This is a genomic window from Paraburkholderia sp. CI3, from assembly GCF_050436505.1.
GTDB classification, from domain to species: domain Bacteria; phylum Pseudomonadota; class Gammaproteobacteria; order Burkholderiales; family Burkholderiaceae; genus Paraburkholderia; species Paraburkholderia tuberum.
On the sequence record NZ_JBNDMI010000004.1, the window covers coordinates 805,736 to 921,078 of the forward strand.

Annotated in this window: 96 protein-coding genes and 6 pseudogenes (2 of these 102 running past the window's edge); 51 read left to right on the forward strand and 51 right to left on the reverse strand. The window is 62.4% G+C overall.

All coding sequences use genetic code 11. From position 1 onward, the window contains the following. From nirB to OKW29_RS25225, 6 genes are all read left to right on the forward strand, one after another. Nucleotides 1–2,368 carry the 3' portion of a nitrite reductase large subunit NirB gene (gene nirB, locus OKW29_RS25200; protein ID WP_429293018.1) on the forward strand. 173 nt of this gene lie to the left of the window's left edge, so 2,368 of the gene's 2,541 nt are visible here — the last part of the coding sequence; its start codon lies beyond the left edge, outside the window; the stop codon is at nt 2,366–2,368. Nucleotides 2,369–2,407: 39 nt separating this feature from the next. Then, the gene (gene nirD, locus OKW29_RS25205; protein WP_429293019.1) at nt 2,408–2,773 is read left to right on the forward strand and encodes a nitrite reductase small subunit NirD; all 366 of its coding nucleotides are present in this window, start codon (nt 2,408–2,410) and stop codon (nt 2,771–2,773) included. A 50-nt stretch (nt 2,774–2,823) separates the two neighbouring features. Beyond that, a complete protein-coding gene (locus tag OKW29_RS25210) occupies nt 2,824–7,008 on the forward strand; it encodes a molybdopterin-dependent oxidoreductase (RefSeq protein WP_429293020.1) in 4,185 nt (1,394 codons plus the stop codon). 169 nt (nt 7,009–7,177) lie between these two features. Further along, the gene (locus tag OKW29_RS25215; protein ID WP_184074054.1) at nt 7,178–8,545 is read left to right on the forward strand and encodes an MFS transporter; all 1,368 of its coding nucleotides are present in this window, start codon (nt 7,178–7,180) and stop codon (nt 8,543–8,545) included. Between the two features lie 118 nt (nt 8,546–8,663). Beyond that, nucleotides 8,664–9,125, forward strand: a complete 462-nt coding sequence (locus OKW29_RS25220) for an SRPBCC family protein (RefSeq protein ID WP_429293021.1) — start codon at nt 8,664–8,666, stop codon at nt 9,123–9,125. Further along, on the forward strand, nt 9,109–9,474 hold the full coding sequence (locus tag OKW29_RS25225; protein WP_184033686.1) for an ArsR/SmtB family transcription factor: 366 nt from the start codon (nt 9,109–9,111) through the stop codon (nt 9,472–9,474). Before OKW29_RS25220 ends, OKW29_RS25225 begins: the two co-directional genes overlap by 17 nt. Nucleotides 9,475–9,677: 203 nt before the next feature. Here OKW29_RS25225 and OKW29_RS25230 read toward each other — a convergent pair whose 3' ends face one another. Next, nucleotides 9,678–10,043 carry a hypothetical protein gene (locus tag OKW29_RS25230; RefSeq protein ID WP_026225375.1) on the reverse strand — a complete coding sequence of 122 codons (366 nt, stop codon included), beginning with the start codon at nt 10,041–10,043 and terminating at the stop codon, nt 9,678–9,680. A 261-nt stretch (nt 10,044–10,304) separates the two neighbouring features. Then, nucleotides 10,305–11,102 carry a trans-aconitate 2-methyltransferase gene (gene tam, locus OKW29_RS25235; protein WP_429293022.1) on the reverse strand — a complete coding sequence of 266 codons (798 nt, stop codon included), beginning with the start codon at nt 11,100–11,102 and terminating at the stop codon, nt 10,305–10,307. 94 nt (nt 11,103–11,196) lie between these two features. Between tam and OKW29_RS25240 the strand changes: the two genes are divergently transcribed. The 3 genes from OKW29_RS25240 to OKW29_RS25250 all read left to right on the forward strand — a co-directional run bounded on the left by OKW29_RS25240 (nt 11,197) and on the right by OKW29_RS25250 (nt 13,304). Next, nucleotides 11,197–12,096: a LysR substrate-binding domain-containing protein gene (locus OKW29_RS25240; RefSeq protein ID WP_429293023.1), complete on the forward strand. Its 900-nt coding sequence runs from the start codon at nt 11,197–11,199 to the stop codon at nt 12,094–12,096. Between the two features lie 84 nt (nt 12,097–12,180). Then, complete coding sequence (locus tag OKW29_RS25245; RefSeq protein ID WP_429293024.1) at nt 12,181–12,804, forward strand: glutathione S-transferase family protein; 624 nt, start codon at nt 12,181–12,183, stop codon at nt 12,802–12,804. Between the two features lie 155 nt (nt 12,805–12,959). After that, on the forward strand, nt 12,960–13,304 hold the full coding sequence (locus OKW29_RS25250) for a hypothetical protein (RefSeq protein ID WP_090804882.1): 345 nt from the start codon (nt 12,960–12,962) through the stop codon (nt 13,302–13,304). Nucleotides 13,305–13,394: 90 nt separating this feature from the next. Here OKW29_RS25250 and fabV read toward each other — a convergent pair whose 3' ends face one another. Continuing rightward, nucleotides 13,395–14,591, reverse strand: coding sequence for an enoyl-ACP reductase FabV (fabV, locus tag OKW29_RS25255; RefSeq protein ID WP_429293025.1), 1,197 nt, complete (start codon nt 14,589–14,591; stop codon nt 13,395–13,397). A gap of 134 nt (nt 14,592–14,725) precedes the next feature. On the opposite strand from fabV, the gene OKW29_RS25260 reads away from it, so the two are divergent. Beyond that, the gene (locus OKW29_RS25260; protein ID WP_429293026.1) at nt 14,726–17,263 is read left to right on the forward strand and encodes a penicillin-binding protein 1A; all 2,538 of its coding nucleotides are present in this window, start codon (nt 14,726–14,728) and stop codon (nt 17,261–17,263) included. Nucleotides 17,264–17,317: 54 nt separating this feature from the next. On the opposite strand, the gene OKW29_RS25265 is transcribed toward OKW29_RS25260, so the two are convergent. Then, nucleotides 17,318–18,670 carry an MFS transporter gene (locus OKW29_RS25265; protein WP_429293027.1) on the reverse strand — a complete coding sequence of 451 codons (1,353 nt, stop codon included), beginning with the start codon at nt 18,668–18,670 and terminating at the stop codon, nt 17,318–17,320. 296 nt (nt 18,671–18,966) lie between these two features. Here OKW29_RS25265 and OKW29_RS25270 point away from each other — a divergent pair, with 296 nt between their 5' ends. Further along, nucleotides 18,967–19,374, forward strand: coding sequence for a hypothetical protein (locus OKW29_RS25270; RefSeq protein WP_429293028.1), 408 nt, complete (start codon nt 18,967–18,969; stop codon nt 19,372–19,374). Nucleotides 19,375–19,498: 124 nt separating this feature from the next. Here OKW29_RS25270 and OKW29_RS25275 read toward each other — a convergent pair whose 3' ends face one another. From OKW29_RS25275 to OKW29_RS25310, 8 genes are all read right to left on the reverse strand, one after another. Beyond that, complete coding sequence (locus OKW29_RS25275; protein ID WP_429293029.1) at nt 19,499–20,569, reverse strand: DNA-binding protein; 1,071 nt, start codon at nt 20,567–20,569, stop codon at nt 19,499–19,501. A 240-nt stretch (nt 20,570–20,809) separates the two neighbouring features. Then, nucleotides 20,810–21,817, reverse strand: coding sequence for a galactitol-1-phosphate 5-dehydrogenase (locus tag OKW29_RS25280; protein ID WP_429293030.1), 1,008 nt, complete (start codon nt 21,815–21,817; stop codon nt 20,810–20,812). A 32-nt stretch (nt 21,818–21,849) separates the two neighbouring features. Further along, nucleotides 21,850–22,617: an SDR family oxidoreductase gene (locus OKW29_RS25285; RefSeq protein ID WP_184066472.1), complete on the reverse strand. Its 768-nt coding sequence runs from the start codon at nt 22,615–22,617 to the stop codon at nt 21,850–21,852. Nucleotides 22,618–22,660: 43 nt separating this feature from the next. Then, a complete protein-coding gene (gene hisD, locus OKW29_RS25290; protein WP_429293031.1) occupies nt 22,661–23,974 on the reverse strand; it encodes a histidinol dehydrogenase in 1,314 nt (437 codons plus the stop codon). A gap of 100 nt (nt 23,975–24,074) precedes the next feature. Continuing rightward, nucleotides 24,075–25,133 carry an ABC transporter substrate-binding protein gene (locus OKW29_RS25295; RefSeq protein WP_429293032.1) on the reverse strand — a complete coding sequence of 353 codons (1,059 nt, stop codon included), beginning with the start codon at nt 25,131–25,133 and terminating at the stop codon, nt 24,075–24,077. Between the two features lie 65 nt (nt 25,134–25,198). After that, nucleotides 25,199–26,005, reverse strand: a complete 807-nt coding sequence (locus tag OKW29_RS25300; protein WP_018422900.1) for an ABC transporter ATP-binding protein — start codon at nt 26,003–26,005, stop codon at nt 25,199–25,201. A gap of 352 nt (nt 26,006–26,357) precedes the next feature. Beyond that, nucleotides 26,358–27,266 carry an ABC transporter permease gene (locus tag OKW29_RS25305; protein WP_429293033.1) on the reverse strand — a complete coding sequence of 303 codons (909 nt, stop codon included), beginning with the start codon at nt 27,264–27,266 and terminating at the stop codon, nt 26,358–26,360. Beyond that, entirely contained in the window at nt 27,263–28,045 is a 783-nt protein-coding gene (locus OKW29_RS25310) for an ABC transporter permease (protein ID WP_429293034.1), read from the reverse strand. Before OKW29_RS25310 ends, OKW29_RS25305 begins: the two co-directional genes overlap by 4 nt. 197 nt (nt 28,046–28,242) lie before the next feature. Here OKW29_RS25310 and OKW29_RS25315 point away from each other — a divergent pair, with 197 nt between their 5' ends. After that, nucleotides 28,243–29,289, forward strand: coding sequence for a LacI family DNA-binding transcriptional regulator (locus OKW29_RS25315; RefSeq protein WP_184043540.1), 1,047 nt, complete (start codon nt 28,243–28,245; stop codon nt 29,287–29,289). Between the two features lie 33 nt (nt 29,290–29,322). On the opposite strand, the gene OKW29_RS25320 is transcribed toward OKW29_RS25315, so the two are convergent. From OKW29_RS25320 to OKW29_RS25340, 5 genes are all read right to left on the reverse strand, one after another. Continuing rightward, nucleotides 29,323–30,324: an Ldh family oxidoreductase gene (locus OKW29_RS25320; RefSeq protein WP_429293035.1), complete on the reverse strand. Its 1,002-nt coding sequence runs from the start codon at nt 30,322–30,324 to the stop codon at nt 29,323–29,325. Then, a complete protein-coding gene (locus OKW29_RS25325) occupies nt 30,321–31,322 on the reverse strand; it encodes a hydroxyacid dehydrogenase (RefSeq protein WP_429293036.1) in 1,002 nt (333 codons plus the stop codon). Before OKW29_RS25325 ends, OKW29_RS25320 begins: the two co-directional genes overlap by 4 nt. Further along, nucleotides 31,319–32,653, reverse strand: a complete 1,335-nt coding sequence (gene dctA, locus OKW29_RS25330) for a C4-dicarboxylate transporter DctA (protein ID WP_429293037.1) — start codon at nt 32,651–32,653, stop codon at nt 31,319–31,321. The genes OKW29_RS25325 and dctA overlap by 4 nt, the downstream gene beginning before the upstream one ends. A 227-nt stretch (nt 32,654–32,880) precedes the next feature. Continuing rightward, complete coding sequence (locus OKW29_RS25335) at nt 32,881–34,056, reverse strand: UxaA family hydrolase (protein WP_429293038.1); 1,176 nt, start codon at nt 34,054–34,056, stop codon at nt 32,881–32,883. Nucleotides 34,057–34,139: 83 nt separating this feature from the next. After that, nucleotides 34,140–34,409, reverse strand: coding sequence for a UxaA family hydrolase (locus OKW29_RS25340; RefSeq protein ID WP_244144807.1), 270 nt, complete (start codon nt 34,407–34,409; stop codon nt 34,140–34,142). 254 nt (nt 34,410–34,663) lie between these two features. Here OKW29_RS25340 and OKW29_RS25345 point away from each other — a divergent pair, with 254 nt between their 5' ends. The 6 genes from OKW29_RS25345 (at nt 34,664) to OKW29_RS25370 (ending at nt 40,395) form a co-directional block, all read left to right on the forward strand. Beyond that, nucleotides 34,664–35,449 (forward strand): GntR family transcriptional regulator, encoded by a 786-nt coding sequence (locus tag OKW29_RS25345; protein ID WP_429293039.1) that lies wholly within the window; start codon nt 34,664–34,666, stop codon nt 35,447–35,449. A gap of 477 nt (nt 35,450–35,926) precedes the next feature. Beyond that, nucleotides 35,927–36,946 (forward strand): ABC transporter substrate-binding protein, encoded by a 1,020-nt coding sequence (locus tag OKW29_RS25350; protein WP_429293040.1) that lies wholly within the window; start codon nt 35,927–35,929, stop codon nt 36,944–36,946. Between the two features lie 2 nt (nt 36,947–36,948). Continuing rightward, on the forward strand, nt 36,949–37,758 hold the full coding sequence (locus OKW29_RS25355; protein WP_429293041.1) for an ABC transporter ATP-binding protein: 810 nt from the start codon (nt 36,949–36,951) through the stop codon (nt 37,756–37,758). Continuing rightward, entirely contained in the window at nt 37,751–38,671 is a 921-nt protein-coding gene (locus OKW29_RS25360; RefSeq protein ID WP_184040199.1) for an ABC transporter permease, read from the forward strand. The genes OKW29_RS25355 and OKW29_RS25360 overlap by 8 nt, the downstream gene beginning before the upstream one ends. Nucleotides 38,672–38,699: 28 nt before the next feature. Then, nucleotides 38,700–39,452: a sulfite exporter TauE/SafE family protein gene (locus OKW29_RS25365; protein WP_018422887.1), complete on the forward strand. Its 753-nt coding sequence runs from the start codon at nt 38,700–38,702 to the stop codon at nt 39,450–39,452. Between the two features lie 34 nt (nt 39,453–39,486). Continuing rightward, the gene (locus OKW29_RS25370) at nt 39,487–40,395 is read left to right on the forward strand and encodes a LysR substrate-binding domain-containing protein (protein WP_429293042.1); all 909 of its coding nucleotides are present in this window, start codon (nt 39,487–39,489) and stop codon (nt 40,393–40,395) included. Here the strand turns inward: OKW29_RS25370 and OKW29_RS25375 are convergent. From OKW29_RS25375 to OKW29_RS25400, 6 genes are read right to left on the reverse strand one after another with little or no spacing between them, the layout of a single operon-like run. Continuing rightward, nucleotides 40,335–42,086 carry an L-aspartate oxidase gene (locus OKW29_RS25375; protein WP_429293043.1) on the reverse strand — a complete coding sequence of 584 codons (1,752 nt, stop codon included), beginning with the start codon at nt 42,084–42,086 and terminating at the stop codon, nt 40,335–40,337. The genes OKW29_RS25370 and OKW29_RS25375 overlap by 61 nt on opposite strands. Nucleotides 42,087–42,120: 34 nt before the next feature. Next, nucleotides 42,121–42,732 carry a FumA C-terminus/TtdB family hydratase beta subunit gene (locus OKW29_RS25380; protein WP_184043520.1) on the reverse strand — a complete coding sequence of 204 codons (612 nt, stop codon included), beginning with the start codon at nt 42,730–42,732 and terminating at the stop codon, nt 42,121–42,123. Between the two features lie 46 nt (nt 42,733–42,778). After that, nucleotides 42,779–43,648 carry a fumarate hydratase gene (locus OKW29_RS25385; RefSeq protein WP_187629379.1) on the reverse strand — a complete coding sequence of 290 codons (870 nt, stop codon included), beginning with the start codon at nt 43,646–43,648 and terminating at the stop codon, nt 42,779–42,781. 29 nt (nt 43,649–43,677) lie between these two features. Next, nucleotides 43,678–44,097, reverse strand: a complete 420-nt coding sequence (gene sdhC / locus OKW29_RS25390; protein WP_429293044.1) for a succinate dehydrogenase, cytochrome b556 subunit — start codon at nt 44,095–44,097, stop codon at nt 43,678–43,680. Then, the gene (locus OKW29_RS25395) at nt 44,094–44,426 is read right to left on the reverse strand and encodes a succinate dehydrogenase (RefSeq protein ID WP_184040186.1); all 333 of its coding nucleotides are present in this window, start codon (nt 44,424–44,426) and stop codon (nt 44,094–44,096) included. Before OKW29_RS25395 ends, sdhC begins: the two co-directional genes overlap by 4 nt. Continuing rightward, on the reverse strand, nt 44,423–45,154 hold the full coding sequence (locus OKW29_RS25400; RefSeq protein ID WP_429293045.1) for a succinate dehydrogenase/fumarate reductase iron-sulfur subunit: 732 nt from the start codon (nt 45,152–45,154) through the stop codon (nt 44,423–44,425). Before OKW29_RS25400 ends, OKW29_RS25395 begins: the two co-directional genes overlap by 4 nt. A gap of 477 nt (nt 45,155–45,631) precedes the next feature. On the opposite strand from OKW29_RS25400, the gene OKW29_RS25405 reads away from it, so the two are divergent. The 20 genes and pseudogenes from OKW29_RS25405 to OKW29_RS25500 all read left to right on the forward strand — a co-directional run bounded on the left by OKW29_RS25405 (nt 45,632) and on the right by OKW29_RS25500 (nt 66,307). Further along, nucleotides 45,632–45,928, forward strand: coding sequence for a hypothetical protein (locus OKW29_RS25405; RefSeq protein ID WP_429293046.1), 297 nt, complete (start codon nt 45,632–45,634; stop codon nt 45,926–45,928). A gap of 232 nt (nt 45,929–46,160) precedes the next feature. Next, on the forward strand, nt 46,161–46,436 hold the full coding sequence (locus tag OKW29_RS25410) for a hypothetical protein (RefSeq protein WP_184073932.1): 276 nt from the start codon (nt 46,161–46,163) through the stop codon (nt 46,434–46,436). An 895-nt stretch (nt 46,437–47,331) separates the two neighbouring features. Further along, nucleotides 47,332–48,006 (forward strand): response regulator, encoded by a 675-nt coding sequence (locus tag OKW29_RS25415; RefSeq protein ID WP_429293047.1) that lies wholly within the window; start codon nt 47,332–47,334, stop codon nt 48,004–48,006. After that, nucleotides 47,987–49,438: a sensor histidine kinase gene (locus tag OKW29_RS25420; protein ID WP_429293048.1), complete on the forward strand. Its 1,452-nt coding sequence runs from the start codon at nt 47,987–47,989 to the stop codon at nt 49,436–49,438. Before OKW29_RS25415 ends, OKW29_RS25420 begins: the two co-directional genes overlap by 20 nt. 101 nt (nt 49,439–49,539) lie before the next feature. Beyond that, on the forward strand, nt 49,540–49,788 hold the full coding sequence (locus OKW29_RS25425; RefSeq protein WP_184073927.1) for a hypothetical protein: 249 nt from the start codon (nt 49,540–49,542) through the stop codon (nt 49,786–49,788). Between the two features lie 229 nt (nt 49,789–50,017). Then, the gene (locus tag OKW29_RS25430) at nt 50,018–50,413 is read left to right on the forward strand and encodes a PepSY domain-containing protein (RefSeq protein WP_429293049.1); all 396 of its coding nucleotides are present in this window, start codon (nt 50,018–50,020) and stop codon (nt 50,411–50,413) included. Nucleotides 50,414–50,521: 108 nt separating this feature from the next. Beyond that, a complete protein-coding gene (locus OKW29_RS25435) occupies nt 50,522–50,764 on the forward strand; it encodes a hypothetical protein (RefSeq protein WP_184073923.1) in 243 nt (80 codons plus the stop codon). 202 nt (nt 50,765–50,966) lie between these two features. Further along, complete coding sequence (locus tag OKW29_RS25440; RefSeq protein WP_184073921.1) at nt 50,967–51,296, forward strand: carboxypeptidase regulatory-like domain-containing protein; 330 nt, start codon at nt 50,967–50,969, stop codon at nt 51,294–51,296. Nucleotides 51,297–51,329: 33 nt separating this feature from the next. Further along, nucleotides 51,330–51,935, forward strand: a complete 606-nt coding sequence (locus tag OKW29_RS25445; protein WP_429293050.1) for a hypothetical protein — start codon at nt 51,330–51,332, stop codon at nt 51,933–51,935. Beyond that, nucleotides 51,889–52,599: an ABC transporter ATP-binding protein gene (locus tag OKW29_RS25450; protein ID WP_184073919.1), complete on the forward strand. Its 711-nt coding sequence runs from the start codon at nt 51,889–51,891 to the stop codon at nt 52,597–52,599. The genes OKW29_RS25445 and OKW29_RS25450 overlap by 47 nt, the downstream gene beginning before the upstream one ends. Beyond that, nucleotides 52,592–53,269 (forward strand): ABC transporter ATP-binding protein, encoded by a 678-nt coding sequence (locus tag OKW29_RS25455; protein WP_429293051.1) that lies wholly within the window; start codon nt 52,592–52,594, stop codon nt 53,267–53,269. Before OKW29_RS25450 ends, OKW29_RS25455 begins: the two co-directional genes overlap by 8 nt. After that, the gene (locus OKW29_RS25460; protein WP_429293052.1) at nt 53,266–55,917 is read left to right on the forward strand and encodes an FtsX-like permease family protein; all 2,652 of its coding nucleotides are present in this window, start codon (nt 53,266–53,268) and stop codon (nt 55,915–55,917) included. The genes OKW29_RS25455 and OKW29_RS25460 overlap by 4 nt, the downstream gene beginning before the upstream one ends. A gap of 228 nt (nt 55,918–56,145) precedes the next feature. Further along, nucleotides 56,146–56,439, forward strand: a pseudogene (locus OKW29_RS25465) (IS30 family transposase); the annotation flags it as partial. Nucleotides 56,440–56,752: 313 nt separating this feature from the next. Continuing rightward, on the forward strand, nt 56,753–57,661 hold the full coding sequence (gcvA, locus tag OKW29_RS25470) for a transcriptional regulator GcvA (RefSeq protein WP_090805019.1): 909 nt from the start codon (nt 56,753–56,755) through the stop codon (nt 57,659–57,661). A 287-nt stretch (nt 57,662–57,948) separates the two neighbouring features. Continuing rightward, nucleotides 57,949–60,447: a CoA transferase gene (locus OKW29_RS25475; RefSeq protein WP_429293053.1), complete on the forward strand. Its 2,499-nt coding sequence runs from the start codon at nt 57,949–57,951 to the stop codon at nt 60,445–60,447. Nucleotides 60,448–60,824: 377 nt separating this feature from the next. After that, nucleotides 60,825–61,916 (forward strand): ABC transporter ATP-binding protein, encoded by a 1,092-nt coding sequence (locus OKW29_RS25480; RefSeq protein WP_429293054.1) that lies wholly within the window; start codon nt 60,825–60,827, stop codon nt 61,914–61,916. Nucleotides 61,917–61,955: 39 nt separating this feature from the next. Beyond that, the gene (locus OKW29_RS25485) at nt 61,956–62,993 is read left to right on the forward strand and encodes a polyamine ABC transporter substrate-binding protein (RefSeq protein ID WP_429293055.1); all 1,038 of its coding nucleotides are present in this window, start codon (nt 61,956–61,958) and stop codon (nt 62,991–62,993) included. Nucleotides 62,994–63,045: 52 nt separating this feature from the next. Next, nucleotides 63,046–64,308: an ABC transporter permease gene (locus OKW29_RS25490; RefSeq protein ID WP_429293056.1), complete on the forward strand. Its 1,263-nt coding sequence runs from the start codon at nt 63,046–63,048 to the stop codon at nt 64,306–64,308. A 4-nt stretch (nt 64,309–64,312) separates the two neighbouring features. Next, nucleotides 64,313–65,152, forward strand: a complete 840-nt coding sequence (locus OKW29_RS25495; RefSeq protein WP_429293057.1) for an ABC transporter permease — start codon at nt 64,313–64,315, stop codon at nt 65,150–65,152. Between the two features lie 147 nt (nt 65,153–65,299). Beyond that, on the forward strand, nt 65,300–66,307 hold the full coding sequence (locus tag OKW29_RS25500; RefSeq protein WP_429294928.1) for an MDR family oxidoreductase: 1,008 nt from the start codon (nt 65,300–65,302) through the stop codon (nt 66,305–66,307). A 113-nt stretch (nt 66,308–66,420) separates the two neighbouring features. On the opposite strand, the gene OKW29_RS25505 is transcribed toward OKW29_RS25500, so the two are convergent. The 3 genes from OKW29_RS25505 to OKW29_RS25515 all read right to left on the reverse strand — a co-directional run bounded on the left by OKW29_RS25505 (nt 66,421) and on the right by OKW29_RS25515 (nt 70,211). Continuing rightward, nucleotides 66,421–67,932 (reverse strand): CoA-acylating methylmalonate-semialdehyde dehydrogenase, encoded by a 1,512-nt coding sequence (locus tag OKW29_RS25505; protein WP_429294929.1) that lies wholly within the window; start codon nt 67,930–67,932, stop codon nt 66,421–66,423. A gap of 154 nt (nt 67,933–68,086) precedes the next feature. After that, nucleotides 68,087–69,244 carry an iron-containing alcohol dehydrogenase gene (locus OKW29_RS25510; RefSeq protein WP_429293058.1) on the reverse strand — a complete coding sequence of 386 codons (1,158 nt, stop codon included), beginning with the start codon at nt 69,242–69,244 and terminating at the stop codon, nt 68,087–68,089. A gap of 703 nt (nt 69,245–69,947) precedes the next feature. Further along, entirely contained in the window at nt 69,948–70,211 is a 264-nt protein-coding gene (locus OKW29_RS25515; protein ID WP_187610030.1) for a hypothetical protein, read from the reverse strand. A gap of 614 nt (nt 70,212–70,825) precedes the next feature. On the opposite strand from OKW29_RS25515, the gene OKW29_RS25520 reads away from it, so the two are divergent. Continuing rightward, nucleotides 70,826–73,549, forward strand: a complete 2,724-nt coding sequence (locus OKW29_RS25520) for a hypothetical protein (protein WP_429293059.1) — start codon at nt 70,826–70,828, stop codon at nt 73,547–73,549. Nucleotides 73,550–73,946: 397 nt separating this feature from the next. On the opposite strand, the gene OKW29_RS25525 is transcribed toward OKW29_RS25520, so the two are convergent. Continuing rightward, nucleotides 73,947–74,912 carry a Tim44 domain-containing protein gene (locus OKW29_RS25525; protein WP_429293060.1) on the reverse strand — a complete coding sequence of 322 codons (966 nt, stop codon included), beginning with the start codon at nt 74,910–74,912 and terminating at the stop codon, nt 73,947–73,949. 82 nt (nt 74,913–74,994) lie between these two features. Beyond that, nucleotides 74,995–75,486, reverse strand: a complete 492-nt coding sequence (locus OKW29_RS25530) for a CBS domain-containing protein (protein WP_429293061.1) — start codon at nt 75,484–75,486, stop codon at nt 74,995–74,997. Nucleotides 75,487–75,633: 147 nt separating this feature from the next. On the opposite strand from OKW29_RS25530, the gene nhaR reads away from it, so the two are divergent. Both nhaR and OKW29_RS25540 read left to right on the forward strand, forming a co-directional pair. Further along, nucleotides 75,634–76,530, forward strand: a complete 897-nt coding sequence (gene nhaR, locus OKW29_RS25535) for a transcriptional activator NhaR (protein ID WP_429293062.1) — start codon at nt 75,634–75,636, stop codon at nt 76,528–76,530. Between the two features lie 225 nt (nt 76,531–76,755). After that, nucleotides 76,756–77,053: pseudogene (locus tag OKW29_RS25540) on the forward strand (hypothetical protein). A 445-nt stretch (nt 77,054–77,498) separates the two neighbouring features. Here the strand turns inward: OKW29_RS25540 and OKW29_RS25545 are convergent. The 3 genes and pseudogenes from OKW29_RS25545 to OKW29_RS25555 form a co-directional block, all read right to left on the reverse strand. Next, complete coding sequence (locus OKW29_RS25545; protein ID WP_429294930.1) at nt 77,499–77,879, reverse strand: HPF/RaiA family ribosome-associated protein; 381 nt, start codon at nt 77,877–77,879, stop codon at nt 77,499–77,501. Nucleotides 77,880–78,000: 121 nt separating this feature from the next. Next, nucleotides 78,001–78,528, reverse strand: a pseudogene (locus OKW29_RS25550) (LysR family transcriptional regulator); the annotation flags it as partial. Between the two features lie 77 nt (nt 78,529–78,605). Then, complete coding sequence (locus OKW29_RS25555; protein WP_429293063.1) at nt 78,606–79,571, reverse strand: diguanylate cyclase domain-containing protein; 966 nt, start codon at nt 79,569–79,571, stop codon at nt 78,606–78,608. Between the two features lie 474 nt (nt 79,572–80,045). Here OKW29_RS25555 and OKW29_RS25560 point away from each other — a divergent pair, with 474 nt between their 5' ends. Next, nucleotides 80,046–80,792 (forward strand): SDR family NAD(P)-dependent oxidoreductase, encoded by a 747-nt coding sequence (locus OKW29_RS25560; protein WP_429293064.1) that lies wholly within the window; start codon nt 80,046–80,048, stop codon nt 80,790–80,792. Nucleotides 80,793–81,205: 413 nt separating this feature from the next. Here OKW29_RS25560 and OKW29_RS25565 read toward each other — a convergent pair whose 3' ends face one another. The 7 genes from OKW29_RS25565 to OKW29_RS25595 all read right to left on the reverse strand — a co-directional run bounded on the left by OKW29_RS25565 (nt 81,206) and on the right by OKW29_RS25595 (nt 87,641). After that, nucleotides 81,206–81,418, reverse strand: a complete 213-nt coding sequence (locus tag OKW29_RS25565; RefSeq protein WP_429295025.1) for a hypothetical protein — start codon at nt 81,416–81,418, stop codon at nt 81,206–81,208. A 7-nt stretch (nt 81,419–81,425) separates the two neighbouring features. Beyond that, nucleotides 81,426–82,640 carry a fumarylacetoacetate hydrolase family protein gene (locus OKW29_RS25570; RefSeq protein ID WP_429293065.1) on the reverse strand — a complete coding sequence of 405 codons (1,215 nt, stop codon included), beginning with the start codon at nt 82,638–82,640 and terminating at the stop codon, nt 81,426–81,428. A gap of 80 nt (nt 82,641–82,720) precedes the next feature. After that, a complete protein-coding gene (locus tag OKW29_RS25575; RefSeq protein ID WP_429294931.1) occupies nt 82,721–84,292 on the reverse strand; it encodes a UxaA family hydrolase in 1,572 nt (523 codons plus the stop codon). A 96-nt stretch (nt 84,293–84,388) separates the two neighbouring features. Next, nucleotides 84,389–85,138, reverse strand: coding sequence for a hypothetical protein (locus OKW29_RS25580; RefSeq protein ID WP_429293066.1), 750 nt, complete (start codon nt 85,136–85,138; stop codon nt 84,389–84,391). After that, on the reverse strand, nt 85,113–86,006 hold the full coding sequence (locus tag OKW29_RS25585) for a fumarylacetoacetate hydrolase family protein (RefSeq protein WP_429293067.1): 894 nt from the start codon (nt 86,004–86,006) through the stop codon (nt 85,113–85,115). Before OKW29_RS25585 ends, OKW29_RS25580 begins: the two co-directional genes overlap by 26 nt. A 13-nt stretch (nt 86,007–86,019) precedes the next feature. Further along, on the reverse strand, nt 86,020–86,832 hold the full coding sequence (locus OKW29_RS25590) for a 2-keto-4-pentenoate hydratase (RefSeq protein ID WP_429293068.1): 813 nt from the start codon (nt 86,830–86,832) through the stop codon (nt 86,020–86,022). Beyond that, the gene (locus OKW29_RS25595; protein ID WP_429293069.1) at nt 86,829–87,641 is read right to left on the reverse strand and encodes an IclR family transcriptional regulator; all 813 of its coding nucleotides are present in this window, start codon (nt 87,639–87,641) and stop codon (nt 86,829–86,831) included. The genes OKW29_RS25590 and OKW29_RS25595 overlap by 4 nt, the downstream gene beginning before the upstream one ends. An 85-nt stretch (nt 87,642–87,726) precedes the next feature. Here OKW29_RS25595 and OKW29_RS25600 point away from each other — a divergent pair, with 85 nt between their 5' ends. From OKW29_RS25600 to OKW29_RS25610, 3 genes are read left to right on the forward strand one after another with little or no spacing between them, the layout of a single operon-like run. Beyond that, nucleotides 87,727–89,190: an MFS transporter gene (locus tag OKW29_RS25600; RefSeq protein WP_429293070.1), complete on the forward strand. Its 1,464-nt coding sequence runs from the start codon at nt 87,727–87,729 to the stop codon at nt 89,188–89,190. A 2-nt stretch (nt 89,191–89,192) separates the two neighbouring features. Then, entirely contained in the window at nt 89,193–89,954 is a 762-nt protein-coding gene (locus tag OKW29_RS25605; protein WP_429293071.1) for an SDR family oxidoreductase, read from the forward strand. Between the two features lie 34 nt (nt 89,955–89,988). After that, complete coding sequence (locus OKW29_RS25610; RefSeq protein ID WP_429293072.1) at nt 89,989–90,996, forward strand: Gfo/Idh/MocA family protein; 1,008 nt, start codon at nt 89,989–89,991, stop codon at nt 90,994–90,996. A gap of 73 nt (nt 90,997–91,069) precedes the next feature. Here the strand turns inward: OKW29_RS25610 and OKW29_RS25615 are convergent. The 3 genes and pseudogenes from OKW29_RS25615 to OKW29_RS25625 all read right to left on the reverse strand — a co-directional run. Continuing rightward, nucleotides 91,070–91,239, reverse strand: a pseudogene (locus OKW29_RS25615) (NADP-dependent oxidoreductase); the annotation flags it as partial. Between the two features lie 73 nt (nt 91,240–91,312). Further along, nucleotides 91,313–94,357: an ATP-binding protein gene (locus tag OKW29_RS25620; protein WP_429293073.1), complete on the reverse strand. Its 3,045-nt coding sequence runs from the start codon at nt 94,355–94,357 to the stop codon at nt 91,313–91,315. Next, complete coding sequence (locus OKW29_RS25625) at nt 94,323–94,691, reverse strand: hypothetical protein (protein ID WP_429293074.1); 369 nt, start codon at nt 94,689–94,691, stop codon at nt 94,323–94,325. Before OKW29_RS25625 ends, OKW29_RS25620 begins: the two co-directional genes overlap by 35 nt. Nucleotides 94,692–94,973: 282 nt before the next feature. Here OKW29_RS25625 and OKW29_RS25630 point away from each other — a divergent pair. Both OKW29_RS25630 and OKW29_RS25635 read left to right on the forward strand, forming a co-directional pair. Further along, nucleotides 94,974–95,585 (forward strand): annotated as a pseudogene (locus tag OKW29_RS25630) (ESPR-type extended signal peptide-containing protein); the annotation flags it as partial. Next, complete coding sequence (locus tag OKW29_RS25635) at nt 95,586–98,528, forward strand: YadA-like family protein (RefSeq protein ID WP_429294932.1); 2,943 nt, start codon at nt 95,586–95,588, stop codon at nt 98,526–98,528. A gap of 281 nt (nt 98,529–98,809) precedes the next feature. Here OKW29_RS25635 and OKW29_RS25640 read toward each other — a convergent pair whose 3' ends face one another. Next, nucleotides 98,810–99,529 carry a response regulator gene (locus tag OKW29_RS25640; protein ID WP_429293075.1) on the reverse strand — a complete coding sequence of 240 codons (720 nt, stop codon included), beginning with the start codon at nt 99,527–99,529 and terminating at the stop codon, nt 98,810–98,812. Nucleotides 99,530–99,706: 177 nt separating this feature from the next. Continuing rightward, nucleotides 99,707–100,377: pseudogene (locus OKW29_RS25645) on the reverse strand (sulfotransferase family protein). Between the two features lie 233 nt (nt 100,378–100,610). Between OKW29_RS25645 and OKW29_RS25650 the strand changes: the two are divergent. Together OKW29_RS25650 and OKW29_RS25655 are read left to right on the forward strand one after the other, a co-directional pair. Then, the gene (locus OKW29_RS25650) at nt 100,611–101,303 is read left to right on the forward strand and encodes an NnrU family protein (RefSeq protein ID WP_429293076.1); all 693 of its coding nucleotides are present in this window, start codon (nt 100,611–100,613) and stop codon (nt 101,301–101,303) included. A 231-nt stretch (nt 101,304–101,534) separates the two neighbouring features. Continuing rightward, entirely contained in the window at nt 101,535–101,999 is a 465-nt protein-coding gene (locus OKW29_RS25655) for a RidA family protein (RefSeq protein ID WP_429293077.1), read from the forward strand. A gap of 103 nt (nt 102,000–102,102) precedes the next feature. On the opposite strand, the gene ilvB is transcribed toward OKW29_RS25655, so the two are convergent. The 8 genes from ilvB to OKW29_RS25695 all read right to left on the reverse strand — a co-directional run bounded on the left by ilvB (nt 102,103) and on the right by OKW29_RS25695 (nt 111,945). Then, nucleotides 102,103–103,968 carry a biosynthetic-type acetolactate synthase large subunit gene (gene ilvB, locus OKW29_RS25660; protein ID WP_429293078.1) on the reverse strand — a complete coding sequence of 622 codons (1,866 nt, stop codon included), beginning with the start codon at nt 103,966–103,968 and terminating at the stop codon, nt 102,103–102,105. A gap of 225 nt (nt 103,969–104,193) precedes the next feature. Beyond that, a complete protein-coding gene (locus OKW29_RS25665; RefSeq protein ID WP_429293079.1) occupies nt 104,194–104,394 on the reverse strand; it encodes a copper chaperone in 201 nt (66 codons plus the stop codon). A gap of 48 nt (nt 104,395–104,442) precedes the next feature. Next, the gene (locus tag OKW29_RS25670; RefSeq protein WP_429293080.1) at nt 104,443–105,672 is read right to left on the reverse strand and encodes an MFS transporter; all 1,230 of its coding nucleotides are present in this window, start codon (nt 105,670–105,672) and stop codon (nt 104,443–104,445) included. A 91-nt stretch (nt 105,673–105,763) separates the two neighbouring features. Next, nucleotides 105,764–107,287 (reverse strand): efflux transporter outer membrane subunit, encoded by a 1,524-nt coding sequence (locus tag OKW29_RS25675; protein WP_429293081.1) that lies wholly within the window; start codon nt 107,285–107,287, stop codon nt 105,764–105,766. Then, entirely contained in the window at nt 107,284–108,360 is a 1,077-nt protein-coding gene (locus OKW29_RS25680) for an HlyD family secretion protein (protein ID WP_429293082.1), read from the reverse strand. The genes OKW29_RS25675 and OKW29_RS25680 overlap by 4 nt, the downstream gene beginning before the upstream one ends. 12 nt (nt 108,361–108,372) lie before the next feature. Continuing rightward, nucleotides 108,373–109,845 carry an MFS transporter gene (locus OKW29_RS25685; RefSeq protein WP_429294933.1) on the reverse strand — a complete coding sequence of 491 codons (1,473 nt, stop codon included), beginning with the start codon at nt 109,843–109,845 and terminating at the stop codon, nt 108,373–108,375. Nucleotides 109,846–110,405: 560 nt separating this feature from the next. Beyond that, on the reverse strand, nt 110,406–110,987 hold the full coding sequence (gene mug / locus OKW29_RS25690; RefSeq protein ID WP_429293083.1) for a G/U mismatch-specific DNA glycosylase: 582 nt from the start codon (nt 110,985–110,987) through the stop codon (nt 110,406–110,408). Further along, nucleotides 110,974–111,945: a GlxA family transcriptional regulator gene (locus tag OKW29_RS25695; RefSeq protein WP_429293084.1), complete on the reverse strand. Its 972-nt coding sequence runs from the start codon at nt 111,943–111,945 to the stop codon at nt 110,974–110,976. The genes mug and OKW29_RS25695 overlap by 14 nt, the downstream gene beginning before the upstream one ends. 419 nt (nt 111,946–112,364) lie before the next feature. Between OKW29_RS25695 and OKW29_RS25700 the strand changes: the two genes are divergently transcribed. Next, the gene (locus tag OKW29_RS25700; RefSeq protein WP_429293085.1) at nt 112,365–115,274 is read left to right on the forward strand and encodes a 2-oxoglutarate dehydrogenase E1 component; all 2,910 of its coding nucleotides are present in this window, start codon (nt 112,365–112,367) and stop codon (nt 115,272–115,274) included. A 6-nt stretch (nt 115,275–115,280) separates the two neighbouring features. After that, nucleotides 115,281–115,343 carry the 5' portion of an AraC family transcriptional regulator gene (locus OKW29_RS25705; RefSeq protein WP_429293086.1) on the forward strand. The gene runs 543 nt beyond the window's last position, so the window shows 63 of its 606 coding nt (coding positions 1–63); it begins with the start codon at nt 115,281–115,283; its stop codon lies off the right edge, out of view.

A 115,343-nucleotide genomic window follows, 5' to 3' on the forward strand; every position in this document is an offset into this window, starting at 1 on the left:
GCTCGTCGAGCCGGGCTTCTTCGAGCGCCACGGCGTGCAACTGAAGCTGAACGCGCGGGCGGTCGCGGTCGATCGCGACGCGCGCACGGTGACGGTCGCGACCGGCGAAACGCTGCCGTACGACCGCCTCGTGTTCGCGACCGGCTCCTATCCGTTCGTGCCGCCGGTGCCGGGCCGCGAGCGCGGCGACTGCTTCGTCTATCGAACGATCGACGATCTCGAAGCGATGCGCGAATGCGGCGCCCGCTCGAAAACGGGCACGGTCGTGGGCGGGGGCCTGCTCGGTCTCGAATGCGCGAAGGCGCTGCGCGACATGGGTCTGCAAACGCACGTGGTCGAATTCGCGCCCCGCCTGATGGCGGTGCAGGTCGACGACGGCGGCGGCCGCGTATTGCGCGGCCGGATCGAAGAGCTTGGCGTCACGGTGCACACGCAGAAGAACACGACGGCGATCGTCGACGGCGAAGCGGGCACGCACCGCATGCAGTTCGCCGACGACAGCCATCTCGACACCGACATGATCGTGTTCTCCGCCGGCATCCGTCCGCGCGACGATCTCGCGCGCGCATGCGGCCTCGAACTCGGCGCGCGCGGCGGCATCGCCATCGACGACGCGTGCCGCACCAGCGATCCGCACATCTATGCGATCGGCGAATGCGCGCTGTGGCACGGCCAGCTGTTCGGGCTCGTCGCGCCCGGCTACGAGATGGCGCGCGTGGTCGCGAAGCAGTTGCTCGGCGACCCGGCCGAATTCGCCGGCGCCGACATGAGCACGAAGCTGAAGCTGATGGGCGTCGACGTCGCCAGCATCGGCGACGCGCACGGCAATACGCCGGGCAGCCGCACCTACCAGTTCAGCGACGAACGCAAGCAGATCTACAAGAAGCTCGTCGTGTCCGATTGCGGCAAGCATCTGCTCGGCGGCGTGATGGTCGGCGACGCGAGCGAATACGGCACGCTGCTGCAGATGATGCTGAACCGCATCGAGCTGCCAGCGTCCCCCGAATTCCTGATCCTGCCGCAAGCGGACGGCAGCGCGAAGCCGGCGCTCGGCGTCGAGGCGTTGCCCGCGGCCGCACAGATCTGCTCGTGCAACAACGTGTCGAAGGGCGAGCTGTGCGCAGCCGTGTGCGCGGGCGCGACCGACATCGGCGCGTTGAAGAGCGCGACCGGCGCGGGCACTTCGTGCGGCGGCTGCGTGCCGCTCGTCACGCAGGTGATGAAGGCCGAGATGAAGAAGCAGGGCCTCGCGGTGAACAACCACGTCTGCGAGCACTTCCCGTATTCGCGCCAGGAGCTGTATCACCTCGTGCGCGTCGAGGGAGTGCGCAGTTTCGGCGCGCTGCTCGCGAAGCATGGCCGCGGGCTCGGTTGCGACATCTGCAAGCCGGCGGTCGCGAGCATTCTCGCGTCGTGCTGGAACGAATTCGTGCTGAAGAAGGAGCACGCGTCGCTGCAGGACACCAACGACTACTACCTCGCGAACATCCAGCGCGACGGCACCTATTCGGTCGTGCCGCGCATGCCGGGCGGCGAAGTGACGCCCGACGGCCTGATCGCGGTCGCGCAGGTCGCGAAGAAATATGGCCTCTACACGAAGATCACCGGCGGCCAGCGTGTCGATCTGTTCGGCGCGCGCGTCGAGCAATTGCCGTCGATCTGGGAAGAGCTGATCGCGGCCGGCTTCGAATCGGGTCACGCGTACGGCAAATCGCTGCGTACGGTGAAGTCGTGCGTCGGCTCGACGTGGTGCCGCTATGGCGTCGGCGATTCGGTCGGTCTCGCGGTCGAACTCGAGAATCGCTACAAGGGCCTGCGCACGCCGCACAAGATCAAGTTCGGCGTGTCGGGCTGCACCCGCGAATGCGCGGAAGCGCAGGGCAAGGACGTCGGCGTGATCGCGACCGAGAAGGGCTGGAATCTGTACGTGTGCGGCAACGGCGGCATGAAGCCGCGGCACGCGGAACTGCTCGCCGCGGACCTCGATAAGGCGACGCTCGTGCGCTATATCGACCGCTTCCTGATGTTCTACGTGCGCACCGCCGACCGATTGCAACGCACCAGCGTGTGGCGCGACAACCTCGAAGGCGGGCTCGACTATCTGATCGACGTGATCGTCGACGATCGCCTTGGCGTCGCCACCGAGCTCGAAGTGGAGATGCAGCATGTGGTCGACACGTACGAGTGCGAATGGAAAAAGGCCGTCACCGATCCCGAAACGCGCAAGCGCTTCCGCCATTTCGTCAACAGCGGCGAGTCCGATAGCAACGTCGCGTTCGTCGCGGAGCGCGGACAGATCCGGCCGGCAACGCCCGCTGAGCGGCAGGTGCAGCGCATCGGGATTCCCGTTGTCGTCGAGACGGTTTGACCGTATCCGATCCCCGCTTAACTCAAAAGGAGCCCAGTCATGAAGAACGAACGCTTGCCCCGCGCCTGGACCGCGGTCTGCGCGCTCGACGACATCGTGCCGAACACCGGCGTTTGCGCGCTCGTCAATGGCGAACAGGTGGCCGTGTTTCACGTCGATGGCGGCCAGGTCGAGTCGCCGGCCGAGCCCACGGTCTACGCGATCGAAAACTTCGATCCGGGTTCGCACGCGGCGGTGCTGTCGCGCGGACTCGTCGGCAGCCTCGGCGAGCGCATCGTGGTCGCGTCGGCGATCTACAAGCATCACTTCGATCTGCGCACCGGCGAATGCCTCGAAACGCCGTCGTATTCGGTCAGCGCATTTGCCACGCGCGTCGAAAACGGCCAGGTGTGGGTCGCGGTTTGAGGTAGCGGCCTTTGTCCATCGTTCTGATGTTTCAACCCGATCATTCGCGCATGTCTGCTACCAGCGTAAAGAGCGTGTGTCCGTATTGCGGCGTCGGCTGCGGCATGGTGCTGCACGTCGAGGACGGCCAGGTCGTGAAGATCGCTGGCGACAAGGAGCATCCGGCCAACCTGGGCCGGCTCTGCACCAAAGGGCAGTCGGCCCACGTCGCGCTGCGCAAGTCGGGCCGTCTCGAAGGCGCGTTCGTGCGTCGTGCGCGCGACGAAGACCCGGTGCCGCTGCCGATGGCGCAGGCGTTGAGCGATACCGCCGCGCGTCTGCGGCGCGTGCTCGACGAGCATGGTCCCAATGCGCTGTCGTTTTACGTGTCGGGGCAGATGTCGCTCGAAGCGCAGTATCTGGTCAACAAGCTCGCGAAGGGCTTTATCGGCACGAACAATATCGAAGCGAATTCGCGCCTGTGCATGGCGAGCGCGGCGAGCGGCTACAAGCTGTCGCTCGGCGCGGACGGTCCGCCCGGCTCGTACGAAGACTTCGATCACGCGGATCTGTTTTTCGTCAGCGGCGCGAATATGGCCGACTGCCACCCGATCCTGTTCCTGCGCATGATGGATCGCGTGAAGGCGGGCGCGAAGCTGATCGTCGTCGATCCGCGCCGCAACACGACCGCCGTGAAAGCCGATCTGTTCCTACAGATCAAACCCGGCACCGACCTCGCGCTGCTGAACGGTCTGCTGCATCTGCTGCACGAAAACGGCGCAACGGATGCGGCTTTTATCGCCGAACACACCGAAGGCTGGGACGCGATGCCCGCGTTTCTGGCCGGGTACACGCCGGAGAACGTCGCCCGCATCACGGGCCTCGCCGCCGACGACATCCGTCGCGCCGCGCAGATGATCGGGTCGGCCAAAGACTGGATGAGTTGCTGGACGATGGGCCTGAACCAGAGCACGCACGGCACGTGGCACACCAACGCGCTGTGCAATCTGCATCTGGCGACGGGCCGCATCTGCCGGCGCGGCAGTGGACCGTTCTCGCTGACGGGCCAACCGAACGCGATGGGCGGCCGCGAAATGGGCTATATGGGCCCTGGTCTGCCGGGGCAGCGTTCGGCGCTGGTCGCCGCAGATCGCGCGTTCGTCGAAGCACTGTGGGGCATCGCACCGGGCACGCTCAAAGCGGACGCGGGCGACGGCACGATCGACATGTTCGCGCGCATGGCCGCGGGCGACATCAAGGCGTGCTGGATCATCTGCACGAATCCGGTCGCGACCGTCGCGAACCGGCAGACCGCGATCGCCGGTTTGCGCGCGGCCGAACTCGTGATCGCGCAGGACGCGTTCCTCGATACCGAAACGAACCGCTACGCCGACGTGCTGCTGCCCGGCGCGTTGTGGGCCGAAGCCGAAGGCGTGATGGTCAACTCGGAGCGCAATCTGACGCTGATGCAGCAGGCCATCGAACCGCCCGGCGCGGCGCTGCCCGACTGGCAGATCATCGCGCGCATCGCGTGTGAAATGGGCTTTGCCGATGCGTTCAGCTATGCGAGCGCCGACGAAGTGTTCGCCGAACTCACGCGCGCGGCGAATCCGGCGACCGGCTACGACCTGCGCGGCGCGAGCCATCGCCGCTTGAAGGACTCGCCACTGCAGTGGCCGATCGCGTCGGCCGATTCGTCCAAGCGCAATCCGCTTCGCTATCTGAATGACGGCGTGAGCCAGACGCTCGGGGAGTCTGAAGATGGCGGCCAGCCGCGCATTGCTTTTCCGACCGCGAGCGGCAGGGCGAAGTTTTTCGCGCGTGCGTATCAGCCCGCGGCCGAGTTGCCCGATCGCGAGTTTCCGATCGTGTTGAACACGGGCCGTCTGCAGCATCAGTGGCACTCGATGACCAAGACCGGCAAGGTCGCGATGCTGAACAAGCTGAACCCGGGACCCTTCGTCGAAATTCATCCGGACGACGCGGCCGAACTCGGGATTCGCGCGAAGGACGCGGTCGAGATCCGTTCGCGGCGCGGCCGCGCGGTCCTGCCCGCCGTCGTCACCGACCGTGTGAGCGCGGGTCAGTGCTTCGCGCCGATGCACTGGAACGACGTGTTCGGCGACGAACTGTGCATCAATGCGGTGACCAACGACGCGGTCGATCCGGTTTCTCTGCAGCCCGAACTGAAAGTCTGCGCGGTCGCGCTGAGTCCGGTGACGGCGGATCGCGACGCGAGCACTCGCAATGACGACGATGCGCTCTCTACCCCCGCCGACGCAGCGGTTTTAGCGCCCAGCGCCAAGGATCAACCCATGCCTCGTATCGAAGCCCTCACCACTTTGCTGCAACTGCCGCCCGAGCCCGCGCCCATGCCGTCGCTCAGCGATGCGGAGCGCGCGTATCTGGCGGGTTTCGTCAGTGGCCTGCGTTCGGCCGAAGCGCAAGGTCTCGTCAACGTGCCGGTGCTGCCGCACAGCGCACCGTTCGATGCGGTGAAGCGGCTCTATGTCGATGGTCTGCTTGCGGGACTTTATAGCCGCAGCGCGACGACGGCCCAGACGTCGACCGCTGCCTTGCGGCCGAATCTTGCACAGGAAGAGCCACGCGAATCGGGTGTGCGCATCGTGCGCGTGCGGCCGAAGGTCACGCTGTTGTGGGCCTCGCAAACCGGCAACACCGAATCGCTGACCGAGCGTTACGCGACGCGTCTGATGGAATCGGGCTTCGAAATCCGCACCGCGTGCATGGCCGACTATTCGTTCGCGACGCTCGCGAAGGCGCAATACGTGCTGCTGATGACGAGCACGTTCGGCGACGGCGATGCGCCCGACAACGCGCAGGACTTCTGGACGCAACTGAACGCCGCCACGGCGCCGCGCCTCGACGGCGTGCGTTTCGCGGTGCTCGCGCTCGGCGATCGCAACTACGATCAGTTCTGCGGTCACGGCCGCCGTCTGGACGAGCGGCTCGCCGCGCAGGGTGCGCTGCGTCTGACCGAGCGCGTCGATTGCGATATTGAATATCAGCAAAGCGCCGATGCATGGCTCGAACGCGTGATCGTCTGCATCAAGCAGGCGGATGCCGCGCTGTACGCGGTGCCGCCTGGCGGCATGATCAACGCGGTGGTGGGCGCGGTGCCGACCAAGGCGCGGCCGGCCGCGTCGCGCGTCGTCGGCAATCTGCGCCTGAACCGGCAGGGCGCCGCGAAGGATACGCGCTACGTGTCGCTGCAAACGGGCGAGACGAACCTCGAATACGAAGCGGGCGATGCGCTTGGCGTGTGGCCGAGCAACTGCCCCGAACTCGTCGACGAACTGATCACGCTGAGCGGTCTGCACGCGGAGGCATCGGTGCACGTCGCGGGTATCGGCGACATGCGGCTCGCCGATGCGCTCGGCAAGCACTACGAGATCGCGCGGCCGAGCGCCGAAGCGCTCGCGTTCGTCGCGGCGCGCAGCGGCAACGGCGCGCTGGGCGATCTGCTCGCGCCCGAACGCAAGGCGGATCTGAAGCAATGGCTATGGGGACAGCAGCTCGCCGACGTATTGCACGAGTTTCCGGTGAGCCTCTCGGCCGCCGAGCTGACCGGCATGCTGAAACGCCTGCAGCCGCGTCTGTATTCGATCGCATCGAGCCCGAAGGCGCATCCGGGCGAAGTGCATCTGACGGTATCGGCGGTGCGTTACAGCAACGGACGGCGGCACCGCAAGGGCGTGTCGTCGACGTTTCTCGCGGATCGCGCAAGCGACACCGATGTGCCCGTGTTCGTGCAGAAGTCCGCGCACTTTCGTCCTCCTCATCAATCGGACACGCCGATGATCATGGTCGGGCCGGGCACCGGCATCGCACCGTTTCGTGGCTTTCTGCACGAACGGCAGGCACGCGGCGAGCGCGGACGCAACTGGTTGTTCTTCGGCGAACAGCATGCCGCGACCGACTTCTACTATCGCGACGAACTCGAAGCGATGCGCGCGAGCGGTCTGCTGACCCGGCTCGACGTCGCGTTCTCGCGTGACCAGGCCGACAAGATCTATGTGCAGGACCGCATGCGCGAACACGGTGCGCAACTGTGGGCATGGCTCGAAGACGGTGCGCATTTCTATGTATGCGGCGACGCGAACCGGATGGCGCGCGATGTCGATGCGGCGCTGAAGGACGTCATCACGACTCACGGTGGCATGAGCGAAGAGAAAGCACTCGAATACGTGAGCCGTCTGACGCGCGAAAAGCGTTATGCACGCGACGTGTATTGAGCCGCCGATGCGTTTCAGAAGATGCCTTTAAAAAGGCCTCGTAACAGACAGCACGATGGCATGACGCTTGCATGTCGATCCCGGTGAAAACTCCGGGCGACGTGCCGGTGCCAAACACAAGTAACGCAGCAACTGGACTACCAGGCATTTTATTTACTGAGGATCTCTGATGAAAAACGTGATGCACTCCCTGCGAAGCGGTGATTGGCGCGCACTCGTCGCCTGCTTTCTGTATTTCGACACGGGCTTCACCGTCTGGGTGCTGTATGGGCCGCTCGCGCCGTTCATCAGCAAGAGCATCGCGATGACGCCCGCGCAGCAGGGGCTGCTCGTCGCGGTGCCGGTGTTGTCCGCGGCGATTCTGCGCGTGACGCTCGGCAATCTGTATCAGTCCGCGCACGGCAAACGCATTGCGTTGATGGGCGTGCTGCTGTCGGCGGTGCCGACGATCGTGCTGCCGTTGCTGCAATCGGTGCCGTCGTACGAAATGCTGCTGGTGCTCGGCGTGTTCCTTGGCGTCGGCGGCGCCAGCTTCGCGGTCGCGCTGCCGATGGCCGGCAGCAACTATCCGCCGAAAGTGCAGGGCCTCGTCTTGGGGCTGGCCGCGGCCGGCAACATCGGCGCGGTGCTCGACGGCTTTCTGTTCCCGCAACTGGCGACGCGCTACGGTTGGCAACTCGCCGCGGGCGGCGCCTTGCCGCTGCTCGCGATCGCCGCGATCACGCTGTACTTCTGGGCCAACGACGCGGGCGTCAAAACCGGCAGCGTGCTGCGCGCCTTCGGCAGTTTCGCGACGACGCTGGTCGGCCTGATCGCGCTCGTGCTGCTCGTCGAAGCAGGGCTATTCGGCGCGGGCAAGGCCGGCGTGCTGCTGCTGCCGGTGATCGGTGCGCTGCTGGCGATCGCGGTGCTGCCGCAACGCTACCGCTCGGTGCTCGCCGAGCGCGATACGTGGGTCATCATGTTCGTCTATAGCATCACGTTCGGCGGTTTCGTCGGCATGTCCTCGTATGTGTCGCTGCTGCTGACCAACCTGTATCAACTGTCGAAAATCGACGCGGGCCTGTTCATGGCGCTGCTCGCCGCGACCGGCGCGATGGTGCGCCCGCTCGGCGGCCTGATTGCCGACCGCGTGTCGGGCGTGCGCGCGCTGACCGTGCTGCTGGCGATCATCGCGGTTTGCGATTTCCTGTTCGCGGCGGCGATGCCGTCGCTCGCGGGCGGCATTGCGTTGCTGCTGTGCCTCTATGTCGCGTTCGGGCTCGGCAATGGCGCGACGTTCCAGCTCGTGCCGCATCGCTGGGCCGGCCGTACCGGGCTGATGTCCGGCATCGTCGGGGCGGCGGGCGGCATCGGTGGCTTCTATCTGCCGGTCGTGATGGGCATCGCGAAGGAAAGCACCGGCAGCTATCAAATGGGCTTCGCGACGTTCGGCACGCTGTCGGCCTGCGCGTTCCTTGCGATCGTCGCGCTGCGCCGGCCGTGGATGGCGTGGTCGATGCAAACCGGCGTCATGCACGCGCATGCGACGGAGTAAGGCGCGGCGCGCGGCGTCCGGTCGTGCCGGCGCCGCACGCATCATGCTCTGAACAAAGCGCAGTCGAATGCTTGCATATCGGAGGCGGTGCTTCTAATATGCAGTCAGGAGGCTGCATATGAACTCATCGACCGATCGCATCGAAAAGCAGGTTCTGTTGAAGGCGCCGCGCTCGCGCGTCTGGCGCGCGCTGTCCAACGCCGAGGAATTCGGCAAATGGTTCGGCGTGAATCTCACCGGCAAGCAGTTCGTCGCGGGGCAATCCACGCAGGGGCACATCACCTATCCAGGCTATGAGCATTTGCTGATGAACGTGCTGGTCGAGCGTGTCGAGCCCGAGCATCATCTGTCGTGGCGCTGGCATCCGGCCGCGATCGACATCACGATCGACTACACGCCTGAGCCGACCACGCTCGTGGAATTCGATCTGAGCGACGTCGAGTCGGGCACGCTGCTGCGCGTCGTCGAATCGGGCTTCGACCAGTTGCCGATCGGGCGCCGCGCGCAAGCGTTCCGGCTGAACGAGGGCGGCTGGGAGCAGCAGATGGTCAACGTCGAGCGATATGTCGGCGCGAGCTAGGGCGGCCCCCGCGAGGGCGGGCCTCAAGGCGGCGACACTGCGCAGTTCGGCGGCGGTGTTCGCGGCGCTCGGTGACGAGACGCGTCTGCGGCTTGTCGCGGCGTTATGCGCGGGCAGTGCGATGTCGATCGCGCAGCTGACGGCCGGCACCGACATCACGCGGCAGTCGGTCACGCAGCATCTGCAGGTGCTGGCCGACGCGGGCCTCGTTCACGACGTGAAGGTCGGACGCGAGCGCCTGTGGGCGTTCGAGCCCGCGCATCTCGACGCGGCACGCCGCGCGCTCGACGCGATTTCGCGGCAGTGGGATCAGGCGCTGCTGAAGCTGAAGACGATGGTCGAAGAATGAAGGGCGGGCGTCCGTGGTGATTGCACGAACCGAGCCGGCACGCGGATTGGCCGCCTGCCGGTAGGCTGTACGCGACGGCGGGTGCCGCATTTTTTACCGACTGCGAGCGGCACATCGTGCACGGAAGCGCGGAACAACGCAAAAAGGGGCCAAAAAATTGGCCCCCAATCCGCTGTAAAAAAGGAAGAAAAACGAGCCCGCGACTAATCGGCGATCCGCTTGTCAGCCAGCGCGTTCTGGCAGTCGGCCAGAACCTGCCGGACGAGCCGGGCTTGCGGGTCGAGTTCGTCGGTATCGAGAATTTCTTCAACCGCGTCGCGCGCCCAGTCGGCATCGACGAAGCGCGCGTGGCGCCGCGCGATTTCGACCGCGGTGGCCGACAGCTTCGCGACGCACAGCCAGTCGGCTTCGCGCGCGCGGCGGTCGAGCCACTTGTGCGCGGACTGCACGTGAAACGCCGCGTCGGGCCAGTCTTCGTTCAGATAATAAGCGCCGAGGCTTCCGCATGTGAGCCAGCACAACAGCTCCAGGCGGTCACGGGGACTCAGATGTTGGCGTACATCACTCATGGCGACGCTCGCTGCAGTAAATGGCTTCCCGGTGAGGCCGGCGGGCGCCGTCCTCCGCTTTTTACACACGCTTTTTACAAACATTAGCATGCGGAATTCCCGGGCGGCAATTCCTGACCACCCTTAGCGTGCGGCGCCGCCACAGGTGGGGTTTTCGGGCGGTGCGTCAGTGTGGTGCGCCGGCGATCTGATCGCCCCGGGACGACCCGCCGCAGCCGAAGCGCCGGCATTTACCGGCTCGCAGCGGTTCCCGGCGCGGCTTCAACGTTCGCCGCGCGTCGCGACGATGAAAAGCCGCGGAAATGGCAGCAGCACCGTGCCATCGGCGAGCGCCGGGTAGGCTTTGACGATTTCGTCGCGATAGCGTTGCACAAACGCGCCGCGTTCGACGTCGTCGAGCGCGGCGAGAAACGGCCGCAGCGCGCTGCCCTTGAACCATTCGACCACCGCGTCGGCGCCCGCGAGCGGGTGGTGATAAACCGTGCGCCACACGTCGACGCGCGCGCAGAGCGGCTTGAGCAGCGCGTAGTACCAGTTTGCATCGTAGCGCATGGTGCGCTCGACACCCTTCAGCTTCGTCGCCCAAGGCCCGTCGATGGCGATTTCGCGCAGCAGCCGGTGCGCCGGTTCGTCGAGATTGTCGGGCATCTGCACGGCGAGGCTGCCGCCCCTGGCAAGTTTTGCCACCAGCGCGGGGAACAGCCGCTCGTGGTCCGGCACCCATTGCAGCACCGCGTTCGCGAGGATCACGTCGTAGGGGCCGTGCGCGTCCCACGTCGAAACGTCGCTGATGTCGAAACGGAATTGCGGCAGCCGCCGACGGGCCGCCGCGATCATCGCGGCGGAGCGGTCGATGCCGCTGACCGACGCGCCAGGCACCCGCTCGGCCAGCACCTCGGTCGAGTTGCCCGGGCCGCAGCCGATGTCGACCGCGAGCCGCGCGCCGTTCAAGGGCACCGCCGCGAGCAGATCGCGGACCGGCCGCGTGCGCTCGTTCTCGAACAGCATGTACTGCTTCGCGTGCCAATCGCTGTGCTCGTTCGTGGTTTTGTCGGTCATCTTTTGCTCCTTCGCGGGGTTCGTTGCGGCCATTCTCGGCCGCTGACAGCCCGGAGTAAAATGAATTTATGATCCCGATTACTTCATTTTTCTAATGAAAATCGACACGCTCGGCGTGCAGGCTTTCGTCGCGATTGCCGATCGCGGCAGCTTCCAGAGCGCGGCGGATTCGCTGCACGTCACGCAAACCGCGATCACGCAGCGGCTGCGCAAGCTCGAAAACTATCTCGGCGTCACGCTGATCGAGCGCACCACGCGTTCGATGGCGCTCACCGAAATCGGTCGCAATTTTCTGCCGCAGGCGCGTCGGCTGCTCGGCGAGCTGGCGGACGCGCTCGTCGAGATCCGCGAAACGGGCATCGCGCGACGCGGCGACGTGTCGATCGCGTGCGTGCCGACCGTCGGCGTGCAGTATCTGCCGCGCATACTGCAGGCGTATTCGGCGCGCTATCCGCACAATCGCATCAAGATTCTCGATCATGCGTCGTCGGCGGTGGAGGAGGCCGTGTTGCGCAGAGAGGTCGAGTTCGGCATCAACATCGCGCGAGAGCATCATCCCGATCTCGCCACCGTGCCGCTCACCGAAGACCGCTACGTGCTGATCTGCCACGAGGACCATCCACTCGCGAAGCGGCGGCGCATCGCATGGCGGCAGTTGCAGCCGTTCCCGCTGATTTTCGCCGGCGAGGTCAGCGGCAATCGCGCGCTGCTCGACGTCGCGCTGGAATCGAGCGAGCTCGCGCTGCGTTCGTTCTACGAGGTGCAGCGCAGTTCGACCGCCGTCGGACTCGTCGCGCAACGCGTCGGCGCGGCCGTGGTGCCCGCGCTCGCGCTGCAGAAGGGCGCGTATCCGAGCGTGCGCACCCTCGAGCTCACGCAGCCCACCGTGTCGCGCACGCTGGTGCTCGTCGCGCGCAAGACTGCGCAGTTGTCACCGGCCGCGCAGGCGCTGTACGACATGATCCGCGAACAGGCGACGCTGAAAACCGGATGACGGCGCGCCGCGCGCAAGGCAAACTGGCTGGCTTCCGAGTTTCATTCCTTCAACCCGTTCAATCCACGCGGCACCCAACGACTCATGCTGCAGATACTCGGCAAGACCACCTCGATCAACGTGCGCAAGGTGTTGTGGACCTGCGCGGAACTTGGGCTTGCGTTCGAACAGGAAGACTGGGGCTCGGGCTTTCGCTCGACCGAGGTCGCCGAATTCCGCGCGCTGAACCCGAACGCGATGGTCCCCGTGATCCGCGACGGCGACTTCGTGTTGTGGGAATCGAACTCGATCATCCGTTACCTCGCGAACCGTTATCGGGGTGACGGGCTGTATCCGGCCGATCCGGTCGAGCGCGCGCGCTGTGATCAATGGATCGACTGGCAGGCGAGCGAATTGAACCGCTCGTGGAGCTACGCGTTTCTCGCGCTCGTGCGGCACTCGCCCGAGCATCTGGACCCGCGCCAGATCGCCGCGTCGTGCGCGAACTGGTCGAAGCATATGGTGATCGTCGAGCAGCAACTCGCGCGCACCGGTGCGTATATCGCGGGCGACGCGTTTTCGCTCGCCGATATTCCGATCGCGCTGTCCGCGAACCGCTGGCTCGAAACGCCGCAGCAGCACGACGATTTGCCGGCGCTGGCCGCTTATATGGCGCGCCTGGCCGGGCGCGACGGGTATCGCAGGCATTGCCGAAACGGCACTCCGTGATCGTTGATTCGCGCGCTTCTGCAATCTGTCGATGCTTACAGAATCACCTTCAATGTTTACGCTCTGCTTGCGGATTCCCGCGCTCGACGGCTGCTGCGCGGTGCACCCCGCGTCGCCTACAATGGCGGCCATCTAGCGACATTGAAGGTTCAACGATGCGGTTAACGAAATTCGCGCTGGCTTTGCTGGCGGCGTGCTTCACTCTGAACGCGAGCGCCGAAATGACGGCCGCGCAATACAAGCGCTGGGCACACGCCGACAACAACTCGATCTATGCGGCGTACATCACCGGCACGATCAACGCGTTCGGCTGGGCGAACGGCGATCTGGTCGCGAGGAAACAGCCGCAGCTGTTCTGTCCGCCACCAACGCTCGCGATCGGCAACCAGACGGTCTATCCGTTGCTCGACGCGTTCTTCGCGAACCATCCGGGCATTTCCGAGGATTTTCCAATCGGGCTCGCGATTCTGCGCGCGTTGCAGGGCGCGTATCCATGCTGACGTGCTGACGTGTTGAAGGAGTGAGGGGAGGGAGGCGAGGAGGGGCAACCTCAGGGGCGAACTCGCGAAGCGGGCTCGCCCCCCGGTGGATCAAATCTGCACGAGATTTGGAATCTGCACGTCCGGATTGACGTCCGCGTCGTAATCGACGCCCTTCATTTCAAAGCCGAACAGGCGCAGGAAATCGGTCTTGTAGCCCGCGAAATCGGTGAGTTCGTAGATGTTGTCGTTGCTCACCTGGTTCCACAGCTCCTGCACGCGGCCTTGCACCTGCGGATCGAGTTCCTTGTAGTCGGCGCGCAGACGGCCTTCGTCGTCCAGATGCGGCTGGCTGCCATAGAGGCTGTCCTTGTACAGGCCGTAGACCTGCTCGATACAGCCTTCGTGCGTGCCTTTTTCCTTCATCACCTTGAAGAGCAGCGACAGATAGAGCGGCATCATCGGAATGGCCGAGCTTGCCTGCGTGACGACTGCCTTCAGCACCGCGACGCGCGCATCGCCGCCCTTGGCCGCGAGCTTTGAGCGGATGCCGAGCACTTTCTGGTCGAGATCTTTCTTGGCCGCGCCGATCGAGCCGTTCCAGTAGATGTCGTGGGTGATCTTCTCGCCGAGGTAGGTGAACGCGGTGGTCCTGGCGCCGTCGGCGAGCACGCCGGCAACGCCCAACGCGTCCATCCACATCTGCCAGTCCTCGCCGCCCATCACCGCGACCGTGTGCGCGATTTCTTCCGGCGTCGCCGGTTCGAGCACGGTTTCCTTGATCACTTCCTTGTCGGTGTCGATGCCGCGCAGATTGACAGCCTTGCCGATCGGCTTGAGCACCGAGCTGAACACTTCACCGGTCTTCGGGTGCTGGCGCTTCGGCGCCGCGAGGCTGTAGACGACCAGATCGACCTGGCCGAGATCGCGCTTGATCACTTCGATCGTGCGCGCCTTCACTTCGTCGGAGAACGCGTCGCCGTTGATGCTGGTCGCGTACAGGCCTTCGGCGGTGGCGAACTTCTCGAACGCCGCGGTGTTGTACCAGCCGGCCGTGCCAGCCTTGGTCTCGCTGCCGGCGCGCTCGAAGAACACGCCGAGGGTGGACGCGCCCGAGCCGAACGCTGCGCTAATGCGGGCGGCGAGGCCATAGCCGGTCGACGCGCCGATCACGAGCACCTTCTTCGGGCCGTGGGCGATGGGGCCGCGTGCCTTCACATACTCGATCTGTTCCTTGACGTTGGCTTCGCAGCCGGTCGGATGGGTCGATACACAGATGAAGCCACGCACACGCGGTTTGATGATCATGAAGCACCTCTTGTCGGAATTGGCGACATTATAGTGGCCCCGCCGGAGCCGCACTCCATGCCGCGAACGAAGCAAAAACCGGCGCACCCCCCACATCTTGGTACGATTGCGCCTTTCCCAGCCGACGACAGCAAGTGAAGCGCCTCTTTTCCTCCTTTCTTGCGGCCCTCGACAAAGGGCTGACGCTCGCGAACCCGCTGTTCGCGAAGGCCGCATGGCATCTGCGCCATCCGACCCGCCGCACGTTCGCGTGGGGGCTCGCCGCGCTGCCGGTGCTATTCGTACTGTACGTGCTGCTGCTGATTCCGTTCACGCCGAGCATCGGCGACATCCGCAAGGCCAAGATCGAGCAGCCCGCGCAGATCCTGTCGGCGGACGGCAAGCTGCTCGCCGAGTTCAAGCCGTCGAACCGCGAGTGGGTCAAGCTGAAGGACATCTCGCCGAACGTCGTGAACGCGCTGATCGCCACCGAGGATCACCGCTTCTATCAGCATTTCGGGCTCGACTGGCGGCGCACCGCTTCGGCCGCGCTGCACACGTTCTCCGGCGAGCGCCAGGGCGGCTCGACGATCACGCAGCAGCTCGCGCGCAATCTGTATCCCGACGAAATCGGCCGCGCGCCGACGTTGACGCGCAAGCTGAAGGAAGCGATCACCGCACTGAAGATCGAGGCGTTCTACACGAAGAACGAGATCCTCGAAACCTACCTGAATACGGTCCCGTTCCTGTACAACGCGTACGGCATCGAGATGGCTGCGCGCACCTATTTCGACAAGTCCGCATCCGACCTGAACGTGCTCGAAGCGGCGACGCTGACCGGCATGCTGAAGGGCAACGCGTACTACAACCCGGTGCTGAACCCCGAGCGCGCCTTGCAGCGGCGCAATACGGTGCTCGCGCAGCTGGTCAGGTACGGCAAGCTGACACCCGCCCAGTACGACACGCTCGCCCGCAAGCCGCTGCGTCTCGACTTCGAGCGCCAGCTCGAGCCGCCCGGACCCGCGCCGCACTTCACGCAGCAACTGCGCAAATGGCTCGTCGCGTGGGCCGATCGCAACGACTACAACATCTATTCCGATGGACTCGTCGTGCGCACGACGATCGACTCGCGTCTGCAGACGATGGCGACCCAGGCGGTCACGCTGCAGGGCAACCAGTTGCAGAACATCGCGAACTCCGCGTGGGGCACGCGCGCGGGCTGCTCGGCGGACAAGGACCTGCTGCGCACGTTCCTGCGCGAAACGCCTGACTTCCGCGCGGCCAAAGACACGGGCCTCGCCGACGACGACGCGCTGAAACGCCTGCTCGCCGATCGCAAGCTCGTGCAGAGCGTGTGCGACACGAAGACGCGCGTGCAGGCCGACTTCCTCGCAATGGACCCACGTACCGGCGAGATCAAGGCGTGGGTCGGCAGCCGCGACTTTGGCGTTGATCCGTTCGATCACGTGCAGCAGGCGCGCCGTCAGCCGGGCTCGACCTTCAAGCCGTTCGTCTACGCGGCGGCCTTCGAGGCCGGCGCGAAGCCGGACGACAAACTGCCGGACAATCCGGTTCAGATCGAACTCGCCGGCGGCGAAATCTGGAAGCCGAACGACGAGGACGAGCCGAGCGGCCGCATGATCAGCCTGCGCGACGCGCTCGCCTATTCGCGCAACCGCATCACCGCGCAGGTGATGGAGTCGGTGGGTCCGAACAGGGTCGCCAAGCTCGCGCGCGCGATGGGTGTGCGCGACAGCCAGCTCGACCCGGTGCCGTCGCTCGCGCTCGGCACGAGCCCGGTCACGCTTAAGGAAATGGTGTCGGCGTACGGCACGATCGCGAACCTCGGCGGCTACGTCGAGCCGCTGATGGTCACGCGCATCGAGGACCGCAACGGCAACCTGCTCGCCGAATTCAAGCCGGCCACGCCGAGTCGCGAGCTGCCCGCCGACACGGCGCGCACGCTCGTCGACGTGATGCGCGACGTGGTCAGCCGCGGCACCGGCGCGAGCATCCGCACGCGCTTCGGCGTGCGCGGCGATGTCGCGGGCAAGACCGGCACGACCCAGGGCAACGCGGATGGCTGGTTCATCCTGATTCAGCCGCAACTGGTGGCGGGGGCGTGGGTCGGCTTCAACGACAGCCGCGTGACGCTGCGCAGCGATTACTGGGGGCAGGGCGCGCATAGCGCGCTGCCGATCGTCGGCGATTTCTTCCAGCGCGCGCAGCGCTCGCGGCTCGTCGACAGCCACATGAAGTTCGATACCGCGCAGCAGCCGGGCTGGTTCGCCGAGCGTGCCGAACGCTTGCGCGACTGGATCGGGCACCTGTTCACGCGCACGCCGGCGCAGCCGGACAAGCAGGTCGTGGCACGTGCTCCGGCGCGGCGCGCGCCGGTGGCGCCGGTGGCGCCGGTGCAGCCGCCGACGTCTGCCGTGGCGGCACCGGCGGCGGCGTCAGAGGCAGCGGGCGCGTCCGCGGTGCAGGGCGAAGCGCGCGCGTTGCCGCCGTTGCTGCCGGCGCCGGGGTCGGGGTCGGCTCCCGCGCCGGCGCCGGGTAATACCGTCGACGGTGAAGCGCACGGCGGCGGTGCGGCAGCGCTCGCGCCAACCCCGACGCCGGACGACATCGTGCCGCCCGATGCGGGCGGTCAGGGCACAGAAGGGTTGAATAACGGCAGCGGGGCGAATTGAAGGCGACCCGGGCAGGCTGCCCGGGTGCATATTGAACGGCGCGTGGGACTAGCGCTAAGACCTCGCGACCCCCGCTTCACCCGGCGGTCGCGCATGCGGATTGCCATGCGTCGTCTCGAGCGACGTGTCGTGATGCAGCAGCAACACCGCCGCCATACCGATGAGTCCCGCGCCCGACAGGCATAGCAGCCCGGCGCCGAAGCCGCCGGTGCTGTCCTTGATCCAGCCCATCGCGAACGGCCCGAAAAAACCCGCGAGGTTGCCCAGTGAGTTGATCGCGGCGATGCCGCCCGCGGCCGCCGCGCCCGACAGGAACGCGGCCGGCAAGGTCCAGATTACCGGCAGGCAACCGAAGATGCCGAAGCCGGCAATCGATAGCGCGATCATCTTCTGCACCGGATTGTCGAGGCCGGCCGCGGCCGCGATGCCGGCCGCCGCGACGAACAGCGCAATCGCGACGTGCCAGCGGCGTTCGAGGTGGCGATCCGAATGCCGTCCCCACAAAATCATGCTGACGAGGCCGACCACGTACGGCAGCGACGTCACGAAACCCGTCTGCAGATTAGTGAGGCCGAACGACTTCACGATTTGCGGCAGGAAGAAGCTCAGGCCGTAGTTGGTCGCGTTCGCCCCGAAATAGATCAGCGCGATGGCGAGCACGCGCGGATTGATCAGCGCCTCCTTCACGCTGAAGTGGCGCACCGCCTCGCGATGCTCGCGCTCCTGCTTCTGCCGCGCGATCAGCCAGTCGCGCTCCTCGGTGCTGAGCCAGGTGGCGTCGGCGGGCTTGTCGGTCAGATACAACAGCACCGCGACCGACAGCAATACCGCCGGCACCGCCTCGATCAGATACAGCCACTGCCAGCCGCCGAGTCCGCCGCGGCCGTCGAGCGATAGCAGCGCGCCGGAGATCGGGCCGCCGATCACCGTCGACAGCGGAATCGCCGCCATGAAATAACCGACCACGCGCCCGCGATACGCCGCCGGAAACCACAAGGTCAGCAGAAAGATGATGCCCGGGAAAAAGCCGGCCTCGGCGATGCCAAGCAGAATGCGCAGGCCGTAAAACACGTGCGCGGGCGAGAGCCCGGTGAAGCGCGCGATGTCCGGGATAAACGCCATCGCGCCCGCGAGAATACCCCACGTAAACATGATGCGCGCGATCCAGCGGCGCGCGCCGAATCGTTCGAGCAGCAGGTTCGACGGCACTTCGAAAAAGAAGTACGCGATAAAGAACACGCCCGCGCCGAAGCCGAACGCGCTCGCGGACAGATCGAGCGCCTTGTTCATCTGCAAGGCCGCGAAGCCGACGTTGACGCGATCGAGATAGGCGATGAAATAGCACAGTATCAGGAACGGCACGAGCCGAACCGTGACGCGCTGAAGGGTACGTGCCTCGAGATCCATATATGTCTCCTCCGGTTCGGCGACCGGTGTATGCCGCTATGTGGTGGGGTCCGTCTGCGGTTCGAAATGCCGGTCCGTCGAACAGGCATCGTTACAGACTAGACGCTCAAAAGGGATTTCGGAAGGTCTTTTGTGAACCATGTGGTCCGCTCATTGCCGAGGCCGTCGCGGCGTGGCGCTCGCCTCCATTGTTAGGACTCGCGCAACAGTGTTTTCGGTTGTATCGGCTGATCTTGGGCGAACGATTCCGGATAATTGCTGCCTGACTAATCAGTTAAAAATGCAGGTGATCCACGATGTCGAATCAGGGTTCGGACATGCTCGCTGAGGCGCGCAAAACGGTGCGGGTACGCGAAGTCGCATCCGTCGCGCGAGCGGAAAGCACGGAAAGGAAGAGGGCGCCGCTGCCCACGCGCATGCGCGGGGTGGCGGCGGTGGCGCTCGCGTGCGCGGGTCTCGTCGGGTGCGCGTCGAGCACGGATGTGGTCGCGAGCGGCAAGCCCGGCAGCTACACGGTCGCCGCCAGCGCGACCGGAGGACGCATGGCCTGGGCGCGCGCGCACGAACTCGCGATGAACGAGGCGCGCGACTACTGCGATCGTCGCGGTATGCAAAGCAGCGTGAATACGGAGACGGTCAGCGGCGTCAGCGCGATGACCGAGCACGGGTCGTCGGTCAGTTTCGAGTGTCATCCGCGGTTCTGACGCAGCGTTGCGCGCGGGCGGCGGGTGCCGCCGCCCCATGACGATCACTTTTTATCGGACGTCACCAGGTGTAGCCACTTATCGCGACTCGCGTGGTGACATGCCGCCGGGACGCCGGCAGTCCTCAGTCTTCGCGTGGTTTGGCGTTGGTCGAACGTTTGACGAACGGTGCGCCCGAGAAGCCCACCACCGCGCGGCCCTGCACGGGTGATGTTTCGCGGGCGCGGCGGGCAGGGCGCGCGGACGTTTTTTCTGTTCGCGCCGTCTCGATCTGCCGCGCGAGCGTGCCGATACGCTCGCGCAACAGGTCGGTCGCCGCCACCCGTTCAGCCAGCAACGCATCCTTTTCCGCAAGCTGCCCGCGGGTCGCGGCATGCCGCGCAGCGGAGGCAGCCAGTTCTGCCTTTGATGCGGCCAACTCGTCCCGAATCGCGTCGCGCTCGGCCCGCGATTCGGCTTCGAGCGTCGCCGCCCGCTCGTGACTCGCCTGAAGCTCCTTGCGCAGACGTTGCGCCGCCGCTCGTTCACCGTCGATTTCGAGCAAGGCGCGCTTTTCCGCCGCGGCGAGCCGCTGCTCGTTCTGCTCGTGCGAGCGGCGCAGCTTCGCGAGTTCGTCGGCGAAATCGCGGCGGGCATCGGCGAGCGCGGCGGCTCCTGCCGCGATTTCTTCCTTCGATGTCGCCAGTTGCGCCGTCAGCATGTCGTTGGCCGTCTGCAGCTCGACGATGCGCGCGTCGAGTCCGGCAATCCGCGCGCGCAGGGTCGCGACATCGTTGGCCGCCTGTTCGGCTTTGTCGACGGCGTCCTGACGCTGCCTGTCGTGTTGCTTGGCCTGTTCTTGCGCAGCGGCGATTTGCGCGTCCGCGTCGTGCCTGAACACGTCGAGGGCGGCGTTCGCGGCGTCGCTCGACAGACGCCACAGCTGGGCCGCGAATTCGCCGGCGGCCGCTGCAACCTCAGGCGGCAAATCCGGGCGGCCGACATCGACACGCGTTTTGTCGCGCACGTCGGTCCAGAAATCGCGCAAGGCCTTGGCCGGCGCGCTCATGCTGCCTTTGCGCACCAGTTGATACAGGCGGTTTGCGGTCGGCGTTTCGCCATAGCGGAAAAACAGTAGTGCGCAGACCTCGCGATATAGCGTTTGCGTGTCGGACGCGTTTTGACGGACGACTTCGATGTCGGCTTCGAGGGTCATGGTGGAAGCGGCTTTTGGGGAATATGGATATGTTGATAATACAACGTAAAACGCACCATATACTACGCAATTCAATATTCAACACGACATTAGTACTATAATGTCGTGTTGAATATTGGCGTCCGGATTATTCAATCGTTAGTGTCGATGTCCTCGAGGCTTAGAATCCGATCGAAGCCTGACGACAATGAGTCTGTCGCGGACAGTCTCGCTTTCCTGCTGGACTGCTATGGCCTAAATTTAGAAGCCCGGCGTCAGGACGACTTTCCCTGACGCCGTCCTGCCGTTCTGCAAATCGTCGAACGCCTGGCTTCCGGCATCGAGCGGCCGCACGTCGAGCCAATCCAGCGAACCGAACGCGCCTTCGTGCAACGCCGAAACCGTCGCGCGAAGATCCGCCATCGTATATGTGTACGTACCCAGCAGCGTGATTTCAGCGAGCGTCAGCTTGCGCATATCGATTTCGCTTGCCCAGTCCTGGAGGCCGATGTGCATCACGACGCCGCCAGGCTTCACCGACGATAACGCGAGCGCGCGTGTCGGCTTTGCGCCCACGGCATCGATCACGAACTCAAACCGGCTTTCAGGCGCCGGCGCGTCCAACGGATCCCATGTCTCGCACTGCGCATGCTGCTGCGCCGATCGTCGACGCAGCGGATTGACCTCCGCCATTTCAACCGACCGGCAGCCATACGATTTCAGTAACAACGCCGACAGCAATCCAATCGCCCCGCCGCCAATGACCAGCGCGCGGGTTTCCGGCAACGGTCTTTGCAGCGCGCGCATCGACAGATTCAGCGCATGCAGCGCCGTAGCAGCCGGCTCGGTCACCGCGGCGTGCGTTGCGGGCATCTCCTGCGGAATTTCGACAACGCATCCCGCAGGCAACGACATATATTGTGCAAATGCACCCGGCCGCGTCATGCCGACCATCGTCCGGTTCGCGCACAGATTGTCGCGCCCCTGCACACAATATTCACAGTGCCCGCAGGTGATCAACGGATTGCCCGTGACGCGCAAGCCTTTCGTCAGATGCGGTGCGCGCGTCTGCACGATTGTGCCGGCGAACTCATGACCGAGAATGAGGCCGGGTTTGCGTCGCGGATCGTGGCCGTGGAATGCATGCATATCGGAGCCGCAAATACCGACCGCATCGATCCTGAGTATCACCTCGCCGTCGGCTGCCAGTGGTTCGGGCCGATCCAGCAACTGGACCTCATTGGGCTGCGTGTAGACAAGTGCTTTCACAAGCGTTCTCCGTCGTGCAATTGCGTTACCGCCTACCGCGCGGTGTACCCGCCGTCGACCATGATGGTCTGGCCCGTGACGTACGCGGACGCGTCACTCGCAAGAAACACCGTGACGCCATACAGATCGTCGAGTTGTCCATTGCGTCCGATGCACGTGTTCTGCGCGTGCATGTCCGCGACGCGCGCGTCGTTGAAAACGGGAGCCGTCAGCGCAGTGGGGAAAAAGCCCGGCCCAATCGCGTTGCACGTGATGCCGTAGCGTGACCACGCCTGCGCGATAGCACGCGTCAATTGCACGACACCGCCCTTCGCCGCGCCGTATGGCGCGCTATCGTTGAATGCACGGTATGACTGCAGCGACGCGATGTTGATGATGCGACCATGTCCGCGCGCCTTCATCGAGGGTGCGAGCGCCTGCGTCATGAAGAACGGCGCACCAAGATGCAGTGCGAGCTGCTGTTGCCACGCTTGCGGCGTTACTTCATCGAATGGTTGACGCAGATTGACGCCCGCCGCGTTGACGAGAATGTCGATCTGGCCGTGCTGTGCCGCTGCATCGAGCGCGCAGGCGCGCGCCGCATGCGCGTCGCTGAGATCGCACGCGTGCATGTGCGCATCAATACCGTCATCCCGCAGCCGCATTGCCGCTTCGTCGAGCGCATCACTTCGCCGCGCCACCAGCACGACGCGCGCACCCGCCCCGCCCAACGCGCGCGCCATCGCTTCGCCGACGCCCGAGTTGCCGCCGGTCACGAGCGCGGTTCTGCCATTCAGGTCGAATAGTCGAGCGATATTCAACGGTGTCCTCCTTCGTCGTACCGATTGCACATGCCGATGGCGTTCATACCTGTACCGGTTCGCCACGCACGAATGCTTCGTCGGGAAAGTACTTCTTCAAGCGGTCGTCAGCGGTACGGGCGTGGGCTTCCATGCCTTCGAGCCGCGAGATACGCGCCGTCACTTCGCCAATGCGCTTCGCCGCATCGCGCGTCATGCGCTGCCACGTCAGCGTCTTCACGAACTTGTGCACCGAGAGCCCCCCTGAATAGCGCGCTGCGCCCTTGGTGGGCAGAACGTGATTCGGACCGCTCGCCTTGTCGCCGAATGCGACCGTCGTTTCTTCGCCGAGAAAGAGCGAGCCGTAGCACGTCAGATGTTCGAGCCACCAGTCCAGATCGGCAGCCTGCACTTCGAGGTGTTCCGATGCATAGCGGTCAGACACGTCCACCACTTCCTCTCGCGTGTCGCACAGGATCACTTCGCCGTAGTCGCGCCACGCGGCGCCTGCGGCATCGTGTGCGGTCGGCGGCAACGCATCGATGAGTTGCGGAACCCGCTCAATGACCTCGTCGGCGAGCGCCTTCGACGTCGTGAACAACCATGCCGGCGACTCGTGGCCATGCTCGGCCTGGCCGACCAGATCGCTCGCGACCATCGCCGGGTCGGCACTGGCGTCGGCGATCACCGCAACTTCCGACGGCCCCGCGAAGACGTCGATCCCAACCTTGCCAAAGAGCGCGCGCTTCGCCTCCGCGACGAACTTGTTGCCCGGCCCGACCACAACGTCCGCCTGCTTGCCGGTAAAAAGCCCATACGCCATCGACGCAATCGCCTGCACGCCTCCCAGCGTCATCACGACATCGGCGCCTGCCGCCTTGAACGCATACAGCACATATGGATGGATGCCGCCTCCGCGAAACGGGCTCGAACAGGCAATCACCGTCTTCACGCCCGCTGCCTTGGCAGTCGCAACGCCCATGTATGCCGACGCGATATGCGCGTACCTGCCAGCCGGCGCATAACAGCCGACCACGTTGACGGGCACCACTTTTTGCCCTGCCGTCACGCCTGGATACAGTTCGACCGAGAAATCCCCAATCGAGCGCCGTTGTGCGAGCGCGAAGTCGAATACCTGTTGCGCGGCGAAATCGATATCGGCCTTCACGTGCGCGGGCACTTCGAGCGCACGCCGTTCGATCTCATCGGCGCAGACGATGATCGGACCGTCCCAGTTATCGAGTTTCTTCGCATACGCACGCGCGGCGTCTTCGCCATGCGCCTGAATCTGCGCAAGCATTTCAGCGACGACCTCTTGCGCCGTCGCGGTCTCGGTTTCCGGCGTCTTGGCTGCTTTCTTCAGGTAAGTCACGCTCATCGCCTTCTCCTTCATCGATGTTAAAAATAATGCAAGCGCTTGCAGCGAGGGGCTTTTAAAAGGCCACACCGTGGCCTTTTTGCGCGATCGCGACCGCGCGTTATTTGCTGCCGTCCATTGCGAACGCCGCGAGTTTAGGGTCGCCCAACACACGCTTCATCGCGCTGTCGTCGATATAGTCTTTTGCTTCGGGGACGGACGCGAGCGCGCCCGATGCATGCATGAACTGCGCGATCTTCGTGAACGAATCGTCGGCCTGCGATGCGCCTTTCGTGCGGTCCATCGCGGCGAGTTGCTGCTTCAGGTCGAAGGTCGGGCGCGTCGCGAATTCCTTGCGCATCGAATCGTCGCTGATGTTGACGCCGCCCTCCTGGTAAAACTTCTTCATCATCGCGACGGCCTGGTCAGGGTTCGCCTTCATCCACGCCCATGCATGCAGATAGACGGCGAGAAATTTTGTCACCTGATCGGGATGCTGCTTCTCGAATTCGCCACGCGTGACGAGCGCGCCGGGCACCGATGCGCCGCCGTCCTTACCGGAGCACAACACGCGCGCGCCCGCCTTCTCTTCGAGCGTATAGTCATACGGCGCCCACACGCCCGCGTAATCAGCATTGCCCGACGACACAGCGGAAATGATCTCGGCCTGGCCCATGTTCTTGAGCGTCACATCAGCCTTCGTCAGCCCATACTTTTTCAGGCATGCCTGTACCGCGTAATCACCCGTCGAGTTGGACGTCAACACGATGGTCTGGCCTTTCAGCGACGCCGGATTGCGGCGCACCGCGTCATAACGCGCCTTGCTCGCCATCAGAACGTTGCCCTGCGATTCGTCGTTTGTCAGGCCGATCACCTGAATGCCGAAGCGCTTGTAGCCGAGCACCGCCGGCACGGAACCCGTGCCGCCCACGTCCCAGGATTTCGACGCCGCCGCCGCCATCTGCGGCACGCCTGCGGGAAACACCGAAAACTCGGGCTTCAATCCGACCTCTGCCCACCACCCTTTTTCGGTTGCGACATAGAACGGCAACGCCCAATACAGCGCGGGCTGATAGCTGACCCTGATCAGAGTGAGATCGGCGCACCACACCGTGCCCGGCAACGCCGCACTGCCCGCGCAGAGCAACGCAATGAAAGGGATCGCACGCAGACGTTTCATGTTGGTCTCCTGTTTTATGGGGTATTGCGCTCAGCCGTTGGAACCGGTGGCAGTTTTATGCAGCTTCATGCAGCGACACGTTCGACAGCGCCGTGTTCGTCGCGCAACGACTTCCAGATATGCGTGCGCAACCGGACGAACGATTCGAGATCCATCACGTCTTCGATCCGCTTGCACGCGTCCCAGCCATGCTGCTCGCGCACGGACTTCACATCGATCACTTCTTTCACGCGCCCCGGCCGGCCCGTCATCACGACGACGCGATCCGCGAGATACACCGACTCTTCGACCGCGTGCGTGATGAACAGCACCGTGCGCGGATTCACGCGCGTGAGCCGCACCAGTTCTTCCTGCATGACGACCCGGGTTTGGGCATCGAGCGCGCCGAACGGCTCGTCCATCAGCAGCACGCCGGGGTCGAGCGCATACGCGCGCGCGATCGCGACGCGCTGCTGCATGCCGCCCGATAGTTGATGCGGATACGCCTGCTCGTAGCCGCGCAGATTCATCAGCGACAGATAGCGCTCGATCGTTTCGCGTCTTGCGTCGGCGGCCATGCCCTTCGCGCGCAAGCCGAGATCGATGTTGTCCCACACTGTCTTCCACGGGAACAGCGCGAACTGCTGAAAGACGACCGCGCGATCGGGTCCTGGCCGTGTCACCTTGCGGCCCGCCACCGTCACGCTGCCCGAAGTCGGAAACTCGAGACCCGCGACCATCCGCAGACACGTCGTCTTGCCACATCCCGACGGCCCGACGATCGCAACGAATTCCTTGTCGGCGATTTCCAGTTCGACGTGTTCCAGCGCGACGACGCTCGCCTTGTCGCGCCTGAACATGCGGGACACATCATTGAAACGAATCATGCTCATCGTGCGCTCCGTCACGGTTGAGAGAGTGAAGCCACGGGTGCCAGGGTCTGTTTACATATGGAACGCACGTGCGTTGCCGCGAGAAGGGCCGCTCGCAAGGATTGCGACGCCGCGAATACTCGACGTATTCGCAAGGAGCATGACGCAGCGAGCGGCCCTTCTCGCGGCAACCCCAGTTCTGAAATTCATTCCAGGGGAATGCCCGCTATCGGGCGCATGGCGGCGTCGTGCGTCGCTCACGTGGCGCGGCCACGCAGCGCTCCTTACTCCTTGCCCTGCGCCCCGAAGGAAGTCCCCTTGGGGGACGGCCGATAGCGGGCATTCGCACGTGCGTTCCATATGTAAACAGACCCTAGTGCCGGGCCACGCGCCGGTTGCGCATCGCGTACGCTTCGATGCGTCCAAGCAGCAGGTCGATTGCCGCGCCCACCATACCGATTGCGATCATCGCGCTCATCACCGTCGCAGTGTCGATTGCCGCTTGTCCCTTGACCATCATGTAGCCAATGCCGCTCGACGCGACGATCAGTTCGGCGCCGACCAGCGACATCCAGCCCAGTCCCGCCGCGACGCGCACACCTGCGATCACCGACGGCAACGCGCCTGGCAGCAGCACTTCGCAGACGATCATCCGGTTCGACGCGCCGAGCATGCGCGCCGCTTCGAGCAGCCTGCCGTCGACCTGCTGCGCACCGCGATAAGCATTGACGACGCACGGGGGAAACGCACCCGCAAAAATGATCAGCACCGGGCCACCGATGCCCGTGCCGAACCACAACGCGGCAAACGGCACCCATGCAATCGGCGCGATGAAACGCACGGTTTCGAAGAGCGGCGTCACGCAGTAGTCGAGCCAGCGGAACCAGCCCATCGTCAGACCGAGCGGCACGCCCAGCGCGACGGCCAGCAAAAAGCCCATCAGATAGCGCTGCAAGCTCGACCACAGATGCACTTCGAGCGTGTAACCGACAAACGGATGCGTGAGCAGATCGGCAAACTTGTGAACGACTGCAAGCGGCGTCGGTAGAAAGATCGCGGGGACGAGTTCTGCTGCCGATGCCAGCCACCAGATGCCGAAGAATGCGATCAGCCCCGCGGCATTCAGCGTCCAGAGCGGCACGTTGCGTTGAGCCACAGCACGCCCAGGCTCGCTGACCATCTTGCGCTGGCGCAACGTGCGTGCCGCACTGCCGGACTCGCGATTGACGCCGACGGGCTCGATGTCAGGATGCGCGACACCGCGCAGATGACCCGGTTTCATCTGTTCGCTCTCCAAGGCATGAGTTGCCGTTCGATTTGCCCAAGCGCGACCGTCATCAACCATCCACACAGCGCGACCGTCAGCATCGCAACGACGATCATCGCCGGATAGATGTCGAGCGAGCCTTGCGTCAGCAGATGCCCGAGACCTTTGACCGCACCGATCAGTTCGCCCGCCACGAGCGTCGTCCATGAGGCCTGCAATGAGAGGCGCAAGCCTGTGAAAATCATTGGCAGCGCGCCGGGAATCATCACTTCCAGCACGAAGCGCGAACGCCGCAAACCCAGCATCTCGGCGGCTTCGAGCATCGGCACGTCGAGATTGCGCACGCCCGCGAAACTGTTGATCACGCATGGCACGAACGCCGCGAACCAGATCACCATCACCTTCGCGGAGTCGCCGAGTCCAAGCCAGACGATCGCGAGCGGAATCCACGCGAGCGGCGGAATGGGTCGCAACAGCAGAAAGATCGGGTTGAAGAACGCTTGCGCACGCGCCGAGTAGCCCATCCATAGGCCGAGCGGCACGCCCGTCACCGCCGCCGTCGCGAAGCCGTATAGAACGAGCTTCACGCTCTGCTCGATGTGCTGGTCGAGACGGCCGTCGGCATAACCGTCCGTCACCACCTGGGCAAGCGCCTGCCAGGTATCGAACGGAGTGGGGAATCTCGACGGTGCGACGATGCCTGTGAGAGCCGTCAGCACGTACCACGCGGCGAGCGTTGCTGCGAGCGTGCCGATGCTGCACAGGAAGCGCGGTGAACGCAATGCGGGGAACACATTGTCTCCTGCCTGTTCAGCGGCGTGAAATGCAGCGCGCCGCGCAATGAAATGTAACCGCTTGCATTTGAATATAGACGCTATGATCACGGGTCACATCGGGATTTATACCAATTCGAATGATGTTGTACTGTCGTTCGCTTGCAATCGGGCACTACAATCAATTGAGCCTATCCAAACCTGTCTGATCTGCCGCAATGAATACCTTGCCACGCGCCCGTATCAGCGATGTCGCCACACTCGCCGGCGTCTCGACGGCAACTGTGTCGCGCGCTCTCTCCAACCCCGACATGGTGAAAGCGGACACGCGCGCGCGCATCCGTGATGCGATCGCCACGCTGGGATATGTGCCCGACGGCGCGGCGCGCGCGCTTGCGCTGGGCCGTGCGCGAATGGTCGGCGCAATCGTGCCGACGCTCGACAACGCGATCTTCGCGCGTGCGGTGCAAGGCTTGCAAACCACACTGTCGAATTCCGGCTATCAGTTGCTGATCTCCGCGCACGAGTACAACCTGTCCGCGGAAATCGAAGTCGTGCGCGCGCTGCTGGAACGTGCTGTCGACGCAATCGTTCTGGTCGGCACCGACCATGCGCCGCAAACCTATGAACTGATTCGCGCGAGCCACGTCGCGCTGCTGCTGACCTGGTCGCACGCCGAGCGCCCCGGCGCAGCCGGCAGCGGCGACGCAGATACACCGCCGTCGATTGGCTTCGACAACCAGTTGATCGGGCAACTGGCCGCTGAACATCTGCTCGAACTCGGTCATCGCCGCTTCGGCGTGATCTCGGGCTTCACGCGCCATAACGACCGCGCGCGTCAGCGGATCGAAGGCTTCCGGCGAATCCTTGCACAGCACGATATCCGTCTGCCTGATGCGAACATCATCGAACAGCCATTCGGCTTCGAAGGCGGTCGCGCCGGGCTCAAGCTACTGACGCAATTGCGCCCTGCTCCAACCGCCATTTTCTGCGGCAATGACGTGCTCGCGCTGGGTTGCCTGTTCGAAGCGCAATCGGCCGGTATCGCCGTGCCGCAGCAGTTATCGATTGTCGGTTGCGACAATCTGCCCATCGTCTCGCAGATCACACCAGGTCTCACTACCGTGCTGTTGCCCACTTACGAACTCGGCGAACGCGTCGCGCGCGCACTGCTGCGCTGGCTCTCGGACGGCGTGCCGCCGCAGCGCGAGTGTCTGCCGATCGAGCTGATCGTGCGTGGCACGAGCGGTCCGGCGCCCGCGTGAAGTGCGCCTGGTTCCTTTCGGCGCATTCGCGCATCACGCGACCAATGTCTGCAACTGTGTGAGCAACGCATCGGGAATCTCGATTCCATCGCGGCTTGCCGCGTCGGCCAACGCATGCCGCCGTTGCCCTGGCAAACGGACATCCGCATCCTGCAACATCGCCGCGACAAGCGCCTCGACCCGTTCTACGTACATCTCATTGCCCGCCAGCGCGCCCGGATCGATGGCCCAGAACAGATGGCCGATCCGCGAGCGTGCCCCCTCCTCGGTCAGGAACGATCCCGCTTCATAGCCGAAGTTCGCGCCCGCCAGCGCCGCCGCCAGCAGTTCGACCATCAGCGCGAGCATCGCGCCTTTCGCGCCGCCGAACGGCAGCATCATGCCGTCGAGCGCCGCCTTGGCGTCGGTGGTCGGCGTGCCGTCACGGGCGGTCGCCCAGCCGGACGGTATGGGCTTGCCATCGCGCGCTGCAACCATGATCTTGCCGCGCGCCACTTGCGACAACGACAGGTCGACTATCAATGCGTCGCCATTGCGGCGCGGAAACACGGCGGCAATGGGATTGGTGCCGAATAGCGCATGACGCCCGCCCCACGCGGGCATCGCCGCCGGGGAATTGCTGAACGCAAGGCCCACCATGCCCGCCGCGCCGATCGCCTCCAGGTGATATGCGCCGACGCCGAAATGATGGCTGCGGGTCACGCTCGCCACTGCGCTGCCGTGTTCGCGCGCACGGCCGATCAAGGTCTCGACAGCAAGCGCGCAGGCGGGAAACGCCATGCCATCGGCGGCATCGACGAGCACGGCGGCGTTGCGCGTCGCAACAATGGAGGGCTTCGCCTGCGGATCGACGCGCCCGTTGCGCAACTGCGCGACGTACATCGGCAAACGCGAAACACCGTGCGACGACAACCCGCACGAGTCCGCATACACCAACGCGCGGGCCGTGGCCGTCGCGGTCTCCGGCGTTGCGCCCGCGTTGCGGACGGCGCGCGTCGCGAGTTCGAGCAGTTCGTCGGCTGAGACTCGCGTCATCGTGAAATTCCTTCGGTCACGTGTGAATCACGCTGCGCAAGCAGGGCCTCCGTCACGCGCGCCGCAACGAGCGTGCTGACACGTTCGTTCGACTGCATGGTCAGCCCCGCAATGTGCGGCGTGAGAATGAGGTTTGGTGCGTCGGCCAGCGGGGAACGGGCGGCGAGCGGCTCATCGTTGAAAACGTCGAGCGCCGCGCCGCCGATGCGGCCTTCGCGCAACGCCAAGGCAAGCGCCGCTTCATCGACGATCCCGCCGCGCGACGTGTTGACGATAATCGCGTGGCGCTTCAGCGCCGCGAGTTGCGATGCGCCGAGCAGATTGCGCGTGCTGTCGACGAGCGGCACATGCAGCGTGATCACATCGGCGGCACGCAACGCTTCGTCGATGCTCACGCGGCGTGCGCCGGTCGCGGCCCAGCACGCCGCGTCGGCCGGCTGCAGCGGATCGTAGGCGAGCACCTGCATGCCCAGCGCGCGCGCGAGCTGCGCAACGAGTTGCCCGATGCCGCCGAAGCCGATTACGGCAAGCGTGCTACCCGCCGCTTCGCGGCCATTCGAAAGCGCCGCGCGCGGCCATTTGCCCGCCGCGACCTCCATGCTCGAACGGTATGCACCGCGCAGCAGCATCAGTGCCGCGGCGAGCACGTACTCGGCCACCGCGCGTGCATTCGCACCCGTCGCCGGGAACACCGATACGTTGCGTTGCGCGCATGCGTCCAGATCGATGTTGTCGAGCCCGACGCCCAGACGCCCGACTACGCTCAGACGCGGCGCGGCATCGAGCAGCGCGGCCCTTACCTGCGTGCGATTGCGCACGATCAGCGCGTCGGCATCGGCCAGCAACGCGTTCAACGCAACGGGTTGATCGACAAGCGACGCATCGGCATGCACGTCGAAGCGCTCGCTGAGCGCTGCGACTGCGCAAGCGTCGATGAATTCGCTGATGACGATCTTCTTGCGCGTCGCGCGCGGATTCGCATTCAGGTTCGTGCTCAATTCGAGCGCTCCTGTACATACGCGGGCGGCGCCATGTCGTTGACATCGCTTGCGTTCGCTTGCGGCTCGCCGCGTTGAACTTCCGGCGGCGCGGCCAGCAGTTTGCGCGCGGCCTGCACATCGAATGCGCCTTCCCAGCGGGCGACGACAATCGTCGCCACCGCATTGCCGATCATGTTCACGATCGCGCGAATCTCGTTGAGCACGCGATCGATACCGAGTATCAACGTAATGCCCGCAACCGGAATGATGTTGTGCGTCGACAGTGTCGCCGTCAGTGCGACCAGCGCCGCACCCGCCACGCCCGCGCCGCCCTTTGACGTCACCATCAATATCGCCAGCAGCCCGATCTGTTGCAGTAGCGTGAGATGGGTATTGGTGGCCTGCGCGATGAAGAGCGAGGTCATCGTCAGATAGATCGCGGCGCCGTCGAGGTTGAACGAATAGCCCGTCGGCAGCACGAGCCCGACTACCGGCTTCGGACACCCAAGCCGTTCGAGCTTTTCCATCAAACGAGGCAACACCGATTCCGTTGTAGATGTGCCCAATACGATCAGCAGCTCCTCACGCAGATACTTGAGCAGCGGCCACAACCCCACGCCCGCCCAGCGGCAAATCGTGCCCAGCACCAGAGCGATGAAGAGAATGCTCGTCAGATAGAAGCACACGATCAACAGACCGAGTTGCTGCAACGTCGAAATGCCATATTTTCCGACTGTGAACGCCATCGCGCCGAACGCGCCAAGGGGAGCCAGGCGCATGATCATTTCGACGATCCGCATCAGCGCTTCGCCGCTCTGTTCGATCACGCGCGACAGGAAGCGGCTGCGCCGCGACATGATCGATAGCGCGATGCCGAACAACACCGAGAACAGCAACACCTGCAACAGATCACCCCGCGCGAACGCGCCCACGACCGAATTCGGCACGATCTCTTCGAGGAAGCTGGTGTTCGACTGCGCGTGAACTTCCGTCACGTAATGGCTGACTGCATGCGTATCGAGCGTCTTCGGATCGATGTTCAGCCCGGAGCCGGGGTGCAGCAGATTGGCGACGACAAGGCCGATGACGAGCGCCACCGTCGTCACCGCTTCGAAGTACACGATGGTTTTGAGGCCGACGCGCCCGACCTGTTTGAGATTCTCCATCCGCGCGATGCCGACGGAGACGGTACAGAAGATCACCAGCGTGATCAGCATCTTGATGAGCCGGATAAAGGTATCACCGAACGGCTTCATCTGGACGCCGAGATCCGGCCAGAAATAACCGACGAGAATGCCTGCCGCAAGTCCGATCAGAACCTGCACGTAAAGATGTCTTAGCACGCGCAAGATGGTGTCTCCTCCACTCGCTGCTGCTGGAAAATGGAACAGCGCCGTGCGGCGCGTGCCGGGCTTCTCGGGCCCGAGACGTCACGCGTGCGCGCGCTGCTGCGAAAACTCCATTGAATACAGGGGATCCGAAGCTGACGCGAAGCTAACTGTCATCGCAGCCGCCTGCGCGATCCGGATTCATGCGCTATGCAGTGCGGCCCGTCGCGAGGACGGGCCCGGAGAAATTACGCGCTTTCGAACAGGCGCGTCAACACGAACTCGCGGTGGCCCAGCGCTTCCGCCGACGTAAAGCGCCCGTTCGCGGTGCGCAGCATCGATTCCAGCAGTTTGTCGCCAGCCTGATCGAGATTCTGTTCGCGCTGCAATAGTCCCGACACATCCACGTCGATATGCTCGCTCATCGTGCGCACCGTACGCGGGTTCGCGCAAATCTTGATGACAGGCACGATCGGATTGCCGATCACGTTCCCCTGCCCGGTCGGGAAGAGATGCACGGCAAAGCCCGACGCGGCGCACAGCGTCACCATCTCGGCCGCGGCTGACGACGAATCCATGAACCACAAGCCCGGCCCCGTCGGTTCCTCGGCCTTGTCGAGCACGCCGTCGACTCTGCACTTCTTGCCGATCTTCTGGATATTGCCCAGCGCTTTTTCTTCGATTGTCGTCAGGCCGCCCGCGATGTTGCCTTTGGTCGGCTGCGACTCCGACAGATCGTCGGTCTTCCAGCGGTTGATCATGTCCTGATAGCGGTCGAACATGAACTGGAAGCGCTCGCGCACCTGGTCGTTCGCGCAACGCGCGGCAACGATCTGCTCGCCGCCCGTGAGTTCGGACGTCTCGCCGAAGACGAGCGTCGTGCCCAACCCGTAGAGCTTGTCGAACGCATTGCCGACAGTCGGGTTCGCGCCGCAGCCGGACGTGGTATCGGATTCGCCGCACTTCGTGGATACCCACAGGTCCGAAATCGGGCATTCTTCGCGATCGAGAGACGTGGCGTACTGCACCATCTCTTTCGCGGTTTTCGACGCACGCATGATCGTATCGTGATCGCCATGCAATTCGATGCCGAAGCCCATCACCGGCTTGCCTGACTTCGCAATGCCGTCTACGACGCGCTTGGTCCAGCCTTCCTCGATCCCGATCACGACGACCGCCGCGACATTCGGGTTGCAGCCGGCGCCGATCAGCGTGCGGAAATGCAGATCGAGGTCGGCGCCGAACTGCAGGCGGCCGTATGGATGCGGTAGCGCCATCGTGCCTTTGATGGCCGTTTCGACGGCCAGCGCGGCGGCGTTCGACAAATCGTCGACGGGCAGGATGATCACATGGTTACGCACGCCGACGCGTCCATTGGAACGGCGAAACCCGCGGAAAGTGGTGTTCTGGTCAATCACGCTCATGGTGGCTCTCTTCGATCTGGCTCTGTTGAGTGGGGAAGCTCGCTCGCAATGTCGATGCGCGAGCTGGTCGATCCTCGCGCCGGCTACCAGCGCTTCGTCTTGATGTTGTGAACATGCGCATGTTCACCCGCGCGGATCGGCGCAACGACCTTGCCGATGTCCACGCCGTACTTGAACACCGTGTCGCCGACCGCCATGTCTTTCAGCGCCACCTTGTGACCGATCGGAATGTTCTGTTTCGCCGAGATCGTCACGACCTCGTCGTCGTCCATGATCCACGCGTTCAACTGGGTCCCCGCCTTGATGCCTTCGACAACCGCCACACCGACGGTGTCTTTCGCTTCGTGCAGCACGATATGAATCGTTTTGCGGTCTGACGAAGGGCTGGCGGAAGATCCTTCACCGGATTGTTGCGGTGCACCTGCTGCGGTGTGGCTCATCAGTTGTCTCCAGTCTGTTGGTACGGTTTGGTTCGCCTGCGTGAACCCATCTTAGGCGGCACATTTGCATATGTCAACCATATCATCTATATGTGTTTGATGAACCGTATGAAGTAGAATCAATTGAAAGACAGCAGCAATGAAAATGCAACGACAGGATGAGATCGATGAATACGTTGACCACGGGTATCAATCTACCGAACGGTGCGGCCACCGCGCCGGCAATCGGCGGCACGCGCTACAAGGAAGTGAAGAATGCGATGCTGGCCGCGCTGGCCGCGCACGAATGGAAGGGCGGCGAAACGATTCCTTCGGAAAAGCGGCTGGCCGAACGCTTCGGCGTATCGATCGGCACGCTGCGCAAGGCAATCGACGAACTGGTGGCCGACAACATTCTGGTGCGGCATCAGGGGCTCGGTACTTTCGTCGCGCAACACCAGCGTGATCGTCATTTCTTCCGCTTCTTCCGCATCGTGCGCCAGGACGGCGACAAGACCTACCCGACCGTAACGCTCGTGCAGTTCAGGAAGGCCAAGGCTACGCGCGATATCGCGACGCTGCTGAAAGTCGCAACGGGCGCGCGCGTGTTCACGTTCATCAACCGTCTGGCGCTGCATGGCGAAACGGTGATGATCGACAACATCACCGTACCCGAGGCGCGTTTTCCGGGCCTGACGGAAGCCGCGCTGCGCAGCCGGCCGAGCACGCTGTACAACTTCTATCAGGATGCGTTCAACATCAACGTGCTCGGCACCGAGGAACGCGTGCGCGTCGCGGTAGCCAATGAACTCGAAAGCAAACTGCTGGAAGTGCCGCACGGCACGCCGCTTCTTGAAGTCCGGCGCGTCGCGTATTCGTATCATCAGGCGCCCGTCGAAGTGCGGATCTCGCATGCGAACACCGCACGCTACGAATACGTCGGTGCTTCGGCATCGCACGAAGAGCCGCTCTGACAAGGCCAGAAGCCAAGCGCGATGCGCAGCGCCAAAAGCCGCCGGCCGCGCGCCGCACATGTCACGTTTTCCCGCATTTGCAATCAACAGCACGATCACCTACACTCGCTACTCATACAGATGAGCTAAATCATACGGCGCTGAATTCGCTGAATGCCACAGTCACCGAAGCAAGGCATTTCACGCGCAATCCGGTTGCCCACAACACACCATCTGTGAACCTGATTCCGGCCGCGCCGCGCAAACCGTTTTGTCGCGAGCAGGCCGGCAACAAGGAGACACTCACGATGCGTACCCCGCCTCATCGTCATCCCGCTCATGTCCTTCATGTCGCGCCTTGCCGCGTGACGCATGCGTTGCGCCGGTCGCAGCCACGCGAGACCGAATAAGCACACGCAGCCCCCACCCATCCGGTTTATCCGGTGTCGCATTTCAACAGATTGGCCGTGCCGTTCCTGTCGCAAGGAGTGTCCAGCAATGAGCCTTCGTAAAGTTGCCGTATTTCTCTCAGCGCTGCTCGCTCTCGGCGCAGCTCTCACCAGTGCGCCCGCCCGCGCCGAACTGTCGGAGATCCGGATCGCGCGCCAATACGGCGTCAGCTATTTGCCGCTGATGCTGATGCAGGATCAGAAGCTGGTCGAAAAGCACGCCGCGCAACTGGGCGTGCCGAATCTGAAAGTGTCATGGGTCGAATTCGCGGGCGGCAACGTGATGAACGACGCGCTGCTGTCCGATTCGTTGCAGATCGCGTCAGGCGGCGTCGCGCCGCTCGTGCTGCTGTGGGCGCGTACGCGCGGCACGCCCGTCGAGGTCAAGGCGCTGTCGGCGATCAATTCGATGCCGCTGCTGTTGAACACCAACAATCCGACGGTGAAAACGTTGAAAGACTTCACCGGCAAGGACAAGATCGCACTGCCCGCAGCGAAGGTGTCGATCCAGGCAATCACGTTGCAAATGGCCGCGGAAAAGGCCTTCGGCGCCGGCAACCAGGGGCAGCTCGATAAATACACCGTCTCGCTGGCTCATCCCGATGCGCAGCAGGCGCTGCTGTCGGGCAATAGCGAAGTGACCGCGCATTTCGGCTCGCCGCCGTTTCAGGAACAGGAATTGGCCCACCCTGGCGTGCGCACAGTTGTGAATTCGTATGACGTTCTGGGCGGCAAGTCGACATTCAATCTGGTCTGGTGCATGACGAAGTTCTATCAACAGAATCCGAAACTCGTGCAAGCCTTCATGGCCGCGCTCGACGATGCCGAAGCGCAGATCACGAGGGACAAGCACGCGGCCGCACTCGCCTACCTGCGCATCAGCAAGGACAAGAGCAATGTCGCCGACATCGAAAAGATGATTTCGTCGCCCGACGTCGCCTTCACGACCACGCCCGAAAACACGGTCAAATACGCGGATTTCATGGCACGCACGGGCCTGATCAAGACCAAACCCGCCTCGTGGAAGGACATGTTCTTTCCGACCGCCCAATCGCTTCAAGGGAGTTGATCATGCATCGCACGCGTGCTGGAGCCGCCCGCGCCACATCCTCGCCGAGCGGCATGCCGTTACTGGATGTCGCCGGCGTAACGCTGCAATACAAGACGCCGCGGCATCTCGTGATGGCAACGTATCGCGTCGACTTTCAGGTATTCGAAGGCGACCGTTTCATTTTGCTTGGGCCATCGGGTTGCGGGAAGTCGACGTTGCTCAAGAGCGTCGGCGGCTATCTGCTGCCGACGGAAGGTTCGATCACGCTGAAGGGCAAGACGGTGACGAAGCCGGGCCCCGACCGGATGATGGTCTTTCAGGAATTCGACCAGTTGCTGCCGTGGAAGACGGTCAAGCAGAACGTGATGTTTCCGCTGCTCGCTTCGCACCGGCTGTCGGCGCGCGAAGCGGAACAGCGCGCGATGCATTACATCGACAAGGTCAACCTCACGAAATTCTCGGACAGCCATCCGCATACGTTATCGGGCGGCATGAAGCAGCGCGTGGCGATTGCGCGCGGCATGGCGATGGAACCGGACATCCTGCTGATGGACGAGCCGTTCGCCGCACTCGATGCGCTCACGCGCCGCAAGATGCAGGACGAACTGCTGACGCTATGGCAGGAAACGCGCTTCACCGTGCTATTCGTCACGCATTCGATTCCGGAAGCGATCAAGGTCGGCAGCCGGATTCTGTTGCTGTCGCCGCACCCGGGGCAGGTCAAGGCAGAACTCGATACGGCGGCAGCAGGTGAATCCGCTGCCACGCTCGAAAAACGCATCCAGCACATGCTGTTCGAAGACGAAATCCACGAGGCAGAGAATGTCTGACGCTACCGCACACGGTTCCGCATCCGTCCATCCGCCCCGTGACGACATGATCACGCGCGCGCCGCGCGGCGAGATCATTCGCGAACCCAGCGATGCACAGCATTTCAGCGTCGTCGAAAAGCCGCTGTCACCGTTCGAGCGCCTGTACAACCAGAGCTGGCTGCGCAAGTTCCTGATCCTCGCGCTGCTCGCGCTGGTCTGGGAAGGCTACGGACGCTGGCTCAACAATCCGTTGCTGTTTCCCACTTTCAGCGCGACCGTCGACGCGTTCTGCACGAGCATCGCAAACGGCGAACTGCCCGGCAAGGCATGGGCGTCGATCCACGTATTGCTGCTCGGCTACGGCTGCGGTCTGCTGCTGGCCGCGTTGCTGACGGCCGCCGCGATCACGTCGCGCATCGGCACGGACTTTCTCGAAACGATGACGTCGATGCTCAACCCGCTGCCCGCCATCGCGTTGCTGCCGCTCGCGCTGATCTGGTTCGGGCTCGGCAACGGCAGCCTGATCTTCGTGCTCGTGCATTCGGTGACATGGTCGGTCGCGTTGAATACGCACTCGGGCTTTCTGTCGGTGAGCAACACGCTGAAAATGGTCGGGCGCAACTATGGGTTGCGCGGCGGGCGCTACGTCGCCGCGATTCTGGTGCCCGCTGCGTTCCCGAGCATTCTGACCGGCCTGAAGATCGGCTGGGCCTTCGCGTGGCGCACGCTGATCGCGGCGGAACTCGTGTTCGGCGTGAGTTCGGGTTCCGGCGGCCTCGGCTGGTTCATCTACGAAAACAAGAACCTGCTCGACATCGCGAACGTGTTCGCGGGTCTGTTCACGGTGATTCTGATTGGCCTCGCCGTCGAAAACCTGATCTTCCGCGTCCTCGAACGCCATACCGTGCAACGCTGGGGCATGCAGTCGTGAAGCATGGCGTGCACGCACGGGAGGCTCGTTGCTAAGCGCCGACATCGCTCTGCTGGTGATTGGAGGCAGCGCGGTCGCCGGCTTCGTGTCGGGGCTGGCGGGATTTGCCTTCGGTCTCGTCGCGATGGTGTTCTGGGCATGGGCGCTGCCGCCGCAAGCGATCGGGCCGATGCTCGTGGTCGGCTCGCTGGTCGGACAGATGCTAACCGTGCATACGGTGCGCTCGCAGATACGGCCGAAGATCATCGGTCCGTTCATCGCAGGAGGCATTGTCGGCGTGCCGATCGGCGCGACGCTGCTGCCGTTCATCGATCCCGTCGGCTTTCGGATCGGCGCCGGTCTGCTGATGATCGTCTATTGCGGCGTGATGCTCGCCGCGAAAGATCTGCCGACGGTGACGGCAGGCGGTGCCTGGGCGGACGGCGGCGTCGGTGTGGTCGGCGGCATTCTGGGCGGCATTGCGGGGCTCGTCGGTCCGGCACCGACCATATGGTGCATGCTGCGCGGTCACAACAAAGATACGCAGCGCGCGATCTGCCAAAGCTTTTTCATCGCGATGCAATCGCTGACGCTCGTCACGTATGCACTGACGGGCCTGATCGGCAAGCAGACGTTAGTACTCTTCGCCTGGATGCTGCCGTCGTCGCTGCTGTTTGCGTGGCTCGGCTCACGGCTTTATCGGCGTCTGTCGGACACCGCGTTTCGGCGGGTGCTGCTTGCGCTGCTGTTCGCTTCGGGCGTGGCGCTGCTGGGCTCATCGCTTGTTCACGCGATAAAGTAATGCCGATGCGGCAACGTCAAGCGGAGTGAGCGTCATGAGTGCGATTCGCTATTTCGTCACGTTTCTGTCCGTCGCGCGCCACGGCTCGTTCGCCGCAGCCGCCGACGAAGTGTGTCTCACGCAGGCCGCCGTGAGCCTGCAGATGCGTTCGCTGGAACGCGATCTCGACATGGTGCTGTTCGAACGGAGCGCGCGCTCGGTCGCATTGAGCGAACAGGGACGCACGATCGTGCCGCTCGCCGAAACGCTGGTCGCCAACTATCGGCGGATTCTGGCCACGGCGGGCCGTGACGAACTGGCGGGCGTCGTGCGGGTCGGCGCGCTGGTGTCGTCGCTGATGGGCGCGTTCGCCGATGCGATGCTGAATCTGAAACGCCGCTACCCGCGCCTCGAACTGAAGCTTTTCACGGGCCTGTCGAGTGACTTCACGCTACGCGTGGAGAACGGAGAACTCGACGCCGCCATCGTTACGCAGTCGCCCACCGGGTTTCCCGCCGCGTTGAAGTGGACGGTGCTGTATCACGAGCCGATGGTGCTGATCTCGTCGGCTGACAATCCGCGCGCGCACGTCGACACGCTGCTTCGTGAGCCGTTCATCCGTTTCGACCGGCAGACGTGGACAGGCATGCTGATCGACGACGCGCTGCGCGGCCTCGACGCTTCCGTGCACGACATCATGGAGCTGAACTCGCTCGAATCGATCTGCGAAATGGTGAAGCGCGGTTTCGGCGTTTCGGTAGTGCCGCGTCTCGCGAATGCGAACTGGAATCACGAATCAGGGCTGCGCGTGACCGAGTTGCCCGAGCGGATCGCGCCGCGCCGCGTCGGCCTGCTGGAACGGCGCGAACACGGACGCGAAGCGTTCACGGCCGCCGTGAAGCGTCACTTCACGACGGCGGCCGACGTTTCCGCCAGTGGCAATGATTCGTCGAGCAGCGACTGACCAGGCTTCACGCGCGTGAACTGCACGCGCCGGCGGCTGGTTTCGAAGGCGTTCTGCTGAAGCCGCAGGCATACATACTCGGATGTGTCCAGATCTCCGGCGTCGGGAAAGTCTTCGCGGAAATGCGCGCCGCGCGAATTCTCGCGCAGCAACGCCGACTCGGTGATCGCGCGGCTCACGAGCGTCAGGTTGTGCAGGTTCATCCAGTCGTGCCACGACAGGTTGAAGCGCAGATCGCGTCCATCGACACCCGTGCGGTCCAGCCGTTCGCCGATGTCGATCAATGCGCTTCTCGCGCGCAGCAAGCCCTGCTCGTCGCGCAGGATGCCGACGTCGCGCCACATCAACTCGTACAGGTCGTCGCGTATCGATTCGAGATCGCCCGCAGGCTGGCCGAGCGGCCGCGTGCAACGTTCGATGGCGCGCTCGATCTGACTGGCATCGGCGGTGGCGAGGCGCCCATGGCGCGGCACCCAGCGCGCGAGCGTCTCACCCGCAATGCCGCCGAACACCGTCGAATTCGCGACGCCGTTGCCGCCCAGCCGGTTTGCGCCGTGCACGCCGCCCGCATCCTCGCCCGCGACGAAGAGGCCCGCCAGCGTCGTCGAACAGTCGGTCTCGAACAGCACGCCGCCCATCATGTAGTGCGCGGTCGGCACCACTTCGACCTGGCCGCCCGCCAGATCGAAGCCGCAATCCGCGCAGCGTTCGACCATGCCCTTGAAACGCTGGCGCACGCTGTCGGGCCCGAGATGATCCATGCGCAGATAGACGCCGCCGTTCGGCGTCGTGTTGCCCGCGCGCAGTTCACGGTAAATGCTGCGCGAGACGATGTCGCGCGTCGCGCGCTCGCCGCGCGGATCGTAGCGGTGCATAAAGCGCTCGCCGTCGCCCCCCAGCAGATAGCCGCCCGCGCCGCGCAGCCCTTCTTCGAGCACGGTGCCCGTCATGCGCGTATGAGTGCCCGCCAGCAAGCCCGTCGGGTGGAACTGCACCATCTCCATGTCGCGCAACGTGAGGCCGGCACGCAGCGCCATCGCCATGCCGTCGCAACTCTTGTCTCCGCTCGGCGTGTGGTACTTGTACATCGTGGGGCCGCCGCCCGTCGCGAGCAGCACGGCCTTCGCGCGCACGAAGACGAATTCGCCGCTGCGAATGTCGATCATCAGCACGCCGGCCAGTGCGCTACCGTCTTCGGACTCGATGAATTCCACCGCGCGATGTTCTTCGAGCCGCTCGATCCCGCGCGCCCACACCTGTTCGGCAAGCCGGTTGATGATCTCGATGCCGGTCTGATCGCCCTTGTGCACCGTGCGGTCGAAGGTTTGCCCGGCGAATGCCTTCTGCTTCAGCGTGCCATCCGGGTTGCGGTCGAAGAAGCAGCCCAGTTCGTTTTCGAGTTCGTTTATCCGCTCGACCGCGCGTGTCACCAGCGTCCACGCGAGTTCCTGGTTCGACAGCCATTTGCCGCCTTCGATCGTATCCATGAAGTGACGTTCGATCGAATCGCCCTGTGCTAGCGCGACGTTATAGCCGCCCTGCACCATGCGCGTACAGCCGCATTTGCCGAGCAATCCTTTCACGGCGATCGTGATGCGCAACTGCGGCGCGTCGGCCTGCGCATGCAGCGCGGCAAACAGGCCCGCGCCGCCGCTGCCGAGAATCAGGATGTCGGTATCCACGTGCTTCATGGTCGGTTCCCGTGATGAACGACGCTGCGTTCGGTCAGCTTCTGATGCCCAGCGACGCGAGCACCGCTTCGCGCCGCTCACGCGTGCTCTGCTGGACCTTCGTGTAGACGCTGCCGCCGTGACTATCCATCGCGACGAGCAGCGGGCCGAATTCGCCGATCCTGAAGCGCCATAGCGATTCGGGGTTCAGGTCGTCGAGATCGACGTCTTCGATCTGTTCGATCCATGTCGTCTCGAGCGCGGCCGTGCCGCCGACGATCGCGAGATACACGCCGCCGTATTTTGCGAACGCATCGCTCGACGCCTGCCCGAGCCCGCCCTTGCCGATCACGATGCGCACGCCGTACTGCGCCATCAGCGCCGCGGTGAAGCGCTCCATGCGTGCGGACGTCGTCGTGCCGACGCAGACGGGCTCGTAGCCCGCCGGATGTGCGTCCGAGCGTGGCACCTTGCGCACGTTCGGCGCGGTGTGAATCACCGCATGACCGCGCAGATCGAAGCGAGTCGTGCGGCCACGGTCGAACATATGGATCTGCGTGGCGTCGCGGATGCCGAACAGCGTGCCTGTCAACGTAACGGTATCGCCCGTGCGCAACGCGCGAATCTGCGCTTCGCTAGCGGGCATGGACAGCGTGTGATGAGTCATCGATCGTTCCTTGACGGTGTGCGTGCCGATGCGGACAGCCCGCGTGTCAGTAGCCGTACTCGACGCCCGCCGGCGTCAGCGTGGCGCGCGCGCGGCGGGCCGAATGACACTGCATGTTCACGGCAACCGGATTCATCGTGATATGCGTCGCCGCCAGTTCGAGGTGGACCGCGAACGATGTCGCGTCGCCGCCGAGCCCCTGCGGGCCGACGCCCAGGCGGTTCACCGCGGCCGACAGTTCCTCCTCCAGCGCGGCCGCCGCCGGATCGTCGCAATGCGTACCGAGCGCGCGCGTCGCGGCACGCTTGGCGAGCCACACGCACAGATCCGATGTACCGCCGATGCCCACGCCTACAATCGTCGGCGGACACGTCTTGCCGCCCGCATCGACCACGCAGTCGATCACGAAGCGTTTGATCGCGTCGACACCTTCCGCCGGAATCGCCATTTTCAGAAACGAATTGTTTTCCGAACCGCTGCCCTTCGGAATCATTTCGATCACGAGCGTGTCGGCTGTCGAGTCGAAGTCGATATGGATCGCGGGCATCAGCACGCCGCAAGACGAATGTTCGTTTTTCCGCGTCAACGGATGCACGACCGACGAGCGCAATGGATGCTCGCGCGTGGCCCGTTCGCAGCCGCGCCGGATCGCTGCTTTCAACGCGACGCCGTCGAGCGCGAGGCCCGTGCCGATCGTCACGTTGTAGATCGGCAGCCCGGTGTCCTGGCACAGCAGGTTGTCCCGATCTTCGGCAATCGCGATATTGGTGCGCATTGTGCCCAGCACGCGGCGCGCGGTGTCGTCGGTTTCAGCGCGTTCGAGGCGCGCGATACCGTCCTTGATGTCGGGCGGCAAATGCTTCAGCGCGCGTATGTACAACTGCTTCGCGACCTCTTCGATCTGCTGCATGTCCATTGATGAATCTCCGTCGGGGGACCGTGCGTTCACGACGTGAGCGACAGCGCAAACGCCAGCCCGATGACCAATGCGCCGCCCGCTGTCGCCGCGATCAGGTTCTTGCGCAAACCGCTCCATGGCCGGTATTCGATGAGCAGAATGCGCACGCCGCCGAACAGATGCGCGGCCAGCAACGTGACGAGGCCCCACTCGGCGAATACGAAGGCGGGTTGCCTCGTCACGGCGAGAAACGACTCGAACGATGCTGCGCTGTGCAAAGCGGTGCCGAGCGCCCAGAAGTGCAGCGGCAGAAAGAAGGCGAGCGCGAGTCCGGACAGACGGTGCACAAGAAAGGCCCACCACGCGGGATGGTTGCGCGCGCGCGAGTCGGCGCGCCGGCCAGGGGTGCGGTGTCGGGCGTGGTTCGCGTCTGTTGCTGGTTTCGCTGCGCGTGCCATGTCGCTCATTGCGGCCCTCCTACCAGCGCGAAGACCGCGCGCAGACCGGCAATCGCCAACGCAATGCCGACGATCACGCTCGCCACCCCGACGCTGCGCCCGCGCCAGCCGAGCCACTCCTCGGCGATCCTTCTCAACCCGACAGGCACATGCGCGGACGACGCAAGCACGAACACTGAATAGAACACCGCCCACGCCGTATTGCCGTGCAGACGCGCGATCACGTTCGCCGCGCTCAGCCCGCCATGCACGACGATAATCATGGTGACAAGATGGACGGCCACGCATAAGGTCAGCACCATCGCCGACAGGCGCTGCAACCGCCAGCCGCTCATCATCGCGGTTCTCCTTTCGGCGCATGGCCGCGAAGCCGCTTCAGGCCAGCAATGCTGGCCGTCGGCTGCAGCGACTTGGGACACCGTTCGGTACACGAGCCGAGCGTATGGCACGAATGACAGCCTGCGTCGTTGGAGACGGCTGCGACGCGGGTTTGCTGCTGGATGTCGCGTACGTCGTTGACGAGCGTCCACGCACGATTGAGCGCGGCGGGTCCAAGATAGTCGGGGTTCCATGCGACGACGTCGCAGCTCGCATAACAGACACCGCAGCCAATGCATTCAATCCCCGCGTCGGCCGCCTTGCGTTCGGCGGAGGCGGGATCGACGCAAGTGGCAGGTTCGTTACGCGTGTGCCCGCCCTTGAAATAGCCCTTCGCGTCGCGCCATTTGTCGAAGAAGGCGGTCATATCCGTCGCCAGATCCTTGATGACGGGCAGGTGATTGAGAGGCGCGATTTCGAGCACGTCACCGGCGTGCTTCATGACTTTGGTGACGTGTGTGCGGCAGGTCCATCGCGCGCGGCCGTTGACGGTCATTGCGCATGAACCGCACATGCCGACCCGGCACGCAAAGCGATAGGACAGCGTCGCATCCAGATGGCGCTGGATGTGGATCACCACGTCGAGCACGGTCTGACTTTCCATGCGCGGCACGTCGAAGCGCTGAAAGCTGCCTTCGTCGTTACCGCGCCAGACGTCGACCTTGAGTTGCGGGGGAGTGGTTCGCATCGTGACCGTTGAGACTCGAATGATTGCGAAGCCAGTCTAAGGGGCGCGCGCCGCCCGTCAAAGCCAAAGATTCTTGTTGCAAGCTCAAGGTTTTTTTATGCTCGCGGGCGTGCGAGTGCCTGTGAGAACGCTTGAGAGGGCGTTGTCACGTTCGCGCGCTGATCAGCGCAAAGAAATCGCCTCGCCGCTCCCGGCCAACAAGATAGCTTGACTGCTGGCTTCGGGTCCATTGCGTTACGAGGCCGATGAAGACGCGCGAATTTTGCATACTGGACTGCCTTATTGCGGCAAAACCCAATTCGCCAATCCTTACCTGGATGTAACGTTCGGGAAAGATCCCGGCAACGTTCAGGGGCCAATATGAATTCTGTTGGGCCGGCTTGCCGGTACCTGTCAGCGGTACCACGTGCCGCGAACGTAGCCACTCGACAATTCATTTTGACGCGGCACATCGCCGCTCCGTACGGAGGATTCATCATGCGTCACATCTCTCATCTTGCAGTCGCCATTGTGCTCTTTGGAACAACCGCCGGCGCTGCATTCGCGACTCCCTCAACCAGCTATACGACGACGGTCCATTTGCGAGACGGCAAGCAGGTGGTGTGTGCCGTGAACGAGCCGGCCGCCCTCGCGCAGCAAGCTACCGGCCAGACGCTGACCCAGCGGGAGCGCAACGAAGCTCAAATCGATGCGACCGCGGGCCTGGGCAGCGCACAACACAGCAAAAACGATTATCCGTCGCCGGCCACCGCACCGAGGGTGCACTGCTCCTGAAAACGACCGGGGCGGACGGCACGTGCGTGTGTGCGGTCCGTGCTCGTCAAGACAGTCACAGCCTGCCTGCGAGGCGTCCCTCAAAAATATTGAACTATCCTCTCCCGCGCTGCTGCACGCCGTTTGTCAATTGACGGTCCTTCTATCCGCTTGACTGAGAAAGAATCTGTGAGGCGATCAATGGCAAACAGTCGCAGCGCCCTCTTTATTCAACTTCGATCGGAGTCATATCATGAAAACAAGGCTTATCGCCGCAGTTCTCTTCGCACTTTCCCCATCGATTGCTGCACCGGCCTTTGCCAGCGGCTATGGTCCGGCTCCGTTCTACCGTCCTGGCGTCGGAGCTCCCGCGTCTCAGCGCGGACAAAGCGCGCTGACCGTAGCAGCCAGGCGCAACAACGCTGCTACGGCAAACATTGGCGGCTATGGCGGCGTGGATGCAGCATTGTCTCAATCGGGCGGCCAGCAGGCTGCGGCAGGCCAGCGCGCGCTCTTTCGCGCTCACTAAGCGCAGCCGGGCGCAAGCTCAGTCCCTCGCTGACCCATGAGGATCTGTCTTTGTTGGCCGAGGTCCTGAAAGCGAATCCCTCACGGATAGTTGTGCCGAAAAAACCATGACAGCGCCGTATAGTGGCGCTGTAACTCGCATACCCTGTTCTCCAGTTTAACGAAATATTAACGGTCAAAAACCTCAGTCATGCTGCAAACGAAGCCGGGCGCATTGCGGCGGCTCATACGTTTTTGGTCTTCATTGATTCATCCTTTCCGCGAAAGGCATGACTGCGCTGCCATCAGTTACTGATGGAGGCCACGATCTTCGATATCGCCTGGTGGAGATTGGCAACAGCTCGTGCTGCCTTTTCGTGCGGCGCCGCTACGGCGGGCTTGCACTGAGGTTCGTGCGACAAGGCTGCAGATAGCCAGGGTGAGACCGATAATCTTGAGCGTCGAGGCCGATTCGCCAAAGCAGGTGATGCCGACGACTGCCGAGACTGCCGTACTGGCGCCGGCCCATGAGCATAGGCCAGACCCATTTCGATGTGCGCAACGTTTATACCGAACGTTGGGAAGAGGATGTCAGCGGTACCACGGATGCGTTTAGATTAGTACAGGACGGAGCACCCCTCGGCGACGGTCGAATGCGGATGGGCTTTCAGATCGTGATCCCGTCGCCGTGGCTGCTATGGACGCCGGGCCCGGACCGTCGCAATGCCGACTGCGGCTCCCGTCACAAGAACCGGGCAAGATGGTCCGGACGGTCTTCCTGCCGGCATGAACTGGCAGATTGAAATGCGTCACGCGATCGCTGCCGCCCCCCACCCGCTCGAGTCGTACAATGTCCGGCAGATCCGGAATGCTCCTGCGGAAAAGGTCCCGACCGGGGACGGCGAGGAAGAACCATCATGCGCGTGCTGGTCGTTGAAGACGATCGGAAGATTGGCTCGTTTGTCGTGACGGCGCTGCAGCAGGCCGGCTTCGCGGTCGACCATGCGGAAGACGGCGCGAGCGGACTGGATCTGGCGCTCGCGACCGCCTATGATGCAGCCGTCATCGATATCATGCTGCCCCGACTGGACGGACTTTCGCTCATCGAGACACTGCGCCGTGAGAAAGTCACCACACCGGTCATCATCCTCAGTGCCAGACGCACCGTCGATGATCGGGTCAAGGGTCTCCAGACGGGGGGCGACGACTACCTGACCAAGCCTTTTGCGCTGACTGAACTGCTGGCGCGCGTCGGCGCGCTGATCCGCCGGAGCACCGGCGTTTCCGAGCCGACCCGACTGGTCGTCGGTGAACTGACGCTCGATCTGCTCGCACGCGAAGTATCGCGGGGGGACCACAGGCTCGATCTGCAGCCGCGTGAACTGTCCCTGCTCGAGTACCTGATGCGCAATGCGAACCGCCCGGTGTCGAAGACGATGATCCTGGAGCATGTGTGGGATTACAGCTTCGAGCCGCAGACCAACGTGGTCGACGTGCTGGTCTGCCGCCTGCGCAACAAGGTTGATCGTGATTTTCCGGTGAAGATGATACATACCATCCGGGGAGTGGGGTATGTTCTTAAAGGCCCTTGATCCCCTCCGCAAGACGATCAGCTTTCGACTCGCGCTGTGGTACTCGGCGTGCTTCATTCTCAGCACCACCTTGCTTTTCGCACTCGCCTATTTCCTGCTCGCCTCCACGCTGCAACAGCATGATCGCGACGACGTTGAGCAGCGGCTTCACCAACTGGCCGCCCAATATCAGGCAAGCGACCTCGCCGGCCTGAAAAAGGAACTGGCTCTGGAGACCCGGCTACGGAAGTCCAAGCCGTTCTTTATCCGCATTGCCGGACCACGCAATACGACAGTCTTCCTTCAGATCCCGGATCAGTGGGCGGCGTTCGACGTAAGCCGGCTCGAGCGCGCACCGCTCGCCGCTCCCGGCGATCTGATCCGTGTGCCGGCACAGGACGATGAGGCGGTTCTCGAGATTGCCGGCACCCGTCTGCCCGACGGCGGCATCCTGCAGGTCGGCAAAAGCACCGAGCAGCGCGACAGCGTCCTGGAGAGCTTTGGGCGGATCGTCGCCGGGGTCATGGTCCCGATGGTTGTTGTCGGCGTGTTCGGCGGAGTGTTTCTCGCGCGACGATCCCTGCGACCGGTTCGCCAACTCATTCAGGCCGTCCATGCGATCGAGGCAGGGGCCATGGAGGCGCGGGTGCCAGTCCGCGAGACCGGTGACGAACTGGACGAGCTCGGCAAGCTGTTCAACAGGATGCTGAACAAGATTGCGACGTTAATCCAGGGCATGCGCAACGCGCTTGACAACGTCGCCCATGATTTACGCACGCCGGTGGCCCGCATCCGTGGCATCGCGGAAATCGCGCTGCGCTCGGAGCGCGACCCGGATAGTTGCCGGGAGGCGCTGGCGGACTGTGTGGAAGAATCGGATCAACTGCTTCAGATGCTGAACACGTTGATGGACATATCCGAGGCAGAAACGGGCACGCTCAAATTGCACCTGGAACCGGTAGACATCCCGACTCTCCTGGCCGATGCCGTCGACCTCTACCAGCTTGTGGCTGAAGAAAAGGCCATTGCCGTCTCGATCGTCGCACCGCCGCACATGTGGTTGACAGCGGACCGCAACCGCCTTCGCCAGGTCATGGGGAATCTGCTGGACAACGCCATCAAATACACGCCGGCGGGCGGCCGGGTCGAGGTGGAAGCCTACGCTTCGCAGAACACGATGGTGATCCGCGTCGCGGACACGGGCATCGGCATGACGCCCGACGAGTTATCGAAAAGCTGGGACCGGCTGTTTCGCGGCGATCGCAGCCGCTCGCAGCGGGGCTTGGGACTGGGCCTTAGCCTCGTGAAGGCCGTCGTCGAAGCGCACCAGGGCCGCGTCACAGCGTCGAGCAATCTGGGCGCCGGGTCCGTCTTCACCGTCACGCTTCCCGTCGCCTTTCCGGGCGGGAGCCCGTTCCCCCCGAACGACCAGTCAACGCTTACCCGGACGTAACGTTCGGGAAACGTCCCGGCAAGATTCAGCAACCAAAATAGTTGCTGTGGGGCCCGCATGCGAACTCCCGTCCCAGCGCAGGATCTCTGAAGGAGAAGCGGATGAACACCGGCGACAAATCCTTGCACTGGCTGGTCGACAAATGGCTTGCGCCAGGCCCGGCGACGCCTGCTCACGTCACCCGGTTCAGTCGCACGCGTTCCACCCGGAAACGCTATGTACGCGTCGAGACATCGCGACCGGCCGGCACGTTGACCATCCTATTCTTTCGACATGACGATGGCTCGTGGTGCGTGTTTCCGCCGGAAACCGACCGACCGGCGATGGGCATTGGTCAACGCGCACGGTGACGCGGGCCAACCGAGGGTACAGGCAACATCGCCACCCGGCGCGGGGTGGACTGTCCGATTACCTTACCGCGATGTAATGTTCGGGAAAGATCCGGGCAAGATTGAGCGACCACTATAGGCTCTGTGGAGCAGGCATGCCGATGTCCGTTCGCGGTGTCGCAGCGCTGACGCGGACATCGGCATCGAGTCGGCCTTGCAACGCAAACGGTTCGCTCAGGGAGTATGGACAATGAACGGGAAGCAACGGCTAGGTATGGCGATGGGCGCGCTTACCGTGGGCTTCGGACTGTCTGGCGGCGCATCCGCGGCCGGCAACGGCCATACCCAGGCCCCGGCCTATCAGTCCAGCATCAAGGTGCCGGAGCAGCAGAACGGGAGCCGTGGTGAAGCGGCCCGGCTTGCCGCGCTGGCAAGGATCGACGCGACCCGGGCGACCTCAGCCGCTTTGGCCCAGGTACCCGGAACCGTGCTCAAGGTCGCCCTCGACAACGAAAACGGCAACCTGGTGTACAGCGTGGAGATCAAGACCACCAGCAACGACATCAAGGACGTGAAGATCGATGCGGGCAACGGGGCGATTGTGCACGTGGAGACTGCCAGCGACGAAGAGGAAACCGGGAAATAGCCGGCCACGGACATATCAATATTCAGCAACGCAGAACGATCGACGTGAAGCCGCCAGGAGAGCGGCGACACGAACCTCAACTGATCTGGCTTCGTGAAAGGAATCGAAATGAGCAGACTACTGTTAATCATCGTTGCCGCGGCATTTTTCACGGTGACTTTCGCTGCGGCGGCCGCTGACACGATTGCTTCGGGTGTCGGGGAGACCGCTTCCCACCCGCAAGCCACTCCTGCCAGCAAATATCAACGCGAGAGTAGCAAACGGGAAATGAAAGAAGAAAAACGTGAGAACAGGAAGCAGGAGATGAATGACGCGAAAGAGACCAGGCAGCAGGAAATGAAAGAACAATGAGAAAGTCGCTGGCACGAAGGCTGTGTGAGCCTGCCGGCGCATGCCCCCAAAGCATGCGCCGGCTCCCGGACACGATCTTCCCTTATCAGATGGCTGGGAGATTCGCGATGAAAACTGTCACGCCTGAGACAGCAATGGTTGTGGCAACCCTGGTGGGGGTGGTCTCCATGCTGGTGCGCAAACTGGCGTCCCAACCGAGCGAATGCAGGGTGCCGTAGCGTATGCCAGCGGCGGGATTGGACTGGATGAAGCAAACGCCATCAGGCAGGTCGCCGTGCAGTATCCGCTGGAACTGGAATTTGCCCGTGCGGCCACGTCGCAGAATGAATACGTGTCTGATGTCAGGGTTCTGATAAAAAACCAGGAAGGCAAGGCCGTTCTCAATACCACCGCCGATGGCCCCTTCCTCCTCGCGAAATTATCGGCAGGAAAATATACCGTGAGTATTGACCGGCAGGGCGACACGAAGCAGCGCGTGGTGCGGATCAAACCGCACAGGCACGAGCAGCTGATTTTTGCGTGGCAGAAGTAACGGGCGCAGCGCGATTACAGGACAGGAGGCACTATGCAAGGCAGAACTCGGATCAAGGGGTACTTCCGGTTACTGCCCATGGCCATCTTTGCCGTCGCTGCCCTGATCGGCAGCGCGACGCAAATCGCGGGCACGCCAGCGATGGCAACAGAACGGCCGGTCATGCCGGAAAAGAATCCACCCGGCGACATTCCAGACACCCAGGTCTTCATCACCTACGCCTCGCCACTGGGTTTCTCGCTCAAGGTACCTGAAGGCTGGGCGCGAACGGATCATCCCGATGGGGCAGGCTTCTCGGACAAATACAACGCGGTCGACGTCACCGTCACATCCGCTCCCCGTGCTCCCACTGCCACCTCCATAGCCAGTCATGAGGCGGCGGATCTCGTCCAGGGCGGTCGTGCAGTCAGGATAGCGGCGATCAGGCAGGTCATGCTGCGATCCGGCCCAGCGCTTCTGATCGTCTACACATCGAATTCCGGACCCAACCCGGTCACCAACAGACAGTTGCGCCTGGAGAGACATCGCTATCTGATCTACCGGGGCGGCAAGCTCGCTACCCTTGATCTCTCTGCCCCGCTTGGAGCCGACAATGCCGATCAATGGAAACTCATCTCAGATTCGTTCCAATGGCGTTGACGCGCAGCCGCTGGAAGCGTTTGAACTCTACCGTTTCTTCCGAAGCGGCGATGACGAAACGGCCGCGTTGCGCGGTGTGTCGCTGCGACTCCGGGCAGGAGAATTCGTCGCGCTGATGGGGCCTTCCGGAAGCGGCAAGTCCACGCTTCTGGCTTGCCTGGCCGGGCTGGATGAACCGGATGGGGGACATGTCGAGGTGATGGGGCTGCGCCTGTCGCGACGGCCCGAAGCGGTTCGCGCCGCGTTGCGCGCGCGGCACATCGGTATCCTGATGCAATCGGGCAACCTGTTCGAGCACCTCACGGTGGAGGCCCATATGCGGCTGCAGATGTCACTGTCCAGGCAGTCCAGCCAACGGACGATCGATCACCTGCTCGAGGTGATGGGACTGGGCGGGCAACGCCGCGCACGCCCCTCGCAACTGTCGGGCGGCGAAGCGGCGCGCGCCGGGCTGGCGGTTGCCCTGTCGTCGAATCCTCGCGTGCTGCTGGCAGACGAACCGACAGCGGAGGTGGACGCGGCCACCGAAACGGACATCCTGAACCATTTGATGGAACGATGCCGCGCCGGAGTCGCAGTCCTGATCGCGACGCACAGCATGGCACTGGCGTCACATGCCGACCGTCTGCTCGGCATTCAGGATGGGCGCCTCACCCATGTCTGACACCCTGATCAAGGCCCAGTCAGTGGGCCGGCGCTATCAGCAAGGCAGGGTGTCTGTCGCCGCAGTCGCGTCTGCGACATTCCGCCTGCACGCGGGCGATCATGTCGCCCTTGTCGGGAGATCCGGGAGTGGCAAGTCGACCTTGTTGCACCTCATGGCAGGACTCGACGCGCCGACAAGCGGCGCGATCTGTTGGCCCGCGTTAGGCGCCGCGGACACGCTTCTGCCCGCGAAAATTTCGCTGGTGTTCCAGGTGCCGAGCTTGCTGGAGCCGTTGACGGTGAGTGAGAACGTCGCACTGCCGCTGCTGATGGCGAAAGCGACCTGCGATATCGGCAAGGCGGTGGCGGATGCGCTCGCCACCTTTGGTCTTGAGCGCCTGATGGCCAGGCTGCCCGAAGAGCTGTCGGGTGGTCAGATGCAGCGTGTCGCGATGGCACGGGCGATCGTCGGAAACCCGCGCGTGATCCTCGCCGACGAGCCGACTGGCCAACTCGATCAGCCGACCGGCCGCGCCTTCCTTGACGCACTGGTGGCCCATCTCGCCGGCACCGGGACGGCACTCGTCATCGCCACCCATGATCGGGCGGTTGCGCAACGCATGGATAGCGTCTGGTATCTCGAGCGCGGCACGCTCATCGACGCTCCCAACACTGCGGGGGCCATATGACCTGGCTGTGGTTTTTGGGGCTGGTCCAGGAACGCAAGGCGCGCCTCGCAGGCGCAGCGGCGGGCATCGCGATCACCGTCGCGTTGCTGGCCTCGCTCGGCGCATTTCTGGCCCAAAGCACCGCTTCCATGACGCGCCGCGCCATCGCGGGCATACCGGTTGACTGGCAGGTGCAACTGGTCTCCGCGACCACCGCCCAGTCGGTCACGGCAGCCATTGGACAGGCCGCAACAGTTTCCCGGCTGCAGACGGTCGGCTATGCCGATGTGGCGGGTTTCGAGGCCCATACCGGCGCAAGCGTGCAGACGACCGGCAAAGGCAAGGTGCTTGGCCTCGATGCTGCCTATGTGCGCGACTATCCAGCGCAGTTCCGGACCCTGCTCGGCCGCCTGGATGGCGTGCTCATCGCACAACAGACGGCGGCCAATTTGCATGTGACGGTCGGCGACGCAGTGATGATCCACCGTATCGGCCTGGCGCCCGTCGATGTCAGGGTGGCTGGCATTGTCGATCTGCCGCATGCTGACTCGCTGTTCCAGGCGGTCGGGGTTCCCGCCGGGGCGGCACCGCAAGCGCCACCCGACAATGTGCTGTTGATGCCCATCGACGAGTGGCACCGCCTGTTTGACCCGCAGGCGGCGATCAGGCCGGATTCGATTCGCGTACAGCTACATGTCCGCTTGGCGCATGACCGGCTTCCAGGCGATCCGCAGGCGGCTTTTGAGGCGGTACAGGGTGCGGCGAGGAACCTCGAGGCTCGCATCGCGGGCAATGGTATCGTGGCGGACAATCTGGCGGCCAGGCTCGACGCGGTACGCAGTGACGCGCTGTACGCCAAGGTCCTGTTTCTCTTTCTCGGCGCACCGGGGGCGCTCCTCGCCACCTTCCTGACGATGGCGGTGGTGGCATCCGGCGCCGGCCGGCGCCGGCGCGATCAGGCGCTGCTGCGAATTCGTGGCGCCTCGCGCGCGCAGATCATGAAACTGGCGGCGGTCGAAGCCGCGTGCGTGGGTATGGGCGGCACGATTGTCGGACTGGTCCTTGCGACGCTCGTGTCGCGCATGCTGCTCGGCGTGGATATGCTCGCTGTTTCCGCTGTCGGCTGGATCGCCGCCGCCCTGGCTGGTGTTGTGCTCGCCCCTGCCATCATGCTTGCCACAGCCTGGATCGATGCCAGGCAGACCACGGTCGCGACCGCCCGGATGACGATCGGCTACGATCACGCCGCGCTCTGGCAACGCATCGGCCTCGATTTCATTTTCATTGCCCTGTCGGCTGTCATCTTCTGGAGAACATGGAGTACGGGCTATCAGGTCGTGCTGGCGCCCGAGGGAACGCCGTCATCATCGATCGATTACCCGGCCTTTCTCGCGCCCGTTCTGCTATGGCTGGGTCTCGGCCTGCTGGCGGTCAGGGTGTGCCTGACGGGACTCAGGCGGGGTCGGGCACGTCTGGCCAGGTGGCTGGACCCCATTGCGGGCTCCCTGGCGGGCATTGTTGCCGCGGCCCTCAGCCGACAGCGGAAACGCATGACACAGGGTATCGCCCTGGTCGCGCTGGCCTTTGCTTTCGCAACATCGACCGCCATCTTCAACACAACCTACAACGCGCAGACGCGCGTCGACGCTGAACTCACGAACGGCGCAGACGTGACGGTCACCGGCACGTCGCAGGCACCGGCGTCAACGAAACTCAGGGAACTCGCGGCACTCCCGGGTGTGAGCGCGGCGCAGTCGATGCAGCACCGGCTCGCCTACGTCGGCACGGACCTGCAGGACCTGTATGGCATCGACGCGAGGCACATCGGGGAGGCAACGAGGATGTCAAATGCGTATTTCGTGGGCGGCAATGCGAAACAGACGCTGGACGAGCTCGCGCGAACACCCGACGGCATTCTCGTTGCGGAAGAAACCGTCAGGGATTTTCAGTTGCAGGCGGGTGATGAGCTCAATCTGCGTCTGCAAAATGCACACGATCACCAGTATCATGTTGTCCGGTTCCACTTCATTGGCGTCGTCCGTGAATTCCCGACCGCGCCCCGTGACTCCTTTCTGGTCGCGAATGCCCGTTACGTGGGACAGCAGACCGGTGCGGATGCAGCGGAAATCGTTCTGTTGAAGACGTCCACCTCCCCCGCGCAAATTGCTTCCGCGGCGCGGGGCATTGTTGCCTCGCTGGCAGCGGTGCAGGTCAGCGATGTGGGGCAGGCCCAGCATCTGATCGGATCCAGTCTGACCGCCGTCGACCTTGGCGGCCTGACGCGACTGGAGCTTGGCTTCGCCGTCGTTATGGTGGCCGGCGCGGCGGGGCTCGTTCTCGCGCTCGGTATTGCCGACCGGCGGCGCACCTTTGCCATTCTTTCAGCCCTCGGTGCGAAACCCCGGCAGCTCGGCGCGTTTCTGTGGAGCGAGGCCCTACTGCTCCTTGTCACCGGGACCAGCATCGGCTTACTGACCGGTTTTGCGCTCGCATGGATGCTGGTCAAGCTCCTGACCGGAGTTTTCGATCCACCGCCCGAATCTGTCAGCATGCCCTGGCTTTATTTGACTACCGTGGTCGGCGTGGCGTTGCTCTCAGTTGTCTTCGCAGTGATTGGGGCGCAGTGGGAAACGCGCATTCCGCCAGTCCAGCGCATGCGCGAGATTTGACAGGAACGCGCTTGCCACCGAAGGTCAACCGGAATCCGGTAAGTTTTCGCATGGAACGGCCGGATGGCAGCGGCGCAGCACTCCGCCGCTGCCATCCGACCGCTGCGACGTTAATGCCACCGTCTCGTCGTCCACGAGGTCGGGTTTTCAGCGGACATTGCCTGCAATCGGTCCCGAAACCGTAGTTCCTGCAGCGACGCGGGGCGAAGCGACTTCCTGATCAGCAAAGATGCCACCGCCGCGTCGGCCCTGGCCGGCTTCACTGCCAAACTCAACTCGATTGCCGCACCGCTGCGCCAGAGCTTTACCTACGACCAGGGCAAGGAGATGACCCGCCATCACGAACTCTCTGCCGCCACCGGTGTGAAGGTCTACTTCTGCGACCCGCACAGCCCCTGGCAGCGCGGCACCTGTGAGAACACCAACGGGCTGCTGCGCCAGTACCTACCCAAGGGCACCGATCTATCGATCTACAGCCAGGACGAACTCGATGCGATCGCCGATAGCCTCAACCATCGACCCCCGTGCGACGCTCGACTCTCACTCGCCGCTCCGGGTGTTCGCCGCGATGCTCGCAGCCGCCAGTCAGTCCTCTACTCCCATCCATTGAACCCAGTGTTGCACTTCGTTCTTGAAACCGCCCCACCAGGCTTGTCATTTCAGAGTGTTCGAAATTCCGCGCTAACATATGTTCGATTGCCCAATTGGATGGAGTGAGCAGGCACTCGTCGACGCCAGGGAATGCCGCCGCGTCCGCGGGTCTAGTGGATCTTGAGTTGCCGCAACACGCAACTAATCCACGAAGTCGGACAGCTTTAGTCAAACGGTCTGCAGAATGAGAAAACGATTACCTCCGCTTAACTGGTTGCGCGCATTTGAATCCTCTGCCCGGCATCTCAGTTTCACCCATGCGGCGACAGAGTTGAGCCTGACCCAGGCGGCGGTAAGCCAACAGGTGAAGGGACTCGAGTCGCAGTTGGGGGCAGTCCTCTTTAAGCGCTTGCCAAGAGGACTCGAGCTCACTGAGGCCGGGCTAGCCTATTTGCCAGTTGTCCACGAGGCCGTAGAGCGACTGGCGGCCGCAACTGAAGAGATCTTCGGGCAAGGTCACGGCAGAGTCCTTACCGTTCGGGTCAGCCTTGTGTTTTTTACCCATTGGCTGGCAATGCGCTTACCCGACTTTCGTGAACGCCATCCCGAGGTCAATCTGCGTATCACCAGCAACATATGGGGGGGCGATTCGAGCGTGACCGACGTCGAAGCCGATATGGAAATCCGCTATGGACATGGAGAATGGACGGGACTCAAGGCCGAGCGGCTGACCTGGGATACGTTGCTGCCGGTCTGCGCCCCATTCTTGCCCTCCGAACAGGCGCCACTGGCTACTCCGAAGGATCTCCGTTACCACGAACTACTCCACGTCCTGGGCTACGAGGAGGGCTGGGGATACTGGTTGAAGAAAGCAGGCGCGGGACAGGTCGACTCTTCGAAGGGAATGCAGTTCGATACCTTGATCTCTGCTTTGAGAATGGCCGAGCTTGGTCAAGGGGTGGCCTTGGCGCGCTCGTCGCTGGTCCAGTCGATGCTGGACACCGGGCAACTGATAGCGCCTTTCAAATCCCGGCTTACGACCAGTGAAGCTTTCTACCTGGTCTATTCTCCTCACAGCATCGTCAACCCTGATGCCGCGGCGTTCGTGGCCTGGTTGAGTGCGAAGGCTCAGGAGGGGCGTGCGCGAAACTGATCAGGCAGGTTGACATCGCACGTCCATTTCGCCGGGCTGCCAGTGATCGACTGGTCATTTTCCTGCGCGTTCACTCCGCCGGCCTCAGCCATAAATAAAATAGCCCCATCCTCGTTTTTTTTATTGCTTTACCGGCTCCCCGTTGTATCCGACAGTGATCCCCAGTTCGTCGCCAAGGCCCCTCGCCTCGCATTCGAAATGCGGTTGATTGGTGCTGGCGGCGACCCACCACAATGATGACCTGCGTTTCGAAAGATCTGCAGGTCCTGGAGATGAGTCGGTGAGCCATGGGAAAGCATGATCAACTGCCTTTTAGCGGCGTGAAAGTCATCGACTTTGGCCAGTACATCGCCGGCCCGGCCGTGGCGATGATCCTGGCGGATCTCGGCGCCACCGTCATTCACATCGATCCCCCTGCTGGGCCGCTTTGGGACAGCCCGGCCAATGCCGTACTGAACCGCAACAAGTATTGCTTGCAGCTTGACCTGAAGTCCGCGCAGGGGCTCGAGGCGGCCATGGCATTCATCGCGCGTGCCGATATCGTGATCGAGAACTTTCGGCCGGGCGTCATGACCCGGTTGGGCCTGGACTTCGCCGAGTTGCGTCGTCAAAGGCCCGAGCTCATTACGCTGTCCATCCCTGGCTTCGCCAGCAACGACCAGTTGCGTCGTCACTGGCGCGCCCTCGAGCCGATTATTGCGTCGGCCTCCGGGGTATTCACCGATATGGGTCAGAACCGCGTACTGATGGGGATAAACCCGAGCTTTTCGCCGCTGCCGCTAGCCTCGTCCTACGGCACCATGCTGGCTGTCTCCGCGGTGGCACTCGCTCTGCAAGCGCGGGAGCGCACGGGAGTGGGTGATCAGATCGAGGTGCCTCTGGCCGCGGCGGTGATGGAGGGGCTGTCTTACAACTCGATCAAGATCGACGGTTATCCCGAACGCTACAAGACCTTGCGCGAAAAGGAAATTGAGCGGCGGCGGTCGGAAAATCTTCCGATGAACCTCAGCTACGAAGAACTGCAAGAATACCTCGACCCCTTTTACCGCACATACGAGTGCGCGGACGGTCGCAAGTTCTATGCGGTATGCCCGTCACACCGCTCGCACGCCAGGCGTTGCCTTCAGGCGATGGGGTTGTACGAGGAAACGCTATCTGCCGGGCTGCCGACAGTGAGCGACCCATACCTTCCTATCTCTCAGTGGGAGGGGGACGCCTCACTCGGTGTCTACCCGTTGCCTGACCATTGGGCACGGCGCATTTCGGCACGCATGAAGGAGGTGTTCCTGACCAAGACAGCGACCGAGTGGGAAAAAATTTTCGGCGAAGGCCGGTTTCCCGGTGCGCCCCACCGATCGACTCAAGAATGGTTGCATGACGAGCACGCCAACGCCGCGGGTCTGGTGGTCGATGTCGACGACCACCAGTACGGCAACATGAAACAGCCCGGCGCGATCGCCTGGCTGGAAGACAGTGCCGACTTGATGCTCTCGCCCGACTCACGCCGCACGGTGACTCTCAAAGAAGCTCTGGCCATCCTGGATAAGTGCGCGCCCACGGCACTGCCGCCCCCATCTGAACAGCATGTTGGCGGCTGGCTTGACGGTGTGCGTGTCCTCGATCTGACCAATGTCATCGCGGGTCCGCATTCGACCTCCTACCTCGGCCGGTTCGGCGCCGAGGTTATCAAGCTCGACCCCGTAACGCCCAACTATGATCCCTGGAACACAGTGGTCTTTGGCATGTCTTCGGGCCGCGGCAAGCAAAGCGTCCTGGTCGACCTGAACCACCCTGACGGACGCGAGGTGTTTAACCAATTGGTTCGTTCGGTTGATGTGATCGTGATGAATGCACCGGATCGTCAACTGGCACCTTTGGGTCTTGACGAAGTCAGTCTCCAGGCCGTCAACCCTGGCGTGATCTTCTGTCAACTGGATTGCTTTGGGGGACCGCGTCGCGGCCCGCGGACCGATTATCTCGGTTACGACGACTTGATCCAGGCAAGCACCGGCATCATGCTGCGCTTCGGCGGCGGCATGGCAACGCCAGAGGAACACGCTCACGTCGGAACCATTGACGTGAATTGCGGGTTCGCTGCAGCGCTCGGCGTTGGCGCCGCGTTATATCGCAAAGCCAGAACCGGCCAGATCAGCCGTGCCCGGACCTCCCTGGCATCGCTCGGCAACCTGGTGCAGATTCCCTTCTGCTACGACTACCCACGGCGGCCCCCGTTCGATGAGCCTTCCGGCCGTAGCGCCCAGGGCTTTGGCAACCTGTCACGCTTCTTTCGGGCCGCGGATGACTGGTTGTATGTGGACGCCAGCGAAAAGGAACTGGACAAGCTAAACGCCGTAGAGGGGCTGACGGGCATCCGCGACGCGGCAGATCCCGCAGCGTTTCTCAGCTCCGCGTTTGCCACGGTCTCCGCCGAAACCTGGCAGACGCGGTTGCAAGCGGCCAATGTGGCGGCAGCCATTCCGGACAATATCGACAACTTGCGCCAACGCTACAGCCGCCCTGCAGACAATCGTCCGGGTATCGATAACGCCAGCTATTCATTCAGTGTGTATGCCGAGCATCCGAGTGGACGACGCGTCATCCAACTCGATCCTTTTGCGATTCGCCCTCACGTTGCTCCGATCCGCGCACTGGCGCCAGCAGAAAAGTTTGGTGCCTCGACCCGAGGGGTTCTGCGCAAGATGGGCTACAGCGATACCCAGATTGCGACGTTGATTGCGCGAGGGGCGGTCGGCGAAAGCTGGTGCGAAGAGTACTTGCCCAGCTGAACACGTCACCGTTGCGGGCAAGCCGGAACAAATCGCGACCGCTCCGCTGATGTGTGGGCGCGGCCGATAGCAGCAAGCACCCTGGAAGAAAAAAGGCTGTAGCGAAGGGGTGTTCGAATATTTATAAGATTGGAGACGAAGATGCACGTACGACACCGCAAGCTCCCGGGTACCGAAAACACCCGGCGAGGCGCAGAAATCGTTATCGAGAACCTCAATCGAGCTACGCAGCACATGGCGCGAAAACGCCCATGGCGAGGCACGGGGAAGGAGGTGCCCTGTGCGCCTCCCTGTCGCCGCAGCCGATCTGCAGACACAGCGCTACCGCCTGCGCTGCCAGGTGCCTTGCGCACCGAAAGACATTGAGGGTAACGATCATGCAAGACCAGGGCAACACATTTGTGAGCTTCCGCAATGTTCGGAAGACATACGACGGAGAAACACTCGTCGTCAAAGACCTGAATCTCGACATCCAGAAGGGGGAGTTTCTCACTTTGCTTGGTCCGTCTGGCTCGGGAAAGACCACCTGTCTCATGATGCTCGCCGGGTTTGAATACCCAACCGATGGAGAAATCTGGCTGGATGGTCAGTTACTTAATCGTATTCCGCCGCATAAACGCGACATTGGAATGGTATTTCAGAACTATGCACTCTTTCCACACCTGACCGTCGGACAGAACCTCGAGTATCCCCTCAAGGTTCGCAAGATGCCGCCAGACGAGCGGGCCGCGCGCGTCAAGCGGGCGCTCGAGATGGTCCACATGGAAAAGCTGGGTAAGCGAATGCCAGGTCAGCTCTCAGGCGGTCAGCAACAGCGAGTGGCGCTTGCGCGTGCGTTGGTGTTCAACCCAAAGCTTGTGCTGATGGACGAACCGCTTGGCGCGCTGGACAAACAGCTGCGCGAGCACATGCAGATAGAGCTCAAGGCATTGCACGAATCTCTTGGCCTGACCTTTGTGTACGTCACACACGATCAAGGTGAGGCGCTTACGATGTCTGATCGAGTAGCGGTCTTTGATCAAGGGGTGATCCAACAGCTCGACCAGGTCGACTCGCTCTACGAATCGCCGAGGAATCTGTTTGTAGCCAACTTCATTGGTGACAGTAACCGGGTGGAAGGCACCGTCGTAAGCCAGGATGGTAATTATTGCGAGTTGCGCATTGCAGACGGTACGACCGTACGTGCGCTGAATGTTGCCGGGCTCAATGTCGGTAGCCACGCCACAGGGGTGATCCGTCCCGAGCGGCTCTCGATTGGACGGCAATCCGAACAGCAGCGCAATGTCATCAACAGCGAAACGCTTGGGACGATCTACTTCGGCGATCACGTCCGGCTACGCTGCCGCTGCCCCGGAGAAACAGAGTGTTTCGTGAAGGTTCCGCTCGGGCAGGACGGAGCGGCCCATGTCCAACCGGGAAATCGAATCGCGTTGTCGTTTCATGAAGATCATCTGAGAGTTTTCAATTGACCACGCGTAGCGAAATCACCTTGTGCCAAGGAGAACGAAATGAGGTTCTTTAGAAATACGGTCGGCGTGGCTGCCATGATGTGTTGTTCCGCTTTCGCATTGGCCGACGGCCTTACGACGGTCAATTACGGTGGCGCCGTGGGGAATGCCCAGAAGGCTGCCTGGGTTGAACCGTTCTCGAAAGCGAGCGGTATTCCGACGATTGCGATTGAGTACACGGGCGAAATGGCCAAAGTCAAAGCGATGGTCGACGCCAAAGATGTCACTTGGGATGTCGTTGAAGTCGAGTCGGCAGACATCGGACGCGGCTGTCAGGACGGACTCTTCGAGAAGCTCGACTGGTCGAAGATCGCGAAAAAGGGTGATCTGGTGCCTGGATCGGTGACTCCCTGCGCTGCCGGCACATTCGTGTGGTCGACCGTGCTGGCATACAACCCGACGCTGACGAAGGGCACGCCACAGGGCTGGAAGGATTTTTGGGACGTCAGGAAATTTCCTGGCAAGCGTGGCATGAAGAAGGAGGCGCGTTATAACCTCGAGTTCGCACTGATGGCAGATGGCGTTCCGGCGAAAGACGTGTACACCGTGCTGGGCACGGAGGCTGGCGTCAATCGGGCGTTCAAGAAGATGGACGAGCTCAAGCCACACATTCAGTGGTGGGAGGCTGGCGCACAGCCGCCGCAGTTCCTGGTCGCCGGTGACGTTTCGATGTCCACCGCGTATAACGGCCGCATCGACGCCGCAATGCGGGCAGGGAACAAGAACCTGGGTATCTCGTGGGACCAAAGCATCTATGAGCTGGACTTTTTCGTGATTCCGAAGGGCTCGAAAAATAAGGATGCAGCCGAGAAGTACATTGCCTACGTGCTCGAACCTCAGGCTCAAGCTGCGTTCGCGCGGCACATTCCGTACGGGCCAACCAACAAGAACGCTTTAAAGTTGCTCGATGCAGCCACTCTTGAAAACCTGCCTAACTCGCCGAAGCACGCCAAAACCGCTATCCCCAACGACGTAGAGTTCTGGACCGACCACGGCGACGGGCTGGAACAGCGTTTCACCGCGTGGGCAGCGAAATAACGCGAATCGCGTACCCGTCGCTCGAACGCATGGGTACGCGAAGGAGAGAGACATGAGCGCGGTAACTACTCAGCAGCAGGATTGGCATTTGCGTGAGCTCAAGCGATCGCTTAGGAACGTGAATTTACGTAAGCAAATGGCGGCGCTGGCGCTGGTCGCTCCTCTTGCTATATTCATTTTTCTGGTATTCGTGATGCCCGTTGCATCCATGATTTCGCGGTCGATTCAGAGTCCGGAAGTCGTTGACGCGTTGCCACACACGACGGCGGCGCTGCGAAACTGGGATCGGAAATCGGCAGTTCCGGATGACGCTTTTCGCGGGCTGATGCTGGATATCGAGCGCAACGGCGGGAACAACAGTTCGGGTACCGCTGCCGGTCGACTGAACGGGCAGAAGGCGGGTTTCCGTTCGTTGTTTTACAAGACTTCGAGCGCACTTCCGTTCGGCGACGATGATTCAGCGCTGCCTGCGCACGAGGTTCGACAAAAGCTGATCGAAATCGACAGGCGTTGGGAAGATCCTAGTTACTGGCAGGTAATCGCTAAAGATTCATCCCGATACACAAGCCAGTATCTCCTCGCGACGATGGACTTCCGTCGCAATTCTGCCGGTGACATCGTTCCGGTTGATCCAGGCGCCTCGGCATATCGGGAGATATTCAAGCGAACGTTCGTGATCAGCGGCCTGGTAACGCTCGCCGCGCTGCTCCTCGGCTACCCCCTGGCATATTGGATCTCCAGTCTGCCGGCGGGTAAGGCAAATCTGCTGATGATCCTGGTGCTCCTTCCCTTCTGGACTTCGATCCTCGTGCGGATCTCCGCCTGGATCGTCATCCTTCAAGGATCGGGCCTCGTCAACAAGGCGTTGCTGTCGCTGGACCTGATATCGTCTCCATTGACACTGCTGTTCAACCGGACGGGGGTGCTGATCTCGATGACTCATATCCTCCTGCCGTTCATGATTCTGCCGCTGTACAGCGTCATGAAATCGGTGCCAGCCAGCTATACGAAGGCAGCGATCTCGCTGGGTAGTCACCCGTTCGGCGCGTTCTGGAAGGTCTACTTTCCGCAAACGCTGCCAGGAGTCGGCGCCGGCGGACTGCTGGTATTCATCACGGCTTTGGGCTACTACATTACTCCGGCATTGCTGGGCGGAGCCGGCGACCAGATGGTGAGCTACTACATCGCCTATTTCACGAATGTGGCCTTGAACTGGGGGATGGCGTGCGCACTGGGAGCGGTTCTGCTTCTCGTGACGTTGATACTCTTCGGTGTTTATCGAAAGATCGTCGGCAACGAACTGAAGGTAGGTTAGGACCATGAAAACGACCGTATCGCGTTTTGCACCTTATACATCGGCCCCCGAGATCGCGTGGCACTACTTTTTGCGATCGACCAATGTCATGATCCTGCTTTTTCTGGTCTTGCCGATACTGGTGATCATCCCGCTTTCTTTCACGGACAATACATTCCTGGTCTATCCGATACACAAGTTCTCGTTCAAGTGGTACCACAATCTGTTTACGTCGATTGACTGGCTTCGTGCCGGAAAAAACAGCTTGATCATAACCCCGCTTGCCACGATCTTGGCCACTGTCCTCGGGACGTTGGCCGCGTTAGGCCTCAACAAGGCGACGTTCAAAGGCAAGGGCGCGCTGATCGGCATTTTGATCTCGCCGATGATCGTGCCGGTGATCGTCACTGCCGTCGGGATGTATCTGTTCTTTGCGAAGTGGGGGTTAGCCGGGTCGTACCTTGGTCTGATTTTCGGTCATACCGCTATCGCTGCTCCATTCGTGGTGGTCACTGTCAACGCCACCCTTGCCGGGTTCAACCAGAATTACGTGCGCGCGAGCCTGAGCCTCGGTGCGTCGCCCGTCAGGACGTTCTTCTCCGTCACCCTGCCCATTATTGCGCCGGGCGTTATTTCTGGAGCCCTGTTTGCATTCGCCACGTCGCTCGATGATGTCGTCATTACGATGTTCATCGCGGGTCCGACACAAGGTACATTGCCGTTGCAGATGTTCATCGGCCTCCGGGAAAACATTACTCCGACGATTGCTGCCCTTGCGACAATTCTGATTGTATTTTCGAGCCTGCTTCTGGTGACGATGGAGTGGCTGAGGTCCAGAAGCGCGGCGCGACAGATAGCGACGTGACATTGCTTGCCGCGGCACCTGTCGCCCTGTTCCTGTGCAAGCCGTCAGGCATCGGGCGTAGTGGTACATCCTTGCATGGTTTATGTTGTCCGGATGTACCATTTCGCCTTGCCTGCCCGCCTGCGTTCACCGTCAGAGAGGACAAGCATGGCTTTTTCAGCCCTTTATCTGCAGCAGAATGACAACGGTTTTTCGGCCGGGGTTACCAGCCTCGATGACCGAACCCTCGATGAGCATCCCCTCGCAGCCGGCGAAGTGCTCATTCGTATCGCGCACTCGACGCTTAACTACAAGGACGCGCTAGCGGTCACGAACCGCGGTCCGGTCGTGCGCGCCTGGCCACTGGTCGCGGGTATCGATGGCGCCGGTGAGGTGGTGACATCGACAGATTCTCGCTGGAAAGCGGGCGATATTGTCCTCGTCAACGGATGGGGCCTCGGCGAAACACACTGGGGGTGCCTCGCAGAGAAAGCCCGCCTGAAGGCCGACTGGCTGATTGCAGTACCGCAGGGACTATCAACGGCCGAAAGCATGGCAATCGGGACGGCCGGCTACACGGCGATGCTATCCTGCCTTGCGCTGGAACAGGCCGGTGTCAAGCCGGCCGACGGTGAAGTGCTCGTGACCGGCGCGAGCGGCGGGGTGGGCAGCGTGGCAATCTCGCTATTGAGCAGTTGGGGATTTACGGTCGTGGCGTCGACGGGCAAGCCGGAGCAGGCGCATTTTCTGAAGCGTATCGGCGCCGCCGATGTGGTCGATCGGGACACGCTGTCGACAGCCGGCAAGCCGTTGCAGAAAGAGCGCTGGGCGGCGGTTGTGGATTCTGTCGGCTCGCATACGCTTGCCAACGCATGCGCACAGACGAAATATGGCGGCGTCGTGACGGCGTGTGGTCTCGCGCAAGGCATGGAGTTCCCGGCGAACGTTGCGCCTTTCATTCTGCGCGGTATAAAACTGCTGGGCATTGACTCGGTCATGTGTCCGATCGCTCATCGTCAGATAGCGTGGAATCGGCTCGCTGCGGATCTGGATCGAGCAAAGCTTGCCGAACTCACGCACCTGATAGCGTTGCACGACGTGCCGGAGGCAGCCGTGCAAATGATGGATGGAAAGCTGAGCGGTCGAACGGTTGTCGACATTCGCCGCGACGCATGATGTCGGGCGCTTCCGTTCGGATTTGAAGGCCTGCGACTTCAGGACCGGTGGTGTGCTCTCCCGTGCCGGGGTGTGGCAGCACGGGAGCTGTAGCGGGTTTTGCAGTGGAAAGACTACCTCGCCGTCGGCATCGCGAATTCGGCACCTTGCTCGATACTCTCCGGCCAGCGTTGCATGATTGACTTCTGACGCGTATAGAACCGGACGCCTTCCTCGCCATACGCGTGCGTGTCCCCGAACAAGCTACGCTTCCAGCCGCCAAATCCGTGCCACGCCATCGGTACCGGGATCGGTACGTTGATGCCAACCATTCCAACCTCAATTCTCCGGCCGAACTCGCGCGCGATGTGTCCGTCGCGAGTGTAACAGGCGACGCCATTGCCGAATTCGTGCGCGTTGACCAGGTCGACGGCCTCTGTAAAGTCCTTCGCACGGACGCAGGACAGCACCGGTCCGAAGATTTCCTCTTGATAGATGCGCATCTCGGGTGTGACGTGGTCGAACAACGTGGCACCGGTAAAAAAGCCTTCCTCGTGCCCCGGAACTTTGAGGCCACGTCCATCGACAACCAGCGACGCGCCTTCTTCGACGCCAATCGCGATGTAGTTTTCAATGCGTTCCAGCGCCTGACGTGTGACGATCGGCCCCATCTCGGCGTCGGCCTCCATGCCGTTCTTTACTATTACGGAGCGTGCTCGATCAGCGAGCCGCGGAATCAGCTTGTCCCCAACGTCGCCTACGAGGACTGCGACCGAGATCGCCATGCACCGTTCACCCGCGGAGCCGTAGCCTGCGCCGACCAAAGCGTCGACGGCTTGATCAATGTCAGCGTCGGGCATCACAACCATGTGATTCTTCGCTCCGCCAAGCGCCTGGATCCGTTTTCCGTGCTTTGCCCCCGTCTCGTAGATGTAGTTGGCAATCGGCGTCGAACCGACGAAACTGATCGCTTTTACGTCAGGATGCTCGAGTAGTGCGTCCACGACTACCTTGTCCCCCTGAACGACGTTGAACACTCCGTCAGGCAACCCGGCTTCCTGCAGCAGGCGGGCCATGTAGAGCGAAGCTGACGGATCACGCTCGCTGGGCTTCAGAATGAACGCATTGCCTGCGGCGATCGCGATCGGAAACATCCAGCAAGGAACCATGCACGGAAAGTTAAAAGGCGTGATTCCCGCGACAACGCCGAGGGGTTGCCGGGTCGTCCAGTTGTCGATGTCGGTCGACACCTGTTCCGTATGGTCGCCCTTCAGCAATTGCGGGATGCCGCAGGCAAACTCGATCACATCAATGCCCCGTGCTACTTCGCCTTGCGCATCGCTGAACACTTTTCCATGCTCGGCCGTCATGATCGCTGCCAGCTCGTCCTTGTGCTGGTTCATCAGTTCGAGAAAGCGGCGCATGACGCGCGCGCGACGGATGGGTGGCGTATTGCTCCATCCCTGGAATGCCCGTGTCCCTGACGCTACTGCGGCACTTACGTCGGACGCGTCGCCGAGGTGCACCACGCGTGCAGGAGAACCGGTCGCGGGGTTGAATATCGGCTGCGTTCGAGTGCCTGAGCCAGGCACGCGGCGACCGTTGATGAAGTGAACCACGTCTGCGTCGTCCTTGAAAGGCTGCATTTCATACTCCTTGCTGGGATTGGAACAGGTTCTAAGTGCCGCAAAAACGGGCGATGGGAACAGGGTTTTGCCTTCCGATGGCAAGAGTTGTTGTTGCATCTGAATGACCGTCACTTCGACAGATCAGATGCGGTTTTTTTGAGGGGGAGTTCGCTTACCACAGACCGCGGTAGAGCTCGACCATTTCGGCGACCGAGGGCACGCGTGGGTTATTGCCAGGCGAGCCAGAGGCCAGAGCCTGCTGTGCCATGGTCGGCATTAAGCTGAAGAAGCGCTCGCGGTCGATACCAAATTGTTCGGGCGTCGGCACCTGAAGGTCAGCGTTGATCGACCGCAATTCAGCGAGCAACCTGGCATTGGCGGTCTGCGTACTGTCCTGCCTGTCGGCCACGCCCATGGCACGAGCGCAATCAGCGTAGCGTTCTTCCGCCGCCGGGATCGAGAACGCGGTCACACTGGGTAGCAGCATGGCGTTGGACAGGCCATGGGGAACGTGGAAAAAAGCGCCGATCGGTCGACTCATGCCGTGTACCAGCGCCACGGATGCAGCGGAGAACGCCACACCGGCGAGCGTCGAACCGAGCATCAGGGCTTCGCGGGCGGCTGTATCCTGGCCGGATCGATAGGCTTTACGCAGATTGGGGCCAATCAAGCGCATGGCCGCCAGGGCCTGACTGTCGCTGTACAGGTTGGCTTTCTGGCTGACGTAGGCCTCGATCGCGTGGGTCAGCGCATCAATACCCGTATCGGCGGTGACGCGCGGCGGCAGGCTGAGGGTCAGGTTATAGTCGACCAAGGCTGCCACGGGCATGAAGCCGATGCCCACACAGAGCATTTTTTCGTCGTTCTGCTCGTCAGTGATGATCGTGAAACGGGTCACTTCCGAGCCGGTTCCCGCAGTGGTGGGCACCGCGATAATGGGCAACCCAACCTCGGCAACAATGCGCGGAAATTTATAGTCGCGCATTTCTCCACCATGCCTGGCAAGAATGCCAATCGCCTTGGCGCTGTCGATCGGACTGCCGCCGCCCAGTGCAATGATGCTGTCGTAGTCTCCTGCGCGAGCCTTCTCCACGCCAGCTCGAATCGAGTCAACCGTGGGCTCGGGGACCGTATCAGCGAAAATTTCGGCTGTCATGCCATTGGCGGCGAGATTTTCCTGAATGCGCCCGGCATAGCCCAGCTGCACCATCATCTTGTCGGTGATGATCAGAGGTCGACTGCAGCCGAGAGTCGCCAGAACCGTGGGAACTGTCTCGCTGGCGTTGGCGCCGACCTGGAGGATGCGCGGCAAAATCACATGGTTAGACATATCGAATCCAGTATGAATGTCGGTTAAATATAAAAAGCAATCCGGGATCTAATCATTAATTGAAGGCTTCATCTCGATGCCTTGTCTTTCTGATAATTTAGATAACCAGACATCGATATCTTTGCTATTGGGAGCTTCCACATGACTCATCGTCTCGTCTCCCGGACCCGCAGATTTTCTGCAATGCAGGTCATCATTGTCGTAGGTAGCCGTCAGCACTGATCAATCGCGTTTCGGCTGCAAGCTGCCGTGGCGGCGCGCTGAGGTTACTGTCGGGTAGAACGAGGAGCGGGTAAAGCAATAAAAAAGCCGATGATGGGTCCGCTTTACTTATGGCTATGGCCGTCGGGGCGAGGTGGAAGGCTATTTTTGCCCGTCCCCGCCGAACTGAGCGATCTGAAGAAGCAGTTACATTAATCTCGTCCACGTCATGTGAGCGGTCGCCGCGCGCGAGAGCGACCTTCGGCGGGGACATTTGCGCTGATGCGCCCCGCCGCCCTCGATCGATATTACAAGCAGTTCCTCCCCGCTTCGAACACGATCTCGGTCGCGACGTTCGGCTGGTGCGAGCAGGAATGCTTTACTTGCATATAGGACTTCAACGCCTGATGCCCTCCAGTGGCGCCACACAGACTGAGCGTTCGGCGCTGCAATGGCCGTTGCCAAGCCGGATCTTGAGGCGGGTGCCGCGCCTCACAGCGATTTAGCGCCGCTGTCTCAGCAAGTCGAATTGGCGCTGTTGTCTCAGCGAATTCAGTTCGCGCTGCTGCCTCACCAAATCCAGGTCGCGCTGTTGTTTCAGTAATTGGAGTTGTTCGTTCTGGAGTTCGATCTGTTGCTTCTGCGCTTCCAATTGCGCTCTATAGGCCCCCATGCTTTGGTCAGCCAGCGCTTCCTGCGGGTAAGTCTGCGCGTAGGCGAGGGAACAGCCAGCCGTCAATGTCGCAGCAACGATAAGTGCTTTCATGATGCCCCCGGGCGGATGCTCTTTTGAGATATTTTAGGCCAGAAAGGTGGGGCATCGGCGGGACCGATGTGGCTGTCGGCGTCGTGCCTGGATCGGTGATTGCGTATGTTGAGCGAGCGGCATGCGTGGCAACGAGAGGCCGGCATCGACCCACTGCAGCCGTTTGGCATCTTGGTAGTGAATGAGCGCATTGCAGCAACAACCAGCCATTCGCCTCGCACCCAACAACCCAGCGATGCAAGCTGACTGTTGAATCACCCAGTGCGGACCCACACGGTGGGCAGCGTTGGGGACTGAATGACTCATCCGGTGATTGGCTGATAGGTGGAGCGCGCACTTGGCCAAGTTCCAGCGCTGACAGGGATCCCAGAAGGTTCATTGCGGTGGCCTGTGGCCTCAGCAAAGCAACCAATCTAATCGCGAAGTACGATGGAGACCCTATACACTTGGAAACGCCGCGACCGACGCCACACGCGAGAACACTGCTATGTCAAACGGTATCGACCTGCGAGAATCGGTTGAATGGTTTGCAAAGATGAAGCGACAGGTCGTGAACTGTGGCCTCAGGCGGCACGCGGGCAAGGACCACTGCAACGACTCTAGGGAGGGGCCGGATGAGACGCGAATACCAGGCAGCGACCTTGGCGGGAACCATTGACTTCGCTGTCGTCACGATGAGAGAGGACGAATTCCGCGCCCTTTTGCGTTACTTCCCACCCCGTTTTGAGTGCCGTGGGCGGCGAACTTACGATATTTCTGAGATCGAGGCAGCGAATGGCCAAACCTATCGCGTGGCACTTCTACGCACGGTGGAGCAAGGGCACCTTGCGGCTCAGTCCGCAGCCAGTGACTTAATTGCCGACCTCACGCCCGCGTGGGTTGTACTAGTCGGCATTGGAGGCGCTGTGCCCGAGACCGAGTTCAGCCTAGGCGACGTTGTTCTTGCGACACGGCTACATGACTTCAGCCTGACTGCGGCAATTGCGGGAGGCAAGACCGAACTTGACGTTCGTGGCGGCCCCGCCCATCGAGCCGTGCAAGATCTGATTGTCCGCCTGCCAGCGATCGAGGAACGCCTTGGAGACTGGAACAGCCCTACGAGGCTTGCCATGAACCGCCCGCCGGTAGCGGTTTCGGACGACTCATTCAAGGGCGACGAGGCTTGGCAGGCGCGAGTTCGCCAGGCGATCTCAGCCAACTTCCGTACGCCTGAACTCGCGTCCCGTCCGCCAAGAGCGCTTGCGGCGGCGATGGCATCAGGCAACATGCTGCTGAAAGATCCTGCCGTCCTAGAGCGTTGGCTCACCGATTCTGCCCGCTCCATAAAGGCAGTGGAAATGGAGTTGCCCGGAGTCTACGAGGCGGCTCGACGTGCGACCGGAGACATTCCGGTGCTGGCAGTACGCGGCATCAGCGATGTGGTTGGGTTCCGTCGAGATCCGTCATGGACGGCATATGCGTGTGCGACTTCGGCGTCGTTTACTGCAGCGCTGCTCAGTCTTGGGCTATTCGATGCGCTACCAAAGCCCGAGGCTCAAGGAAAGAAGGAGGTTCCGGCCGAGGTGGAGGAAACAGCACTTGCCGCGCACCTTGACCGTGTCCGCAACTGGAGCGCTCAGGTTCAGTTCTCGACGATGCCTGCGGCTCGCGATGTCGAAACCCAAACCATTGGCCTGAACTTTTCAGGTACCCCACGCAAATTCCGCCGCGCGCAACAGCAAAAGAACATTCTTACCGAGCTGCAATTGCTAGAAGCCACTTCGCACGCATTGATCATCGGGCCGCCGGGCGCTGGCAAAACGACTACGCTAAAGCGCTTGTGCAGGGCGGTACTGGCTGACATACGCAACACGACCTTGCCGAAAACGCCAGTCTTGGTACGACTACGTGAATGCAATCGACTGGACGACTTGCAAAACCCCGTGCTGACAATGCTGGCGGACTTCCTTGGCCTAGAACCGAAAACAGACGAGCTAACAACCACCCAGTACGAGGACAACGGGCAAACACGGACCCGCAACGTTAAGCGCACGATCTGCAGTTCGGGACGGATCGAGTGGGCGGTGCCTCGCAGACTCAATGACTTGCACGCGATTGTTTTCCTTGATGGCCTCGACGAGGTAAACCCTCCTTTGCGCAGTCGCGTCGAGTCCGACATTGGCGAGCTCATGGCCGCCAGCAAACACTACCGCGCGATCGTTACCTGCCGAAGTGGTGAGCGTGTGGGCCAACTGGGCTACCTCAGTACGTTAGAGGTTTGCGACCTCAGCGACGAGGACATCGAGGCCTTTGCCACTGCTTGGCTTGGCCAAAAGGCCCAGACCTTCCTTATAGACTTGCGCAAACATGCCCTGCAAGATCTCGCGCGTCGGCCGCTTTTCCTCGCGCATATGCTCAACCTGTTTCACCTCGGGGGCTATCTGCCCGAGCAGCCATACGAGATCTACGGCTTGATTACGCAGTTGTCCATCAGAGAGTGGGACCGCGAGCGCGGCATCACACGCAACTCGCGCTACTCCGACTTCGGTGCCGATAAGAAGCTGCGCTTTTTGTCAGTCCTTGCCTTCGAGTTCACTTACATCAATAAGCTGAAAGTGTTCTCCCGCCGCGATTTGGAATCCGTCTATAAGAAGATTCGGCGTAGGTTCGACTTGCCTGAAAACGAAGCTGCAATCGTTGCAGAGGAGATCGAATCTCATACGGGGATCATCGTTGAAGTGGGCTTCGAAACCTATGAGTTCTCGCACCTGACAATCCAGGAATATTTAGCGGCAGATTGCCTCGTTCGTTCTCCCCTCCCGAGTAAAAAAATTGCCGCGTATCTGCAACAGCACCCTGATCCACTTGCGATCGCGACCGTCCTGTCCTCAGACCCCGCGCAGTGGCTCGCTGGCGTGATCATGAACAAGGGCCTGATTACGGAGGGGAGTAGCCGCCACTTGGTGGCCTTCCTGGATCGACTGCAACAGGAGAACCCGATATTCGTCGGTGGCTATGCACTTGGCCTGTGTATTCTTGGCCTTTGCTTTCGAGCGGCAGAGACCAACGACGGACTGGACAAAAGTACTATCGAGGCTCATATCGCTGTCCTGCTCGAACATCCAGCCGCGCGCCGATCTTTCATTGAGGCTGTCGTCAACTGTTACTCGCTAACATTAAAAGACGTCTCGGACAGGTTCTTCACCGCGACTCACCGCGATATTTCAACAAGCTCCGACGATCTTGCGCACGAGCTCGAGATGCCGACCACAGGCAAGGTGGCACGCAACTGGCTGGAGAGCAATTTTCTCGGGCGCGAACTGATATACAACGGCATCGCTGTGACTCAGCGTCGCTAGAGAAGCTAAGTACTGTCGGATGTCCGTCGGCCGTGAGCACCGAGTTCACGGTTTCGGCCGCTTCGCGATCATTGAGATGCTCGGTTATCCGTCTAGGACGACTAGCGGTGGGTTGGAGGGCCTGTTCGTCGAGACTTCGAAGGTGGCGACCGCCGTTGCTCAGGCTGCGATCTCGAGTGACCGGTCCGCCAGCCATCACCTGACATTCGTACCGTTCAAGGGAACGTCCGCACATGGCCGACTATCGCCTGATGCGCCCAGCGTTTGCCACTCCGCAAGTGGCGCTCGACCTTCTCACGCACGGTCGCTGGCGAAAGGTTGGTCTCAGGTAGTTCCGCGGCGCGCACCACCCTCACGAGTAACCGGCAGCAGGCCGCTGCCGGTTTCAACTACGCTCTCATCCGTCAATTTGCTGAATGCCGGCCAGTCGCCACGCCTGGTTGCCACGTGCGTCGCTGACCATGTTCCAGACTTCCTGGAACGGCTGGGCAGTCGGCGCATCGTCTTCCCGCATTTGACCGTAAAAGCGAACGCTAACCAGCGTTTCATCCGCATTGCGTTCTGTGCCAAGCACTTCCGCGTCAAGTTGCGTGACTTCCGTATGACTCACCTGGCGACCCCGAGCTTCGAGGTCCCGCTTGATTTGCGCGAACATCTCCGGCGTCGTCAATTCGAACAGGTCACCCTGCTCGTTCCGGTCCCATGCGCCTTGAAGGCGCATGAACAAGGTCTTTGCCGATACGAGAAACGCCGCCTGATCCTGCTCGAGTGGTCGTCCCGTTGTCCTCTCCGTGTCCGCTGCTCCGGTCGAACCCATCGCCGCGTTCGGCCAGCCCCGCAAGTTCGCTTCAGGCCGCGCTTGCGGGATCTGATTCAGAAACCGTGAGCCGTTCGTTTGCTGGCGGTTCACGGGACCGTGTCCATAGGCAAGATCCGGACGACGCCGGTTGGCGATAAAGCGGAATAGCATCACGCCGGCGAAAATCACCGCCCCGATCAGCAACGCATTCGACAGCATCTGCGCCAGCCCTTCGCCCAGGCCAAACGACGACAGTAATGCTGCAATCCCAAGGCCCGCAGCGAGACCAGCCAGCGGGCCCATCCAGCGGTTACCCGCTGCCGCAGCTGGCGCCTGCGCGGCCTGTTGTGCCGGCTGTGCCTGTTGGCTTCGCTGCGCTTGTCCAGACGGCGACGCCGTCTGCGACTGCCGCCCGATGCTTTGACTCCCGCCTACGCGCTTCGCCTCGGCGTCGTTCGACGCCACGGCGCCCAGCGCCAGCAGCCCCGCCAGACCGAGCGCGGCCGTCCCGCGCGTGACTGCACCGGCAGCACGTCGTAATTTGTTGATGATTTGCGTGTACATAAAAACCTCTTTCGATGAGTCGCGAAACTGCCCGCAACGCGCTCCATTTGCGCGCGCAAATACATTACGAACAGTAATATTTTTAGCTACGCAAGCTCGCCGCCGGTTGTGCCTTCGATCCATCAAAAGCGGCGTGAAAACCGTTGCCGTGGATGTAGTGCACCAGTTGCCGGATGGTGTGTTCCTGCTCGGAAATCAGGTTCTTGATCAGGTCGCCGATCGACACCATTCCTGTCACCTGCCCTGCGCTGAGCACAGGCAGATGGCGAATCCGATGTTCTGTCATGATCGCCATGCACTCGTCCGTCGTCTGCTTCGGGCTGACATAACGCACCGCCGTCGACATGATGTCGCGCACAGGCGTATTCGTTGACGAGCGTTCCATCAGAACGATCTTCCGGGCGTAATCGCGCTCCGTCACGATGCCGGCTATGCGCCCGTCGTGCACGGCGATGAGCGCTCCAACCTCCCTGTGAGCCATGAGCGATATCGCGTTGCAAACCGAAGCGGATGCCTCGATCGACCACACTGTCCGGGAAGCTTTCGCACGCAGCAATTCTGCAACCGATGCCATATGTCACCTCTGTCAGCTGTCATGAAACGCCCGCCGACGCTTCGGGGCGAGGTCTCAATCTAACTGAACCCATGTCAACATAAAATTCGTATTTTTATTGTTGATACTTCGAGAAAAACGTATCTTTCGGTAATCGGTGGAGGGTTCGTGAATTTCAAGCATCTCTATTACTTTTGGGTCGCGGCTCGCGCGGGCGGCATCGTGCGCGCGGGCGAACAGTTGCACATCACGCCGCAAACGCTCAGTGGCCAGATCAAGCTTCTCGAAGAGGCGCTGGATAAGAAGCTGTTCAGGAAAACCGGCCGCACGCTCGAACTGACCGATGCGGGGCGCCTCGCGCTCGACTACGCCGACGAGATATTTTCGTTAGGTTCGGAACTCGAAAGCGCTGTGCGGCGCGAAAGCGAATCCGGTGCGCAAACGCGGTTTCGCGTCGGGATCGCGGATTCGGTCCCCAAGGCGATTGCGTACCGGCTGCTGGAACCCGCGCTGAGCGCGTCGGCGTCGCTGCGCATGATCTGTCACGAAGGCAAACTGCACGCGCTGCTCGCGCAACTGGCCGTGCACCGCCTCGATCTGATCATCGCGGACGCCCCCATTCCCGTCGACGTCAACATCAAGGCGTTCAATCACCGCCTCGGACGTTCGACGCTAAGCTGCTTCGGAACCCAGGCGCTGATTCAAAGCAGCAAAAAACGCTTCCCGATGTCGCTCGACAAGCTGCCTGTGCTACTGCCCGGCACGGAATCCGCCGTGCGGCGCAAGCTGGATCACTGGCTCGCCTCGCACGCCATTTCGCCGCGCATCGTCGGCGAGTTCGACGACGGAGCGATGACCATGGCATTCGGCCGCGAAGGCCGCGGCCTGCTGTTCGCGCCAACCGTGCTCGAAAGCCAGTTGCAGACAGAGCACAACCTGACGATAGTCGGGCAGATCAATTCGATCGTCGAGGAATTTTTTGCAATCTCTATCGAGCGCCACATCAGCCACCCGGCTGTCGCGATGATCATGGACGCGGCGCGTAGCGAACTGTTCAACGTTTAGGCGGGGCCGTTTCCGATGTGAACGCGACGTTCGAATGTCCTCGTGAGAGCACGTGCCGGTGGGTGGCGATGGCCGCACCCGGCCGGATGGCCACACACTCGCATAAGCACTACGAATTGAGCAGCGGCGATAAATGAATAGGCTCCAGCAAAACGGTGGGCTTGATTCGAAGGACAATGCTCAGTCTCGATCAAACTTCAACGCTTCATTGGAGGAAATTGGGCCATGAAGAACTCGCCGAGGATCTGGCCGGCGCTTCCTGCGTTGATTCTTTCGCTCGCTGGCTGCGCTGCGGGCGGCATATCGCAAAGCTTGCCGCCATTAAACGCTGCGCAATGCCGCGACCTGGCCGCGCTCAGGAACAACGCCCCTCCCTCCCACCCCTGAGCGAAGCCGGAGCGAACTGGCGGCCCTGAGGAAAGCGGGCTACGACCCATCACCATGGTTCGATCCACACTACCCGGAGGATCCGCAGGCGGCGCAGCGTCAGGTCGATCGTTGGTATCAGGCGGAACCCGACTAAGGCGCCGGCGTCGTCCGCGATACAGCTGCGCTGACGATGATCGCAATGCGATAGTTCCATTGGGCCGATCGCGCCTTGCGAGCCGAGAAATGGAACCGTGCAAGGGTCGCCCATCGACCTTTATGTCATTCGACAGCAGCTCTTGCCACCGTCTCTTCCTGAAGTACTGCGGTCGTTCGTTCACTACTTTACCAACGGATGTTGGTGGAAAGCCGGCAGTACGCTGTTTCGTGGGTATCGACTGCAGTCGCACAATCGATCTCGCCTTTATCGCGGCGACGTCCCGGCAATTCGTCGCCGCGTTCGCCGGTTGCAACCGACTGAGGGGCCCGATATGGCAATGCCAGGAAGCGAATTACCCCGCGGCCGCCAAGCTCCGGTGATAGGTAGCGCCCAGCGGTGCGTTGCTATCCGAGCCTTCCAGAACAAATCGAGCGGCATTGTTTTAGGGGCAGTCCGCCAGGCCTTGTCGCGCCTGGAGGCCGCTACCCCGGTAAACGGCATCAAAATCACGGGGACCCCGAGTCGCAATGCGCGCCTGCTGCCTGCGGACGATCGAACGCGCCGCGCGGGCCAGCGCGAGATCGAGTGCGCCGCGCCAGTCTCTGGCGATCGACGTCACGACGACAGGCGTCGCATCGGGCGTCTGCACCTGCACCTGGCAGCGTTTGTCGAGTCCACCGCGCGGGCCGTTGATGTCTGACATGCTGACGGTTGCCTTCGAAATCAGCCAGTCCATGCGGCGAAACACGAACCGGATGCGTTGGCGCGCGAAGCTGCGCAGACGGACGGCTTCACGGTCGCGGGACTTGAACAGGACTTGCATGAGACACCTCCTTCGTGGGTACGGCTCAAGAGTACGGTGAGGAGGCGTCGAGGAAAAGCAGAAATAACGGAAATGCAGCTTCGGAAAAACCGAACCTTCTTTTTCGTGATCACGAACGCGCTCACGCATGCGCCGCACTCAACACCTTTTGCGTCAAAGGATGATGCCGCCCGCGCCGCGACACGATTGCGTGTATTTCCTCCTTCACTTCCGGCGAGCGGCCGAGCCAGCGCAAGCCGTGATGCATGGGATCGTTGCGCTCGGCGCCGAACGCCGCGAGCGGAAACACGCCCATGCCGCGCGACGCGAGGCATTGCGGAAAGTGATCGACATGCGTTTTTCGCACCACGGCGGCCGGCCCGTACCAGTCGATCGGCGAAGCGATCAGGCGCTCGCTGGATAGACGCAGATTCGAGTTGTGCGGCGCGGCCTGGCTGGACAGCACGAGATCCAGATGGTGATGCGCCAGTTCCGTCAGCAGGTCTTCCGCTTCGCCTTCGTGGCAGAGCAGCGGTAGCGAAGGCGTGTCCAGCACGCCCGCAAGAATGGCATGGACGGCCAGCTTCGAAATGCCATCCGTCAAGCCGACCGCGAAGCGCGCGACGGTCCCGCTGGCCGCTTCGCGCACTTCGTCGTGCAACGCGCGCCCGGCCGCGTCCGCGGCCCTGCACCTGCATCAAATGCGCTCGCCAACACGAGCAGGGCACCGCCGGGAACCCTATCCGCTTACACGCCGGCACCCGTCTCATCGAAGAATGAGGTTTTGTCCGTCCCGTTCGCTTTGGCGCGATACATCGCGCTATCGGCCTGGCGCATCAGGGCGTGTACATCAAGACGTCCGTCCGCGCTATTGGCACCGAGCATGCGCACGCCAATGCTGGCCGATACGGCGACGGGATGACCGCCGATCTCTCGAAGCCCATGAAGGATGTCGTGAATACCGTCGGCAATCGCGCGCGCGCCGGCGTCGCCATGCACGTGGCGGGCGAGCACCGCGAACTCGTCGCCTCCCAGGCGGGCAACCGTATCGCCGCGGCGAATGCGTGTCTGCAGACCGTTGGCGAAGCACTGCAACAGTTCATCACCCACCGCATGCCCATAAGCGTCATTGACGTACTTGAAGCCGTCGAGATCGATGAACAGCAAGACAGACTGTCCTTTATCGTCGTCTCGCGCCGCAGTCGCTTTAGCGATCGCCTGCTCGAGGCGAGTGCGGTTGCTGAGTCCTGTCAGAGGGTCCGTCGACGCCTGTCGTTCGAGCCGATGCACGAGGGCCATCAAGTACACGGAAGTCGCCGCGATGCTGAGCATGATGCCCAATCCCACCGCGAGGTTTTCTCTCCACCACGGCTCGACGCGCATCAAAATCACGACGCCTGCAAGCGCAACTGCACATGAAAGTAGCAACGGCCGCTTGCCGTGGCGGCAACCGGCACCCACAAGGAACCAGAACACGACCCAGAGCAAGGGCAGCGCCACGCGCCCGCCGAGCGCCAGGGCAGTCACGACGAGCGCCTGGTCTGCAATGGTGGTGACCGTCAATCGAAGGCGCGGCCGAACTGTCGCGGCGGCCGCGGCTACGTATGTCGCCACGCCGAATACGACGTATGCGAAAACCACGCCCAGAGTGTCATACGCGGCGGCCGTGCGTTGGAGCGCGGCGACGGCGATATAGCCGATCAACACGACCATGCCCAAGCATATCCGGAGGAGCGCCTGCTCCTTCTCAGGTTGTCCGCGAAAGACACCTGGAAACGTTTGCTCATGCCAACGCTGCGCGCCCGGCCGCTCCATGCCGTCTACCCCGTCAATATTGTCTTTTGCAGAGCGGGCATTCTATCGCTTTTGCCGGCGACCAATGCTTCTTGCCGCTCTCTCCGTCCGCTTCCTGAAAGCCGCCGTTCGAACGTCCGTTTGAGCGAATGGGTGAACGTCCGAAAGTGGCTGGTCACTGCCTCACGCAGCTTCTATTGTGTTGCATCGACCGGTTGAATCCGCAAGCCAGAACGGCCGAAAGATCGATGAAAGCAAGAGGGCGACTTTCCGGCGAAGACGCTTTGAAGGGGGCAAACTAGGATGCTTTCCGGCAACGCCTCGCTCGGCGACACCACGCCTCGCAGACGAGGCCACAACCGGTTCTGCCCCCCGCAACTGAGGAGTTCCACGATGCCAGCTCATTCGCTCAACTTAAACGATCGTGTCGCCTTGGTGACCGGCGGCTCGCGCGGAATCGGACGCGCCATTTCGATCGCGCTTGCCTCAGCCGGCGCAGCAGTCGCCGTCAACTATCGGCAACGCGAGAACGACGCGGCCGACGTCGTCGCGGAAATCGAACGCGCCGGAGGCCGCGCGATCGCGGTATGCGCCGACGTATCGGTCGGAGACGACGTCGAAGCGATGATCGCCGAGGTGGAAAACCGCCTCGGCCTGATCGACGTGCTCGTGAACAACGCGGGCACCGCGACGATCGTCGACATCGACGATCTCGCGGAAGCGGAGTTCGATCGAACGCTCGCCGTCAATCTGAAATCGGCGTTTCTCTGCACGCAGGCAGTGCTGCCCGGCATGCGCGCGAGGCGCTGGGGCCGCATCGTCAACGTCTCGTCGGCCGCCGCCCGCGGCCCCGGCTTGGTTGGCGTTCACTACAACGCATCGAAAGCCGGGCTCGAAGGCTTGACGCGCGGCTATGCGGCACGGCTCGCCCGCGAAGGGATCACCGTCAACGCCGTTGCACCGGGACCGATCGACACCGAAATGGCTGGACCGCTTAAGGCGTCCAATGTCGCAGAAAGGCTGCCCGTCGGGCGCTTGGGCGAAGCGAGCGAGGTCGCGGAGGTCGTGCTGATGGTCGTCGGCAACGCATTCATCACGGGCCAAACGATCCCCGTCAACGGAGGCGCAAGCTTCATATAGATCCTTGGCCGCATCGCGCGCGGGCAAGATCCGATGCGCGAGCGTTGCGCCCGCTCAGTGCACCGACGTCCTTTGTTATCGCCGGATCGTGGGCCGCTTCGGCGGCGAGAATGGTCGCGCGAGCAACGCAGTGCACGCCCCATCTAACGACGCATGTTGGCCGGTCTCAGCCTGACGTCGACCGGCAGCATGCTCTTCGTGGAGAGCGTCGGCGTTCAACTCCATTTTGGAAATCTCGGCCGTTGGCCGAAAGAATGTCAGCAATTCTGCACACCGCGTCGGAATGACCCTTCCTGACCGATTGTGTTGAAAAAGTCGGCGTCCAGTTGCGGGCGCTGCTTTCGAGGTCCGCATCTGCAATGCCGGGCTCGACTGGAAGACGTACCTGAAGCACTCGGCGACCCGCGCGCCCCTCACGCGACGCCTTGGCTTGCCGGCTTACTTTCGGGCGTGAGCCACTTCGCCATTCTTCTCAGATTTTGCGCGGTTGCTGCCATCAGGAACTCATCATGGGCACCGCTTGGACCACGCAGCCGCAAACGGTCCAGTTTGAGGATGCGTTTAAAGCAGGTTGCCTGAAGTGACGCGACAACTGCGTTGACAACCGCCGGTCCGCTGATAGTCAATGAAATATCAGCGGACCCACGGGCAATGGAGCGACTGCGACTCCGCTTTCCCGGTATGCCCACGAAGAATGCTGGCGAGCAGTGCGCCGACCCCAAACTCCCAGGGCGCAATGCGATGCGAATGGTTGACCGTGTTGACGAGCGCACCGAATCGCGGGCTCGACATCGTCACCGTATCGCCGATCTGATGCGTGAATCCTTGCCCTGGCACGCTACGATCCGCGGTCGGTGCAAACAACGTCCCGAGATAGAGCATCATTCCGTCCGGGTATTGATGGTGAGAGCCCATCGCTTGCGCAACGAGTTCTGTCGGGTCCCGGCTGATGCGTTTCATGGAGCTCGCCCCTGTCAGAACATATCCATCTGTTCCTTCTACGCGTAGCGAAAGCTCCGCAGCCCGAACATCATCGAGACCGAATCTACCGTCGAAGAGGCGAATGAACGGGCCAATCGAAGCTGACGCGTTGTTGTCCTTCGCCTTACCGAGCAGCAGTGCACTCCGGCCTTCGAAATCCCGGAGATTGACGTCGTTCCCAAGCGCAGCGCCGACGATTTCCGCCCGGCTGGTCACCGCCAGCACGATTTCAGGCTCCGGGTTATTCCACTGCGAATTTTCATGAATTCCGATTTCGCTGCCGGTACCGACAACGGACATGGGCTGCGCTTTCGTGAAAATTTCCGCATCGGGACCGATGCCGACTTCCAGATACTGCGACCACATTCCTTCCTGAATAAGTACGTGGCGCACCGCTTCGGCTTCGGCAGACCCCGGGCGAACGCTTGCGAGCCGATCGCCCAGTACTGACATGACACGCGCGCGCACTTCGTCGGCCCGGCTCGCGTCGCCTCCCGAGCGCTCCTCGATCACCCGCTCCAGAAGGCTTTCGACGAACGTCACACCGCTCGCCTTGACCGCCTGAAGGTCACATGGCGCGATGAGCCAAGGAGTCGACGGATCGCGCCGATCGAAGGCGGAATTGGCAAGAACCAGGTCCAGTGTCGCAAGTCTCGGCAGGTTCGCAGCGGCTTGCTTCAGCCGAAGGCCGATTTCTGCTTGCTCAAGCAGCGTGCTGGTCGTCAGCGCGAACGACGACACATCCACCAGTTCGCCACCGATAACGGCAACAGGACACGGCGCGCCGATATCGGGGCACCACGCGCGCCCCACGAGCACCGCCTGCTCCAGATCGTCAGGCAACGCGGATCGGTCATTCAATCGCATCTAATCTTTTTCCAACCTGGTATGGGTTATTGCTGAGCATCAGTGCGGTGCACGCTCTACTTGTGCCGGACAACAGCGGCTCACATGATTGCGCTGATTTGCCAAGGCACGAATTCGTTTTGCCCGTAACCGTGCTGCTCGCTACGGGAGCGTTTCCCGGAGGCCACGTCGAGCAGCAGTTGGAACAGCACTGCGCCAAGTTGCTCGATCGTTGTGCTGCCTTCCAGCACTTCTCCGCAGTTCAGGTCCATATCGTCGGACTGACGGTGCCACAGTGCGGTGTTTGTCGCGAGCTTTACCGATGGCGAGGGCGCGCAGCCGTAAGCCGAACCGCGTCCCGTCGTAAAGCAGATCAGGTTCGCACCGCCGGCAACCTGGCCGGTCGCCGACACCGGATCGTAGCCAGGCGTGTCCATGAACACGAGACCGCGCGCCTTAACCGGCTGGGCGTATTCGTACACCTCGACCAGGTTCGTGGAGCCTGCCTTTGCGATGCCGCCCAACGATTTCTCGAGGACGGTCGTCAAACCGCCGGCCTTATTGCCCGCCGACGGATTGTTGTTGATCTGCGCCCCTTGCCGCTGCGCGTATGCTTCCCACCACCTGATGCGATCGACCAGTTTCTGTCCCACTTGGGGCGTTACCGCGCGGCGGGTCAATAAGTGCTCGGCGCCATAAATCTCCGGCGTCTCCGAGAGAATCGCAGTACCGCCGCGCCGCACGAGCAAATCGACGGCTGCACCCAGCACAGGATTGGCCGTGACGCCCGAATATCCGTCCGACCCACCGCATTGAAGGCCAACGGTGAGATGACTTGCCGAAACCGTTTCCCGCTTGACGTCATTCGCGTCGGGCAACATCTGCCGAACCAGTTCGATACCTTTTGCAATAGTCAGGGTCGTGCCACCGGTGTCCTGAATCGTGAAGGTTCGCAGGCGGTCGTGTTCCCTGAGCCCCTGGGTTTCGAGCAGCCGCGAAATCTGGTTCGTTTCACAGCCCAGGCCGATAACCAGCACGCTCGCGAAGTTGGGTTGGCACGCATAGCCGCCAAGTGTGCGCTGGAGGATCGCGAGGCCGTCGCCTTCGGAGTCGATAGCGCAACCCGAACCATGGGTGAACGCGACGACGCCATCGACGTTCGGAAACGCGGCCAACGCTTCAGGATGAATGTCACGGCGGAAATAGTCGGAAATGGCTCGCGCGACCGTGGCGGAGCAGTTCACCGAGGTAAGGATGCCGATGTAATTGCGCGTTGCCACACGGCCGTCTTCACGCACAATGCCGCGAAATGTCGCCGATTCAGTTGACGGGACAGTGGCACGTACGCCCTGACTGAATGCGTAGTCACGGGCGAATTCGCCCATCGCGAGATTATGGGTGTGAACGTGCTGCCCCGCGCGGATCGGCTGACTCGCAAAGCCGATGATCTGGCCATAACGGTGCACCGCTTCACCTTCACCGATGTCGCGTGTCGCCACTTTGTGACCGGGCGGGATCAATCCCGAGACCGTCACCGCTTCCTCATCCAGCACCGTGCCGGACATGAGCTGATCGAGGGCGATGACGACATCGTCAGCGGGATTGAGTCGAATGACGCGAACCGGTCTGGCCGCGGTCGATGCGACGGACTTGCCCGCAACAGGGGACGACATGGAACTGCTCCTTCGTTTCTCAATGCGTAACGACGGTTTCAGGATCGGCTGCACGACGTCGCATTGCGCGCGGTGCAGCCGTGTTCAAACGACGTTTCAGCCAGCGCTCCACGGCGTTTTGCAGCGCGTGTACTCGAGTTGATAGAGCGTGGAGTCCGGCGCAACCGCAGCGGCCCCTGGCAAAGCAGTGAGCCCGGCAAGGAAAGCGTCCACTGTTGTGCGGACGTAGTCGGCACGGCATCCTTCGATCATCACGATCCATGTCGGCACCTGGGTGCCTTCCGAACGCGCCTTCTTCTCAGCAGTTTCGACCTTGCTGACGGCCTCATCGGCCAGACACAGGTGCACGCCCGTGATCCCGGGCCGGTCGGCGAGCGGCGGCAAGACCCGTTGACGCAATCCCTTCACGACATCGGCCCGCGCTGCGGAAGGCACGTCGAAGCGCACCGTCATGAGATTGGCGCCCTGCCCCACGCCGTCGGAATACGCCACATGGCAGATCGAGCGGGCCACGCTGCGAAACGAGGGGACGACCTGCTTCGTCCACGGCGTCGGCGAATTGAGCCGAAGCAGGTAGTCCTGCGCGCCGAGCACCTCCACGGTGTCGGCTTCATACAGATTGAAGTACTCGGGGCCCGCATCCAGCGCAATGTAGCGCCGCCCGCGCCTGAACCCCGGAATCCCGGCGCGTTCCGGCATGTGCTCGCGGTTGTGCCACTCGTAGAATTCATCCTTCGCTTCCGGCAGCAGGTCATGCCAGATTGCGACGACGCCCGTTCCAGCAAGGCTCATATCTCCTCCTTCTACAGATCGAATCGTTTTATCGTGCCAACGGATATTCGCCACGGCCCCATGCCGTGCCAAGCGAATCCGCATACCGCACGACCTTCTGGCTCTGCTCGCCGAGTCCGCTGCCGCCGAGGGTCATGGTGTCGCCCGCTTTCAGAAAGATGGGCGGCTTCTGACCGAGGCCGACACCGGGAGGCGTCCCGGTAATAATGACGTCGCCAGCCATCAGCGGCATGAAGCGGCTGAGATACGCCACGATATGCGCGACGTTAAAGATCATCGTGCGTGTGTTGCCGGTCTGACGACGTGTGCCGTTGACGTCGAGCCACAGGTCGAGCACCTGCGGGTCGGGCACTTCATCACGCGTTACGAGCCACGGGCCGAGCGGCGCAAAAGAGAAGCCGCTTTTGCCCTTGGTCCACTGGCCTTCGCGTTCGAGCTGATACGCGCGTTCGGAAACGTCATTGGCAAGGCAGTAACCCGCCACATGATCGAGCGCGGTGGCTTCATCGATCTGCCAGGCGGGTTTGCCGATTACCACGCCCAGTTCGACCTCCCAATCCAGCTTTTGTGCGTCTGCCGGCAAGATGACCGGATCGTTCGGACCGCTGATCGAACCCGTATGCTTGTTGAACACGACAGGTTCCCGCGGGATCGGCGTATCGGTTTCGGCGGCATGGTCGGTGTAGTTCAGACCAATGCACACGAGGTTACGGACATTGCCGATACAGGCGCCGAGGCGCGTGCCCGCTTCCACGACGGGCAGGCGATTCAGATCGAGTTCGCTCAGCTTCGCAAGGGCGGCAGGCGAAACAGTCGTTCCGTCGATGTCGTCGACGACGCCGGTCAGATCGCGGATCGCGCCGCTCGAATCGATGACACCGGGATGCTCCTGACCAGGCTGGCCGAAACGGACGAGACGCATTTGAAGACTCCTATCAAGACAAAAAAAGTATCGGCAACGTGCCGAGATCACCGAAGCCGATATGCAACTCACAACCAATCGGTAACTCGAGCACGCCCGCGTAAGAGCCCGTGATCACCGCCTGGCCGGCATGCAATCCAAGGCCGCGGACGCGGAGAAAATTGACGAGCCACACGATCGGCGCGAGCACGCTGCGATCAGGGTGGCGGCCAGCAAAACTGACCGTGTCGTGTCCGGCGCGAGTCAGACTGACGGTGAATTGGACCGGGAGATCGGCCGGCGTCGCGCCCTCGTGCAATCGAACGCGTGGCCCAATGACAAGACCGGCGTTGAACAGACCGTCCGCCAGCAATTCAGGAAACGTCAGCGCCTCCGGATGCGCATAGCGACTGCCCAGCAGTTCGAGCGCGAGGTGAACATTCCCGAGAGCGTCGAGCACCTCGGCTTCGCCATACGCTTCACGCCGTGGCGGCAGATCGCGAGCCAGCAAACAGGCGAGTTCAGGCTCTGCCCTTACCCAGGACTGCCCAGGCATGGCGCGAATGCGGCATTGGGCGCCTCGATGGATGACGGCGTCATTGATTGGTGCGGCGATGAGTTTGCCCGCCGGCGGCAGCGCACATTTCCACGCGCCAGCCTGCCGGCCGAGCTGATCGCCCACCTGTTGCTGGATCGCGAAACCCTCGTCCAGATTCGCGGGCCGCAGCTCGATGGGAAGGCGCTCCACGAGCGTGCCTTGCCGGCGCGCCGCGACGAGGATACGTGCTGCGTGTTCATCGAACGCGGTGAGTCGCTCGAGCGCCTGAGCCGCGCCCGGCGCGTTCATGCCGCCTCGCTTGCATGCGCACCGACGCTCTGGCGCGGCCATACGGCACCGAGCTTCTCGGACGCTTCCTGCAGTTGCGCGTAAAAGGCGTCGTAACGCTCCGGCCGAACCCGCATGACCGGTCCGGCAATACTCATCGTGCCGACCACCGCGCCGTCAGTCAGCGAACGCACCGGCACCGCGAGAGCCGCGACGCCCGGCTCGGCCTCTTCGACAACGAGACCGTAGCCACGCTGCCGGGTCCGCTCCAACTCCGGAATCAGCTGCTCGACGCTGCTGATGGCCTTCGGCGCGCATGCGCCGCCGGCGGCCGCTTTGCCGAGTCCACCGCGCAACGCGCATTCAATCGCCTCGTCGTTGGACATGGTCGCCAGCCATACCTTTCCGTTGGCCGTGGCGTGCAAGACGATGGGCTTGTCCATCGACGGCGAATACATCAGGCCAGGCGCCGCGCCCTGGGACGACGCGAGCCACGCGAGCGTTCCTTCGTTGACGACCGTCAACCGGACCAGCTCGCGGCACTGGGCTGCGACTTCATCGAGGATGGGCTGCACCAGACCCGGTAACCCGAGCCCATGCAGGTAACGCTGACCCAGCAAGGACAGCTTCAAGGTCAGACGGTACTGGGACGTCTGTTCATCCTGTTCCGCCCACCCCTGCTCGCACAGTTGCGCGAGCACCCGGTGAGCGGGCCCCTTTTCCAGCTCCAGTTCCGCGGCGATGTCCGACATACGCATCCATCGCGCTTCTCTTGCGAGCAACTCGATCGCCTGTAGCGACCGGTCAACTGCACCCTTGACAACTCTCATAATTGACGTAACATGATTCTTAATGGAACGGTGTTACAACAATAGACAAGCACCAACAGAAAGTCAATCAAAACGGAGACGAATCATGAAACCGAACACCCTGGTTAGGCCTCACGGCAAGCGCCAGTCGAAGATAGCCGCGGCCAGCGGCTGGATTGGCTCGGCATTGGAGTATTACGACTTCTTCATCTATGCAACCGCGGCGTCGCTGGTGTTCCCGCAACTCTTCTTTCCATCTGACAACCCAACGGTCGCGATCATCGCTTCACTGGCGAGCTTCGGTGTCGGCTATATCGCCCGCCCAGTGGGCGCCGTCGTGCTCGGGCACTGGGGCGACCGCCATGGCCGCAAGACGGTGCTGATTCTCTGCATGTTCGTGATGGGCTTGTCGACAATGGCCGTCGGGATCCTGCCAACTTATAAGCAGGTCGGGATCTGGGCTCCGGTGCTGCTCGTGATTCTGCGCCTCATCCAGGGCTTCGCGGTCGCCGGGGAGCTCTCCGGTGCCAGCTCGATGATTCTCGAGCACGCACCGTTCGGCCGGCGCGGCTACTTCGCGAGCTTTACGCTCCAGGGAGTGCAGGCCGGACAGCTCCTCGCGGCAGCGGTCTTCCTGCCTCTCGCGCATTTCATGCCCAGGGACCAGTTCACCTCCTGGGGCTGGCGGATTCCGTTCCTGCTCAGCATCGTCGTCATGATTGTGGCTTACATCATTCGCCGCGAAGTCGACGAGACCCCGGCCTTCGCCGAGGAGCGCGCACACGGCGAAGTTCCCGCCTCGCCGGTCGTCGAAGTATTCCGGCAGAGCTGGGACGATATCCTGCGCGTGGTTTGCATGGCGCTTACCGCCGTGATCGCCCTGGTCGCCGCGGTCTTCGGTGCCGCCTACGCGGTTCAGCCGGCGTACGGCATCGGCTTCCCTTCTGGCGTGTATCTGTGGATTCCTGTTCTGGGTAATATCTGCGCGGTGGTTCTGATCCCCTACGTCGGCAACCTCTCAGACAAGATTGGCCGGAGGCCGCCAGTTCTTGTCGGCACGCTCAGCGCGGGACTGCTCTCGTTTGTGTATCTGTACGCGATCAGCATCCATAACCTGTGGCTGGCGATGATTCTCTCGGTACTCATGTGGGGCATTGCCTATCAGGGCTTCAACGGCGTATTCCCAAGCCTCTTCCCGGAACTGTTCCACACGCGCGTGCGCGTGTCCGGGATGGCCATCGGGCAGAACGTCGGGACGACGCTTTCCGCGCTTCTCCCGGCATTCTTCGTCGCGGTCGCGCCCCCCGGCTCCGCGAATATTCCGCTGAAGATCGGAGCCCTGACATTCGGCATCTGTGTCGTGGCCGCGATCGCCGCTTTCACCACGCGCGAGACATACCGGATCCGCCTCCCCGATCTCGGCGACCGCAACGCGGTTCCCGTACCGAAAGGCGACTACGATCGCCTGCGTGCCGAGATGATGGTGGGGGCAACCGAAACGGCCGACTCGCAGGACTTCGCAAACCATCTGCGCTCCGAGGTTCTCGCGAGCCAACAACACCGGGGATGATCATGACGTTAAATCAGCAGGACCTGTCGGGCCAGATCGCCGTGGTCACGGGCGCAGGGCGCGGGTTGGGTATCGCCATCGCCGACGTTCTCGCCGACCGCGGTGCGCATGTGATCGTCAATGACCGCACACTTGAACCCGCAACCGAGGCGGCGGAAAACATTCGGCGACGAGGGGCAAGCGCCAGCGCCGTCGCTTTCGACGTGGCTGATACAAACCAGGTCGAGGAGGCCTTCAGCCGGCTCCTTGCGGACCATGGTCGCGTCGATATCCTGATTAACAACGCTGGAATTGGCGACTTCGTCAGTTTTCCCGAGATTAGCCCGGAGAAATGGGATCGGATGATCAACGTCCATCTCAAAGGCTCGTTCAGCTGCTGCCAGGCCGTTCTCGCGTCGATGAAGGCGCAAAAGTACGGAAAGATCGTCAACGTCAGTTCAGTGGCCGGCAAGCGTGGCGACTTCAGTGGCAACGCACATTACACCGCTGCGAAGGCTGGAATCATCGGACTGACAAAATCGCTCGCACGCTACGCGGCACCTTTTGGCATCAACGTCAATGCAATCGCGCCAGGCCTCGTCGCGACGGAACTTACCGATGGGATGAGCCCCGAGATGAAGGCGACGACCCTCTCTAACATTCCCTCGGGCCGCCTTGGGCGCCCCGAGGAGATTGCACGGGCCGCTGCCTTTCTCGTCTCAGATGATGCAAGCTACATCTTCGGTGAGACACTCAGTGTGAATGGCGGCTCCTACATGGATTGATGGCCTCGATGATCGCACTGCTGTGGAGCCCCTTATGAGAATTGCTGTTTTCGACGTCAGCCACTGGCACTTTCCCCTCTATCTCTCCGCGTTGCGAGATCCCAGTGTCCAGGTTGTCGGTATTTCAGATACTGCCTCGTTTGCTGGATCAACAGTCGCGGACCGGCTGAAGTGCAAGCTATACGGCTCTAACGAAGATCTCCTCAACGAGGATTTCGACTTTGCCCTGGTATTCAGCCGCCACTCGGAGATGGCGGAACTCGCCGAGCGGCTGATTACCCGCGGCATTCCGTTTCTCATCGAGAAGCCTTGCGGGCTTAATCTCCAGGAGGTCCGCCGGGTCCGGCAACTCTCGGAGAAGCACGGCGTGTACGTCAGTGTTCCCTTCATCATGCGCGTGAGCGATCTGGCTACCCGTCTTTTGCCCGCGAATGGATTTACGCCGGAGGGATTCCAGCATCTCGCGTTCAGGTTCATCGTTGGCCCGATAGCTCGGTATGAGCGCGGCGGGTGCAGCTGGATGCTGGATAAACGGCACGCAGGTGGAGGGTCCACGTTGAATGTCGGGGTTCATTTCATTGACCTGATCTCATCCCTCACAAACAGCCCCATCACCCACGTCTCGGCGCAGATGCGAACGTATCGATCTGATGTGACCGTCGAGGAGCAAGCCGTGTTCACGTGCCGAAACGCTGCGGGACAAATCGGCGTGGTTGAAACGGGTTACCTGTATCCATCAACAGCGGAGGATCAGCGAGACTTCGCGTTTTCCATCTCGCATACCTCCTCCTACGTCCGGGGTTATGCCGACCAGCTTTACATCAAAGCGCGGGGCCAACAGCAGGGGCGCGCCACGAAGGTGGAGTACAACACGGACGCGTTTTATTCGGTGTTCTTAAAGCGCAGCTGGGCCGATCTGGCGAATGGTTGTCCTCCCGTTGCAGGGTTGCGGGAGGCCGAGCATGCGATCGCTGTCGTCGAGGCAGGATACCGCTCTGTAGCCAACGACGGTGCACCAGAACCGGTCGACAATGCCTTCTAGGACCGTTGCCGCCTAACGGCTCTACCCGCCGCTACGCCTTGCGACGAGTTGTTGTGCGAGTCAAATTTCAACGCACCTTGTCAATCACTGGACGGATGCGTCTGACTTTAGCAGTTCGCCAATTTCGGCGAGCTGGGTCCCATCGTGGCGTATGAAGAGAAATGAATAGGTCACATCCCGCTTTTTCGCAAGCCGCATGATCTTGCGGCTCATTAGGCCAAATACAAACCTCAGGGTTCTGTTGCAGTAAGGCGGTCCGCTATGATGGGCGGAAAGACACGAACGACAGCATCGTCGGAAAGGACGTCGACTCTGGCTACGCGCTTATCATGCGCCGCGCGAGCGTCGAATAAGCGAGTGGTTCGAAACGATCGAGCCCATCCTTGACGGCAGGAATGTCGTTATCTCTGGCTTGCTGCTCCATCTGTGCACACGCATTGGCCACCTCGGTCTCCTGAATCATCGCGAAGGAGCCGCGTAGCGAATGAAGATGGGCCAGCACCGTTTTTATATCGACCCGTTCAATGGCGACATACAGCGCCTCGAGCGATTCCTTCACTGCCTGGCTCATCGCAGCATGGATGGGCTCGGGCAATGGCCCATGCGAAATGTCGAGCCTGGCTGCAGTGTCACTTGCGGGGCGTTTGCCGGCCTCCTTGACCAGCCGCCTCACCGTCGCATCCATGGTGCCAAGCAGGACGGGTTTCAGCAGGACCTCGTCGATTCCCGCCTTCTTGCATCGCGAACGCTCTTCCGCACCCACTTGCGCAGTAATGGCGATGATCGGCACCGTCGCGCTTTGGTCGCGCAGACACCGCGCGAGCGCGTACCCGTCCATCCCAGGCATATTGATGTCGGTCATCACAAGATCATAGTGGCGCTCATTGAAGCGCCGCACTGCCGCCCCGCCACTATCGGCGATATTGGCCTCGTATCCCAGCGTAGCAAGTTGCGCGGTGATCAACTCCCGATTTGCAAGCTGATCGTCGACCACAAGAATGTGAACGGCGTGTGTGTCGAGTCCGGTGGACTCCCATTTGGCTTTGCTATCGTCTGGGGCGACGACCGGTGTGTCAGTACTCACCGGAATGGGTAACGTCACGACAAAGGTACTGCCGTCATTCAACTCACTCTTCACCTGGATCGTGCCATGCATCAATTCGGTCAGGCGCAGACAGAGCGCAAGTCCGAGTCCTGTTCCGCCATAGCGCCTGGCAATCGACGAATCGGCCTGGGAAAATGCATGAAATAGCGTCTCCTGCTGCTGGGGCGTCATGCCGATGCCGGTGTCGCTCACGCCAATCACGATGGGCGAATCGTCGACCGTGTCGTCCTTGAGGTAAACCTCGAGCAGTACGTCGCCAGTAGCAGTGAATTTGATCGCATTACTGACCAGATTGACCGCGATCTGCCGGATTCTCGTTGGGTCACCCAGATAGTGCGGCGCGAGCGCATCGTCGATTACGCAGTCGAATTCGAGTCCCTTCGCATGCGCGATGGGTTCGAACATCGCACCCACTTGTCGAATGACATCACCGAGATCGAAACTGATCGACTCGAGCGTCATCTGGCCAGACTCGACCTTCGAAAAATCGAGAATGTCGTTGATGATCCCTAGCAGCGCAGTGGACGACGACGTGATGACCCCTACTCTCTCCTCCTGCGACGGTGACAACGGCGAGCGTCCGAGCAACTCGAGGTTGCCGAGAATGGCATTGAGCGGCGTACGTATTTCGTGGCCCATCATCGCGAGGAACGCAGATTTCGCCTCGTTGGCGGCGTCCGCTGCCGCACGCGCCTCGTCCAGCTTGCGCTCCGTGTTCTTCAGAGTCGTAATGTCGGAAAAACTGCAAAGCAGCACCTCTTTCCCACGATACCTGGTACGCACCATACTCACTAGCAGATCGTCCACGCGGCCGTCGGCAAGTCTGAGCGGCATCTCCAGATCGGACTGCCACGCGGGCGCGCCGGGGCTGCGGTCATAGAGACCGAGCAGGCGGGTGTGCAAGCCTGGTTCATCCGGATGCGTATTCGCTTCGTAGGTACGCATCAGGTTGCTCTGCAGCAGAATATCGCCCTGCTCGAAAGACAGCAGCGCGAATCCCGACGGTGCTGCAGCAACCATCGTGCGGTTCAGGGCTTCACTTTCGAATATTCGCTGCGAACGTTCGTAGTCGGGCCTGAACAGCTTGTGATCGAGCATCAACAGAAGCACCCACATGAAAGTCACGACCAGCAGCATCGCGGCAAGGTAAACGGCGAGGCGTGCACCTATGTCACGCAAAATGGTGCGCCACGTGAACGCGTGAACGAGCGTCCAGCCGGAGTCCGTTACCTCCGCACTGGCCATGAACAATCCATTCCGGGAGCGATGGACTCCTCCGGCGGGTTGCATCCCTTGCGCACGGGAATTGAGAATCCGTTGCGTCAGCGCGGCGCCGGTACCCGGCTTGGCTGTGCTGAGGATCACATTGCCGGCGGAATCGAGCAGCAGCGATTGTTCATCGTAGCGCTCCTCCCCGGTAATCATTTCGATCAGATGGCCCACGTAGATCTTGCGGACAGCCACGAGGAATATCTTGCCGTCGCTAAAGGCCGGCATGACCAGCCGGATGGCGGGCTGTTCGCTAAAGGGATCGGTGGCTGGCGGAAACCATGTCGCACTCCTGTCCTCACCTAACCGCTTGACCACAGTTGGGTCGGTCAGGTCGCCGATATCCGGTGCAATGCGATCGAGAAGCTCGTGGACGTCTTGCGCGCCGCTCTGCTTGAGCAGATCGCCGGATGCCGGAGCAGGAACAATGCCGAGGAACCGCCGGTCAGGCGAATAGAAATAGCCTGACACGGCACTGGTCTGCACCTTGGCCCAAGGTCCGAGACGATAGTCAAAATCAACACCGAGCGCCAGATACGGCGCGAACGCCGATGCGTGCTGCGACGGACCCACATCGCCGAGCATCATCACCGGGTCGAAATTCCTGTGCCTCTGCAGAACGACTCGTCCATGCTGCGCGGCAAACTCGTCGATGAGGGTCGCGGGTGGAGGAGCACGCGTGCCCCACGTCGACTCTTCATGCAGGATGGCGGCTCTCAGCGTTCTTTCCCGCTCCAGAAACTCCAGTTGCAGGCGAGTCTGCCGTAGAGCGAAATCGGTATAGCGATCCTCGATGTAGTCCGTAACCGCCGATTTCAGCACGACGCCGGTCAACAGCACCAGCACAAACGAGACAGCGACCCCTGCCCCCATGACGAGCGTCCGCTGATAGCGATTCAGTCTGCCCGGCTCATCAACGCGCGAATCGCCGGTGGGCGTATAAACCACGCGTTCATGCCCGCTGGAATCTGTGCTCTTTGATGGCATGGCGGACCTGGATCAGGGACGCAAGGGATGGTTTCAGCATCATACGGCGATTCCGACCGGTTGCGTGTTTGACGTCGATCGAGCCGCCTGCGGCGGGCAGTGTTTGCGGCTTGCGCCTGCCCTCGGATCGACTACTGGTGGTCGCCTGTTCGGCGATGCTCGACTCAATCCCCTTCAGCGCGCAGTTGCACTCGTCGGCGCAAGCATGGGCGACGGACGTCGCTGGAGTGCCGATATTTGATGAAACACAAAGGGCGCCTCTTTCTACTACCTGTCGCGCGGTCAAGATTTCTGAAGTTGCCATGCCGTCCGCAATAACAGGCGGCACCGCCATCTCAAGCGCTGCAGCGCTCAAATACCGGCCAGCGCCGATTCAGACACGACCTATTTTCGCCCCATCTCAAAAATATAGACTGAACCCAGTTAGAGAGATTCAGCACAGGCCAATCCCCGAGTGACGCGACAGAATCTGGCCGATTCTTACGGCGGCCATGAGCTTGGGGGAACGTTATGCCTCCTTTTTGCAGCTGATATTGAACGGCAAAAAACGGCAACGGCGATTTGGCATTAGTTCGCATAACTCAATTACTTTTCAAACTTTAAACGGAATCATGTCATGAACAAGTCCTATCGCACTATCTGGAATGAAGCCCTTGGGTCGTGGGTGGCAACTTCCGAGAATGCTGTTGCGCGCGGCAAGCGTAACAAGGCAAAGGTTTGTGCAGTTGTAGCGACTGCGGTTGTGGCCGCAGCCTCGTGGGCGCCGGCAGCGCACGCCCAGTACAACGCGGGCGGAGGTGTCGCCAAGGGATTACATTCGATTGCAATTGGCTCAGGGGCACAGACTGATGGTACGAATATCAACAGCATAGCTATGGGGTATAACGCTTTCGCAACTTCTGGTACGTCGGCAGGTGCATATAGTGCTACGGCTATCGGCACGAATGCGAACGCAGTCGGCGATGGTGCTGCGGCACTCGGTGATAACGCCAGGGCCACTGCGGACAAGACGACTGCAATTGGTCGCGATGCAATCGCCAACGCGGTACAGTCAAGCGCAATCGGCGCAAGCGCCGCGGCTAGTGGGGAGGGCTCCACAGCCGTCGGCGCAGAATCCAATGCGAGCGGGGACGGGGCGACAGCACTCGGCCTTCAGGCGAGCGCATCGGCTAGGAACTCAGTCGCTTTGGGGTTTGGCGCACTTAGCACAGGCGACGCTGGCATTGCAATCGGTCAGCTAGCTACTTCGGAAGGTACTGCCTCCATGGCGATGGGTGCATACGCCACTTCGACAGGGAACTACTCAGTTGCGATGGGTCTGCTCGCTGATTCGGCAGGGGATAACTCAGTGGCACTGGGTCATGGCGCCTCTGCATCGGCGGCTAACTCGGTGGCCCTGGGTGCGGGTTCGACCACGACGGCCGACCTTGGCGCAGCAGCTTACAACCCGGGTACCACTGCACTGTCGGGCACGGCCAGCGGCGAAGTGTCGATGGGTTCGTCGGGCAGTGAACGTCGCGTGACGAACGTGGCGGCGGGTTCGGCTGCAACGGATGCAGTGAATGTTAGCCAGTTGCAATCGGAAGCGGCAAAGTCGAACAGCATTGGCGCCAGTGCGGCAGCAGCGCTCGGCGGTGATGCTGTCTATAACCCGACGACCGGTGCGATCAGCGCGCCGAGCTACAGTGTGGGTGGCACGACGGTCAGCAATATCGGTGATGCAATTACCAACATCGACAGCCGTACTACGCTGAATGCGACGAACGTTGCGGCCAACACGACGGCGATCACCAGCATCGACGGCCGCGTGACCAACGTGGAAGGCTCGGTCACGAACCTGACGCAGCAGCTGGACGGCGGCAGCGTCGGTCTGGTGCAGCAGGACGCGGCCAGCAAGGCCATCACGGTGGCCAGGGACCTGGACGGCACGACGGTGGACTTCAGTGGCACCGATGGCGCGCGCTCGATGGGCGGCGTGAAGGCCGGTGCGCTGAGCGACACCAGCACCGAAGCGGTGAACGGTTCGCAGCTGCACGCGACCAACCAGAACGTGACAACCAACACGGCCGGCATCGCCGCCAACACGACGAACATCGCCGCCAACGCGACGAACGTTGCGGCCAACACGACGGCGATCACCAGCATCGACGGCCGCGTGACCAACGTGGAAGGCTCGGTCACGAACCTGACGCAGCAGCTGGACGGCGGCAGCGTCGGCCTGGTGCAGCAGGACGCGACCAGCAAGGCCATCACGGTGGCCAGGGACCTGGACGGCACGACGGTGGACTTCAGTGGCACCGATGGCGCGCGCACGCTGAGCGGCGTGAAGGCCGGTGCGCTGAGCGACACCAGCACCGAAGCGGTGAACGGTTCGCAGCTGCACGCGACCAACCAGAACGTGACGACCAACACGGCCGGCATCGCCGCCAACACGACGAACATCGCCGCCAACGCGACGAACGTTGCGGCCAACACGACGGCGATCACCAGCATCGACGGCCGCGTGACCAACGTGGAAGGCTCGGTCACGAACCTGACGCAGCAACTGGACGGCGGCAGCGTCGGCCTGGTGCAGCAGGACGCGACCAGCAAGGCCATCACGGTGGCCAGGGACCTGGACGGCACGACGGTGGACTTCAGTGGCACCGATGGCGTTCGCTCGCTGGGCGGCGTGAAGGCCGGTGCGCTGAGCGACACCAGCACCGAAGCGGTGAATGGTTCGCAGCTGCACGCGACCAACCAGAACGTGACGACCAACACGGCCAGCATTGCGGCCAACACGACGAACATCGCCGCCAACGCGACGAACGTTGCGGCCAACACGACGGCGATCACCGGCATCGACGGCCGCGTGACCAACGTGGAAGGCTCGGTCACGAACCTGACGCAGCAGCTGGACGGCGGCAGCGTCGGCCTGGTGCAGCAGGACGCGACCAGCAAGGCCATCACGGTGGCCAGGGACCTGGACGGCACGACGGTGGACTTCAGTGGCACCGATGGCGCGCGCACGCTGAGCGGCGTTGCCGACGGTGCGATTGCAGCGGGCAGCAAGGAAGCCGTCAACGGCAGCCAGCTGTATGCGAACTCGGCGAGCGTGGCCGCTGGTCTGGGTGGCGGCTCGACCGTGAACGCGGACGGTACGGTCAGCGCGCCGAGCTACAGCGTGGGTGGTACGACCGTGCATAGCGTAGGCGATGCCGTCACCAACCTGGATGACCGGGTCACGCAGAACACCACGGACATCACGAAGCTGCAGACCCAGGTGGGCGATGTCGGCACGCAGCTGTCGGGCGCGGTGCAGTACGACCGTAACGCCGACGGCTCGGTGAACTTTGGTTCCGTGACGCTGGGTGGTGGCCAGAGCGCAGGTCCGGTGATCCTGGCCAATGTGGCGAACGGCACGAGCCAGTACGACGCGGTGAACTTCGGCCAGCTGTCGGCGTTGCAGGACCAGGTGACGGATCTCAACGGGCAGGTGAAGGATCTCGGTTCCCAGGTGTCGAACATCCAGCCGGTCACCCCGGATGTGTCGTCGTCGGACCGCAACAATGACGCAGTGGCTAATGCGGCGATGCCGGGTACCGGTGCGGGCAGCACGGTGGTCGGGGCAAACGCCAGCGCCGCAGCGGAGAACGCGGTGGCAGTGGGCACCAATGCGGCGGCGACCGGCGTCAACTCGACGGCGATCGGCACGGGCTCGCAGGCTGGCAATGCGAACTCGGTGGCGTTGGGTCAGGGCTCGGTGACGGATCGCGATAACTCGGTGTCGGTGGGTTCAGCGGGTCACGAACGCCAGATCACCAACGTCGCAGCGGGTACTGCAGACACGGATGCAGTCAATGTCGGTCAGATGAACAGCTCGGTCGCACAAGGCGTTCAGCAGGCCAACAACTACACCGATCAGCGTATCAACGCGACCAACCAGGCGGTCAACAATCTCGCCAGGAACGCCTACTCGGGAATCGCCGCCGCTACCGCGCTGACGATGATTCCAGAAGTCGATCAAGGCAAGAAATTGTCGTTCGGTATCGCGGCAGCGACTTACAACGGTTATCAGGCGATCGCGCTGGGCGGTACGGCTCGTATCAAGGACAACATCAAGGTGAAAGCGGGTGTTGGGATGTCCGCGGGTGGCACGACTGCCGGGATTGGTGCCTCGTATCAGTGGTAAGCGGTCGGCGGGAAAGGGTGCGTGTGCCCTCTCCCGCTTTTTCACGATCCCCAGACTTCCTTCGTGGGAACAAAGTGGCAGTTGAACTGCCCTTCTAGAACCTGCCTTGGCCACTTGCCGCACCCAAGGATAGAGTTGCAGTGAACGGGACTCTAGCAATTAAGTTATTTCGGACAACCTGACGTCGGTTGCCAAGCGGTAACTCGCTTCAATTCCCCCGCACAAAGAAGGTTGACGGTTTTTCGAGCAGCGCGATGAAAGCGCAGGGTCGCTTCCTGTGTTCATTCTGTGGAAGGAGGACTGTCCGATGTTTTCTGCGCCGAAGTCACCATTCCATTATCCAACGCATATCGGAACAGATCGACTTCTCGCTCAATACCGAGCTTTTCCATCGCTTTCATTTTCTGAGTACTGATGGTTTTCTTGCTGCGACTCAGCCGTTCGGCAATTTCGTTTACCGTCAGGCCCGATGCAAAAAGGCGCACAACTTCGGATTCGCGCTGACTCAGGACGTCCGAGGAGCCCCTGCCCCGGCGGTTCCAGTCAATCGACTGGACGATCTCGTTGATGGTCGGCGAATAATATTTGCCGCCATGATGGACGGCATGAACGGCGGGGATAAGGTGGGTGGCAGCGTCGGACTTGCTCACGATGCACGTTACACATTGCGTCACGAGCGCACGTATTACTGCCGGGTTGTCCAGCATCGTCAGCACAACAATCTTGATGTCAGGATACCGGCGCTTTATAAACGAAAACAGAGCAATTCCATCACCGTATTCGCCCGCAGGCATCGCGTAATCGGATACGACAACGTCACATTGCGTGTTCGTGAGAAGCGCGATCAGTTCAGTCGAGTTGCTGGCTTTCCCTACCAGTCGGATCGTGCTCACCTCTGCAAACTCGTGTTCGATACCGATCAGCATCATGGGGTGGTCATCAGCCAGTATGACCCGAATTTCGGAGGCGACCATATTGTCAATGTCATTGAAATAGGACATCACTATGATAGTCACCCTGAGCTATATGCGCTCGGCGGGTTTACCTTCACATAATGCGATCCCTCGCTTCGTTTCAGCGCAATACATGAGGCGTTTAACTCATCGCGTCGACGGATTGGCAGCCAGGTAAGTCGGGATGAACTTCCCGAAACATCGAATGCGCTACGCGCAACCCTCTTATCCCGTGCTGCCCAGCGCCTCCAGCAATGGACCAAGATAAGCCTCATACGGCTTCCAGCGACCTTTCGAGCTCCTATAGATCGGCTGACGCACCTGATTAAGACTGGCGGTGCGCACGACCCGACGGTTTTCATGGAAGCGCAGACAAGCATCATCCCAGGGCAGGTCGAGAAAATTCACCAGACGTCGCGCCTCGCCTTCGAGGTCATCGACGACCGCTTCGTAATCGACCTCGATGAAGCGGCCGGCCGGTAGCACGCTGCGCCAATGTGCCATGAGCCGCTCGTAGTAACGGTAATACTCGCCGGGTTCGGTCAGCTCGTAAGCGAACGGCTGATCGCCCGCAAACAGTTTCGTGTAGCAGGAAAGACAGTGTCGACCGGGTTGCGCCGCGCGTGAATGATGCGCGCGCCCGGCAGGATCAGCGGAATCAGCCCGGCATGCAGGAAATTGGCCGGCATCTTGTCGACGAGACGCGAACGGCCCTGTGCAAGCGGCTCGACCGCGCTCGAGATAGCACCAGCTGCGTTCCCGGAGCATCGATTCAGTCGCAATCGTTTGGCGTCTCTAATACTCGGGGGCGTTGACGCTATGCAAACTACGAGCCTCGCCTCTCGACATTTGCCGATCCTGAACCTCTCGACGGATGCGATTGTTCCGGTTGGCAAGACGGTTGTTCACTTCGACGCGCCGGGGATGGTTGGCGGCCCATTGCCCCGCTTGGGCAGTCGATGCGATGGCGAGTGTCGCGGCCATTGCGACGACGACACTGCCAATCAAGGTTTTGCGGCGCGCGGCAATCGAAACTCGCGAAGCGATCGCTGCATTCGTTGTGGCGCGCGAAGTAGTATTCTCGCAATGCACGCGGTCGACCGATCATCTGACTTGAGGAGCCGGGCCAATGGAAAGCATCGACACACTCGTCGTGGCGGCATTCGCTTTTGTCGCCAGCCACTTTCTCCTGTCCCATCCGCTGCGGGCGGGTATGGTCCGGGCAATCGGCGAACGGGGTGCCATGGGCGTCTATTCGCTGATTGCGATACTGACGTTCGGCTGGATGGTCATGGCTTACGACAGGACGCCCGTCTCCGATCCGCTATGGCCGGCAGGCAACGGGCTGTGGGCAGTTGTGACCGTGCTCATGCTGATCGCGTCGATCCTTCTGATGGGCTCCCTGATCCGCAACCCGGCGTTGCCCACCGGCGGCCGGCCCACCGCGTTTCCCGACGCGGCGCGCGGCGTGTACGCAGTGACCCGTCACCCGATGATGTGGTCGTTCGCGCTTTGGGGACTGTGCCATATCGCCGTGTTCCCGGTCACCCGGAACATCGTGCTCGCCGGGGCGATCATCATCCTCGCGCTGGTCGGTGCCGCGCTACAGGACCGCAAGAAACGGCGGCTGCAACCCGATCTGTGGCCCGCATGGGAATCGAAGACGAGCTATCTGCCGTTCGCGGCGATCGCCGCCGGCCGCGCGCGGCTGGGCGGGTTCGGCATGCACGCGCTGGTGGGCGGCGTCGTTTTCTGGCTCGTCGCGACCTGGGCGCATATCCCGCTCTCCGGTTGGCCAGCGGGCATCTGGCGCTGGCTCTAGCCGCACGGTTCCACGAGATCTGTTCTCGTGGCGCAAGACTCTTTGTCCACGGTGTGTGTTCGAATTCGCGGCGGATGCACGTACAGTGCCCTCCATCGGGTCCATCGATTCGAACGGCCAGCAGGCCGGATCAATCACGCGACGGCTCGTTCCATCGCACCGGCCGTCGAGGCCGACTATGTCGCCGTGGCCGGCGACATCGGCGACGCCGCCACACTCAAGGAGCCCACCATGTCCGTCCAACAGAAACTCGCAGAACTCGGTCTCGAACTGCCCTCTCCTGCGCAACCGCTGGGCAGCTATACGGCTGTCAGCGAAGCCGGAAACCTGCTTTTCATCTCGGGACAGGTGCCGCTGTCCGACGGCAAAATGGTCTATTCGGGGCGTGTCGGCGAGAACCTGACGCTCGAAGAGGGCCGCAAGGCTGCCCAACTCGCCGCGCTCAACGTACTCGCGCAGATCTCGCGTCATCTCGGCGGTTTCGAGCGCCTGCATCACATCGCTCGCGTCGAGGGGCACGTCAGTTCCGCCGATGGATTCTACGGGCAGCCCGCCGTGGTCGACGGCGCTTCGGATCTGTTCGCTGCCGTGCTCGGCGACAAAGCGGGACATGCGCGTTCAGCGTTCTCGCATAGCCAGGGTCCCGCCGACGCCGCTGTCGTGATCGTCGTCATCGCCGAAATCCTGCCCGCCTGATCGACGCGCGCCACGCGTGACGCATGCCCTTCCGGCTTCGCGGCGCGGGCCTCGAAACGCCTCCAAACGCCTCGCGAGCCGGCCCAAAGCCGGCTCACTTCACCTAGAACATATCCGACGCCGCCTGACGCACTGCATGCTTGCCGCCAGCCTCCCGCTGATCGCGAGACGGGGTGAAAGGCCCGGTGATCATCTCCGCATAGCTTTGTCCCGGCCCGACCATTGGAAACACATCGGCGTTCTGGTCGATCATGACTTCGAGGAACGCCGGTCCGGCGAATTCGATGAACGCCCGGAGTTTCTCTTCCAGTTCAGCGAGCGATTCGACGCGCCGCGCGAACTCGAACCCGTCGGCCTGCGCCGCCATCACAACGTCCTTCCGATGAAGCGACTTGTCGCTCACGCATAAGCGTCCGTCGTAAAAGAGACGTTGCCACTGCCGGATCATCCCGTCACCGACGTTGTTGAGCAGCAGCACTTTGACCGGTACGCCATACGTGGTCGCCGTCTCGAGGTCGCCGATATTCATGCGCATGCTGCCGTCACCATCGATGTCGATCACGAGGGCATCCGGGCGCCCTATCTGCGCGCCGATCGCGGCGGGTAGCCCGAAGCCCATCGTGCCCATGCTGCCCGAGCTCAGAAAGCTTCGCGGCTCGACGAAGTCGAAGAACTGTGCGGCCCACATCTGGTGCTGGCCAACGCCGGTGGTCACGATGGCCCTGCCGCCCGTGATCTCACTGAGTTTTTCGACGACGAACTGCGGCTGGATCAGCGGGCTGTTGCGGTCGTAGTTCATGCAGTAGTGCCGCTTCAGTTCGCCGATGTGGTCGAGCCACGCTGACGGAGCCTCGACCTGCGCATCGTGCTCCATCAGCGACAGCAACGCATTCTTCGCATCGCCCACATGGGTCCAGTGCGCGCGTTTCACCTTGTTGATTTCCGCCTCGTCGATATCGATGTGCGCGACGTAGCGCGCTCGCGGCGCAAAGGCGTGCGGGCGGCCACCAGCGACCCGATCGTCGAACCGCGCGCCCGCCGCAATCAGAAAATCGCAATCTTCCACCGCATAGTTCGCACAGGCTGCCCCGTGCATGCCGAGCATGCCAAGACCCAGTTCGTGTTTCACCGATATCGTGCCGAGCCCCATCAACGTGTGCACCACGGGGATCCGGTAACGCTCGGCGAATTCCCGCAGCTCCTCGGTCGCCCCCGCCGTGATGATGCCGCCGCCGACATACAGCAGCGGACGCCGGCTTTGCGCGAGCAGATCGAAAAAGTCGCGGCGCTTGCGGTCGTCGAGATGCGCGCCTTTGGCCACCTTGCGAAGACGATCCGAGTATCCGCGAAACGCGAGCGTGCCCTGTCCCTGCCACGTGCCGGTCCAGTTCTGGATATCTTTCGGCACATCCACGACGACGGGGCCGGGGCGCCCGGTGCGCGCGACTTCGAATGCGGTGCGCAGCGTCTGTTCGAGCCTGTCCGGACCGGTAACGAGAAACACCTGCTTCGCGCACGCCGACATGATGTTGAACACCGGCGCCTCCTGGAACGCATCACTGCCTATCGCGGCGCGCGGCACCTGTCCGCAGATCAGCACGACCGGGACCGAATCGCCGTTGCAGTCGGCGATCGGCGTCACCGCGTTCGTCGCGCCAGGGCCTGACGTGACCATGAAAACGCCTACTTTGCCACTGGCGCGCGCATAGCCCGCGGCCATGAAGCCCGCGGCCTGCTCGTTGGCGGGTACGACGAGGTTGATCTGCCGCGCCGGATCGTCCGCATGCAGTTCGTTGAAACGGAACACTGCGTCGTAGGTCGGCAGGATCGCGCCGCCGCTATAGCCGAACACGGTATCGACGCCCTGTTCGCCAAGCACGCGCAAGATGATGTCGGCACCCGACATCGATTCACCGGCAAGCGGTGCTTTCTGTATTTCCTGCACGGCAATTTTCGGGTTTTTGCTCATACCTGACTCGCGTGGAACCGGTCCTTTGGATTCTGACGACAATCGACGCGGCTTGCGCGGACAAAAGGTTCGTTCATGGGCCAGGATGGGCCGGATCCAGGCCATTCGTCGGCGCGGCGGTCGGTTACGACGAAGCGGCTTCGGATGGCGGCGGCAATCGCGCCGCAGCGCATGCCTGGCGTTAGCGATCCGCCCTCCGCGATACGCGCGCGAGCGTCGCTCGTGTCACCACTCCTTGATGGCCACCTCGTAGTTGTCGTCGTAGAACGCGACGAGAAATTCCTCGGGCATCAGCCACGAGTCGACACTCACCCTTTGCGTGCCAACGTCGACCGCGACTTTCGCGTCGGGATCGACCGACTTCATCGCATGCTCGAGCCTCGTAACATCATCTGCACGGATTTCAGTTTTCATCGAGAACTTCATGTTTCACCTCACCAGTCATCTACGTTCGAACCAGGCGGCGGCTCGCGATCAATCCGGGCTCGCCTGGACCTCGACCGCCGTCCCGCGAGGCGTGCCGATCCAGTGAATCGCGGCGGCGAGACTGCCGAGCGCGATACCGAACGCGACGATGCCCGTCCAGCCATAGCGTGTCATCAACCAGCCGCTGACCGTCGCGCCGACAGCACCGCCGAAAAAGGTGGCCGTCATATAAAGACTATTGATACGGCCCTGCGCTTTCGGATCGACCGCGAACGCGCGCGTCTGGTTCGATACGAGACCGGACTGCACGCCGATATCGAGCACGATCACGCCCACGATCAACAGCGTCAGCGAGCTCGCCGCGCCCGACAGCAGCAGATACGCGAGCGTGACGATGCCGATGCTAGCGCCGATCACCTTGCGGAACCCGACCCGATCGGTCGCATTGCCGCCCAGTGAAGCGGCGAACGCGCCGGCCGCGCCGATCACGCCGAAGCCGCCTGCCCATGCGCTGCCGAGATGCCACGGTCCGCTCGCGAGAAGCGCGGCGAGATTGACCCAGAACCCGTTGAAGCAGGCCCACAGCAGGGCCTGGATCAGCATCGATTCGCGGATCGGCCGATTGTCCCGCGCGAGCGGCCACAGCGAAGCGAGCAGTCGCCCATAGGAGAGATTCGTCGACGGCACGCCGCGCGGCAGCAGCGCCGCGGCCGCGATCCAGACCGGCACCATGAAGGCCGCTTCGGCGACGTACACCGCGCGCCATCCATACGCCGCGCCGATCACGCCGGCGATGGTACGGCCGCTCAGGATGCCGACCATGATCCCGCTCACGACGGTGCCGACGTTGCGCCCGCGCTCGCTCGGCAACGACATCACGGCGGCGAATGGCACCAGCTGCTGCGGAACGCAGCTCACGATGCCGAGGCCGAACGACGCCGCGACGAGCGCCCAGATGCCGGGCGCGACGGCCGCCGCGACGCCGAACACGCAGGCGAGCGCGATCTGGATCAGCACCAGCTTGCGGCGATCGAACCGGTCGCCGAGCGGCAGCAGCAACGCGAGCCCGCTCGAAAAACCGAGCAGTGCCGCGGCGGCGACGAGATCGACCGTCGTCACGTCGACGCGCAGACCCGCGGCGATCAGCGGAAGGATCGGCTGCGTGCAGTAAATGTTGGTGATCACCGCGCCGGCGATGATCGCCATCATGACGATCTTGCCGCGCGATGCGAATGCGGGCGTGGCGGCACTATCGGCTGAATGGGTTGAATCGCGCATGACAAGCTCCTTGTTGTTCGTTCGCTCCGGTATTCGCAGCGACATGCCGCGATCCGGTTCCAGTATTGAACGGCGGGCGGCACGTTGCCCGTTATCCGCCGTAGGTCGACTCCCATCCCCCTCCCAGCGCTTTACAGAGCGTGATCAGATTGGTCGCGGCGGTGGCTTTGCTCTTCTGCAGATTGCTCTGCGCTTCGAGCAATTGCCGCTGCACGTTCAGCACGTCGAGATAGTCGAGCGCGCCCGCCTTGTAGCGTTCCCGCGCAACGGCCAGCGCGCGCTCGTTCATGCTGACGGCCGTGGCGAGCCGATCGCGGCGGCGTTGTTCGGCGTCGTAGGTGACGAGCGAATCGTCGACTTCCCGCCACGCGCGCAGCACCGTCTGCCGGTAGACGATGGCGGCTTCCTGTTGTTGTGCTTCACGCAGTTGCAGCGTACCCTTCAGACGGCCTCCCTCGAATATCGGCAACGTAATCGAAGGCCCGACGACGAACTGCCCGGACGCCCAGCTGGCGAGATTCGACAGTTGAAGACTCTGAAACCCCGCGCTGCCGTTCAGCGTGATGCGTGGATAGAAATCGGCCTTCGCGACGCCGACGGTCGCGGTTGCCGCATGCAGGTCCGCCTCCGCCTTGCGGATATCGGGCCGGCGCTGCACGAGCTCGGACGGGAAGCCGATCGGCACCTGCGCGGGCAGCACCGGCACCTCGCGCGGTTCGGCAAGCGTCTGCCGTAGCGCACCGGGTTCCTGCCCGAGCAGCAGCCCGATCGCGTTGATCGTGGTCTCGCAGTGCGACTCCAGCGTCGGAATCAGGCTTTCGATGTTTTCCACCTGTGCGGCAGCGTTCGACACGTCGAGATCGGTCGTGACGCCTTCATGCGCGCGAACCCGCGTGAGCTTCAGCACATCGTTGGCGATGTCGAGGTTCTGTCTCGCGATCTGCAGCAGATCCTGCGTGTCGCGCAGCTCGATATAGTCGCGCGCCAGTTCCGCGCGCGCTCTCAACAGCACCGCGTTGCGGTCCTCGTACGAGGCCTGGGACAGCGCGCTCGCCGCTTCGACGCTGCGTCGCACGTGCCCCCACAGATCGATCTCCCACGACGCATCGAACCCCGCCTGATACAGGTTATAGGCGGGCGAGCCCGCCGAGCCGGGCAACGGGGCCACGCCGAGCGGCGCGCTGCCGGAAGCCGATTGCGGCTGGCTTTGCGTCGGCGTGACGCCGAGCAGCGACAGGATGCCGTTCTGGCTGCCGCGTTCGCGGTTGTACGAGGCGGCGCCGTCGAGCGTCGGGTATTCGGCGGCGCCGGCAACGCGCCGCTCGGCCCGGCTTTGCAGCAAACGCGCGGAGGCCGCGGCCACGTCGAGGTTGGCGTCGGCCAGCTGCTTTTCCAGCTGGTTGAGTACCGGATCGTTGAACAGCGTCCACCAATCCGGACCGAACTGGGCTTCCACCGCCCGGCTCGGCGACTGCGCGGTTTGCGTACGCTCGAAGACCTGCGGCGCGGCCGTCTGTGGACGTTCGAAATTCGGACCCACCGTGCATGCCGTCAGCGCGACACAGGTCAGAAGCGCCGCGACGATCGCGCGCGCAGAGTAGTTGCTCGTGTTCATTCTCTTTGCGCTCCCTCGGCCGTCGCTTCGCCACTGTGGCCCACCACGACGCCCGCTTCGACCGAGAGCCCCACGCTCAATGCCGCTGCACTCGCCTGGCCGCGATCGATGGTGATCTTGACGGGCACCCGCTGCACGACCTTCGTGAAGTTGCCGGTGGCGTTGTCGGGCGCGATCGGCGCAAAGCTCACGCCGGTCGCCGGCGCGAGGCTATCGACACGGCCGCGGATCACGATGCCGGGCAGGCTATCCACCGTCACGCGTACGCCTTCGCCCGGTCGCATATTGGTGATCTGGCTCTCCTGGAAGTTGGCGACCACGTACGCGTCCGACAGCGGCACGATCGCCAGGACTGGCGCGCCGGGCGTCACGAATGCGCCGACCCGCGCCGAACGGCGGCCGACCTTGCCGTCGACGGGTGCGCGGATCTCCGTGTACGACAGGTTGAGCTTCGCCTGCTCGAGCGCCGCCTCGGCGTGTTCCAGCGCGCCCGCGGCCTTGTCGCGCTGCGTGCGCAGCACGTCCAGATTCTGCTCGGTGGCCAGCAACGCCGCCTGGTCGTGCGACTGGTGCGCAAGCTGCTGCGCGAGCGTGCTCGAAGCGCGTTGTTGTTCCTGCGCCGTCCCCGCGCCGGCGTCGGACAGGTTCTGGTAGCGCGACGCGTTGGCCCGCGCAAAACCGATCGATGCGTCGTCGGCGCGCAGCGTCGCGCGCGCCTGCTCGACCAGCGACGGCTGACGCGCAATTTCCGCATCGAAGTTCGCCACCGATGCCTTCGCCGCGACCACTTCCGCCTCGGCGCTCATCAACGCCGCGCGAAAGTCGCGGTCATCGATGCGCACGAGCAGTTGGCCCGCTTTCACGTCCTCGTTGTCGTTGACCAGTACGTCCGTGATCTGACCCGGGACGCGCGGCGCGACGAGCGTGAAGTCCGCGGTGACGTAGGCGTCGTTGGTGGACTCGGTATTCGGGCTCGCGAGCAGCCTCGTGCAGCCCCATGCAGCGAGGCCGACGACGCCGATGACCGCGGCAGCACGAAAGATCTTCAATGGGGATGGCATAGTCGATGACATGGGAATCGTTCCTCAATGCGAAGCAGGCGGCGTCGTGCTCCACGGCGGATAGATGCGCACCGGCAGCACTGGAACCAGCAGAAGAAGCGCAACGGCGACACACGCCATCACGCGGTACAGATCGGCGGAAGTCAGAACGACCGCCTGCTCGTGGATCCGGTGCGCGAGCTGACCCAGACCGTAGTCCGCGCCGACGCCCTGGTTCGCCATCAGTGGGCGGTTGCCCAGCTGGTCGACCAGCATGCTCGAATGGAAATGCTCGCGCGCGGTCCCCACACTTTCAATGAGCCCGCTCGCCACCGCCGCGGAAAACGTCTTCAGGGAATTGAACATCGCCGAAGCAAACGGACCCTCGGTGGGCGGCAGCCCCGTCGTCACGCCCATCAGGATCGACATGATCACCATCGGCTGCGCGACGATCTGCAACGATTGCAGCAGGTAGAAATTGTCGCGAATCCACTCGGTCGTGATGAAGCTTCCCATCGCGCAGGTCACGAACATCAGCGCGAGACCCGTGGCGATTACCCAGCGGTGATCGGCGCGGCGCGTGTTCAGCAAAGCGGCCGTCAGCGGCAGCGTGATCAACAGCGGCACGGCCAGAAACAACGACAGCGGCGCGGTCTGCAGCGGGCGGTACGTATGGACTATCGCGAGATACTGGGCCGGTATTGCCGCCATGCCCACCAGCAGGATCACGGTGCCGAGCAAGGTCGATAGTCCATGCGTGAAATTCCTGCGCGCAAGCAGTTGAAGCTTGAAAAACGGCACCGGCTGACACCATTCGTTGACGAGAAATGCAACGAGCAGCGGCGCCCCCGCGCCGAACATCACGCGAATGAACCCCGAATCGAACCAGTCGAGACGATCGCCCTGCAAAAGACCGGTCACCAGCATCGCGACGGCGGGAAATCCGGTCACGAAGCCGATCCAGTCGAACGAGCGAAACCGCTCGAGCTTCATCGGGTCCGCGGGAAGCCCCCGCTGAATCGCGATGCAGCACAGCACGCCGGGCGGAACGATCTGCCAGAACGCCATGCGCCAGCTGACGAACTCCGTCCACAACGCGGCGAGCGGCGTGCCCAGGGCCGGCCCGAAGGTCGCTGTCAGCGCATAGCCGGCGAGGCCATACAGCTTGAGATTGGGCGGCAGATAGCGCAGCGCCACGATGATCAGCATCGGCGGAAGACATCCGCCCGCGATTCCCTGAAGAATGCGCAGCACGTAAAGCGTCGGCAGATTGGGAGCGAACGGGCACAGCAAGCCGAAGAACATCGTCGCGAGTACGGCGCCGATCGTGAACCGCTTCAGCGTGAACGTGATGCCGAACCACGGCGCAAACACCATCGTCGCGACGTTCGCTGCTTCGAACAGCGAAGTGAGCCAGGTGCCGTCGTCATGTCCGATCAGGAACGCGCCCTGGATATCGGCCAGCGCGGCCGCGGTGACCTGCTCGTTCAGGATCGCCAGCAACGACGCGAACAGCATGCCGACGAGCCCGAGCGCAATACGCCTGGTAAAAGCCACCTGCGCAGGAGCCGTCCGGGGCGGCGCCGCTACCACGCGTACAGGACCGCTCTCCAGCGATCGCGGGAGACTCGGCGCTTCCGTTTCAGTCGTCATAGGTTTCAACCCGCTCTGGTTTAGTTGGCTGTACTGCCCGACGCGGACAGTCAGCTGTCGGCCCACCGCTCTTCGTTGCTGTTCGCCGATTGCTTAATTGTCAGAGATCGGGCCGATTTCTTAAAGCTTCGGCTAGGCGGGTTTTGGGCCATCCAGTACGGAAAATTGGCCAGGCCGTGCTGTGTCGACCGGCTGTGCGCCGCTCGCGCGGCATGGGCGGAAAAGCGCGTGCGTCGTGACGAACCATGGTGGTTCGTCACGGGCCATGCGATTCAGGCGCTGGTTTGAGTCAAGCGGAACGCTGATGCGCGACCCGCCGTTACAGGCTGCGTGGAACCGACCCGCATGGGCTCGGGCAAAAGCGTGAGACGCGGCTTAGCGAGCCGCAAAAGGCAGCAACGCGCGCCTATGGCGGCAATCGCCGTCTAGTCGGGAAGCGCCAGTTTCGCAGCCAACCGGAGCTCACGGTAGGCGCTCACGAGTGCATCGAGGCTGAACGATCGGTTCAGGCCGCTTGGGTTTGGCAGGACCCATGCGCGCGCACCGGCGAAATCACGGGCTTGCAAGCCCCATTCGATATCACGCTGGCCGGACATTTCGGCGAGCGCCACCTTGCCAAGAAACGCGATGAAGCGCGGCGCGTAGTGTCGAATCTTCAGTTCGAACTGCGCCGCGGCGGCTTGAATCTCCACCTTGGACAGTTGGTCCGCACGAGCCGTGGGACGTAAGACCGCCGTGGTCAGACCGTATCCACGATTCAACAGTTGCCGGTCGTTCTCGGCGCGAAACTCCTCGTCCGTGAAGCCGGCGCGATGGAGAACTCTCCAGAACCGGTTGCCCCTGCCTTCGAAGTGGTGCCCTGTCGACGCCGCGCGTAATCCCGGGTTGATGCCGCAGAAGAGGATCGACAAGCCGGGCTGAATGATGTCGGGAAGCAATTGCGCCGAATCGTCGTTGGTCAACGACGACACGTCCGCCAGCGCCGCGGCGGGCTCACTGTTGTGCACTCGCCTCCCCTCTGAATCGCATCCGATATTGCTTCGGCGTGACGTTGAGCCGCCGCGAGAATGTCGTGCGCATATGCGTGGCGTTGTGAAAGCCGCATTTGAACGCGACCGTCTTCAGCGGAGCATCGGTATCCTCGAGCAGTTTTCTCGCCGTATCGACGCGCACCTGCTCGACGAATACCGAGGGCGTCACCTTCGCGTGCTTCGCGAATACCCGCGACAATGTACGGCGGCTCACCGAGGCCGCACTCGCGAGCTCCTCGATCGACAGCGTCCCGGTAATATGCTCGCTCACATATCGATAGACCTTGTGGAGGATCGGATCTTCGTCCTTGCCCGCGCCGATATAGGGGCTGTACTGCGACTGACCGCCTTCCCGCTGGATATACACGACCAGACGCTTCGCGACCCGCACCGCGAGCTCGTGCCCCCAGTCCTCGGCGACGAGCGCCAGACACAGATCGATGCCCGCGGTCACGCCGGCTGACGTGAAAAGCCGACCGTCGCGAACGAAGATCCTGTCCGGCCGCACGTTGGCTTGCGGAAATTCATTGGACAGCCGATTCGCGTCCGACCAGTGCGTCGTGACTTCCTTGCCATCGAGCAGCCCCGCATGCGCGAGCACGAATGCACCATTGCATACGGAGCCGAAGCGGCTCGCGCTGCGCGCCTGATTCTGCAACCAGGTCAGGAATTCATTCGAAGGCTGCGCATCGGGCAACTGAGGTCCGCCCGCGACCAGCAGCAGGTCCCATTGAATGTCACGGCCGGCATAGCCAAACGAAACCGCCAGTTGCATGCCATTCGAGCAGGTCACGGTGCCCGCTTCGCGTCCGACCAGCGAGACCTCGTAGCGCTGATGCTCGGGAAGAAACGTGTTCGCCTCGGCGAACACATCGAGTGGGCCTGCTACATCCAGCGCCTGCACACCATTGAATACAACAATGGCGACTTTCATGCCGTGACCTTCATGGTGGGAACTATGTTTGCGATGCCGTCGCGCAGCTTACCGCATCATCGGCCGCTGATGCCGTCAGCGCCCGGAAAAACTATTGTGTCTGGGCGTAACAAATCTCTCGCCGCAACGATGCCCGACACGAGGTAAGCCAGCACTGCGCGCGTGGCCCAAAACTTCGACTAGTTGGCAGACGAACGCACCATCCGCGCATTTCCGCCACAGCATCGATTAACTAGACTGTCTACACGACTGCGACTGGGGATATCACCCGGGCGTGCCGGGAGGTCTCCCGCCAAGGACGGCGCTTGTGACGCGCGTCGATGCCTGGCTGTTCGGTGGGTGGCTACAAGCAACGATAGTCGTCACTCCATATGTTGCGGCCGGCTCACGGCCGCACAGCGAGCAAGGGCAGATTCATCATGTTGAAGGAACGTCAGAGCTCTTTCCTGTTCGGGGGCAACGCCCCCTACGTCGAAGAGCAATATGAACTTTACCTGGCTGACCCGAATGCGGTCACAGCCGAGTGGCGGACGTGGTTCGACGCGTTGCGCGACACCCCCGCCATCGATGGCAGCGATCGTGACGACCAGCCGCACGCACCGGTGATCTCCAGCTTCGTCGAGCTGGCGAAACGAACGCCGCGTGCCGTCGTCGCGGCCAGCAACGAAGCCGGTAGCGAGCCCGATAAGCAGGCCAATAAGCAACCCAATAAGCAACCCAATGAGCAGGCCAACAAGGAGGCCGCCGACGCGCTGGGCCTCGCGAGAAAGCAGGTGGCGGTGCAAACGCTGATCGCCGCGTTCCGGATGATCGGCACGCGCGTGGCCGATCTCGACCCGCTGGCGTGGACGCCGCCACGCTCCTACGCCGAATTGACGCCGGCCTACTACGGCCTGACGGCCGCCGACATGTCGACCACGTTCAGCACCGCCGACACGTTTCTCTTCGAGGACGACGCGACGCTGAAGGATATCGTTGCCGCGCTCGAGCAAACGTACACCGGCACACTCGGCGCCGAGTTCGTGCACCTCGCCGACGCGCAGCAGCGGCGCTGGTGGCAGCTACGGCTCGAATCCTCGCGCGCCACGCCGTCGCTGCGGGCCGCTGAGAAACTGCGGCTGCTGGAGCGTTTGAGCGCAGCCGAAGGGCTCGAAAAACACCTGCACGCGCGCTATGTCGGACAAACGCGCTTCTCGCTCGAAGGCGGCGAGTCGTTGATCGTGCTGCTCGACGAACTGGTCCGGTATGGCGCGTCGAAGAAGCTGCGCGCGCTCGTGATGGGCATGGCGCACCGCGGCCGCCTGAATGTGCTCGTGAATGTCGTCGGCAAGCCGCTGCGCGCGCTGTTCGACGAATTCGACGGCAAGGACGCCGAAAAACTGACGGCCGGCGATGTCAAGTATCACAAGGGCTTTGCCAGTTCGGTCGAGACCGACGCCGGACCGGTCGAGGTGACGCTCGCGTTCAACCCGTCGCATCTGGAAGTCGTCAACCCGGTCGTGCAAGGCATGGCGCGCGCGAAGGCGGATCTCGCCGCCAGCGCCGACGGCGACGACGTGCTGCCGGTCGAAATCCACGGCGACGCGGCGATGAGCGGACAGGGCGTGGTCATGGAAACGCTGAGCCTTTCCTATACGCGCGGACACGGCACGGGCGGCACCGTGCACGTCGTGGTCAACAACCAGATCGGTTTTACGACTTCCGATCCGCGCGACACGCGTTCGTCGTTCTATACGACGGACGTCGCGAAGATGATCGAGGCGCCGATCCTGCACGTCAATGGCGACGACCCTGAAGCGGTCGCGATGGCGGCGCGGCTCGCCCTCGACTATCGCAGCACGTTCAAGCGCAGCGTCGTCATCGATCTCGTCTGCTTTCGCAGGTACGGGCATCAGGAACAGGACACGCCCGGCATCACACAACCGCTGATGTATCGCTCGATCGCGAGTCATCCGGGCGTGAGGACACGCTACGCGAACCGGCTGATCCAGCAAGGCGTGCTGAAGGCCGAGGAGGCGCAACGCTACGTCAGCGCGCGTCGCGAACTTCTCGAGCGCGCGCACGAGACCGTGGGTTCCTATGCTTCGCCGCTACACGAGGAAGCCGGCGAGCGCTCGCGCTCAGCCCCGCAAACCGGCCCGACCCGCCACCTAGCCCCATCGGCCGACGATCTGCGCGGCCTCGCGCAGCGGATCTCGACCGTCCCCGCGGACCTGACGCTGCATGCGCTCGTCAGGAAGATGATGAACGGGCGTCAGGAGATGGCATCCGGAAAACGCCTGCTCGACTGGGGCATGGGCGAACATCTGGCATTCGCATCGTTACTCGCGGCCGGGGTCGGTATCCGACTGAGCGGGCAGGACAGCGCACGCGGGACGTTCAACCACCGGCACGCCGTTCTGCACGATCAGACACGGATACATCGTCCCGATGGGGTCTATGTTCCACTCGATCATCTCGGCGCAACCCAGGGCCGGTTCACCGTGACGAACTCGATTCTCTCCGAGGCCGCCGTGCTGGCATTCGAGTATGGCTATTCGACGGTGAATCGCAATGCGCTGGTGATCTGGGAAGCGCAATTCGGTGATTTCGCCAATGGCGCGCAGGTCGTGATCGACCAGTTCATCGCGGCGGGCGCGGCCAAGTGGGGACAACACAGCGGCCTGACGCTGTTCCTGCCTCACGGGCAGGAAGGCCAGGGCCCCGAGCACGCGTCGGCGAGGCTCGAGCGCTACCTGCAATTGAGTGCGCAAAACAATATGCGGGTTGCGAAACCGACCACGCCCGCGCAACTGTTCCATTTGCTGCTGATGCAGGCCCGCGCCTTCGAACGGCGCCCGCTCGTCGTGATGACGCCCAAGTCGCTGCTGCGCCACCCGGAGGCGACCAGCACGTTCGACGAGTTGAGTCACGGCGAATTCCGCGAGGTTCTGCCGGACACCCAGATCGACGCGTCGCGCGCGACTGATGTGGAGCGTGTGATCGTGACGAGCGGCAAGGTCTACTTCGAATTGCTCGCGCATCGCCGCAGCGCCGGTATGACCGACACCCCGATCATCCGCGTCGAGCAGCTCTATCCGTTTCCGGCGCAACAACTGGCCGCCGAGCTCGCTCGCTATCCGAACCTGAAGAGCGTGGTCTGGTGCCAGGAGCAAGCGCGCAATCAGGGCGCATGGAGTTTCGTCGAGCCGCTGCTGCGCGAGATTCCGCCTGCCGGCACGACGCTGCTGTACGCGGGACCTGATGCTTGCGCATCGACCGCGCCGGGATCGCATGCGGCGCATGTGGCGACACAATCCGCGCTCGTGTCGCGAGCGTTCACCGGCTGAGTGCGCATGCGTGTCGCGATGATGCTCTATGCGGGATTTCAGCTGCTCGAGGTCAGTGGTCCGATGGAT

Excerpts from the sequence above, each read along its gene's own strand:
- OKW29_RS25375 (WP_429293043.1), bottom strand. The coding sequence starts at position 42,086 with ATGAAGCACGTGGATACCGACATCCTGATTCTCGGCAGCGGCGGCGCG.
- OKW29_RS25395 (WP_184040186.1), bottom strand. The coding sequence starts at position 44,426 with ATGATGAGCGGCTGGCGGTTGCAGCGCCTGTCGGCGATGGTGCTGACC.
- OKW29_RS25210 (WP_429293020.1), top strand. The coding sequence starts at position 2,824 with ATGTCTGCTACCAGCGTAAAGAGCGTGTGTCCGTATTGCGGCGTCGGC.
- OKW29_RS25495 (WP_429293057.1), top strand. The coding sequence starts at position 64,313 with ATGAAAACGACCGTATCGCGTTTTGCACCTTATACATCGGCCCCCGAG.
- OKW29_RS25510 (WP_429293058.1), bottom strand. The coding sequence starts at position 69,244 with ATGTCTAACCATGTGATTTTGCCGCGCATCCTCCAGGTCGGCGCCAAC.
- OKW29_RS25380 (WP_184043520.1), bottom strand. The coding sequence starts at position 42,732 with ATGACTCATCACACGCTGTCCATGCCCGCTAGCGAAGCGCAGATTCGC.
- OKW29_RS25590 (WP_429293068.1), bottom strand. The coding sequence starts at position 86,832 with ATGAACGCGCCGGGCGCGGCTCAGGCGCTCGAGCGACTCACCGCGTTC.
- OKW29_RS25220 (WP_429293021.1), top strand. The coding sequence starts at position 8,664 with ATGAACTCATCGACCGATCGCATCGAAAAGCAGGTTCTGTTGAAGGCG.
- fabV (WP_429293025.1), bottom strand. The coding sequence starts at position 14,591 with ATGATCATCAAACCGCGTGTGCGTGGCTTCATCTGTGTATCGACCCAT.
- nirD (WP_429293019.1), top strand. The coding sequence starts at position 2,408 with ATGAAGAACGAACGCTTGCCCCGCGCCTGGACCGCGGTCTGCGCGCTC.
- OKW29_RS25685 (WP_429294933.1), bottom strand. The coding sequence starts at position 109,845 with ATGCTGTTCGCGTCGTTGCTGGCGATCCTGAACGAGCAGGTCACCGCG.
- OKW29_RS25605 (WP_429293071.1), top strand. The coding sequence starts at position 89,193 with ATGACGTTAAATCAGCAGGACCTGTCGGGCCAGATCGCCGTGGTCACG.
- OKW29_RS25245 (WP_429293024.1), top strand. The coding sequence starts at position 12,181 with ATGCTGCAGATACTCGGCAAGACCACCTCGATCAACGTGCGCAAGGTG.
- OKW29_RS25650 (WP_429293076.1), top strand. The coding sequence starts at position 100,611 with ATGGAAAGCATCGACACACTCGTCGTGGCGGCATTCGCTTTTGTCGCC.
- OKW29_RS25350 (WP_429293040.1), top strand. The coding sequence starts at position 35,927 with ATGAGCCTTCGTAAAGTTGCCGTATTTCTCTCAGCGCTGCTCGCTCTC.
- OKW29_RS25665 (WP_429293079.1), bottom strand. The coding sequence starts at position 104,394 with ATGAAGTTCTCGATGAAAACTGAAATCCGTGCAGATGATGTTACGAGG.
- OKW29_RS25415 (WP_429293047.1), top strand. The coding sequence starts at position 47,332 with ATGCGCGTGCTGGTCGTTGAAGACGATCGGAAGATTGGCTCGTTTGTC.
- OKW29_RS25505 (WP_429294929.1), bottom strand. The coding sequence starts at position 67,932 with ATGCAGCCTTTCAAGGACGACGCAGACGTGGTTCACTTCATCAACGGT.
- OKW29_RS25675 (WP_429293081.1), bottom strand. The coding sequence starts at position 107,287 with ATGAACACGAGCAACTACTCTGCGCGCGCGATCGTCGCGGCGCTTCTG.
- OKW29_RS25555 (WP_429293063.1), bottom strand. The coding sequence starts at position 79,571 with ATGGTCGTGTTGATCGGCTATATCGCCGTCGCCGCGCTCCAACGCACG.
- OKW29_RS25425 (WP_184073927.1), top strand. The coding sequence starts at position 49,540 with ATGAACACCGGCGACAAATCCTTGCACTGGCTGGTCGACAAATGGCTT.
- OKW29_RS25490 (WP_429293056.1), top strand. The coding sequence starts at position 63,046 with ATGAGCGCGGTAACTACTCAGCAGCAGGATTGGCATTTGCGTGAGCTC.
- OKW29_RS25485 (WP_429293055.1), top strand. The coding sequence starts at position 61,956 with ATGAGGTTCTTTAGAAATACGGTCGGCGTGGCTGCCATGATGTGTTGT.
- OKW29_RS25435 (WP_184073923.1), top strand. The coding sequence starts at position 50,522 with ATGAGCAGACTACTGTTAATCATCGTTGCCGCGGCATTTTTCACGGTG.
- gcvA (WP_090805019.1), top strand. The coding sequence starts at position 56,753 with ATGAGAAAACGATTACCTCCGCTTAACTGGTTGCGCGCATTTGAATCC.
- OKW29_RS25345 (WP_429293039.1), top strand. The coding sequence starts at position 34,664 with ATGAATACGTTGACCACGGGTATCAATCTACCGAACGGTGCGGCCACC.
- ilvB (WP_429293078.1), bottom strand. The coding sequence starts at position 103,968 with ATGAGCAAAAACCCGAAAATTGCCGTGCAGGAAATACAGAAAGCACCG.
- OKW29_RS25625 (WP_429293074.1), bottom strand. The coding sequence starts at position 94,691 with ATGGCGGTGCCGCCTGTTATTGCGGACGGCATGGCAACTTCAGAAATC.
- OKW29_RS25215 (WP_184074054.1), top strand. The coding sequence starts at position 7,178 with ATGAAAAACGTGATGCACTCCCTGCGAAGCGGTGATTGGCGCGCACTC.
- tam (WP_429293022.1), bottom strand. The coding sequence starts at position 11,102 with ATGACCGACAAAACCACGAACGAGCACAGCGATTGGCACGCGAAGCAG.
- OKW29_RS25640 (WP_429293075.1), bottom strand. The coding sequence starts at position 99,529 with ATGTCCTATTTCAATGACATTGACAATATGGTCGCCTCCGAAATTCGG.
- OKW29_RS25315 (WP_184043540.1), top strand. The coding sequence starts at position 28,243 with ATGAATACCTTGCCACGCGCCCGTATCAGCGATGTCGCCACACTCGCC.
- OKW29_RS25355 (WP_429293041.1), top strand. The coding sequence starts at position 36,949 with ATGCATCGCACGCGTGCTGGAGCCGCCCGCGCCACATCCTCGCCGAGC.
- OKW29_RS25670 (WP_429293080.1), bottom strand. The coding sequence starts at position 105,672 with ATGCGCGATTCAACCCATTCAGCCGATAGTGCCGCCACGCCCGCATTC.
- OKW29_RS25300 (WP_018422900.1), bottom strand. The coding sequence starts at position 26,005 with ATGAGCATGATTCGTTTCAATGATGTGTCCCGCATGTTCAGGCGCGAC.
- OKW29_RS25440 (WP_184073921.1), top strand. The coding sequence starts at position 50,967 with ATGCAGGGTGCCGTAGCGTATGCCAGCGGCGGGATTGGACTGGATGAA.
- OKW29_RS25600 (WP_429293070.1), top strand. The coding sequence starts at position 87,727 with ATGAAACCGAACACCCTGGTTAGGCCTCACGGCAAGCGCCAGTCGAAG.
- OKW29_RS25595 (WP_429293069.1), bottom strand. The coding sequence starts at position 87,641 with ATGAGAGTTGTCAAGGGTGCAGTTGACCGGTCGCTACAGGCGATCGAG.
- OKW29_RS25225 (WP_184033686.1), top strand. The coding sequence starts at position 9,109 with ATGTCGGCGCGAGCTAGGGCGGCCCCCGCGAGGGCGGGCCTCAAGGCG.
- OKW29_RS25620 (WP_429293073.1), bottom strand. The coding sequence starts at position 94,357 with ATGCCATCAAAGAGCACAGATTCCAGCGGGCATGAACGCGTGGTTTAT.
- OKW29_RS25500 (WP_429294928.1), top strand. The coding sequence starts at position 65,300 with ATGGCTTTTTCAGCCCTTTATCTGCAGCAGAATGACAACGGTTTTTCG.
- OKW29_RS25405 (WP_429293046.1), top strand. The coding sequence starts at position 45,632 with ATGCGTCACATCTCTCATCTTGCAGTCGCCATTGTGCTCTTTGGAACA.
- OKW29_RS25275 (WP_429293029.1), bottom strand. The coding sequence starts at position 20,569 with ATGACCCTCGAAGCCGACATCGAAGTCGTCCGTCAAAACGCGTCCGAC.
- OKW29_RS25370 (WP_429293042.1), top strand. The coding sequence starts at position 39,487 with ATGAGTGCGATTCGCTATTTCGTCACGTTTCTGTCCGTCGCGCGCCAC.
- OKW29_RS25520 (WP_429293059.1), top strand. The coding sequence starts at position 70,826 with ATGAGACGCGAATACCAGGCAGCGACCTTGGCGGGAACCATTGACTTC.
- OKW29_RS25700 (WP_429293085.1), top strand. The coding sequence starts at position 112,365 with ATGTTGAAGGAACGTCAGAGCTCTTTCCTGTTCGGGGGCAACGCCCCC.
- OKW29_RS25430 (WP_429293049.1), top strand. The coding sequence starts at position 50,018 with ATGAACGGGAAGCAACGGCTAGGTATGGCGATGGGCGCGCTTACCGTG.
- OKW29_RS25270 (WP_429293028.1), top strand. The coding sequence starts at position 18,967 with ATGTCGAATCAGGGTTCGGACATGCTCGCTGAGGCGCGCAAAACGGTG.
- OKW29_RS25250 (WP_090804882.1), top strand. The coding sequence starts at position 12,960 with ATGCGGTTAACGAAATTCGCGCTGGCTTTGCTGGCGGCGTGCTTCACT.
- OKW29_RS25305 (WP_429293033.1), bottom strand. The coding sequence starts at position 27,266 with ATGAAACCGGGTCATCTGCGCGGTGTCGCGCATCCTGACATCGAGCCC.
- OKW29_RS25455 (WP_429293051.1), top strand. The coding sequence starts at position 52,592 with ATGTCTGACACCCTGATCAAGGCCCAGTCAGTGGGCCGGCGCTATCAG.
- OKW29_RS25525 (WP_429293060.1), bottom strand. The coding sequence starts at position 74,912 with ATGTACACGCAAATCATCAACAAATTACGACGTGCTGCCGGTGCAGTC.
- OKW29_RS25560 (WP_429293064.1), top strand. The coding sequence starts at position 80,046 with ATGCCAGCTCATTCGCTCAACTTAAACGATCGTGTCGCCTTGGTGACC.
- OKW29_RS25655 (WP_429293077.1), top strand. The coding sequence starts at position 101,535 with ATGTCCGTCCAACAGAAACTCGCAGAACTCGGTCTCGAACTGCCCTCT.
- OKW29_RS25575 (WP_429294931.1), bottom strand. The coding sequence starts at position 84,292 with ATGTCGTCCCCTGTTGCGGGCAAGTCCGTCGCATCGACCGCGGCCAGA.
- OKW29_RS25335 (WP_429293038.1), bottom strand. The coding sequence starts at position 34,056 with ATGAGCGTGATTGACCAGAACACCACTTTCCGCGGGTTTCGCCGTTCC.
- OKW29_RS25240 (WP_429293023.1), top strand. The coding sequence starts at position 11,197 with ATGAAAATCGACACGCTCGGCGTGCAGGCTTTCGTCGCGATTGCCGAT.
- OKW29_RS25265 (WP_429293027.1), bottom strand. The coding sequence starts at position 18,670 with ATGGATCTCGAGGCACGTACCCTTCAGCGCGTCACGGTTCGGCTCGTG.
- OKW29_RS25460 (WP_429293052.1), top strand. The coding sequence starts at position 53,266 with ATGACCTGGCTGTGGTTTTTGGGGCTGGTCCAGGAACGCAAGGCGCGC.
- OKW29_RS25400 (WP_429293045.1), bottom strand. The coding sequence starts at position 45,154 with ATGCGAACCACTCCCCCGCAACTCAAGGTCGACGTCTGGCGCGGTAAC.
- hisD (WP_429293031.1), bottom strand. The coding sequence starts at position 23,974 with ATGAGCGTGACTTACCTGAAGAAAGCAGCCAAGACGCCGGAAACCGAG.
- OKW29_RS25695 (WP_429293084.1), bottom strand. The coding sequence starts at position 111,945 with ATGAAAGTCGCCATTGTTGTATTCAATGGTGTGCAGGCGCTGGATGTA.
- OKW29_RS25445 (WP_429293050.1), top strand. The coding sequence starts at position 51,330 with ATGCAAGGCAGAACTCGGATCAAGGGGTACTTCCGGTTACTGCCCATG.
- OKW29_RS25385 (WP_187629379.1), bottom strand. The coding sequence starts at position 43,648 with ATGGACATGCAGCAGATCGAAGAGGTCGCGAAGCAGTTGTACATACGC.
- OKW29_RS25410 (WP_184073932.1), top strand. The coding sequence starts at position 46,161 with ATGAAAACAAGGCTTATCGCCGCAGTTCTCTTCGCACTTTCCCCATCG.
- OKW29_RS25295 (WP_429293032.1), bottom strand. The coding sequence starts at position 25,133 with ATGAAACGTCTGCGTGCGATCCCTTTCATTGCGTTGCTCTGCGCGGGC.
- OKW29_RS25545 (WP_429294930.1), bottom strand. The coding sequence starts at position 77,879 with ATGCAAGTCCTGTTCAAGTCCCGCGACCGTGAAGCCGTCCGTCTGCGC.
- OKW29_RS25360 (WP_184040199.1), top strand. The coding sequence starts at position 37,751 with ATGTCTGACGCTACCGCACACGGTTCCGCATCCGTCCATCCGCCCCGT.
- OKW29_RS25450 (WP_184073919.1), top strand. The coding sequence starts at position 51,889 with ATGCCGATCAATGGAAACTCATCTCAGATTCGTTCCAATGGCGTTGAC.
- OKW29_RS25530 (WP_429293061.1), bottom strand. The coding sequence starts at position 75,486 with ATGGCATCGGTTGCAGAATTGCTGCGTGCGAAAGCTTCCCGGACAGTG.
- OKW29_RS25585 (WP_429293067.1), bottom strand. The coding sequence starts at position 86,006 with ATGCGTCTCGTCCGTTTCGGCCAGCCTGGTCAGGAGCATCCCGGTGTC.
- OKW29_RS25570 (WP_429293065.1), bottom strand. The coding sequence starts at position 82,640 with ATGCGATTGAATGACCGATCCGCGTTGCCTGACGATCTGGAGCAGGCG.
- OKW29_RS25515 (WP_187610030.1), bottom strand. The coding sequence starts at position 70,211 with ATGAAAGCACTTATCGTTGCTGCGACATTGACGGCTGGCTGTTCCCTC.
- OKW29_RS25320 (WP_429293035.1), bottom strand. The coding sequence starts at position 30,324 with ATGACGCGAGTCTCAGCCGACGAACTGCTCGAACTCGCGACGCGCGCC.
- OKW29_RS25610 (WP_429293072.1), top strand. The coding sequence starts at position 89,989 with ATGAGAATTGCTGTTTTCGACGTCAGCCACTGGCACTTTCCCCTCTAT.
- OKW29_RS25480 (WP_429293054.1), top strand. The coding sequence starts at position 60,825 with ATGCAAGACCAGGGCAACACATTTGTGAGCTTCCGCAATGTTCGGAAG.
- OKW29_RS25230 (WP_026225375.1), bottom strand. The coding sequence starts at position 10,043 with ATGAGTGATGTACGCCAACATCTGAGTCCCCGTGACCGCCTGGAGCTG.
- OKW29_RS25420 (WP_429293048.1), top strand. The coding sequence starts at position 47,987 with ATGTTCTTAAAGGCCCTTGATCCCCTCCGCAAGACGATCAGCTTTCGA.
- sdhC (WP_429293044.1), bottom strand. The coding sequence starts at position 44,097 with ATGAGCGACATGGCACGCGCAGCGAAACCAGCAACAGACGCGAACCAC.
- OKW29_RS25475 (WP_429293053.1), top strand. The coding sequence starts at position 57,949 with ATGGGAAAGCATGATCAACTGCCTTTTAGCGGCGTGAAAGTCATCGAC.
- OKW29_RS25680 (WP_429293082.1), bottom strand. The coding sequence starts at position 108,360 with ATGTCATCGACTATGCCATCCCCATTGAAGATCTTTCGTGCTGCCGCG.